Raw genomic sequence first — 109601 nt, 5'->3', positions numbered from 1 at the left:
CGACAGATCCCCCTGGTCGCAAAGTCGGGCATGAAACCAATAGGCGAGTCGACGAACGATCTGTCCACATAGTTATCCACAGGTGTGGACAGGACAGTCGGCTCGCCTGGCAGCATATCGGCGCGGGGTCGCGGGTCGGCAGGTAATCCCCGCATTGAGGTGTCGTGTGGACTATCGCCGACCAGTGCCCCCGCTTGGTGATTGCATGCCGCTTCGGTCTGAAACGGCTTTGGCAGAAGCTAACAGTTTTCGGGGCGAGTGCCAACCGTTCTGCAACATTGCGATCACGAAGGTATAACGGCGCGCGGAGTGTCGGTGACGGCTGTGACGCGAGTGCCCAGGTCGTCCGGAACCCGGTGGGACCGGGGCCGTGATCGACGGCACGACAAGGCGGTTTGACCAGGGGAAGTGAGGTCAGTACCCTCGAACAGTCGCCCATACGTCGGCGATACGGCTGCGACCGGAGTTTTCGGGACAGCGCCGGTTACGAGCGAGACCAGAGCTTACCAACGGCAGTCGCGTTCGTCCGGGTACACACCCAAGCGTGTACACCGGACAGCGACCGCCAAACGACGAGGAGATATAGCCGTGGCCAAGGGCAAGCGGACCTTCCAGCCGAACAACCGGCGCCGGGCGCGGGTTCATGGCTTCCGTCTGCGCATGCGTACGCGCGCCGGGCGCGCCATCGTGTCAGGCCGGCGCCGCAAGGGTCGTCGTTCACTGACTGCCTGATCCACGGGATCACGCGGCGTGCTCCCGGCTCAGTTCCGGATGACACGGTCTGCGGAGTTCGGCGCCACCATCAAGCACGGGGTGCGAGCGGCGCAGCCAGATCTCGTTGTGCACGCACGACGCACCGCCGATGGCGGCGACGGACCGCGGATCGGACTGGTCGTCGCCAAGTCGGTCGGCAATGCCGTTCAACGACACCAGGTTTCCCGCCGACTGCGCCATGTGGCGCGATCGGTTCTGGCTGACCTCACCGCCGATGAGCGCATCGTGATTCGGGCGCTGCCGAGCAGCCGTCACGCGATTTCCGCCCGCCTCGAACAGCAGCTCAAAACCGGCGTACGGCGGACCCACTCTCTGATGGAGAAGGCGCGGTGAGCCACCTTCCGGCTCGCGTGGTGATCTTCCTCGTCGAGTTGTATCGACACACCATCTCGCCGCTGCGACTGCCGACATGCCGGTTCACCCCGACGTGTAGCCAGTACGCCGTGGATGCACTGACCGAGTACGGATTGATCCGCGGTAGTTGGCTGACCGTGATCCGGCTGGGGAAGTGTGGTCCGTGGCATCGGGGAGGATGGGATCCAATACCCGAGCGGCGCCCGCAGGCGCCCGGGGCCGGTCTCGAAGAAGAGCGCAGGAGCACGCATGTTTAATTGGTTCAGCCTGGACGTCATCTATTACCCGGTGTCGGGCATCATGTGGCTCTGGTACAAGTTGTTCGCCGCGATCCTGGGCCCCACCAACTTCTTCGCGTGGGGACTGTCGGTCATGTTCCTGGTCTTCAGCCTGCGCGCGCTGCTCTACAAACCGTTCGTCCGCCAGATCCGCACCACCCGGCAGATGCAGGAGTTGCAGCCGCAGATCAAGGCGCTGCAAAAGAAGTACGGCAAGGACCGCCAGCGCATGGCGCTGGAGATGCAGAAGCTGCAGCGCGAACACGGCTTCAACCCGATCCTCGGATGCCTGCCGATGCTGGCGCAGATCCCGGTGTTCCTCGGGCTTTATCACGTGCTGCGGTCGTTCAACCGGACCACCGGCGGCTGGGGTCAGCCGCACCTGACGGTCGCCGAGAACCGGGCGACCGGCAACTACGTTTTCAGTCCCGACGACGTCGCTCACTTCTTGGACGCCAACCTGTTCGGTGCGCCCATCGGTGCGTTCATGACCCAGCACACCGGTTTGGACGCCTTCACCGAATTCAGCCGGGCGGCCGTGATCGGCGTGGGTATTCCGCTGATGCTGCTGGCCGGTATCGCGACCTACTTCAACAGCCGGGCATCGGTGGCGCGGCAGAGCCCGGAGGCGGCCGCCAACCCGCAGACCGCGATGATGAACAAGCTCGCGCTGTACGTCTTCCCGCTCGGTGTGGTGGTCGGCGGTCCGTTCCTGCCGATTGCGATCATCATCTACTGGGTGTCCAACAACATCTGGACCTTCGGTCAGCAGCACTATGTGTTCGGCAAGATCGAGAAGGAAGAAGAAGCCAAGAAGGAAGAGGCGCTGGCTCGCCGAGCCGCGAATGCTCCGGCGCCGGGCGTGAAGCCGACCAAGCCGAAGAAGAGCGCGGCCGCCGCGACCAATGGCGCCGCGGCGGAGATCACCGAATCGGCTGCCGTCGATGAGGGATCCGAAAGCGAGTCCGGATCGGCGAAGCCGTCCGAGGGCGGGACAACGGCCCGCACACCGCGTCCGGGGGCGCGGCCCAAGAAACGTAAGCGTTGACCGGAGATCGCTCCGGTGAGAAGAGGGAGAGACACATGGCGGATGCCGATACCACTGAAGTGACCGAGTCCGACGCCGCGATCGACAGCGACTTGGACCAGGACTCGGACAAGACCGAAGCCAAGGGCGAGGACCTCGAGGAGCGTCTGGTCGCCGAGGGTGAGATCGCCGGGGATTACTTGGAAGAGTTGCTCGACCTGTTGGACTTCGACGGCGATATCGATCTCGACGTCGAGGGCAACCGCGCGATCGTCAGCATCGACGGCGGCGACGACCTGTCGAAGCTCGTTGGCCGCAAGGGCGAGATCCTGGACGCGTTGCAGGAACTGACCCGGCTGGCCGTCCACCAGAAGACGGGGGAGCGCAGCCGGCTGATGCTCGACATCGCCAACTGGCGCCGCCGCCGCCGCGAAGAGCTCAGTGCGCTGGGTGACAAGGTGGCCCGCCGGGTGCTCGAGTCCGGCGACCGCGAGGAGCTGGCCCCGATGACGCCGTTCGAACGCAAGATCGTCCACGACGCCGTTGCCGCCGTGGGCGGTGTGCACAGCGAGAGCGAAGGCGTCGAGCCGTCGCGTCGCGTCGTCGTACTGAAGGGCTGAAGTTACACCGGTGTAGTTCGTGACCCGGACGTCACCATGACCGGAGGATGTTTCACGTGAAACATGGCACCGCGCCCACGCCTCCGACGGCTGCCTCGGTCGTCTTCGGCGACCGGGTGCAGCTGGCTCAGCGGTACGCAGATCTGCTCGCCGGTCCCGGTGTCGAGCGGGGACTGATCGGGCCGAGAGAAGTCGACCGACTATGGGAGCGGCACATCCTCAACAGTGCCGCGGTGGCCGAGTTGATCGAGCCCGAAGCCCGGGTCCTCGACATCGGTAGTGGCGGCGGATTGCCCGGCGTACCGATTGCAATTGCCCGGCCCGACGTCCGTGTGACGCTCATCGAGCCAATGCTGCGCCGCACCGAGTTCCTTGCGGAATCGGTCGCGGCACTCGGCCTGCCCATCGAGATCATCCGCGGCCGCGCGGAAGAGCCGGGCGTCCGGGATCGCGCCGGCGGCGCAGACGTCGTCGTCTCGAGGGCGGTGGCGTCGCTCGACAAACTCACCCGCTGGAGCCTCCCGTTGTTGCGGCCCGGCGGTCGCATGATCGCGATGAAGGGCGAGCGGGCCGAGGAAGAAGTCATCGAGGGGCGACGCGGGATGGCGTCGTTAGGCGCAACCGACGTGAGGGTGATGAGATGTGGCGAGAGCTATTCGGATCCTCCCGCGACCGTGGTGATCGCGGTGCGGGGGGAGCGGGTGCCCGGCGGGAAGAAGTCCACTCGAACCTCGGAGAGAAGGGGATCATGACCGTCCCACCCAACCCCGATCCCACGGGGGCAGCGACCGATGTTTCACGTGAAACATGGAGTCCGCCCGACGACTTCGAAACCCCGATCGGCGCCGCCGCGGAGCGCGCCATGCAGGTTCTCCACACCGTGGCCGGACAGCTCCCGCGTCCGGGTCGGCGTCGCATCTTCACCGTCGCCAACCAGAAGGGCGGCGTCGGGAAGACGACGACGGCGGTGAATCTGGCGGCGGCCCTCGCTGTCCAGGGATTGAAGACATTGGTGGTCGATCTCGATCCGCAGGGCAATGCCAGCACAGCGCTCGGCATCGCCGAGCGGCAGTCCGGCACTCCGTCGTCATATGAAGTCCTGCTGGGGGAGATCCCGCTGCAGGCCGCGATCCGGCAGAGCCCACACAGTCCCCGCCTGTTCTGTGTGCCGGCGACGATCGACCTCGCCGGCGCGGAGATCGAACTCGTCAGCATGGTTGCCCGCGAGAACCGACTGCGCAACGCGCTCGCCGCGCTCGACAATTCGGACTTCGATTACGTCTTCATCGACTGCCCGCCATCGCTCGGTCTGCTCACGATCAACGCGCTCGTGGCGGCGCCCGAAGTGTTGATTCCGATCCAGTGCGAGTACTACGCACTGGAAGGCGTCTCGCAGCTGATGAAGAACATCGAGATGGTGCGAGCCCACCTCAACCCACAGCTGACCGTGTCGACGGTTGTCCTCACGATGTACGACGGGCGCACCAAGCTGGCCGACCAGGTTGCGAGCGAGGTGCGCCGGTACTTCGGCGACAAGGTGCTCGGGACCGTGATTCCGCGCAGTGTGAAGGTCTCCGAGGCGCCGGGCTACAGCATGACGATCATCGATTACGATCCCGGTTCACGGGGTGCGATGAGCTATCTGGACGCCAGTAAAGAACTCGCGCAACGGTCGAACCCGGCATAAGTGGAGGCACACATGTCATCGAAGAGCAAGGGCGGCCTCGGTCGGGGCTTGGCATCGTTGATCCCCACCGGGCCGGCCGACGGCGGTCCGCGATTGGGTGCGGCTGCTGCCGACGTGGTGATCGGGGGAGCGCCGCTCAACATCGACAGCGTCGGAGCGGTGTATCGCGAGATTGACCCCTCCGCCATCGAGCCGAACCCGCGACAGCCCCGCCAGGTCTTCGACGAGGAGGCCCTCGCCGAGTTGGTGCACTCCATTCGCGAGTTCGGTCTGATGCAGCCGATCGTGGTGCGCGCCGTCCCGGACACCGCGCCGGGTGCGCCGGTCCGCTACCAACTGGTGATGGGGGAGCGGCGCTGGCGCGCGGCGCAAGAGGCCGGGCTGGCGACCATTCCGGCGATCGTTCGTGAAACCGCTGAAGACAATCTGCTTCGCGATGCCCTGCTGGAAAACATCCACCGGGTTCAGCTCAATCCGTTGGAAGAGGCGGCGGCCTACCAACAGCTGCTCGAGGAATTCGAAGTCACCCACGACGAACTCGCCGTCCGCATCGGACGGTCGCGGCCGGTGATCACCAACATGATCCGGCTGCTGCGACTGCCGATCGCCGTGCAGCGACGCGTCGCCGCCGGCGTGCTCTCGGCCGGGCACGCGCGCGCGCTCCTGGCTCTCGAGGCCGGGCCGGAAGCTCAAGAGGAGTTGGCCGCGCGGATCATCGCCGAGGGATTGTCGGTGCGGGCCACCGAGGAGGCGGTCACCCTCGCCAATCGGTCGGACACCAAGACCCCGCCGGCACCGCGACGCAAGCCGATTCAGATGCCTGGGCTCCAAGATGTGGCCGAGCGGCTGTCGAGCACGTTCGACACCCGGGTGACGGTGAGCCTCGGCAAGCGCAAGGGCAAGATCGTCGTGGAGTTCGGCTCGGTGGACGATTTGCAACGGATTGTGGACATGATGAACCGGTCAGCCGGCTGAAAATCCAGGTACCACGACATCAGCCAATTCCGTCACAGTGACGCCAGCCCTCGGCCACGTTCGCTGCCCAGTCGCTCGAATGAGGAATGACGCAGTGCGCCAACCTATTTCGGTCCGAACGAGCACCCAATTCGGTAGCTCCGCCACTACTGGCACGTTCCCGGTCGCCTCTCCTATCCTGAAGGGGCGCATTCGCACATTTGTGCCGCATGAAAGCCGGGGAGGGTAGTGTCCGTCCGCATCACGCCGCTTCGGCTCGAGGCGTTCGAGCAACTGCCCAAGCACGCGCGCCGATGTGTGTTCTGGGAAGTCGACCCCGCGACGCTACGCGGCGGTGACTACCTTCCCGACCCGGAGTTCGAAAAGGAAGCATGGCTGTCAATGGTCATGCTCGAGTGGGGATCCTGTGGCCAAGTCGCCACCACTGCGCCCGCCGAGGGATCGGAGCCCGACGACGAGCAGCCGTGCCTCGGCTATGTGCTGTACGCCCCGCCCCGCGCGGTGCCGCGGGCGCAACTCTTCCCGACCGGACCGGTCAGCGCCGACGCGGTTCTGCTCACATCGATGGCGATCGAACCGGGGCAGGCCGACAGCCTGCCGCATGCATTGATCAGCCAGGTGGTCAACGAGCTCGTTCGACGTGGTGTGCGCGCGCTCGAGGCATTCGGCCGCACCTCGGATGCCGCGGAACTCCTCGACCCGGCCGCCGTCGATCCGGAGTTGCGATCCGCCGTCGAGGTGCTGGGGGACTGCTCCTTCGACCAGTGCATGCTCGGCGCCGACTTCCTGCTCGACGCGGGCTTCACCGTTGTCGCCCCGCATCGGTATTTCCCGCGGCTGCGCCTGGAGCTCGACAAGGGGCTCGGCTGGAAAGCGGAAGTCGAGGCCGCATTGGAGCGACTGCTGCAGAGCGCACAGCTGGAGGTGCCGGTCGGTGCCGGCGCAGAGATTCGCGGCTAGTTAGTAGGCGGGCCGGGCCTGTTCAACCGACAGCTCGTGGGCGAGCAGCTCGGCGAACGTGAAAGTGCCTGTGGGACGGTCGTTCTTGCCCAACAGGTAGAGCCGCTTGACCGCGGCGAGAATGCCTTCGGCGATCGCATCGCGGGAATGGCTGGTAACCAGCATCGAGCGGTCCCGCGGGTTGGTGATGTAGCCGACGTCGACCTGAACGGTGGGCATCCGGGTCAGACGTAGCAGATCCCAGGTGCGGCCGTGGGTGCGGCAGTCGCGTAACCCGGTGCGCGCCACGACTTCTCGCTGGATGAAGTCGGCCAGGTTGCGGCCGATCGTCGACACCGAACCGTGCGAGCTGCCGAAGTAGAACGAGGCCACGCCGTTGGCCGACGGGCTGGGCTGGGTTTCACAGCGGAGGCTGATCATCAGATCGGCGCCGACGGTGTTGGCGGTGGCGGCCCGTTCGGCGTCGGTCGGACTGTGGTTCGCCGGCCGCGACAGGAAAGTCTCCATGCCGATCGCGGTCATCCGGCCTTCGAGCCGACTTGCCAAGTCCCACAGGATGTCTGCTTCGCTGATCGGGCCCTCGGGCCCCTGGGTGATCAGGCCGTGGTCGGAACCCCCGCGGCCCGGATCGATGATGATGCGCTTGCCGGAGAGCCGAGGTCCCGAACGCCGGACCTGTTCCTCCTCGCGGATGGCATGCAGCGAGCCACCGGTGACGCGTGAACCCAGAAAGTCCAAGGAGCGCAACGTTTCCGGGCCGCAGATGCCATCGGCGGACAGCCCGTACTCGCGCTGGTAGGACATCAGGCCGTTGTGGGTCTGCAGGCCGAAGTACCCGTCGACCAGCGCGGTGTAGAAACCGAGCTCCTGCAGTTTGGACTGCAGGGTCGCGACGTCGTCGCCGTACATCGGGGCGCCGAACTGGTGCATCAACGTGCGCGCCCCAAGCCGATACGAGGCTTCCTTCAGCGCGCGGTAGGTGGCCTCGCCGACGATCCCGTCGACCAGGAGTCCGCGGCGCTGCTGAAACGCCCGCACCGCGTGGTCGAGATCGTCGTCGAACACGTCGACCGCCACCCGCTTACCGGTGGTGAGATTCGCGTCGGGACTGTCGACCAGGCCCAGTGCCGACAGCGCCTCGCGGATCTCGACGACGGCGTTGCTGCGGTCACCGCGGCGCAACACATCATCCCGACCGCTCCGGTGCCAGGAGGCATCGCCCCCGGCACCGTGGCGAAGACTCGACATGCAGGGCCCTTCGGTCACTGTTGTCAGCGGACAATCTGCGCGCTGACGATTGCTCACAGGCTAGGGAGCATTGTCTCAGAAGCGCGCCGCATTCCGGAAAACGGCAGGCGACGCCGCTGGTAACGGAATCGTCTCGGCCTTGGGGGAGCTAGACGACGTCGGCGATCTCTCGCAGCAACGCCGCCTTACCCTTGGCGCCCACGATCCGCTTCACCGGCTGACCGTCCTTGAACAGGATCAGGGTCGGGATCGAGACCACCTGGAAGTCGCGCGCGGTCGCCGGGTTGGCGTCGACGTCGAGCTTGGCCACCGTCAGCGCGCCGGCCTTCTCGGTGGCGATCTCCTCGAGGACCGGGGCGACCATCCGGCACGGACCGCACCAGGTGGCCCAAAAGTCAACCAGCACAGGGGTATTGCTGGACAAGACATCCTGGGAGAAGGAGTCGTCGGAGACCGTAACGGTCGCGCCGCCTTCGCTCATTGGTGTGCTCCAATCATCTCGGTGGTTGCAGTGTCGTCGGCATCGGCCAGCCAGCGCTCGGCGTCGATCGCGGCCGAACAGCCCATCCCCGCAGCCGTGATGGCCTGCCGGTAGGTGTGGTCGACCAAATCGCCGGCGGCAAACACGCCGTCGATCGAGGTGGCGGTGGTGCGACCGCGCACCAGCACGTAGCCCTCGGGGTCGAGGTCGACGGCTCCCCGCACCAGCTCAGAGCGCGGATCGTGGCCGATCGCGACGAACACACCCGTCACCGGCAGGGTGGACTCCTCGCCGGTGATCACGTTGTGGACGCGCAAGCCGGTGACCGTGGTGTCACCTTCGACCGCGTCGACCGCGGTATTGGTCAAGAAGGTGATCTTCTCGTTCTCGCGAGCGCGCTCGAGCATGATCTTGGACGCCCGGAACTCGTCGCGCCGGTGCACCAGGGTGACGCTGCGCGCGAAGCGGGTCAGGAACGTCGCCTCCTCCATGGCGGAGTCGCCACCGCCGATGACGGCGATGTCCTGCTCCTTGAAGAAGAAGCCGTCACAGGTGGCGCAGGCGCTGACGCCGCGGCCGAGCAGCTCTTGTTCACCGGGGACGCCGAGGTAGCGGGCCGCCGCACCCATCGCCAGGATGACCGAACGCGCGAGGTGGGTCTCGCCGTCGCCGGTCACCACCTTCTTGACTGGGCCTTCCAGGTCGACGGACTCGACGTCTTCCATCCGCAGGTCGGCGCCGAAGCGCAGGGCCTGCTCACGCATCTCGTCCATCAATTCCGGACCGGTAATGCCCGCGCGGAAGCCGGGGAAGTTCTCCACCTCGGTGGTGGTCATCAAGGCGCCGCCGAAGGAGGTTCCTTCGAAGACCAGGGGCTGCAGCTGCGCGCGGGCGGTGTAGATGGCCGCGGTGTAGCCGGCAGGGCCTGATCCGATGACGATGACGTCATGTACTGGGTTGGCGCTCATACCAGCCTTTCTGCTCCGGACCCGGGCTGCAGGCGAAGGGCCTGCACGTCGGGTGCCTCTTGGGGCACCTGGTCAAACAACAGGGTAGGCCGCGCTGTTCCCTGCCGTGCACTATGGGCGGCGCACGGTCGTGTCGGCGATCAACCCGGTGTCCACCGAGCTGCAGGATGCGGCGACGGCGACACCCACGATCACGTCGGGCTGGTCGCCGGGCAGCACCAGAACGACGGCGGGCTTGCCGTCGACCTGCACCTGCTCCGCGCCCAGGACCTGCAGCGATCCGGGATACCCCAGGGCGCTGAGGCAGGCGGCCCGGCGCTTCGGGTCGGCCAGCGGGCCGAAGTCGGGACCGCGGGCGATCAATGAGTTCAGCTCACGGCTGCTGATCGGCATCTTCGGGGTGACGGTGATCATGCTGGCACTGGTCAGGGTGCTGGCGGCAGGGCCGCCGGATTTCAGTAGCGCCGCAATGCCCACGCCGGTCGCGGCAAGAGCGGCCAGCGCGCCGACGCCGGCGGCTATCAGCCGTCCGGTGCGTGCGGCGGGACGCCGGGCGTGCGCTGCGGGGCCGTCCGGCGCCGGGGTGACCGTGTGGGTGGGCTCCACCCGACCAGTGTGCAGCCTCAGCCGCTCAGTAGACCTGTGAGTCGGGCGCGTCCTCGCGCGCAGCGGCTCTTGACCGTTCCCTCGGCGATACCCAGCAGCGCGGCGGCGTCGGCCACCGAGTAGCCGTGCATGTCGACCGTCAGCACCGCCGCGCGCTGCTCGGTGGGCAGCCGCATCAGCGCGCGCCGCACCACCAGCGCGGTGTCCACCTCGGCGGTGCGGTCGCCGACGGCATGTTCGTCTTCCAAGGGCGCCGTGGGCAGCGCGCGGCGCAGCCGGTCCACGCAGGTGTTGAGCACGATGCGGTGCAGCCAGCTTCCGACGGCCGCATCGTGGCGAAATGACGGCGCGCCGCGGTGTGCGGCCAACATCGCATCCTGCATGACGTCGGCGGCGTCCTCGGCGCTGAGGGTTCGCCGACGGGCCAGCCGGTACAGCCGGCGGTGGTGGCGGTGGAACAGCTCTTCGAACGCGTAGCGATCGCCGGCGACGTGGGCCGCCAGCAGGTCGGCATCGCTGCGGACGAGGGCCGGTCCGGGGAAGCTGAGCATGGCCGGACAGTAGGTTTTCCACTGCGCGCGGGCACTTCACCCGAGCCCGAGGCTGTTAGGAAATCAGGACGCGGCCTTGACGGTCAGCCCGGAGATCTCGGTCTTGTTCTTGCCGTCGGTGGTGCCCATCGTGGTGATCCACACCAGCAGATAGGTCGTCGGCGACTTGGCGTTGACCTGAATTGTGTTGGCGCCCGGCTGTAATGCGGTCGGCTGGGTCAGCACGGTGGTGTCGTCGAGGCTGCCCGGATTGGCCGAGGACGCCGCGCGGATCTGCACCTGGGTACCGGTGCTGGGCACCGTCAGCGACACACTGCCGACGGTGGTCGGCTGCGGCAGTTGCAGCAGCAGGCCGACGCCGCTCTTGAAATTGGGGAACGGATTCGGGTCGGTGTAGGTGTCGGTGGTCCAGCCGGTGCCGGGGCCACCGGTCAGGGCCAGGTCGGCCTTGTCCGGGTTGTCGGCACCGCCACCGGGTGAAAAGACGGTCGCCTTAACGGGTTTGACGGTGCTGCCGCTGGCCGCATTGCTATCGGCGCTTTGCGAGGTCGACGGGTTCAGGCCGAGTTGGTCACCCTTGAGCCCGCCGCCGACGTCGCCGAAGATGCTGCTGAGTACCGAGGCCAGGATGATCAACGCGATCACCAGGATGCCTGCGCCCACGCCGACGCCGATCAGCAGATTGCGTCGGCGGCGGGATTGGGCTTCGGGATCCGTCGCCGTGGCAGGCGCAGGTACGGCCGGACCGCCGACCGGTTCGACCGGCTCGATCAGATCGGTGCGATCGGCCACCGCGGTGGCCTGCTGCAACAAATTCAAAAGCGTTGGCGCCGAACGAATTCCACCACCGGCCTGCACAGAGCGTGCTGCGGCGGCGGAAATCTGGAACGGGATGGCACCGTCGACCGCACGCGGTTCGAGCGGCTCACCGGCCGGATCAGTCTCGGCGGGTTGCAGCCCGCTGGGCACGCCCTTCTCGGGCAGCGGCCAGCGGTCGACCAGTAGGGCGTACAGCGCGGCACCGATACCGCGGATGTCGTCCTCGGGTGTGGCGCCGGGCATCGTCGCCGGAAACGCCAGCGCGACATCGCCTTCGATGCTGACCCGCACCCGGCTGGGGTGGTCGATGGACAGCGCGACCCCGCTGCCATGTGCGGCGTCTGCCGCCGCGGCCAGCGACTGGACGGCGCGCGCGCCGCCGATCGGGGAGGGGGAGGTGTCGGCCACTTCTTTCAGCGAGCCGCCGCGAATCCACTCCGACACCACCAGGCCGCCGGCGCCGGTGTTGGCGACGTCGAGAACCCGGGCGATACCGGGCCGCTCGATCTGGCTGAGTTTGAGTGTGCGGGAAAGGATTTCCTGCACCTGATCATCGGACATCGTCCGGTCGGGGTCGACGAAGGTGAGCGCGACCTGCCGGTCCAGGGCGGTGTCCAGGGCCTGCCAGAACTGCAACCCGGGCGGCCCGCCGTGCGAGACCAGCAGGCGATAACGGCCGCCGGCGATGCTGGCCCCCGGAATCAGGTGGGTGTCCTCGTCGGGGCTGGACTCCATCGCCGGTTCCCGCGGCGATTCGAAACCGAGCGGCTCGCGGGTGGGATCGCCGGCGAAGTCGGCGTTGGGCTGCTTGGGCGGGACGATGAACTCTCCCCGGGTCGCTTCGCTCCGGCCCTCCGAAGCCGCGACGGTGCCGACATGAACCTCAGGCGCCACGTCCGGCTGGAAGTCGTCGGCGGCCTGGCGCGGAATCTTCGTGGTGGCGTCGCCGGTGGGCTCGGCGGGAGGACTGCCCGAGGGTTGGTCGTTCACCTCCGGTCCTTTCCCCGTCGAGCCGGCGGCTCCATACGAATTGTTGTGCTCAGGGTACGGGAAGTGCCTCGGGACCTGCGGCCGGTCGAGCGCAGCAACTGCTGTGACGGTCTGCGGCGGGGTGCGGGTGATGCGGCGTTTGACCGCGCCCCAGGCGGCAACCGCGTCGGGGACCCGCGCGGCGAGCATCACCGCGGCCAGGATCGGCAGCATGATCACGGCGAGCACGAGCAGGCGCAACAGCGATCCGACTCCGCCGCCGTGCTCGGTGAGCACCTTGAGCCCGAGCAGCCGGTCGACGACGTAGGCGATCAGCCCGGCCGCCAGCGACCCGGCCGTGGTGACCAGGATCGTGCGGATGACGGCCAGGTCGAGCAGCGTGCCGCGCGGCGGCTTCAATGCGCGCTGCAACAGCAGGTATCCCAGCACGGCGCCGGCGAGGAAGCCGAGTCCGTTCGCCAGGCCCAAGTAGCCGGCGACGAGTTCCTTGTCGCTGGTCACGTGGGGAGCCACCAACGAGGCCGCGATCTTCACGACCGTGATCGCGATGATGATCAGGATCGGCGTCCACGGTTGTTCGCGGGCGTAGAACACCCGCAGCTGCAACAGCACCAGCGCGTACGGGATGAGGGTGAACGCCGAGAGGCTGATCGCGACGCCGAGGTAGTTCGCGTCGACCTCGCCGAACTTTCCGTAGGCGAACAGGGCGCTGCCCATCGCCGGGCCGCCGACGGTCATGAACGCCACGATCGGGATCAGCGTCACCATCGTCAGCCGGGTGGCCAGCGACAGGTCGGCCAGCACGGCGGGCGTGTTGTCGGCGGCGGCGTTGCGGCTCAGCCGTGGCATCACCACCGTCAGCACCGTCACGCCGATGATGCCGAACGGCAGCATCAGCACCAGCCAGGTGTAGTTGTAGATCGCCGGACCCGAGGCGGCCGCGGTACTGGCGATCTGGTTGACGACCACCAGACCGACCTGACTGATCAGGACGTAGAGCAGCATCGCACCGGCCATGGCGCCGAACCGCTTGAGTCGGTCGTCGATGCCCCACAGCGGCCGCAGGCTGATCCGCTCGGCGCGGATCGCGACCAGCAGCACCACGGTCTGGGCCACCACGCCCAGCGTCGTCCCGATGCCGAGCACCAGCAGCTTGGCGTTGCCCATCTGCACCGGATCGACCGAGAGCTGGCCCGGCACAATCAGATACAGCCCCAGCGTCGCGATCGCGACCACGTTGTTGACCACCGGTGCCCACGCCGGCGGCCCGAACACATTGCGGTTGTTCAGGATCGCCATGAACACCGAGGACAGCCCGTAGAAGATCACCTGCGGCAGAAGCAGGTACGCGAACGCGGTTGTCAGCGGCTGGTTGACCTGTGGGTCGTGGCCGAGCATGAGCCGCACCAGCAGTGGCGCCGCTGCGACCGACAGCAGGGTGGCGACCAGCAGCAGCGTGGTGGCCAGAGTGACCAGCCGGCGGACGAACCGCTCGCCGCCGTCGGGGTCATCGCGCTCGGCGCGGGCCAGCACCGGGACGAAGATCGCGGTGAACGTGGCCTCCAGCACCAACGCCGCGATCAGGTTCGGCAACTGGTTGGCGACGGTGAACGCGCTCGACAGCGCCGCACCGAGGATCGCGGCCAGCAGCACGATCCGGATGAACCCGGTGATGCGGCTGACGAGGGTGGCCAACGCCATGCCCCAGGACCGCGACACCACCGCGGCGTCGGAGAGTTCGGCGCGCACCGCGCGGGTGCGGGGGCCGGGCCGGACATAGGCGACCGGCCTGCGGGGCGGCGGCTTCATTCGCGGCCCTCGGCGGCGGCCCGGCGGGGGCGGTCCAGGTCGGCGGGATCGGGCTGGCCGCGGAAGCGGTGGTAGAGCCGGCGCCCGACGAGCGCGGCCAGCACCGTGCCGCCGATCAGCGTGATCGCGAACAGCACCTTGCCGTAGGCGTTGGAGTGAACGGACAGACGCACCGGTTCACCGAGCTGCAGTCCGTCCGGGGTGCGCACGGTGACGTCGACGGCGACCCGTTGGGTGAAGTGCACCTCGATCGGGATCCGCAGCGGCAGATAGCCCGGCGGGATCTCCTGCTCGCCGAGGTCGGTGACCGTCATGCCGGGCGGGGCGTCGACCTGAATGCGGACCCGGATCGGCACGGCCAGGTCGTTGCGGACCGCCAGCGGCAGCGGGCTGTGCTCGGTGGCCAACGTGTACGAGCCGCCGGGGTTGACGATTGTCACCGCCCCGAACAGGTCGTTGATGGTGGTGCCGACCGCGCCGAGCCGATGCCGGGCCAGGTTGTTGCGGTCCTCGGGCGGTTCGGTCTGGCTCAGCGCGCGCAGCATGTCCTCACGCAGCGGCGCGGTGTACTGCGCACCGGTGAGCCCGGTGCGCGGATCGGTGGTCAGCGCCCTGGTCAGTCCCCACAGCCGGCCGACCTGCCCGGTGATCTCGGAGATCACGTCGTCGTCGAAACCGCCGCGGGCATCCCGCGGGAGATCGGCGCCGGGGCTCGCGCTCGCGGCCGCCGTCGACGATTGGGTGATCACCGCGTCGAGCGGCCGGGCGACAGCCAGCCCGGAGTGGATCGTGGTGGCCAGCGCGGTCAGCATCGACTGCGCGTCGCTGGGCTGCGGGCTCCACTTGAGCGGGGGGAGAAGGATCTGGTCGCGCGGCTCGGCCCCCGGCTGCAAGGCCCGCCACAACATCGACGCGATGGCGTCCTGGCGCCGGGCGACCACAGAGTCGTGGTCGAGCGGAACGGTCAGCGACGAGTCCAGATAGGTGGGCAGGTCGGGGTCGGTCCCGACACCGGCCAGGGCGGCGCCGACGGCCGGATCGAACGGCGCCATCACCACCTGCGGTGACAACCGGCGCGGGGCCACGTCGGCGATCATCGGTTCACCGGTTGAGGAGTCCTGCGCCGAACAGTTCGCGGCCGCGATCGCGACGGTCGAGCCCTGGGTGCCCAGCAGGTCGACCGCGCCCGGTGTCAGCGGCCCGTCGCCCAGGATCGTCGCACCGCGCAGCGACGTAATGCCGAGGATCTGATCGATGATGTCGCCGGCGCTGACGGTCGCCGCGGAGTCGAGCCCGGCGTCACCGACCCGGTGCAGCGCGCCGAGGTCGGCCTGGGCGTACGGCGTCGGTGCGACGCACATCCGTTTGGCCAGGGCGCGCAGCTTGTCCAACCAGGCGACCGCGGCGGCCTGGCCCGTGCCGGGGTGGGATGCGGCACCGAGCCCGTCGGGGGAGTCGGAGACGACGTAGCCGGCGGTCATCGCGTTGACGGTGACCAACAGATCGGGGTCGATCGCCAGGCACAGCGCGCGGGCGGTGTCACCGACGGGATCCACCGGGGGGCTGGTGGCGAAGTCGACGGCCGACAGCAGTGTGTCGAGGCGGCCGCCCGGGGCCAGCGACACCGCGAGGTCGTCGTTCATCAGCCGCACAGGTGTGCTGCCGCCCGGCACACCCGGCGCCAGCCGGGGCTTGTCGGCCAGCGGCCAAAGCATGGTCACCGCAACGGGTTTGGTGGTGTCCGGTGGCACGACATCGGTGAGGGTGTCGGTCGAGGTGGTGGCCGGGTCGGCGGGCACACCGAGCACCGGCAGCAGGAAGCGGGCGTCGTCGAGCCGGGCGGCGTCGCCGTAATCGGGGGTGCCGTTGATGTTGACCAGCAGCGGGTACACGCCGGGCCGCTCGATGCCCAATGACGGCGCGGTGCGTGACCGCAGCGGATAACTGAAGGTGAAGCCGACCGCTTGGCCGCGCTGCATCTCGGGGGCGACGGTGGTGAACTCACCGACGGGCTGGAACTGGTCGTTGGCACCGTCGAGGTTGGTGCGCAGGCCTGCCGAGGACGTCACCGCGCCGGCATGTTCGAGGCGGGCGACGACATCGCGCACCGGACGGTCACCGACGTTGGTGACGGTGCCGGTGACGGTGACTGTCGGTTCGCTGGTGGTGGTGATCAGATCGGGTGTGACGCTGTCGATCCGCACTTGCAGGAACGGCGCCGACCCGGGTTCACCGGCGGCGGCCGGCGCGGTCGTTGGCATCGCGAGCACGGCAAGGAAACCGAGGACCAGCACGATCCGGGGCAGCTTGCCGACCCACCTCGGCGTGGTCACGTTCCCGGTCCGCAGCCGTTCGTCCGCGGACCGGATTGACGCGGCCCTGAGTCATCGGAGCGACGGTTGCGGGTGTGTGAGTGCGTTTGAGGCCGCCGGCGCGGGGTGGTGCGCGGCAACGGTGGCAGCGCGCCGACGCCGTCGGACTGCAGCAGCTGGATCAGTTCACCGGCGACTTCGGCCAGGCGGCGTTCGTCGGCGTAGGCCAGCCGTTTCGGGAGCTCACCGACCGGAACCCACGCCACCTCGGTGACTTCGACGTCTTCGTCGGAGAGTTCACCGCCGGAGAACTGCAGAAGGTAGTGGTGCACCGTCTTGTGGACGCGACGGCCTTCGGTGACGAACCAGTAGTCGATGCTGCCGAGTGCGGCGAGCACCTGCCCGCGGATACCGGTCTCCTCGGCGACCTCGCGGATCGCGGTCTCCTCGGCGGTCTCACCCTGCTCGATGTGCCCCTTGGGAAGTGACCACAGCATCCGCCCACGCCGGTCGACCCGCCCGATCAGGGCAGCCACCTGCTCTTCGGGTGGCCCGTCGATACCGTCGATCACCAGGCCGCCCGCCGACGTCTCGTGGACGGTGCGCAGCCGGGCCGGTGCCCGGCGGGCGGAACGGGGACGGGCGGGTTTACCCGGGCGGGGCTGGCCGTTGTTGCCGTTGACGGCGGGGGATCCGGCGGCCACGTCCGAGGATTCGGCGGCGGCGGTGTCGGTTGGAGCGGGATTTGCCGGACCGGCAGCGCGACGGCCGCGGCGACGCCCTCGGCGCCGTCGCGGTTTGGCCTGCTCGCCGTCCGACACCCAAGCGATAGTAGCTGGCACGGGATGGCGTCCCGACCGCACTCGCCGGTAGTTACCGGCTTGAGTCCGACTACGCTCCTACCACGTGTCCGAAGCCACCCACGACGTCGAGCTGCTCGCCCGGGCCCTCGTCGAGCTCAACCGGCACGGCCCGGTACTGCGGGAAATCGGTGGCCTGTTCGCTGCGGCCGGGCACGAGCTCTACCTGGTCGGCGGCAGCGTGCGCGACGCCGTCCTGGGCCGGCTGACCACCGACCTCGACTTCACCACCGACGCCCGGCCCGAGGCCGTCCAGAAGATCGTGCGCCCGTGGGCGGACGCCCTGTGGGATACCGGCATCGAGTTCGGCACGGTCGGGGTGGGCAAGGGCCTGGGTACGGACATGGACCGGCTGGAGATCACCACCTTCCGCGCCGACAGCTACGACCAGGTGTCGCGCAATCCGCAGGTCCGCTACGGCGACCGGCTCGAGGACGACCTGCTGCGTCGTGATTTCACAGTCAACGCGATGGCGGTGCGCATCACCGCGGACGGTCCCGGCGACTTCATCGACCCGCTCGGCGGTCTGACCGCCCTGCGGCAACGGATCCTCGACACCCCGACGGCGCCGGAGGTGTCGTTCGGTGACGATCCGCTGCGCATGCTGCGGGCGGCACGCTTCGTCTCCCAGCTGCGGTTCGACGTCTCCGACCGGGTGCGCACCGCGATCGTGGAGATGGCGCCGCAGCTCGGCCGCATCACGGTCGAGCGGGTGGCCGTCGAACTCGACAAGATGCTGCTCGGCGCCGACCCCGTCGCGGGTATCGAGCTGATGGTCCAGACCGGTATGGGCGACGTGGTGCTGCCCGAGATCGGCGGCATGCAGATGGCCATCGACGAGCACCATCAGCACAAGGACGTCTACCAGCATTCGTTGACGGTGCTGCGTCAGGCGATGGAGCTGGAAGACGAAGGCGACCGCGATCTGGTCTTGCGGTGGGCGGCGCTGCTGCACGACATCGGCAAGCCGGCCACCCGCCGCCACGAGTCCGACGGCGGGGTGAGCTTCCACCACCACGAGGTGGTCGGCGCCAAGATGGTCCGCAAGCGGATGCGGGCGCTGAAGTACTCCAAGCAGATGATCGACGACGTGTCGCAGCTGGTGTATCTGCATCTGCGGTTCCACGGCTACGGCGACGGTAAGTGGACGGATTCGGCGGTGCGCCGCTACGTCGCCGACGCCGGTCCGCTGCTGCCGAGGCTGCACAAGCTGGTTCGCGCCGACTGCACCACCCGCAATAAGCGGCGCGCCGCCCGGCTGCAGGCCAACTACGACGAGCTCGAGACCCGGATCGCCGAGCTCGCCGCCAAGGAAGACCTGCAGCGGGTGCGCCCCGATCTGGACGGCAACGAGATCATGCGGTTGCTCGACATCCCGCCCGGCCCGCAGGTGGGGCAGGCGTGGAACTTCCTCAAGGAGCTGCGCCTGGACCGCGGGCCGCTGGATCACGACGAGGCCGTCGCTGAATTGCTGGCCTGGTGGAATACGCGGAACGGGACAGACCAGCCCAGCGTCTGAGTAGGTATGGACTACTGCCTGGGACACGGGGACGGAACGGCCGCGATGCTCAGCGGCCACCCCGATGTGGACATCGACGGCGACGGTGAGCTCGACGGGGTGCGCCTCGACCTCGACGGCGACGGTGTCTTCGACGATGCGCTGGCCGACTTCGACGGTGACGGGGTGGCCGACCACGCCTCCTTCGACCTCGACGACGGCACCGCGATCTTCACCGACGACGGATCGGGAACGTGGGCAATGACACCGGCCGGCCCGGGCGCCCCGCTGCGCTGGTTCGGTCTCGACGGTGTCGAGCACACGGCAAGTGGCGCAATCGATTTCGACGCCGACGGCAAACCCGACCGGTTACTGGACGTCGACCGCGACGGGCTGGCCGACCGGGCGCTGAGAAGCGGGCCCGACGGCGGCGTCGACACCGGCTATGTCGACACCGACGGGGACGGCCGGTGGGATCTCAAGTTCGTCGACGCCGACGGTGACGGCGCGTCCGACGACGCCAGCCCGGTGTAGCCGCCGTCGGCGGGTACCGCGCACACCCCGCCGGATTCGAGCGTTGCTCGCGCGGCATCCCACAGCACCGGCTGGTGGTAGAGGAAGCCCTGTCCCTTGTCGGCCCCGAGGTCCAGCAGGGTGTCCCGTTCGGCAAGCGTTTCGATGCCCTCGACGACCAGGTCGAGCGACAGTGCGCTGGCCAAGGCCACCACCGACTGCACCACCGCACGCTGCTTGGCGTCCCCCTGGTCGAGCGCCGCGGCGAAGGAGCGGTCGAGCTTGATCTGGTCCACCGGCAGCGTGCGCAGCTGGGTCAGCGACGAATAGCCGGTCCCGAAGTCGTCGAGGGAGACGCTGACGCCGGCTTCACGCAGCCGGGCCAGCGTCGGGTGGGCGACCCGCAGGTCGACGAGCGCATGTTCGGTGAGTTCGATGATCAGCGCCTCGGGCGGCAGCCCGGCCGCGTCGAGCAGATCCAGCACCTCGTCGGCGAAGCCGGCTTCGCGCACCTGGCGCGGAGACACGTTGACCGACATGGTCAGGTCAAGGGCCAGGCCGTCGGCCCGCCACCGCGCCAGGGTCTGAACGGTCTCGTACAACACCCAGCGGCCGATCTCGACGATCAGGCCGTTGTCCTCGGCCAGCGGGATGAACGAGCCGGGATAGAGCACGGGTTGCCCGGGCCGGTGCCACTGCAGCAGCATCTCGAAGCCGGTGATCACTCCGGTGTTGAGCATGACGATCGGCTGCGCGGAGACCCGCAACTCGTCGCGTTCCACAGCGTGCCGCAGGGCGGCGTCGAGATCGAGGCGCTGCGCGACCTCGGCTTCGAGCAGCGAATCGAAGACGTTGATGTGGTCACCGTCGGTGAGCTTGGCCCGGTACATCGCCACGTCGGCTTCGCGCATCAGCTCGTGGCCGGAGACGGTGGATTCGTCGGCGAAGGTGATTCCGATGCAGGCGTCGACGAATGCTTCCTTGCCGTCGATTGTGTACGGGGCGCTCAACGCGGCACGGATCCGTTCGGCCAGTGCAATGGCATGAGACCGGTCCGGCAATTCCGGGCACAGCACCACGAATTCGTCACCGCCCAGGCGGGCCACCGTGTCGCTTTCCCGCACTGTGCCCGACAGCCGCCGCGCCGCCTCGATCAGCAGCTGGTCCCCGCCGGCGTGCCCGATCGAATCGTTGACCATCTTGAAGCGGTCGAGGTCGCAGAACAGCAGCGCCAGCGGCGTGCCGCGGCGACGGGACAGCACAAGGCTTTTCGACAACCGGGTGAGCAGCAGGCTGCGGTTGGCCAGACCGGTGAGCGCGTCGTGGCTCGCCTGGTAGGACAGCCGCCGCGCCGACGCGTCGCGTTCGAGCGACAGGGTCACCAGATCGCGGCATCGCACCAGCGCGGTGACGGCGAGCTCGTCGAGGGATTCGGCGTCACCGGACACCGCGAGTGTGCCTGCACCGTCGGCGTTGTCGGTGACGACGCCGGTCCAGGCGGGTGTGCCCGACACGTCGGCCCCGGGCGGGTAGATGACCGTTCGCCTGCCGATGGACATCCGCACGGCGGGTGCCCCGGACACCTCGGCGGCCAGCTGCACGATCTGGCGCAGGACCGATGACACCGGGCCGGCGGTGGCGATCCGCTCCAAAATCTGTGCCTGACCGCGTTCGAGCGCCGAGATCCGGTCGAGACGAGACTCGGTCTGCCGCAACGCCTGTCGCTCCTCGTCGAACGCCCTGCGGGCGGTGCGATATTGGCGCACCACATTGGCCGCGACCCACCACAGCAGAATCCCGGCGAGTATCAGCGCTGAGATCAGCATGGCGAGTTGAACCACTCTGCCGCGCAGCAGGTTTCGCTCGGCGAGGCGATTCAACCGATGCTGTTCGGCTTGGTTGTCGGCGGCCAGTTCGTGCGCTCGCTCGGAGAGTGCCTCGGATCGGGGCAGGATCGCGTCGGCCCATCGGGTGCGCTGATTAGCGGGCAGCAGACCGGGCGGCGCCTGGGCGATCACCGCGTCCAGCGCGGTCAGTGCGGTGCGATAGTCCGGCCCGGTGCTGTCGGCGGCGGTCACACCGTTGGCCGCGATCACGCGCAGGCGTTGAGCCAGCATGGCCCGGGCGAGCTGGACGTCGCGGCGGGGGACTGCGCCGAGCAGGTATTGCTGCGCCCGGTCGATATAGGTGAGCGAGTCGCGCACGGTGAAAAACGTGTTGGTGCTGGCGGCTTCGCTGCGCGCGCTGTGCTGGCTGTAGGCGTTCTGATCCGCCGAGGACTGGAAGCCGATCGCGACCAGCGAGATGAGCAGCAGCACAAGCACGGCCGCCACGATCTGCTGGCCGCGGTTGAGGGTGAGCCGCGGTCCGGGCGGGGTGAGCCACCGGTCGGTGATCACTGCCCGGAGCCGCCGGGGTTCTTCACCGTGATCGAGTTCAGGCTCCAGTTCCAGGCGTCGAGCACCGAGGACAGCGGGGTGCCGTCCGGGAAGACGATCCGGATGGGGCCGCCTTGGTCGTAGGGGATGGGTGCTCCGTCACGGCGGGTGGCGATCAGCGCCTGGGAGTCGACCATCGGTTTGACGACGCTGACGTAGTGGTAGTGGTCGATCGCGTCGGTGTCGATGGTTGCGGTGTCGGGGATTCCGGCCTTGCCGAGCACGGTCGCCAACGGCACACCGCTATAGGTCTCGCGCCTGTTGACGAACGGCTCGTCGATCGAAATGGTGGCGCTGCCCATGGAGTCGAGCTCGTCGAGAGTGAGCGAGAGCGGGGTCGTCCCGCCGACCACGGTGAGGACCGAGGAGCCCGGCGCGGGCGGGTCGACGGTCCCCTGCGTGTAGGGGTTGAGCGGTTGCCCGGACTTCGAGGCCGCGACGGCGGACGAGGGATGGTCGGCACCGGGGTCGACCGCGCACCCACCGGCCGCAAGGCCGACCGCCCCCGCCGCGACGACGGCCAGGAGGCGGTTGCGCATGAAGGGCGATGATACTGCCCAAAGCAACGATCAGCCGGGACGTTACCGCCCTTCGCCGGGCGGCCCGGCGAAGGCTTGCGCGATGCCGAGCCACGTTGCGGCATCGGCTCCTTCGGCGACGACATCCAGTTCCGAGCGTGGCCGGCGCTGGGTGACCAGGTAGCAGAAGTCGACGGCCGAACCGGTCACGCGCTGACCGGCGTCCTCGGGTCCCCACGTCCAGCGGCTGCCGTCGGGAGCGGCGAGTTCGACGCGAAACGGCTCCGCCGGCGGCGTCAGCCCGTGCACCGCGAACGCGAAGTCCCGAGTGCGGACGCCCAGGTGGGCGATCGACTTCAACCGTGCCGTCGGGGTGGCCTCGACACCGAGGGCGTCGGCCACGTCCAGGCCGTGCGCCCAGGTCTCCATCAGCCGCGCCGTGGCCATCGACGGTGCACTCATCGGCGGACCGAACCAGACGAGCTTGCGGCCCTCGGCCACCCCGCGCAGCGCGGCGTGCAGCCGGCTGCGGGTGTCACGCCACTGCGCCAGCAGCTGTTCGGGCGGGGTGAGCGCCAACTCCTCGGCCGCCTTGTCGACGAAGCCCAGCGGATCGTTCTGCGCGGCGGCGACCAGTTCACCGAACGCGGCTTCGTCGGTGATCGACATCAGCGACGCTCGGTCGGTCCACAGCAGGTGGGCGATCTGGTGGGCGATGGTCCAGCCGGGTGCGGGCGTCGGTTGCGCCCAGCCGGCCGGATCAAGGGGTGCGACAAGCGCGTCGAGCGCGTCGCTTTCGTCACGCAGGTCGTCGACGATGGTGTCCGCGGCTGCCATGAGTTGAACCTAGCGCTGCCGGCCCACCGCAGCGTGCGCCGCCAGGCCGAGCAGATAGATCGCCGACCCCGCCAAGGCCAGCGCGGTGGACCGACCGTCGGCCGGAATCACCGCCGCCGCCAGCATCGTGGCCGCGATGAACGACACCCAGAACAGCGAATCCTGTACGGCGAAAACGTGTCCGCGCAACGCGTCGTCGACGTCGATCTGCATCGCCGTGTCAGCGCACAGCTTGACGACCTGCCCGACCAGTCCGAGCAGGAACCCGCACACGATCATCACCACCAATTGCAGGGTGGCACCGGCCAACTGGATAACCGCGGCACACACCAGCGCCCCGTTCGCGGTCGTGTAACGCCCCCATCTCTTGATCGACATCGGGGTGAGCACGTTGGCCAAGAACGAGCCGCTGCCCGTGGCGGCGAGAAAGATGACGGCGGTACCCAGGCCCGCGACGGCTTGAGTGTCGCTGTGGCGCACGATGACCAGAATCAACAGCGTATTGATGCCGAACACCATGCGCTGACTGGCGAGTCCGGACAGCGTCGCCGCGACCGTGGGTGTCGTGAGTACGGTCCGGGCGCCATAGATCCAGCCGGTGGTGACGGCGTAGAACACCGAGCCGTGCACGGCGCGCGCGGTGTCGTCGGGTCCGAGCACGTGGTGCGGAAACCGCAGCGACAGCACGAATGCGACCGCGATCGGAACCGCGACCAGCAGCATGATCGTGGCAGCGCCGGTATCACCCGAGCCGAACAGCCACCGCGGCAGCAGCATGAAGTTCGCGCCCAGGAAGGTGGCGGTCGCTCCGGTGGCGGTGGCGACCGAATTCATCACCACAACCTTCTCGCGAGGCACGACGTGCGGCAGCGCCGCGGACAGGCCGGAGGTGACGAACCGGCTGAACCCGTTGACGATCAGCGCGCCGCAGAGCACGGTCAGGTCGCTGGCACCCACGGCCAGCAGCACTGCGACACCGACGACCAGAATCAGCCTGGCGAAGTTCGCGACGACCAGCACCGCCCGGCGATCCCACCGGTCCAGTAGCGCCCCGGCGAACGGGCCGACGATCGAATACGGCAGGAACAACACAGCGAACGCACCTGCGACCGCCCAGGGATCGGCGGCACGCTCCGGATTGAACAGCAGCCCGCCGGCGAGCCCGGCCTGAAACAGCCCGTCACCGAACTGGCTGGCGGTGCGGAGCTCCAGCAGCCGCCAGAACTCGGGCAGGCTGCGCACCGATCGCCAGAGCGAACCGGGTGCGCGCGCGTCGACCATCGGACCAACAGTACAAATATCCACACGCGCCCGTTACCACAGCAACACCTACCTGATGCCATGATGGTGGGGTGGCACAGTCTGAGGACCCCGAAGACTTCATCGCGCCCGCGGCCAACCGGGTGCGGCCGGGAACGCTGCTGCTGGCCAACACCGATCTCTTGGAGCCGACGTTTCGGCGCAGCGTGATCTACGTCGTCGAGCACAACGACGGCGGCACGTTGGGTGTGGTGCTCAACCGTCCGAGCGAGACGGCCGTCTACAACGTGTTGCCGCAGTGGGCGAAACTGACCGCCAAGCCCAAAACCATGTTCATCGGCGGCCCGGTCAAACGTGACGCCGCATTGTGCCTGGGCACCTTGCGGGTCGGCACCGATCCACAGGGCATGCCCGGGTTGCGTCATGTCGCCGGCCGGATGGTGATGGTCGACCTGGACGCCGACCCGGATCTGATCGCTCCCGCGGTCGAAGGGGTGCGGATCTTCGCCGGCTACTCCGGTTGGACCATCGGCCAGCTCGAGGGCGAGATCGAACGCGACGACTGGATTGTGTTGTCCGCGTTGCCGTCCGATGTGCTGGTCGAGCCGCGGGTGGATCTGTGGTCACGGGTGTTGCGCCGTCAGCCGCTGCCGCTGTCGCTGCTGGCGACCCATCCGATCGACGTCAGCCGGAACTGACCGGCTGCGCGCTTTGGCCCAGCCGGTTGGCGATCACGGCGCAGACGAACAGCTGGATCTGGTGAAACAGCATCAGCGGCAACATGATCAGGCCAACGCTCGCGGCCGGGAACAGCACCAGCGCCATCGGTAGCCCGGAGGCCAGGCTCTTCTTGGACCCGCAGAACAACAGCACGATCGCATCCCCGCGGTCCAGCCACGCCAGCCTGCCCGTGCACCACGTGACGGCCAGCACCACCGCCAGCAACAGGGTGCTGACCGCGGCGACGGCCACCACCCGCCACGGCTGCACGCTGCTCCAGATGTGTTCGGTCATCCCGACCGAGAACGCGGCGTACACGATCAGCAGGATCGAGCCGCGGTCGACGGCTTTGGTCAGGACCGCGTGCCGCGTCACCACGGGCGCCAGCCAGCGGCGCAGCAGCTGACCGACGGCGAACGGCGCCAGCAGTTGCAGCACGATGTCACCGACCGCCGACCCGTCCACCCGCGGCGCCCCGCCGAGCGGCATCAGCAGCAGCACGAGCAGTGGGGTCAACAGCACTCCGACAATGTTCGACAGGGATGCGCTGACGATCGCGGCCGACACGTGCCCGCGCGCGATCGAGGTGAACGCGATCGAGGACTGCACGGTCGAGGGCACCAGGCACAGGAACAGCAGACCGGTGTAGAGGTCATCGGTCAGCACCGAGGGAACCAGCACTCGCGCCGCGAGGCCGAGTAGCGGGAACACGACGAACGTGGTGGCCAGCACCAGCAGGTGCAGCTTCCATTGCCGAACCCCGTGCCAGGCCTGCTGCGGTGACAGCCGCGCACCGTAGAGCAGGAACAGCAGGGCAATGACGACCTTGGTGGCCCACGACAGGACGTCGGCGGAGGCCCCGTGCGCGGGCAGCAGCGTGGCCAGTACGACGACGGCGATCAGCAGCAGCAGGAAGGTGTCGACGGGGAGCCGCGACAGCGCCGCCCTCATCTCCCGGCCGCGGGGCTCACTTGCAGGACAGCGAGCAGCTCGCACAGCTGCCTGCGCAGCCACCGGCCTGGGCTTCCCGGCTGACGGCGTAGCGGGCGCCCTGCCATGAGCCGGCGGCGATGGTGCCGACGGCGCCGACGACGCAGACGATCAGCACCAGGAGTCCGGTGCGCGCCGGTGCGGCCAGGGCCGCTGCCCCGCCCGCGCCCAGCATCACGGCGGCAGCGAGCTGGGTCGGTGCGACCGCACGCATCACCTGCGCCGTGACGTCAGCACTGGGCGGCCGGGTCAACGTCCACGCGCCCGAGCCGCCGACCAGGACGGCCATGAACAGGCACACCACGCCGACGATCAACATGGGGCCACAATACGAGCCCGGCTTCAGCGCGGCAGCGCGGGCACCGCGGGAAGGACGGCCGGGGCCGGGACGGCGGCGGATGCCGACGCATCGGCCAGCGGTGCGGCAGCCGGCGCGGGTGCGGGGGCCGGCGCGGCCGTCGGCGACGAGACCCGGAAGCCGTTGACGATGGCGTCGGTCGCATCCGCGGTGGCGACCACCTGGTTGGCCGCCGTCGTCACGTACAGCGAGACCAGGTAGCGGTCCGGCCCGGACTGGGCGATGACGTGACGGCGCGAGGTGTTCAGCGTCATGTCGTTCTCGCGGTAGGTGCCCTCGATGAGCGACGACGGGAAGCCGCCGAAGTCAGCCAGCGAGGCGTCGGTGCCCTGCCAGTTGAACAGCTGCTGGCTGTCCACGTAGCCGTGGGTGATGGCTTCCTTGGGATCGAAGTCGCCGACCAACTTGAAGACCTTCAGCTGCGCGTTCGAGGTGTACAGCCCGTCACCGCCGAGGCGGTCGGCCAGCACGGTGAACGCGTCGGGGACGTTCGGATCCGGCACGACGGTCCAGCCGCGCGGCATCGGCAGCACCAGGTTCAGCGCGGTGAATCCGGTCGCCTTCTGCGGCTCCATCTTCACGCCCTTGTCCTTGAAGAAGTCGGCGAGCGTGCCGGACGTGGCCGGGACCAAGGTTTCCGGTGCGGCGACGGCCGGTGCGATCGCCGGGGTGGCGACCTGAGGGACGACGGCTTGCGGAACGGCAGCCACCTGCCCGGCCGCCGGTGCTGCGGCGGGCACGGCCGCCGGGACCGCGTTCGCGTTGGCGACCTCGGGGGCGACGGTGACGGTTTGAGTGACGGTCACCGGAGCGGGCTGAACGGGAGCGACCGGCTCGGCTGACGCGTTGGCGCCGGTGAACCCCAGGACGGCAGCCGTACCGGCGGCCATCCCACCTACTACCACCCGCCAGTTACGGGCATTCGTGATCATCGCAGCTGTCCTTCTCGGCACGGTCGGGCCAGGTAAGACCCCTTGTCAGGAGGCCGACTGTATCGGCCCGCCGAAGCCCTCGGATAGGGCTGGAACAGAGCTGGAATCAACCGTCGACCGCACTGCAATGCATCCGAGACCGGGCCGTTGCACGGGGTGCGACCGGGGTCACACCGCGCTATCGCGCCGGGGGCCGCGCGAGCGGCCCTTATACCCTGTTTGACGTGACCGATACCCCGACCGCATCGCACGGCAGCGCGGAGACCGACACTCCGCGGTACCGCTACACCGCCGAGCTGGCCGGGCAGATCGAGCGGACCTGGCAGGAGAACTGGCAGTCGTGGGGCACCTTCAACGTGCCGAACCCGGTCGGGTCGCTGGCACCCGCAGACGGTGCAGCCGTCCCCGACGACAAGATGTTCGTCCAGGACATGTTCCCCTATCCCTCCGGGGAGGGTCTGCACGTCGGGCACCCGCTTGGCTACATCGCCACCGATGTCTATGCACGCTATTTCCGGATGACCGGACGCAATGTGCTGCACGCGTTGGGCTTCGACGCCTTCGGCCTGCCCGCCGAGCAGTACGCGATCCAGACCGGTACCCACCCGCGGATCCGCACCGAGGCCAATATCGTCAACTTCCGCCGTCAGCTGGGTCGGCTGGGCCTCGGGCACGACCAGCGACGCAGCTTCTCGACCACCGACGTCGACTTCTACAAATGGACGCAGTGGATCTTCCTTCAGATCTACAACGCCTGGTTCGACACCGACCAGAACAAGGCCCGGCCGATCGCGGATCTGGTGGCCGAGTTCGATTCCGGTGCAAGGACTCTCGACGATGGCAGGCAGTGGTCCGCGTTGTCGTCGGCGGAGCGGGCCGACGTCATCGACGGCTACCGCCTGGTCTACCTTGCCGACTCGTTGGTGAACTGGTGCCCGGGCCTGGGTACCGTGCTGGCCAATGAGGAGGTCACGTCCGAGGGCCGCAGCGAGCGCGGCAACTTCCCGGTGTTCCGGAAGCGCTTGCGGCAGTGGATGATGCGGATCACCGCCTACTCCGACCGACTGCTCGACGATCTCGACGTGCTGGACTGGCCCGAGAAGGTCAAGACCATGCAGCGCAACTGGATCGGTCGCTCCACTGGCGCGTCGGTGTTGTTCGACGCCGACGGCTCCGATATCGAGGTCTTCACCACCCGGCCCGACACCCTGTTCGGCGCGACCTATCTGGTGCTCGCCCCCGAGCACGAGTTGGTCGATCGACTGGCCGCGGCGCAATGGCCCGCGGGTGTGGACCCACTGTGGACCTCCGGCGCGGCCACCCCGGCCGAGGCGATCGCCGCCTACCGGAAGTCGATCGCGGCGAAATCCGATCTGGAGCGCCAGGAGAACAAGACCAAGACCGGTGTCTTCCTCGGCACGTATGCGACCAATCCCGCTGATGGACAACAGGTCCCGATCTTCATCGCCGACTACGTGCTGGCCGGCTACGGCACTGGCGCGATCATGGCGGTCCCGGGGCACGACCAGCGGGACTGGGAGTTCGCCAGCGAGTTCGGCCTGCCGATCAAGGAAGTCATCTCGGGCGGAGACATCGCCGAGGCGGCGTATTCCGGCGACGGTGCACTGGTGAACTCGCGGTACCTGGACGGGCTGACCGTCGAAGACGCCAAAAAGGCGATCACCGAGCGTCTCGAGGCCGACGGCCGGGGTAGTGCCCGGGTCGAATACAAGCTGCGTGACTGGCTTTTCGCGCGCCAGCGGTACTGGGGCGAGCCGTTCCCGATCGTGTACGACGCCGACGGCCGGGCTCACCCCCTGCCCGAATCGGCGCTGCCGGTGGAGCTGCCTGACATCGCCGACTACTCGCCGGTGATGTTCGACCCGGAGGACGCCGACAGTGAGCCGTCCCCGCCGCTGAACAAGGCCACCGACTGGGTAACGGTGGAACTGGACCTCGGCGACGGCCCACAGACCTATACCCGCGACACCAACGTGATGCCGCAGTGGGCGGGCAGCTCCTGGTACGAGCTGCGTTACGCCGACCCGCACAATCCAAACGAGTTCTGCGCCAAGGAGAACGAGCAGTACTGGATGGGTCCGCGGCCGGCCGAGCACGGCCCGGACGACCCCGGGGGAGTGGACGTCTACGTCGGCGGCGTCGAGCACGCGGTGCTGCATCTGCTGTACTGCCGGTTCTGGCACAAGGTGTTGCACGACCTCGGGCACGTCTCGTCGCGCGAGCCGTACCGCCGCCTGGTGAACCAGGGCTACATCCAAGCCTTCGCCTACACCGATTCCCGTGGCGCCTATGTGCCCGCCGCGGATGTGGTCGAGCGCGACGGCAAGTTCTTCCTGCCGGGCGACGACGGTGAAATCGAGGTTTTCCAAGAGTTCGGCAAGATCGGTAAGAGCCTCAAGAACTCGATCTCTCCGGACGAAATTTGCGACGGCTACGGCGCGGACACCCTGCGCGTCTACGAGATGTCGATGGGTCCGCTGGAGGCGTCACGGCCGTGGGCGACCAAGGACGTCGTCGGCGCCTATCGGTTCCTGCAGCGGGTGTGGCGGCTCGTCGTCGACGAAACGACCGGCGAGACAAGGGCCTCCGAGCATGAAGCGCTCGACGAGGACACCCTGCGGCTGCTGCACCGCACGATCGCGAGCGTGGCCGACGATTACGCCGGCCTGCGAAACAACACCGCCGCGGCCAAGCTGATCGAGTACACCAACCACCTCACCAAGGAGGGCGTCACCGCTCGCGCGGCGCTCGAGCCGCTGGTGCTGATGGTCGCGCCGCTCTCGCCGCACCTGGCGGAGGAGCTGTGGCAGCGACTGGGCCACTCGAAGTCGTTGGCGCACGGGCCTTTCCCGGTGGCCGATCCGCAGTACCTGGTGGACGACACCGTCGAGTACCCGGTGCAGGTCAACGGCAAGGTCCGCGGGCGCATCACCGTCGCCGCGGACGCCGACAAAGCCAGCCTCGAGGCGGCCGCGCTTGCCGATGAGAAGGTCCAGGCCTTCCTCGCCGGAGCGACCCCGAAGAAGGTCATCGTGGTTCCCGGCCGCCTGGTCAACCTCGTCGTCTAGGGAGCCCGCCCCCCTTTCGCCCAAACCGACAAACCGCAGGGAAAGTGCGAGTGGAACGCCGCACAACGTCGATCTCGGCGCGAGGCTAACGCGGCCGGACGACCACCTGGTGGGTGTGGGCGTCGGGAGGGGTGGCGATCACGTCGGCGACGATCCGCGCGACAGTCTCGGGCTTGAGGAATTTCGCCGGGTCATACTCGCCGCCCTCGTAGGCGACGAGATCCTCCTGCATCTCGGTGGCGACCCGGCCGGGGTGAATGCTGGTGACGCGCAGCTCCGGTACGTCCGCGCGAAGCGAGTCGGCGAACGCGCGCTGAGCGAACTTGCTCGCTGAGTACGCGGCCAGCCCGGGCGACGCGTTCAGCCCCGCGCCGGAGTTGATGAACACCACGTGCCCGCGCGCCGCCCGCAGCGCCGGAAGCAGCGCCTGGGTGAGGGCGACCGCGCCAGTCACGTTGACCTCGAAACAGGCCCGCCACTGTTCGGGCGTCGAGTCGTCGAACCGCCCCGGATACGCGACGCCTGCGTTGTGGACCAGCACGTCGAGCTCGGCGAGCGGCTCGGCGGCGGCCTCGATTCCGTCGGGATCGGTGAGGTCCAGCGGCCAGGTCGTCGCACCGAGGCGGGTGGCGACGGCGTCGAGTCGGTCGGATGGCCGACCTGCCAGGAGCAGCGTGTGGGTGGGGGCCAGGGCGTCGGCGATCGCGGATCCGATCCCGCCGCCGGCACCGGTGATGAGGGCTGTCGGCACAATTCCAACCCTACCGACCTGCGTTTCGCAGTCCCGCGCCGCAGAATGAACGCGTGGCATACGACCCGAGCTTCGGCCCGACGCAGTTGGCGGCCCGCGCCGCCTACCTTCTGCGCGGTAACGACCTGGGCGTGATGACCTCCGCGGCGCCGCTGCTCTACCCGCACATGTGGAGTTGGGACGCCGCGTTCGTCGCCGTCGGACTGGCACCGCTGAGCGTCGAGCGCGCCGTCGTCGAACTCGACACGCTGCTGTCGGCGCAATGGACCAACGGGATGATCCCGCACATCGTGTTCGCCAACGGGGTCGACGGATACTTCCCTGGCCCGGCCCGCTGGGCCACCTCCGCGCTGGCCGCCAACGCCCCGCGCACCCGGCACACGTCGGGGATCACCCAGCCGCCGGTGCATGCCATTGCGGTGCAACGCATTTTGGACCGCGCCCGTACCAGGGGGCGCTCGACCCGGGCCGTCGCCGAAGCGTTCCTCGACCGGCGCTGGCCGGATCTAGTGCGCTGGCATCGTTGGCTGGCCGAGGCCCGCGATCAGAACGAGCGCGGCCGCGTCACCCTGTATCACGGCTGGGAGTCCGGTATGGACAACTCACCGCGCTGGGATTCCGCCTACGCCAACGTCATTCCGGGCAATCTTCCGGAGTACCAGCGCGAGGACAACCACATCGTCACCGACGCCAGCCAGCGGCCGTCCGACACCGAGTACGACCGCTATCTGTGGCTACTCGAGGAGATGAAATCGGTTCGCTACGACGACGATCTGTTGCCGAAGGTGATGAGCTTCGCCGTCGAGGACGTCTTCGTCTCGGCCATCTTCGCGGTGGCCTGCGATGTGCTGGCCAACATCGGCGAGGACTACAAGCGGCCCAACGCCGACGTCCGCGACCTGTACTCCTGGGCTGAGCGGTTCCGGACGGGTGTCGTCGAGACGACCGATGAAAGAACGGGCGCAGCAAAGGATTTCGATGTGCGGGCGGACAAGTGGATCGCCACCGAAACCGCTGCGCAGTTCGCGCCGTTACTCTGCGGCGGCCTGCCGCACGACCGCGAACGCGCGCTGCTGCGGATCCTGGAAGGCCCGCGGTTCTGCGGCCACCCGGACCTGAGGTACGCGGTGATCCCGTCGACGTCACCGGTTTCCAAGGATTTCCGGCCGCGCGAATATTGGCGCGGCCCGGTGTGGCCGGTGTTGACGTGGCTGTTCTCCTGGGCGTTCGCCCGCCGGGGTTGGTCGGAGCGCTCGCTGTTGCTGCGCCAGGAAGGCCTTCGGCAGGCCAGCGACGGCACGTTCGCCGAGTACTACGAACCGTTTACCGGCGAGCCGCTGGGCAGCATGCAACAGTCGTGGACCGCGGCCGCGGTCCTTGACTGGCTCGGTTGAGAAATAGCTAGTTCTCGGCCTGCTCGGCCAACCGCTCCAGCGGACGCAGCGCCGTCGCGAGCGTGTCCCGCTCTTCCTCGGTCAGCTTCGACAGCAGGGCGGCCAGGTTCGCCCGCCGGACGGCCAGCGCCTCGCGATGCTGTACCAGCCCCTGCGGGGTGACCTCGACCAGAACGGCTCGCAGATCCGACGGGTCACGCGACCTCTTCACCAGGCCGAGTTTCTCCAGTCGGCGGATCGCCACCGTGGTGGTCGGGGTGCGCACCCGTTCGCGCGCGGCCAGCTCGGTCATCCGGATCGGACCCTGATCCAGCAGGGTCAGCAGGATGGACAGCTGGGCGAGGGTGAGGTCGGCTCCGGCGTTATTGGACTTGGTGTCGGCGCGGCGCAAGACCGAAAAGAGCTTCGACAAGACCCGTTGCAGGTCTCCGGACAGGTCAGTGACCTGCGGCTCGGCCTCAATCATAGTTCGCTAGTCTAACCTGTCGGCGGTTGTCAACCGCATTAACCGCGGTTTTCGGCGCCCGAGTCAAAGAACTTGCGACAGGAAGCGCTGCAGGCGCTCGGTCTCGGCGGCGCTGAAGATCTGGTCCGGCGGCCCGCTCTCGATCACCTGGCCGTAATCCATGAACACCACCGAATCCGCGGTCGACTGGGCGAATCCCATCTCGTGGGTGACCACCACCATCGTCATCCCGTCCGAACCGAGCTCGGCGATCAGCGCCAGGATTCCCTTGACCAACTCCGGGTCGAGTGCGGAGGTGGCCTCGTCGAAGAACATCACCTGCGGGGCCATCGCCAGCGCCCGCGCGATCGCGACCCGCTGCTGCTGACCGCCGGACAGGGTGGCTGGTCGCACCTCGGCTTTGTGCTTGAGACCGACCCGGTCCAATTGGGCGAGCGCCAGTTCGCGCGATTCGTCGGCCGACAACCTCTTGAGCTTGCGCGGCGCCAGCGCGACATTGTCGACCACGCTGCGATGCGGGAACAGGTTGAACTGTTGGAACACCATGCCGATCCGTTGGCGCAGGGTGTCGGGATCGTCGCGGAGCACCGACTTGCCGTCGAGCAGAATGTCCCCGCGGTCGGGCTCGTACAGCCTGTTGAGGGTGCGCAGCAGCGTCGACTTACCCGATCCCGACGGCCCGATCACGGCCGTCGTGGTGCCGGCGGGCACGTCAAGGTCCACCCCGCGCAGCACTTTGTTGGTGCCGAAGGCCAGGTGAATGTCCTTGGAGCTCAACGAAACCGGTTCGGGAAGCGACGCCATCACACCATCTCCTGGGTCGTGGTGGGCGGCGCCAGCGGGTCGTCGTCGGCCTCGGTTCGGCCCCGGCGGAGCCGCGCGTCGATGTAGTTCACCAGGTGCGTCAGCGGGATCGTCAGCAACAGGTAGAACAGCCCCGCCGCCACCAACGGTGACAGGTTGCCGGTCTGGGCGTTGAGGTCGCGGCCCACCTGGAACAGCTCACGCTGGCTGGCCACGAGGCCGAGGAAGTACACCAGAGAAGAGGCTTTCAGCAGCGAGATGAACTGATTCACCAAGGCGGGCAACACCCGTCGTACACCTTGCGGAACAACGACCAGTCGCATCGAGGAGGTGTAACTGAACCCGAGTGCGCGGGAAGCTTCCAGCTGCCCGGCGTCCACACTCTGAATACCGGAGCGGAAAATCTCGCCGACATAGGCCGCGGCCATCAACCCGAGTGCCGCGATGCCGAGCGGGTAGGGGTTGTTTCCGGTCAGGCTGCCGACGACCGGCCCGATGCCCAGGCCGATCAGCAGGATGATCACGACCTCCGGCAACCCGCGGAAGATGTCGGTGTAGACCCGCGCCGGCCAGCGCAGCCAGCGTGAGCGGGAGATCCCGGCGACGGCCAGCACCATGCCGAGCAGCAGTCCGATCACGCTGGCGCAGATCGTCAGGATCAACGTGTTCGGAAGCCCGGTGGTCAGCAGGTCGGGGATGGCCTTCTTGTAGAGGTTCCAGTCCAGGAACGACTCCCGCAGCTGCGTCAGCACCGATTTCGGTGCCGCCCCGACGGCGGCGGGCTTCTCGTGGGCGGCGGCGATCGCGGCGAAGTCCGGGAGTTGCGGTACCGGTGCGGCTTTCGAACCGGGCTTCCACCCCGGCGGCAAGGCCCGCGGCACCCAGTCGGAGTACAACCGCGACCAGGTGCCGTCGGCTATGACGGCATCGAGCCCGGAGTTCAACGCGTCGATCAGCGGCTTGTTCTCGCCGGCGACCGCGTAGGCGACGAAATTGTCCAAGCTGAAGGTGTTTTCGACGATCTGCGCCGGGTCGCCCGGCTTGACGGTGCCGACCGCCTGCTGCGACGGCGCCACCCATGCGTCGATCTGCCGGGTCTTCAGGCTGGCGTACACGGTGTTGTAGTCCGGGAATTTCACCGGCTGCAGGTGCAGCGTGTCGATGAGGTAGGCCTCCTGCACGGTGCCCTGCACCACGCCGATGCGCTGACCGGGCGCGAGTTTGTCGAAGCTCGTGATCGGCGAGCCCGACGGCACCACCAAGGAGAAGTAACCGAAGTCGTAGCCGTTGGTGAAGCCGACGGTGCGGCGGCGGGCATCGGTGGTGGTGATCGATGACGACCCGACGTCGAAGCGGCGGGCGGCGACTTGGGCGAGCAAGCCGGAGAACTCGGTGCCGACGAACGAGATCTTCAGACCAAGCTTGTCTGCGATCGCGCGCAGGAGTTCGTTGTCGAAGCCGGTGAACTGGCCCTTGGAGTCGATGCAGATGCTCGGCGGCGCATCCGACAGGGTTCCCACGGTCAGCGTGCCCGGAGTGATCAGGCCGAGCGCGTCACGGTTCACCGACGTCAGCGGCTCCACCGTCGCGGTGGTGTACTTGTCGGCTTCGGGCCCTTTCGCGGCGGCGGCCAGGTTGGTGGGCAGCGCACTGGCCGACTCCTTGCCGGGCGGCGCGCACTGGTCCGCGCCCGCGGGCGCGGCAGCCACCAGACCGGCGACCATCAGCAGGGCCGACAGCATCGCCGCCAGACGTATGTGAAAAGCCATCACTAGCAAGGTACTGCCCAGGGCAATCCCGGCACGCCTTGCGCTCAGGCGGAGTCCAAATCGGTGAGCACTCCGGCTCGTTGAAGTTCCGCGATGAGTACGTCGGCCATCAGGTCGGTGCGGTCCAGGCAGGCTTGCCGCGCGGCCGACGGACTGCGGTGATGGATTGCGGTGTGTTCGGCTTCGGCGAGCGGCAGGAGCTGGTTCACCGTGTGTGGGTAGTTGGCCCAGAATTCCTGGCGCATGAACCCGCGCGAGGCCCGAATGCCGGCAGTCAGTCGTGGGCCCGCATATTCGCCGAGGACGATATCCCGGAAGAGGTTGGCCGCGTTGAGGAAGACGCGCGAGTCGGATGAGGCGCGCATGACGGCCATTGGCTCGGCGAGTCGGTCGAGGACCTCTGGGCGGGGATCGGCGGCAGCCCGCGCAGCGGCCGCACCAGTCAGCAGGCCGTGCACTTCGTAGTGCTCGCGCAGGACGTCGGCGTCGAAGCGATGGATGAACGCTCCACGGTGATAGCGCGATTCCACAATGCCGTCGTGTTCGAGTTGGTTGAGGGCTTCCTGGACCGGCACGCGGCTCAGTCCGAGGGCAGTGGTGAGCTCGTTGCGGTCCACACGATCTCCCGACCGCAGCTGCCCTGTGAGCAGCATGTCGAGGACGTGCGCAACGACAAGGTCCTTCTCTTTGACCCCATAGCGTTTGGGCATTTCCCTCTCCGCCGCATCCAGGAGGCGTGTTCTCGGCGCAATCATCCCGGTTACTTTCGGGTATCTCGCCGAATCCAGGGTAACGAGACTGTGAGTCTCGTTACGCTCCGACCATGACGACGATCGGTCTGCCGGACAGTTACTACGCCGAAACCCCGGTGCCGGCAGGGCGCGCCGCGGCGGTCGACCATTTGCTCAAGCCGGGCCCGGTGTACCAGGTCGGCTCAATGTGGCTGATCACCAGTTACGAGGGCGTCCGATTCGCCCAGAAGCACCCCGAGTTGTTCTCCTCGGCCAGGGCTTTCGATGGCGTCGCCAATGCCATCCAGATGATTCCGATCGCGATCGATCCACCCAAGCATGCGGACTACCGGCGGGTGCTCGACCCGATGTTCGGGCCCAAACGCATGGAAGCGATGGATGGCGAACTGCGCGCGCAGTTGCGCGGACACATCGACAAGTTCGCCCCGCTCGGCCGGTGCGACGTTGTCGCCGACCTGTCCTACAAGTTCCCCACGCAGGCGATCCTGACGTTGTTCGGCCTGCCACTGGAACACCTGCCCAAGTTCCTGGGCTGGGTGACCGGGATCATCAAGGGCGCCGACATCGCATCGCTCGGTAGCGAGCAGTCACAGTCGGTAATCGATTGCAGCATTGCGCTTTTCGGGTTCCTCGCCGAGCAGATCGAGGTCAAGCGCAGTCACCCCGGCGACGACATGCTGAGCAACATTCTGGCGCTTGACGGTGACGCGGCCTGGACCGACGCCGAGATTCTCGGCCTGTGCTTCCTGATCATCCTGGCCGGGTTGGACACCGTCACCGGCGCTATCGGGTTCGCGCTGCTCAACCTGGCCAATGACCCGGTGTTGCGACGCCGGTTGATCGACGACCCGTCGTTGATCCCGCCGTTCATCGAAGAAGTGCTGCGTCTCGACGGCCCGGTGCCCGGGGTTCCGCGAGTGACCACCGCGGACGTCGAGGTCGAAGGTGTGACGATCCCGGCGAATTCTCACGTGATGCTGATGCTGTTCACCGCGAATCGCGATGGTATGGGCGCGCACGACATGGATTTGACCGCGAAGCCGACACACCTGGCATTCGGCGGCGGCATCCACCGGTGCCTCGGTTCGCACCTGGCGCGCCGCGAATTGCGGCTCACCATCGAGGAATTCCACGCGCGCATCCCGGATTACCGGTTGGCCGGCGAGGCCACCACGCTGTGGCCCGCCGGCACTTTCGGCCTGGAGTCGCTGCCGCTGGAGTTCGAGCCCTGCTAACGGGCGTCGCGCCAGCGCACCAACGCCTCGGCCGGCCCCAGGTCGTAATCCGGCCCGTCGCAGCCGACGGTCAGCAGGCTCACGCCCAGCCCGGCCAGCGCCTCGGCGTTGGCGATGATGGTGTCGCGGTCGCGGCCCTCCACGCCCGAGGACCGTTCGATCGCACCTGGATCGCGGCCCACGTCTGAGCAGTGGCGGTCCAGGACGTCGGCCTTGCCGGGGTAGGTCTCGGCGTTGGTGAATCCGTGCCAGATGTCGCCGTGCTCGGCGACCAGGCGCAGCGTCTTCTTCTCGCCCTGGCCACCGATCAGGATCGGGATGTCCCGGGTCGGTGCCGGATTGAGCTTGGCCAGCCGCGACTTGATGCGCGGCAGCGCACCGGCGAGGTCGTCGAGGCGGCTGCCGACGGTGCCGAAGTCGTAGCCGTACTCGTCGTAGTCCTTCTGCTTCCAGCCCGAGCCGATGCCGAGGATCAGTCGGCCGCCTGAGATGTGATCGACGGTACGGGCCATGTCGGCCAGCAGCTCCGGGTTGCGGTAGGAGTTGCAGGAGACCAGGGCGCCGATCTCGACGCGGGAGGTCTGCTCGGCCCAGGCGCCCAGCATGGTCCAGCACTCGAAGTGCGCACCCTCGGGGTCGCCGTAGAGCGGGAAGAAGTGGTCCCAGTTGAAGACCACGTCGACGCCGATGTCTTCACAGCGGCGGACGGCATCGCGGATCTGGTCGTAATCGGTGGAATGCTGCGGCTGCAATTGCACGCCGATGCGAATGGGATAGGTCACACCCCAACCGTACGTTTCGTCAGACGCCGATATTCCCGCCCGTCTTCCAGACCGCCACGATCGACGGGCGGGCGGTGCCGTTGCCACCCTCCGGCCAGTGGGACAGTGGGTCGTCGATGCTGTTGTCGTCGTGCTCGCCCGGGTGTTGCACCGAAACGGTGACGAGGTCGTCGAGCACGACCGGCCCGCAGGTTTCCGCCCCGATCGGGACCGTCAGGAACTGGCGTGTGTCACCACGATTGGGCCCCTCGAGCGCGACCGCGAACAGACCGTCGTTTGAGGACAGGGCATTGCCGTCGGTGGCGATCCACAGGTTGCCGTGCTTGTCGAAGGCGAGGTTGTCGGGGCAGGAGATCGGGCTGACCTTCGACTTGTCGAAGCCGCCGAAGTAGGTGTTCGCGGCGGCGGGGTCGCCGCAGACCAGCAGTAGATCCCAGGTGAACGAGGTGCCGGCGTGGTCGTCGGTGATCTCGAGGATCTGACCGTTCTTGTTGTCGTTGCGCGGATTGGCTGCGTCGGCGGCCGGCTTGTTTTTGGCGCCGCGTTCGTTGTTGTTGGTCAGCGCGACGTAGAGTTTGCCGGTGCGGGGGTTGGCCTCGAAGTCTTCGGGCCGGTCCATCTTGGTGGCGCCTGCCTTGTCGGCGGCGAACCGGGTGAACACCGCGACCTCGTGCGCGGTCATGCCGGGGACCATCGATTCCCCGGCGCCGTCGGGCCCCGAGCGCAGCAACGGGATCCACGTTCCCGATCCACGGAACGCGCCGGAGGCCGGCAGCGTGCCCGAGCCGTCGATCTGGTCGGCCGGGATGTCGGTGGACAGCTTGGCGACGTACAACGTGCCCTCGTCGAGGATCGTCATGTTGCTGGCCATTGCGGCCGCGTCGCGGCCGGGCTGAATCTTCTTGGCGGAGACGAACTTGTACATGTAGTCGAAGCGTTCGTCGTCGCCGCTGTAGGCGACCACGGTGCCGTCCGGGGTGACGTAGATGTTGGCCGCCTCGTGCTTGAAGCGGCCCATCGCGGTGTGCTTGACCGGAGTCGAGCGCGGATCCCACGGGTTCACCTCGACGACGTAGCCGAAGCGGTTGACCTCGTTGGGCGCCTTGGTCGGGTCGAACCGCGGATCGAAGGTTTCCCAAAGCCGTTCGCTGGGTTTGGGTTTGATGCCGTAGCGCTTCCAGCGGTCCGCGTCGATCGGAGTCGGCGCTTGCGCGCCGTCGGCCGCGCCGAAATAGGCGTTGAAGTTCTCTTCACCGGACAGCACGGTGCCCCACGGCGTGATGCCGCCCGAGCAGTTGTTGATCGTGCCGCTGACGGTCCGCCCGGTCGGGTCGGCGGCCGTCTTGACGAACTCGCTCTCCGCCGCAGGCCCGGTGAGGGTGAACGGGGTGTCGGCGGTGATCCGGCGGTTGTAGGGACCCAGTACCGGCTTGAGCCCGGTCGGGGTGCGCTCGACTTCGACGACGGTCAGGCCGTGCGCGGCCAGTGCGGTCTCGAATTGTTCACGGGTCGGCCGCTTTTCGTCGTAGCCGGGGAACATGAACCGTTCGGTGGTGTACTCGTGGTTCACGACGAGTAGGTAGTGGTTCGGGGCGCCGTCGATCGGCAGGAGTCCGGCGAAGTCGTTGTTGAAACCGAACTGCTGGCGCTGCGCGGCGGCGGTCTGCTTGGTCACGTCGAAAGCGGGGGCGCCGGGCAGTACCGGGTCACCCCAGCTGATCACCACCGCCTGCTGGTAACCCGGGGGGATGACGACGGCGTCCTCGGTGTTGGGCGCCACCGCAGTGAAGTTCATGCCGGGATTCGGCGCCGACGGCGGCGGCGTGGGCTGTCCGGTCGGTTTGGCGTCCTGCGAGCAGGCCGCCAGTGCGGAGCCGGCGCCGACAGCGAGCACGGCGACGCCTGCGGCTTTCAGCGCCGAACGCCGCGAGACCGTTTCGCGCACAAGGTCACCAAAGTAGGGGTTGTCGCTGGTGTTGGGCGCCGGGTGCGCGCAGGCGTCGCCGCAGCGATAACGACAGGTGATCCGCTGGCGAGCCGAGCGTCCGTTGTGATCGATCAGCAGGTTCAGCGGGACCAGGGCCATGGGCCCGAAACTAGGACACGGCTGTGAATCAGCTGGGAATCAGGCGATGAACAACAGGCAAACTCAGCCGGCGAGCACGTCGCGCAGAATGTCCACCAGTGCGCGGGGTTGGTCGCCCTGGACTGAGTGACCGGAGTCGGGGACCTTGATGACCCGCTGGAAACCCGGTGCGGTGCGGGCGAATTCGTCGGCGTCATCGTCATTGACGAAGAACGAGTTGGCCCCGCGCACCAGTGTGGTGGGCATGGTGATCGACGGGACGTCATCCCAGAGGCCGGCGAACGACTCCGGTAATCCCTCACCGGAGTCCGCTCTCTTGCGGAACGAGTCGTAGCGCCACGTCCAGGTTCCGTCGTCGAGTTGTTTGGAGTTGTGAAAGACGCCGCGGCGCAGCGACTCTCGGCTCCGGGTCGGTGACGCCGCGACCGTGACGTCCAGCATGGCGGCGAAGCTTTCGAAGGTGCGCTCACCCTGTACCAGTGCGACCGCGCCCAGCTGAGCCTGGCTCATCTGCTCGTGACGTTCGGGCGCGGACGGGGTGACGTCGACGAGTACGAGTTCGGGAACCAGCGACGGCTCGACGGTCGCGATGCGCAGCGCGGTCAGCCCGCCCAGCGACATTCCGACCACCAGCCGCGGGGTGGGCGCCCATTCGCGTAACACGGGCAGCAGGGTTTCGGCATTGAGCCGCGGGCCGTAGTCACCGTCCTCCCGCCACGCGGAGCGGCCATGGCCGGGCAGGTCGATCGCGAGTGCGGGCACACCCAGCCCGAGGATGACGGTGTCCCAGGTGTGGGCGTTCTGCCCGCCGCCGTGCAGGAAGACGACCTGCGGCGGTTCGGCGCCCCACTTCAGCGCGCTGATCGGACCGGATTCGATCCTGGTGACCGGTGGCAGCGCAGTGCTCACCCCGGCCTGTTCGGCGTTCTCGGGCAGTAGCGCGAATTCGTCGTCGAGGCGGATCAGCTCGTCATCGGAGATCACACAGTCATCTAACGCGAAAGTGCGGCCAGATCGCGATGGGGCGTCCCATCCGGATCTGACCGCACTCTCGGTGCGAGTTACTCGCCTTCGATGAACTTCTCGAGTTCGGCGCGCGCGATGTCGTCGGCCAGCTGCTTCGGCGGGCTCTTCATCAGGTACGCCGATGCGGGGATGATCGGGCCGCCGATGCCGCGGTCCTTGGCGATCTTCGCGGCGCGCACGGCGTCGATGATGATGCCTGCCGAGTTCGGCGAGTCCCACACCTCGAGCTTGTACTCCAGGTTCAGCGGCACGTCACCGAAGGCGCGGCCCTCGAGGCGCACGTAGGCCCACTTGCGGTCGTCGAGCCACGCGACGTGGTCGGACGGGCCGATGTGCACGTTCTTGTCCTCGACCTTGCCGGCCAGCGAGCCGGTGAGGTTGGACGTCACGGCCTGGGTCTTGGACACCTTCTTGGACTCCAAGCGCTCGCGCTCGAGCATGTTCTTGAAGTCCATGTTGCCGCCGACGTTCAGCTGGTACGTGCGGTCCAGGGTGACGCCGCGGTCCTCGAACAACTTGGCCATCACGCGGTGGGTGATGGTCGCGCCGACCTGGCTCTTGATGTCGTCACCGACGATCGGCACACCGGCGTCTTCGAACTTCTTGGCCCACTCGGGATCCGAGGCGATGAACACCGGCAGTGCGTTGACGAACGCGACCTTGGCGTCGATGGCGCACTGGGCGTAGAACTTGTCGGCCTCGTCCGAGCCCACCGGCAGGTAGGACACCAGCACGTCGACCTTGTTGTCCTTGAGGATCTTGACGACGTCAACGGGCTGCTCGTCGGAGAGCTCGATGGTGTCGGCGTAGTACTTGCCGATGCCGTCCAGCGTCGGGCCGCGCTGCACGACGACGTCGGTCGGCGGCACGTCGGCGATCTTGATGGTGTTGTTCTCCGAGGCGAAGATGGCCTCGGACAGGTCGAAGCCGACCTTTTTGGCGTCCACATCGAACGCGGCGACGAACTTCACGTCGCGGACGTGGTACGGACCGAGCTTCACGTGCATCAGGCCGGGAACGCTGGCGTTGGCGTCGGCGTCCTTGTAGTACTGCACGCCCTGGACCAATGAGGACGCGCAGTTGCCGACGCCGACGATGGCGACGCGCACATCTGTCGACGCTCCGTTGTGCTCAGTCATGGGACGTTCTCCTAACTCGTACTTCTGCTGGCTGCTGTTCAGGTATTTCGGTGGCCGCGTCAGGCCTGGTCTGGGTGGCTTTGGGCCACCCGCTCAGCGGCGATCAGTTCGTTGAGCCACTTCACTTCCCGCTCGCTGGACTCCAGGCCCAGCTGATGCAGTTGTTTCGTGTAGCGGTCGAACGAGTTGCTCGCTCGCGCGATGGCCTCCCGCAGACCTTCGCGACGTTCTTCCACCTGGCGCCGGCGGCCTTCCAGGATTCGCATCCGCGCCTCGGCCGGTGTGCGGTTGAAGAACGCCAGGTGCACACCGAAGCCGTCGTCGGTGTAGTTCTGCGGACCGGTGTCGGCCACCAGTTCGGCGAACCGTTGACGACCGGCATCGGTCAGCGCATATACCCGCCGGGCGCGGCGCAACACCGTGGTTCCCGCAGGTGCGGTGTCCTCGGCGATCAGCCCGTCGGCCTGCATCCGGCGCAGAGCCGGATACAGCGAGCCATAAGAGAACGCCCGGAAGGCGCCCAACAAGCCCGTCAGTCTCTTGCGCAGTTCGTAGCCGTGCATGGGGGACTCCAGGAGAAGACCCAAGATGGCAAGCTCCAGCATCGGGTCACCTCCTTTGCTCGGCCGTTACGGCGCTTCGACACCTCCGGCGATAATATCGGAGCGATATATTTAACGCCACTTGAACGTCGCCGGACCAGACGGATGCCGTCGAGTGTCACGCCAGGGTCGCGCTCGGCGCCGAACGTGACATCCGAGTCACGCTCGCGCGGAGACCGGCCCCGATTACGGGTAGCTGATCCGCTTTTCCGAGCCGTCGGGATTCAGCACGATGTCGCCGCTGCCGAAATCACTGGAGACGTAGATCGAGATCGACAGCGTCCCCGGGACGGTCTGGTCGCGGCTCGGCTCGATGATCAGATAGGTGCTCTTGGCGTCGCCGGGCTTCATGTTCAATGTCTCCGGCGCGCCGCGCAGCACGCCGATGACGGCCTTGGTGTCGAACTTGCTCAGGTCCACGACCTGGGCATCGCTGCTGGCCGCCGAGGTGCTCGGATCGTCCCAGCCGCCGCGGTAGGTGTAGTTGAGCTCGCGGCGGTCGTCGTTGGGATCCGGCCGGGTCAGCGACGCGTAGTCGGGGTAGATCACCAGCCGGTTGCCGTTCGTGTCGCCGAACTTCTTCTTCATCTGCTCGAACAACCCGGTGAGCCCGCCGAGTGAGTGCAGCTGACGCGGCGGGGTCAGCACGACCGGAGCCACCCCGTCGGACTTGGCGCCCGGGTCTGAGGTGAAGTTCAGCGGCGAGGGGGTGTTGCCGTACAGGCCCCAGCCGATGCCGATGCCGAGCACCACCAGCACGCCCATGATCGCCAGGCGAATGCCCCAGCTGCCGCCGGCGCCGTCGGTCGACAGCCGCGGCTTCTTCAGAGCGGGCAGCTGCACCGGGGCGTTGGCGGTCTGCAGATCGGACACCAGCGCCCGCAAGTCGCCCAGCGTCGTCGCATTGGTCGCCGCCTTGACGCGCTGTTGGTGCTCGGTCATGGACAGCTGTCCCTCGGACAGCGCGGTGTCCAAAATCTGGCACGTGTCGTTGCGGTCGGTGTCCTTCGCGCGCGTGCTGGCAGTCTGCGATGTCGCCACGGCGATGATCGTAAGAGTTCGGCCACCAACAGTGCAGACCAGGCACATATTCTGCGGTGCCACGAGTCGGTTGCGTGTCGTTGCCCAGATCGCCGACGTACTCTGGTCATCGTGCGATTGCAGCGACAGGTGGTGGACTACGCCCTTCGGCGACGCTCCCTGCTGGCCGAGGTGTACTCCGGTCGAACCGGGGTCTCCGAGGTCTGTGACGCCAATCCCTATCTGTTGCGCGCCGCCAAGTTTCACGGCAAGCCCAGTTCGGTGATGTGTCCGATCTGTCGCAAAGAGCCGCTGACATTGGTGTCCTGGGTGTTCGGTGATCACCTGGGTGCGGTTTCGGGATCCGCGCGCACCGCCGAGGAGCTGGTGTTGCTGGCGACTCGATTCGACGAATTCTCGGTACACGTGGTGGAGGTATGCCGGACCTGCGAATGGAATCACTTGGTCAAGTCCTATGTGCTCGGAGCGCCGCGTCCCACCAACGGGACGCGCGGACGCCGGGGCACCCAGACGGCGCGCTCCGGCGCGCGTACGGCCAGTGAATAGCGAAGGGCGTCCCGACCGGTCTGCCGCTGACATCCGTAAGGGATCAGGGGTCGACGATGTGTCCGGTCGCCCGGAGCCGCCGACGACGAGGATCCCCGTGGCCGGCGACGGTTCCGGTCCGTCCCGCTCCGCTCCCCGCAGGCAGGTGCCGCCCGACGACCGGTTGACGTCGATCATCGAGCCGATCCGCGACGACACCGCGCCGCTGCTGCGCGACCCGGTCGACGTCGTCAAGGCCGCCTTGGACGGCACTCCGCCGCCGAAGCTGCCGCCGCCGCCACCCCGCACGGGTGGCCCGGGCGGACCCGGTGGCCGGCCGCCGTTCAAGCCGCCGACGTTCTCCCAGCAGATCAACTGGAAGTGGGTGCGCCGGTCGCTGTACCTGGCCGCCGTGGTGTTGATCGTGCTGCCGCTGATCACCTTCGGCATGGCCTACATGATCGTCAAGGTGCCCCAGCCGGGTGACCTGCGCACCAATCAGGTGTCGACGATCCTGGCCAGCGACGGCTCAGAGCTGGCGAAAATCGTTCCCCCGGAAGGCAATCGAGTCGACGTCAACATCGACCAGGTTCCGGTCCAGGTACGCAACGCGGTGATGGCCGCCGAGGACCGCGATTTCTACAGCAATCCGGGCTTCTCGTTCTCGGGCTTCGCACGCGCGCTCAAGAACAACCTCTTCGGCGGTGACCTGCAGGGCGGGTCGACGATCACCCAGCAATACGTCAAGAATGCGCTCGTCGGTGATGCTCGATCCGGTGTCGGCGGCGTCGTGCGTAAGGCCAAGGAGCTCGTGATCTCGACGAAGATGTCGAGCGAGTGGTCCAAAGACGAAGTGCTGCAGGCATACCTGAACATCATCTATTTCGGTCGCGGCGCCTACGGCATCTCGGCGGCCGCGAAGGCATACTTCGACAAGCCGGTCGAGCAGTTGACGGTCGCGGAGGGCGCCCTGCTGGCGGCGTTGATCCAGCGGCCGTCGACCCTGGACCCCGCGATCGATCCCGACGGTGCGGCCAAGCGCTGGAACTGGGTGCTCGACGGCATGGTGTCGATGGGCGCGCTGTCGAAAGACGAACGCTCCCAACAGCAGTTCCCGCAGACGGTGTCACCCGAGCAGGCCCGCTCCAACAACGTCACAACCGGGCCGAACGGGCTGATCGAACGCCAGGTCACCAAGGAATTGCTCGACCTGTTCAACATCGACGAGCAGACACTGAACACCCAAGGCCTGCAGATCACCACGACGATCGACCCGAAGGCGCAGAAGGCCGCCGAGGATGCGGTGGCGAAAAACCTCGAGGGTGAGATGCCGGACATGCGTTCGGCGGTGGTGTCCATCGACCCCAAAACCGGTGGGGTGAAAGCTTATTACGGCGGGTCGGATGCGCAGGGCTTCGACTTCGCGCAGGCGGGTCTACCGACGGGTTCGTCGTTCAAGGTGTTCGCGTTGGTGGCCGCCCTCGAGCAGGGCATGGGCCTGGGCTATCAGATCGACAGCTCGCCGGTGACCGTCAACGGCATCAAGATCACCAACGTTGAAGGCGAGGGCTGCGGCGTCTGCAACATCGCCGAGGCGCTGAAGCGGTCGCTGAACACCTCCTACTACCGCCTGATGCTCAAGCTGAAGAACGGGCCGAGTGACGTCGCCGACGCCGCGCACAAAGCCGGTATCGCGGAAAGCTTCCCGGGCGTGGAGCACACCCTGTCCGAGGACGGCAAGGGTGGGCCGCCGAACAACGGCGTCGTCCTGGGGCAGTACCAGTCCCGGGTGCTCGACATGGCGTCGGCGTATGCGACATTGGCCGACTCCGGGGTCTATCACAAGCCGCACTTCGTGGAGAAGGTCGTCAACTCGCGGGGCGAGGTGCTCTTCGACGCGAGCACCACCGACAACGCCGGAGAGCAGCGCATCCCGAAGGCAGTTGCTGACAACGTGACCGCGGCGATGCAACCGATCGCCGGATATTCCAGGGGACACAACCTGGCCGGCGGCCGGCCGTCGGCGGCCAAGACCGGAACCAACCAGCTCGGTGACACCGACGCCAACCGTGACGCGTGGATGGTCGGCTACACCCCGTCGTTGTCGACGGCGGTGTGGGTCGGTACCACCGACGGCACCCAGCCACTGGTCACGGCCTCGGGTGGGCAGGTGTACGGCTCGGGTATCCCGTCGGACATCTGGAAAGCGACGATGGATGGGGCGCTGAAGGGCACCGACAACGAGTCGTTCCCCAAGCCGACCGAGATCGGCGGTTTTGCCGGTGTGCCTGCACCGCCGCCTCCGCCGCCCGCGCCGCCGTCGGAGACGGTCATTCAGCCGAGTATCGAAGTGGCGCCGGGCATTACGATCCCGCTCGGACCCCCGACGACCATCACGGTTCCGCCGGGCGGCGGCCCGCCGCCGGTCCCGGGCGGCCCGCAACCGCCGCCGGGCGGCGGTGACCCGAACGCACCTTTGCCGCCTCCGCCGCCGTGATCGACGGCCGCGCCACCGTCTCACCCCAACCGCTGGCCGAGGATCGGCGCAGCGCGGATGACCGTGACATGCCAAGCCGCACAGACTCTTTGGGTGCGGCACTGTCGGAGGTGGTCGGCGGCCCGGTGGGTCGCCACGCACTGATCGGCCGGACGCGGATCTTCACCCCGTTGCGGGTCATGTTCTTGATGGCGCTGGTGGTCCTGGCGCTGGGCTGGTCGACGAAGGCGCCGTGCCTGCAGACCACCGGGACCGGCACCCCGGATCAGCGGGTGGCGAACTGGCAGAATCAGCGCGCCTACTTCGAGCTGTGCTACTCCGACACTGTCCCGCTGTACGGGGCGGAGTTGTTGAGCCAGGGCCGATTCCCGTACAAGTCGAGCTGGATCGAGACCGACTCGAGCGGGCGGCCGCAGATTCGGTATGACGGCAAGCCCGCGGTCCGCTACATGGAGTATCCGGTGCTGACCGGGGTGTACCAGTACGTGTCGATGGCATTGGCCAAGACCTACACGGCGGTGGCGAAGATGGTGTCGCTGCCGGTCGTCGCCGAAGTGGTGATGTTCTTCAACTTCGCGGCGATCGGGCTCGCGCTCGCCTGGCTGACGACGGTATGGGCGACATCGTGGTTGGCGGGCCGGCGCGTGTGGGACGCCGCGCTGGTGGCCGCATCGCCGGTGCTGATCTTCCAGATCTTCACCAATTTCGACGCGCTGGCAACGGCTTTGGCGGTGGGCGGCCTGTTGGCATGGGCGCGGAAGAAGCCGGTGCTGGCCGGCATCCTGATCGGGCTCGGCGTGGCTGCCAAGTTGTATCCGGCGCTGCTGCTGTTGCCGTTGGTCGTGCTGGCGATCCGCACCGACCGGATGCCGGAGGCCGCTAAGACTGTGGTGGCGGCGGTCGGTGCCTGGTTTGTGGTCAATCTTCCCGTGATGGCGCTGTTTCCGCGGGGCTGGTCGGAGTTCTTCCGGCTCAACTCCCGCCGCGGTGACGACATGGATTCGCTGTACAACGTGGTGAAGTCGTTCACCGGCTGGAACGGTTTCGACGCGAAGCTGGGGTTTTGGGAGCCGCCGGTAATTCTCAACACATTCGTCGCCGTGGTGTTCGTGTTGTGCTGTGCGGCAATCGCTTACATCGCGCTGACCGCGCCACAGCGGCCTCGGGTGGCACAGCTGGCGTTCCTGACGGTGGCGGCGTTCCTGTTGGTGAACAAGGTGTGGAGCCCGCAGTTCTCGCTGTGGTTGGTGCCGCTGGCGGTGCTCGCCCTGCCGCAGCGTCGAATTCTGTTGGCGTGGATGACCATCGACATGCTGGTCTGGGTACCGCGGATGTACTACCTGTACGGCGAGGCCAACAAGGGTCTGCCCGAGCAGTGGTTCACCGCCACGGTGCTGTTGCGGGATATCGCGGTCGCGGTCCTCATGGTGTTGGTGGTCCGCCAGATCTACCGGCCCGAACTGGACCTGGTGCGCTGGAATGGCCGCGTGGACGATCCGGCCGGGGGAGTGTTCGACGGCGCCGAAGACGCGCTGCCGAAGTGGTTTCCGCGGTGGCTGCGTCCGCGCGAAGCGGCTGCCGAGGCGCCGGAGGAACAAGAGGCACCGGATGCAAATCGCGATAGCACTGTTCCCGCGTAACACCGCACTGGATGCGATCGGGCCGTACGAGGTGCTGCAGCGGATCCCGTCGATCGACGTCGTCTTCGTCGGGCATCGGCGCGGTGAGGTTCGCAGCGACAACGGCATGCTGGGGCTGACCGTCGACGCCACCTTCGACGAAGTCACCGCACCGGATGTATTGGTATTTCCCGGCGGGATCGGCACCCGGACCCTCGTCAACGACACCGAGGTGCTCCACTGGGTGCGCGAGGTGCACAACCACACCACCTTCACCACGTCGGTGTGCACCGGCAGCCTGGTGTTGGCCGCGGCGGGACTGTTGACCGGGCTGACCGCAGGCACGCATTGGCGGGCCACCGAGTTGTTGGAGTCCTTCGGCGCGATCTACACCCCGCAGCGGGTCGTCGAGCATCTGCCCGAGCGCATCATCACCGCGGCCGGGGTGTCCAGCGGCATCGATATGGCGTTGCGGCTGGTCGAGCTGCTGATCGGGCGCCGGGCCGCGGAGGCCAGCCAGCTGATGATCGAGTACGACCCGCAGCCCCCGTTCCACGCCGGCGCGGTGGATCAGGTCTCGGATGCCACCTTGCAGCTGGCGGTGGAGTACTACGGTCGGCGGAACTGATTTCGCTGATCAGCCTGCTCTCCGGTAGCCTGTGCAGGTTGCCGACGCAGGCGACCCTTCTGCCACGGATACACCGTGGCCGCTACGACCATAGGAGGTGATGAGGTTCCCATGCGTCCATACGAAATCATGGTCATCCTTGACCCCACTCTCGACGAGCGCACCGTAGCCCCGTCGCTGGAGACGTTCCTGAACGTCATCCGGAGTGACGGCGGTTCGGTCGACAAGGTCGACATCTGGGGCCGGCGCCGTCTGGCCTACGAAATCGCCAAGCATGCCGAGGGCATCTACGCCGTCGTCGATGTGAAGGCCGAACCGGCCACCGTGTCCGAGCTCGATCGTCAGCTGAACCTGAATGAGTCCGTGCTGCGGACCAAGGTGATGCGGACCGACAAGCACTGAGTCCGCAGCGACTCAATCCGCTCCAGTGGATAACCTCGCCGCGCGTCGGAGCTCTTACGTAGGCTTCGCGGTGAATCCATCCGCCTATGCCAGGAGGACCTTGTGGCCGGTGACACGACCATCACCGTCGTCGGAAACCTGACCGCCGACCCCGAACTTCGGTTCACCCCGTCCGGTGCCGCCGTCGCCAACTTCACGGTGGCGTCGACCCCGCGCATGTTCGACCGTCAGACCAACGAGTGGAAAGACGGCGAGGCGCTGTTCCTGCGCTGCAACATCTGGCGTGAGGCGGCCGAGAACGTGGCCGAGAGCCTCACCCGCGGCTCGCGGGTGATCGTCCAGGGCCGGCTGAAGCAGCGGTCCTTCGAAACCCGCGAGGGTGAGAAGCGCACCGTCGTGGAGCTCGAGGTCGACGAGATCGGCCCGTCGCTGCGGTATGCCACCGCCAAGGTCAACAAGGCCTCGCGCAGTGGTGGTGGGGGCGGCGGCTTCGGCGGAGGCGGCGGTGGCGGAGGCTCCCGTCCGCAGGCGGCCAGTGAGCCCACCAACGACGATCCCTGGGGCAGCGCCCCGGCGTCGGGCTCGTTCGCCGGCGGCGACGACGAACCGCCCTTCTAATACCCAACGAAAACCTTTGTGCGCCAAGGGCGCGCCAGTGTGAAGAACGAGAGAGATTGACCCATGGCCAAGACCAACAAGCGGCGTCCCGCACCGGAAAAGCCGGTCAAGACCCGCAAGTGCGTGTTCTGCTCCAAGAAGGGGCAGGACATCGACTACAAGGACACGCAGCTGCTGCGCACCTACATCAGCGAGCGGGGCAAGATCCGCGCTCGCCGGGTGACCGGTAACTGCGTGCAGCACCAGCGCGACATCGCGATCGCCGTCAAGAACGCGCGCGAGGTTGCCTTGCTGCCGTTCACCTCGGCGGCACGGTAGAGAACGGACGTATCGACATGAAGCTCATCCTGACTGCCGAGGTCGACCACCTCGGCGTGGCCGGTGACACCGTCGAGGTGAAAGACGGCTACGGACGCAACTACTTGCTGCCGCGCGGCCTGGCCATCGTGGCCTCGCGCGGAGCCCAGAAGCAGGCCGACGAGATCCGTCGCGCCCGCGAGACCAAGACCGTGCGCGACCGTGAGCACGCCGACGAGATCAAGGCCGCCATCACCGCGCTGGGTTCGATCCAGCTGCCGGTGAAGTCCGCCGCGGACTCGGGCAAGCTGTTCGGTTCGGTGACCGCCAACGACATCGTCGGGGCGATCAAGAAGGCCGGCGGACCCAGCCTGGACAAGCGCACCGTGCAGCTGCCCAAGGCACACATCAAGGCGACTGGCGCCCACACCGTCGGTGTGCATTTGCACCCCGAGGTGAACGTCGACATCACCGTCGACGTCGTGCCCCAGAGTTAGCCGTCTGCGTCAATTCCCCGGGTGGTGGCCGTTCGCGGCCGCACCCGGGGAATTGCTGTATTTCTGGCGAACACATTCCGGCGGGGTCGCCACAGCTAATCTAACCGGCCGTTAACCTGGCGCATAACCTCCGGCAACACAACACGCCCGAGATCGCAACCGGACCCGACACGCCGGTGAACTTGCCATCCACAACGCACAACCGGCGCTACCCTGCGTTTAGCTGGGCAGATAACCCAAAAATGGCCGATGATCCACAGGTTCTCCCCAACGACTCAACACCCCTTTCCCCAGCTATCCACAAACCACTAACAGGTTGATGAACAGCCCCGGTTTCCGACGGCCCCAGCAACGTCTAGCGTGAGCCGTCGGCGGTGCCGATCATCATCGCGACGCCAAGTACTTGTCGGGGGCGTGGGGTACACCTCTGATAGTGCATCGAACATGAGTTCGACGGATAAAGAGGAGGTGGGGGCAGCCCAATGGCGGTCGTCGACGATCTCGGTCAGCCCGGGATGGATAGCCCTCCTCCCTCTGAGGACTTTGGCCGCCAGCCACCCCAGGACCTCGCCGCCGAACAATCGGTGTTGGGCGGCATGCTGCTGTCCAAGGACGCCATCGCCGACGTGTTGGAGCGGCTGCGCCCGGGTGACTTCTACCGCCCGGCCCACCAGAACGTCTACGACGCGATCCTCGACCTGTACGGGCGCGGTGAGCCGGCAGACGCCGTTACCGTCGCCGCGGAGCTGGACCGTCGCGGGCTGCTGCGCCGCATCGGCGGGGCGCCGTATCTGCACACCCTGATCTCGACCGTGCCGACCGCTGCCAACGCCGGGTACTACGCGGGCATCGTGGCGGAGAAGGCGTTGTTGCGCCGCCTCGTGGAGGCCGGCACGCGGGTGGTGCAGTACGGCTATGCCGGCGCCGAGGGCGCCGATGTCAACGAGATTGTGGACCGCGCGCAAGCCGAGATCTATGACGTGACGGAGCGCCGGACCACTGAGGACTTTCTTCCGCTGGAAGACCTTCTGCAGCCGACGATGGACGAGATCGATGCCATCGCCTCGCAGGGCGGTGTCTCGCGCGGTGTGCCGACGGGCTTCACCGAACTCGACGAGCTCACCAACGGATTGCATCCGGGTCAGATGATCGTGGTGGCGGCCAGGCCCGGTATGGGCAAGGCGTTGGGCCTCGATACGCCCCTGCCGACTCCGACGGGCTGGACCACGATGGGCGAGGTCAAGGTCGGGGACTACCTGATCGACGCAAACGGCCGCCCCACGCGCGTCGTCGCTGCAACTGACGTCATGGTGGGCCGGCCGTGCTATGAGGTCGAGTTCTCCGATGGCACAGTGCTTATCGCGGATGCTGAACATCAATGGCTGACGGAGACGCGGGCATCGATGCAAGTGTGTGCTGCGGTTCGGACGACGCGGGAGATCGCCGCGACTCTTCGTTGCCCGACCCAAGACCACCGGCTGAACCACTCGGTGACAAATGCCAAGCCATTGCAGGCTGCCGACTCCGACTTGCCGGTCCCGCCGTACACTTTGGGCGCATGGCTCGGTCGCGGGATCCTCGACGGTGATCCGGAAGTGGTCATGCGGGTCGAAGCCGAGGGTGCTGATGTCGATGCGCTTGACGCCAAGCACATCGCGGTCGAGTACTTGCGGGCCTCTGAGAGTCAGCGGCGTGCTCTCCTGGCCGGCTTGTTGGATGCTGCCGGAACCGTGAAGGCCGGTGGGGCCGTCCAACTAGGGTTCACCGACCGGCAACTGGCGGATGACGCGTTCGAGCTGATCGTCAGCCTTGGTTACCGCTGCCACCGCGCAGAAGGCCCGACTGGCTGCATTCTGAACTTTTCGACCGATGACTCTGTTTTTCAGATCCCTCGAAAAGCGCTGGCCCACAAGGAACAATGGGCCGGCCGTCCGGTACGGGTTTCGTCGCGATTCATCACAGATGTCCGGCCGATTGCGAGCGTTCCGGTGCGGTGCGTCGAGGTGGACAACGACGCGCACCTGTATTTGGCTGGGCGAGCGATGATCCCGACTCACAACTCGACGCTGGGCCTCGACTTCATGCGGTCATGCTCCATCAAGAACCGGCTGCCAAGCATCGTGTTCTCACTGGAAATGAGCAAGTCCGAGATCGTCATGCGCCTTCTCTCGGCCGAGGCCAAGATCAAGCTGGCCGACATGCGGTCCGGCCGGATGACCGACGACGACTGGACCCGCCTAGCCCGCCGCATGAGCGAAATCAGCGAAGCGCCTTTGTATATCGATGATTCGCCGAACCTGACGATGATGGAGATTCGCGCGAAAGCGCGCCGGCTGCACCAGAAGGCTGGACTGCGGCTGATCGTTCTCGACTACCTGCAGCTGATGACATCGGGCAAGAAGGTTGAGTCTCGGCAGCAGGAAGTCTCTGAATTCTCAAGGCAGATCAAGCTTTTGGCGAAGGAGCTGGAGGTCCCGGTAGTCGCGATGAGCCAGCTGAACCGCGGTCCCGAGCAGCGCACGGACAAGAAGCCAATGTTAGCTGATCTAAGGGAAAGCGGATCGATCGAGCAAGATGCGGACATGGTGATTTTGCTGCACCGCCCCGACGCGTTCGAGACTGACGACCCACGTGGCGGTGAAGCCGACCTGATCGTCGCCAAACACCGTGCAGGACCGACTCGTACAGTCACCGTCGCACATCAGCTACACTTGTCCCGCTTCACGAACATGGCGCGCTAGGCCCTGATGGCACTGGCGGCATCCGCGCGGATCCTCCGGGCCGACAACGGCTCTGAGATGACGATCGGTGAGCTAGCACTGAGTGGCGAGTGTCCGGTTGTTTGGTCGATGGGCCACCGCAAGCGAATGGTGGCGAGGGACGTCGCTGGCGTGGCTGCCAGCCGCCATGCCGAGGTATTCCGTCTACGATTGGCCTCTGGCCGTGAGGTAGACGCTACTGGCGATCAATTATTGATGACCCTCGATGGTCCAATCACGTTGATAGGCGCTTCGATTGGGGACCGTATCGCGGTGGCGCGCCGCGTTCCGGATCCGCTCCATCCACAACGGATGGTCGACGCTGAAGTTATCCTCTTGGCCCACATGATCGGAGATGGTTCATGCGTCAAGCGCCAGCCGATACGCTACGCGAGCATTGATGAGGAGAGTCTCGCGGCCGTCAGCATCGCCGCGCGGCACTTCGGCGTTACGGCGATTCGGGACGACTATCCCGCTGCTCGGGTGACTACGCTCCGCTTGCCAGCGCCCTATCACCTGACTCATGGCAAGCGCAATCCCATTGCGGCGTGGCTTGACGGGCTTGGCCTGTTCGGCTTACGAAGCTACGAAAAGTTCGTTCCCGCAGGAATCTTCGCGCTCTCTGAAGTCAAGGTCGGCTTGTTCTTGAGGCATCTCTGGGCGACGGACGGGCATGTGAGTTGGGATTCACGTGCTGGCGGCGGCAAATTGTATTACGCCTCGACCAGCCGACGGCTTATCGACGATGTCGCGCAACTGCTGCTGCGCTTCGAAGTCTTTTCGCGGATCAAACGGGTACGAAAGGCCGGATACCGGGACGGTTGGCACCTCTGTATCTATGGCGCCGAGAACCAATTGCGGTTCTTGCGGCACATCGGAGTTCATGGCGCGAAGGACGCCGCAGCCGAGGCGCTGATCACCAAACTAGAAGTCGTGCAACGTAACACGAACCTAGACACAATCCCCGCGGCCGTATGGACCAGCGTTCGCTCAGTGATGGCTGAGAACGCCATCACGCAGCGGCAATTCGCGGCTGCGATGAATTCCCGCTTCTGCGGATCCGCTATGTGGAAGCGCTCACCGAGCCGCGGCCGGCTACACAACGTCGCCATAGTCCTCGAAGATCGCCACCTTCACGACCTGGCCACCAGCGACGTGTTCTGGGACGAGATCGTGGAGATCACCAGCCTCGGTGAGCAAGACGTCTACGACATATCCGTCGATGGCGCGGACAACGTGATAGCTCAGGCAATCGTCGCGCACACGGGGTAGCCGCGAATCAGGCTCGCCCGCGCGCGATTTCGGCCGCACCATTGCCGGTGATCAGCCACAGCGTGGCGAGTTGTGCGATGAGCTCGTCCAGCGTGACGTCAATGGCGCCGTTCACCCAGGCCAGGATCGCATCGGCGGAGCCGCCCACGATGAACGCCGGCGCGACCTTCGCCAGCGGATCACGTTCCAGCGCAACGTCGTGCACTCTGCGCCCATGTTCGATCAACACTCCGGTGAGATCATGCATCACCGCAACGCGATGATCGAGAAACGCTGACGACGCGGCGACCCCGCCCAGCAACACCCGCGCTCGCCGCGGGTCTTCGACGAGAGTGCGGACCGCAGCACTGACCCCGACAAACGCTTGGTATTCCAGCGGTTGACCCTCGGTTCCCGCCACGGCGGCCAGCGTCGCCTCCCGCACGTCGTCGGCGATCGCATCGACGACCGCGGCGGCCAGCGCATCGAGATCGGTGAAGCTCTCGTAGAAGTACCGCTTGTTCAGGCCGGCGGCGGCGCACACCTTGTCGACGGTGGCCGTCCGCCACTCATTCGCCGCCATGATGTCGAGCGCTGTCTCACGCAAGCTCGCCTGACGAGCCGTTCGGCGCGCGTCGGCCGTCCGACCGCCATACGAGCGCTGCGCAGCGGGCATCGGTAGATCGTCGCACTCGACGGGCGGCGATCCATCCGGGGCCGTTGACATCACCCCCACATTCTGGCACGGTTTCGAACCAGATGATTTAGGCACGATTTCGTGCCAAAAGAGGAGATGCAATGACCGCCGCTGCCACCTACATCGAGGACACACCACCAGCGACGACCTCAGTGCTGAACGATCTGAGGCAACTGGCGCTGACGTCGCCCACCCTCGCGCGTCGACAGGGCTGGGACTACCTCCGCGAACTCGGAGACGCGGGCCGGCGCGACCAGCTGCAAGCCTTATTCGGCCGCGGCCGCTCCCCCGATGGACCCCAGGGCGCCCTCGAAGGGCTGATCGTCGGGAACCTCTTCGGAATCCCCGAAGCGCACCTGGCGAATCCGCTGATGAAGATCGATCCGATCTGGCGCGGCAAGACGTTCGACGCCACCACCGGATTCAACAGACTCTCCCCGCTGTCCCGACTCGCGATGCCGGTCATCGCGCCCCTCTACCGCGGACTGCGGCGTGCCGGAAACGAGATGATGGGCTTCCACTTCAACCACCGCATCGAGACTGCAGCCATCGCACCGTACGTCGAAGTCCGCGCACTCGACTACGGCCCAAGCGGCTACCGCAACCCCAGCGTCCGAACCTTCCCCATCAAGCGCACCCGCGACGAGATCGTGGAACTGCTGCCCGGCCTGTACCTGGGACGCGCACTCTTGACGATGCGCAGCGGTGAAATTCGCTTGATCGCCTACTTCGCGCTGCGCGACTTCGCCGACGAGGTCGAGCCGTCATGATCGATCTCGACGGTGCTGTCGTCTGTGTGATACCGGAGGAGCTCGGGGCATCGGGCGGGCGACGGCCGCTGCCCTCGCCGCCCGCGGAGCACACGTATGGATCGGAGACCTCGACCTTGAGGAGGCCGAACGGGCGGCGGCCGACATCGGCGCACGAGCCGCGCACCTTGACGTCACCGACGAGAAGAGCGTCGCCGGTTTCCATAGCGCTGCAAGCGAATCAGGCCCGATCGACATGCTGGTCAACAACGCGGGCATCCAGTACATGGGCCACTTCGTCGACCAGAAGCTCGCCGCCTATCACCGCGACGTCGCCGTCAACCTCATCGGCGTCATCAACGGACTGCACGTCTTCCTGCCCGGCATGGTGAACCGCGATCGGGGACACATCGTCAACGTCGCGTCCATGGCGGCCAAGGTGACGACGCCCGGAATCTCGGTGTATTGCGCCACCAAGTATGCGGTCGCGGCGTTATCCCGGTCGCTGCGTGCCGAACTCGCCGACACGGCGGTCACACTCACCACAGTGTTGCCGACCGCGGTACACACCGAGCTGACCGCAGGCGTCACGCTCGACCTGTTACCTACTCGCCAGCCCGAGCAGATCGCCGCGGTGATCGCAGACAGCGCGGTCAAACCACGCGACGAGATCACTGTCCCTCGCTGGCTGGCACCGATCGGCGCCATCGAAGAGATGACGCCGGAACCCTTGCTGCGCTGGCTCAAACAGGTCGCCACCCGATACGAGCCGCCCGGCCACTACGACGAGGAACGGCGCCGCGCTTATCTGGAGCGGATCGACCGATGACGACGTTGAACCGAGCGGAAGCGAAACACCTCCTTCAATCGGCGGCCGCGTCGCTGACGTCTCGGTTCCCGAGTCCTGCCCGCCCACTTGCGGATCCACCAGTTGGCTCAGGCCTCAAACCCGTGATGGGCAACTACGGAGCTCCGGTGTTGGGCCACGTCTTGAGCTCGATGACACAGCCGCTCGACTTCGCGCGAAGCCGATACGACAAGTACGGGCCCGTCTCGTGGGCGGGCGGGGTGGGATTCAAGGTCGTCACCTTGCTAGGTCCCGATGCGCTGGAACGCGTGTGGATCAACCGGGACAAAGCCTTCTCCAGCGAACGCGGGTGGGCTCCCGTCATCGGGCCGTTCTTCCACCGCGGGATCATGCTTCTCGACTTCGCCGAGCATCGGGACCACCGGCGCATCATGCAACAAGCCTTCACCCGCTCGGCTCTCGATGGATACCTCGAGCTGATGCGGCCGGGTATCGCGCGCGACGTGGACACATGGCCTGCCGCACAGAGCTTTCCGTGCTATCCCATGGTCAAGCGCCTCTTGCTCAGGCAAGCCGCCGAAGTGTTCGTGGGCACCTCACTCGGCGCGGAAACCGACCGCCTACTGAGCGACTTCCACGACACCGTGTGTGGCGGCCAAGCCGTCATCCGTGCGGACGTGCCCGGCGGCGCCTGGGCGCGCGGCATGCGCGCCCGCGAGCGCTTGCAGCGCTACTTCTACGAACAGCTTCCGGCACGCAAGCAGGGCGACGGCACGGACCTGTTCTCCATGCTGTGTCGCAGCGAATCCGACGACGGCGCTCGATTCAGCGACGCCGACATCGTCAACCACATGATCTTTCTCCTGATGGCGGCCCACGACACCACAGCGATCGCATTATCGATGCTGATCTTCGAATTGGGCCGAAACCGACTGTGGCAGGACCTATTACGTGACGAAGCGATCGCCAAGCCCAACCCAGCGCTCACGATCGCCGACTTGGACGGCTATCCGGCACTCGACGCCGCCTTCAACGAGGTCCTGCGCATGTACGCCCCCGCCGGGACGCTGTTTCGTCAGACGATGCGCGACACCGAGATCCTGGGCCATTTCGTTCCCCGCAAGACGCAGGTCGCCGTCAACGTGTACGCCTCGATGCGGCTGGCCGACTGGTTTCCCAATCCGGACACATTCGACCCCGGACGCTTCACCGCGGGCGCTGACCCGGGGCTTGTTCACCGCTACGCGTTCGCGCCGTTCGGGGGCGGAGCCCACAAGTGCATCGGCCAGCAGTTCGCGGACATGTCGGTGAAAGTGACCATGCATCATCTGCTCCGCAACTTCCGCTGGTCGGTGCCGCGCGGATACCAACCGACGATGACGTGGGGGACCGGGCCGACACCGGCCGACGGCCTCCCAATAGATCTCACCCATACTCTCGGCTCAGTGTCAAGGTGAAGTCGCCGCTGTTGCGGTGGTTGGATCCTGATCACCTGGTGTCTGGCTCGTAGTCTCGGTGCCGCCTTCGGGTTGGCGTGCATGCGTTTTGTCGGCATCAGGTGTGAAGGACCGGCCGGCGTGACTTGATAGGAGCGTGGCATCGCCCCCACTGAGATGTGTCCGCCGACCGGCCCAACCGTCACCTCACAGTGAATGGAGGCAACCACCATGGTTGTTGTTGGAGCCGATGTACACAAGCGCACGCACACCTTCGTCGCCGTCGACGAGGTGGGCCGCAAGCTCGGGGAGAAGGTGGTCAAGGCCACCACTGACGGGCACCGTCAGGCGGTGCAGTGGGTCCGATCCCAGTTCGGCGTCGAGGTGGTGTGGGCGATCGAAGATTGCCGGCACCTGTCAGCGCGGCTGGAGCGAGATCTGCTGACCGCTGATCAGAAGGTGGTCCGGGTACCGCCGAAGTTGATGGCCTATGCCAGAGCCTCGGCGCGCACCCGGGGTAAGTCTGACCCGATCGATGCGCTGGCCGTGGCGCGGGCCTACTTACGGGAGCCCGATCTGCCGATCGCCTCCCATGATGAGGTGTCGCGGGAGTTGAAGTTGTTAGTAGATCGACGCGAAGACCTTGTCGGGCAACGCACATCGACGATCAATCGATTGTTGTGGCGGGTTCATGAGTTGGATCCCAGTCGGACTCCCAAGCCGGGTTCGTTGGATCTCGCCAAGCATCGCACGCTGTTGGGCGACTGGCTGGCGACGGTGCCCGGTCTGGTCGCCGAGCTCGCCCGCGACGAGCTGGCCGACATCACCCGGCTGACCGAACAGATCGATGCGCTAGCCAAGCGGATCGGTGAACGCGTGCGGGTCATCGCCCCGGTGCTGCTGGCGATGCCGGGGTGCGGGGAACTGACCACGGGCAAGATCATCGGTGAAACCGCCGGGGTGACCCGCTTCAAAAGCGAGGCGGCTTTCGCCCGTCACAGCGGTGTGGCGCCGATTCCTGTGTGGTCGGGCAATACCGCCGGACGGGTCCGCATGACCCGCACGGGCAACCGCCAACTCAACGCCGCCCTGCACCGCATCGCCGTCACCCAGATCCGCCTTCCCGGCCTCGGACAGACCTACTACCGACACCGACTCGCACAAGGCGATTCCAGCACCGAGGCCCTGCGCTGCCTCAAACGCCGACTGGCCCGCGTCGTCTACAGCCATCTCCACACCGATCACAGAAATCGAACTCAGCCTTGCCAAACAGCAGCGGCTTGACATAGGAGAAACTCATGACCACCGCTGCCCTAGAACAGCCCATCGTCGTCGGTATCGACGGATCGGACGCCTCCCTCGGCGCTGCCCGCTGGGCCGCTCAGTTGGCCACCGCAGAGTCCCTGCCGCTGACGTTGCTGCACGCGGTCCCGCGACACGACTGGCATTTCACCGTTGCCGAAGCACCCACCTAACCCGATGACAACCGTGATGAGGTGCTCGCGAGGGCGGAAGCGGACGTTCGGGCGGCGCATCCCGATCTCACGGTCAGCACGTCGACGGTCAAGGCAGCAGTTGCGACTGCCCTGGCTGATCCTTCGCAAGAAGCGCGACTGCTCGTGGTGGGCACCGGTGCGGCGGACCATCGAGCGCTGGGCGGCCATGCCGTGCGAACCGTCCATCAGGCCCAGTGTCCGGTCGTCGTCTGGCGAGCCCCCGTCGCCAAGCGGACCGGCAAGCCGTTGCCGGTCGTGGTCGGAGTCGACGACTCCGAGGCGTCCGGCCGCGCGCTCGCGGAAGCGTTCGACATCGCCCGCGCGCTGCGTGCGCAGCTGACGGTCGCGCACATGTGGGAGATCGACGCCGCGGTCGGGATGGGCGATCTCGGTGGCGAAGGGAACATGGACTGGCAGCTGCTGGATGTTTTGGAGACCCGACAGCGCCGACGGATGGACGAGTTGGTGCAACCGCTGGCGCGGAAATATCCGAACGCCCACGTCGTCAAGGTCTTTCAGGACATCAGTCCCGCGAAAGGGCTCACCGATCTGTCGCGGGAGGCTCAACTGGTGGTCGTCGGCAGTCACGGCCGGGGGAGGCTGGCGGGGTCGGTCCTCGGCTCGGTCGCCCAGAACCTCATTCATCACGCCGAATGCTCGGTGCTCGTGGTCCGGTAGTTCGGCACGGTTGGACAACCTCCGCACCGTTTCGTAACCTTTCCGAGACCTTAGGCATACGGGTCGGCAGTCCGACGAAGATGACGTCGGCGGCAGTCAAAGGATGCGCAGTCGTGAAGTTCCACCGGCCTTTCGCGCCGAAATCGGGCCCGAGCAGGGCAGCGGGAGCGATCATGATCGTCACCGCCCTCGGCCTATCGTCGGTCGGCTCGGCGTTGGCCGAGCCGGAAGTGGACGACCTGGCCAAGCTCAACGAGTTGACCAAGCAGGCGCAGCAGCTCATCGAAACCGCCCAGTCCGTCCAGCTGGACCTCGAGAAGAAGGTGCAGCTGCAGGCCGACGCGGAGCGCAAGCACGCTGACGATGTGGCGGTGCTCGAATCCACCCAGGCGCAGCTGGCCGACTACCAGGGGACCGTCGACAAAGCCGCGGCGGCCTTCTACGCCGGCGGGCGCACCGATAGCGTGAGCGCATTCTTCACGGCCGCGTCGCCACAGCGCCTCATCGACGAGCTGGCCTTCCAGCGAGCAATTACCGACCAGATGTCAGGCCAGCTCAAGACCTTCCGCAACGCCAAGCAGCGGGCAGAGGTCGCCGCGGCGGCTTCTGCCGAATCGGCGGCCACGGCCAAAGAGGCCGCCGATGCTGCGGCGGCCGTGCGCGCTGATCTGGAGAAAAAGCAGTCGGAGGTCGAGGGCCAGGTCAGGCTGGTCCGGGCGACCTATTACGCGCTGCCGGCCGCCCAGCAGGCTCTCTTGGGCCCGGGCGGTGCGATCCCCACCGTCGGGATGAGCGGTCTGGTCCCCAACGCCCGCACCCTCGCCGCGTACATCATCGCGACCTTCCCCAGTGTGCAGTCCATCGGTGGCGTGCGCGCAGACGCCCTTCCCGATCACCCGAGCGGCCACGCCATCGACATCATGATCGGTTCCGATATGGCACTGGGCGATGCGATCAACGCCGACGTCCAAAGTCAGGCCGAACGCTTCGGGGTGTCGTACACGATGTGGCGGGTGGCCAACCACTTCAACCACGTCCACGTCACGGTTTCCTGAATCCTGCCGCGAACCCTCCCAACCTCACTATAGGGCCGGGAGGGGGCCTTGCGGCAAGACCCCTGACCTGCTGCACAATCGTCCGGCGGCGCATCGAATCGCTCACATCTTTCGGTGCGAAAGCCGTTCTTGCCGAGGGTAAATCGCGGATATCAGGGGGCGAACATGAGTGAAGTGCTTGACGAGGGCCCGTTCTTTCATGGCACGAAGGCGCAGCTGCAGCCGGGAGATCTCCTGCGGGCCGGGTTCAACTCGAACTACCGGCCGGAGGTCGTCATGAATCACATCTACTTCACCGCCCTGCGCGACGGGGCTGGACTGGCGGCAGAGCTGGCCACGCTGGACGGGTCGACGCCTCATGTCTACGAAGTCGAGCCCACCGGACCCTTCGAGAATGACCCCAACGTCACGGACAAGAAGTTTCCGGGTAACCCCACGCGGTCGTTCCGGAGCCGAGAACCGCTTCGGGTGGTGCGTGAAGTCGTCGACTGGACGCGGTTGACTCCGGAGGCGTTACAGACGTGGAAAGACCGGCTTGCCGAGCTCCGCGCCGATGAACGAGGCGAGATCATCAACTGACCGATCAGCTGGTGCGGACCAGGGCTGAACAACGACGGGTCTTGGGCGGGCGTGACAGGATGCTTCAGCGTGACACGCCCCAACTTTCTGGTCATCGTGGCCGACGACCTCGGGTTCTCTGACATCGGCTCCTTCGGCGGTGAAATCAACACACCCAATCTGGACCGACTGGCCCACGCGGGCATCAGGCTCACCGATTTCCATTCCGCTCCGGCCTGTTCGCCGACGAGGGCGATGCTGCTGACCGGAACCGATCACCACGTCGCCGGAATCGGCACCATGCTCGAGATGGCCGCCCCTGAGTTCCGCGGGGCCCCCGGCTACGAGGGATATCTGAACGACCGGGTCGTGGCGCTGCCCGAACTTCTGCGCGACGCCGGTTACCTGACGCTGATGTCGGGCAAGTGGCATCTGGGCGACACGATCGAGAGGTCGCCGTGGGCACGGGGATTCGACCGCTCCTTCGCCCTGCTGCCGGCCGGCGCCAGCCACTACGGCACCCGCGGGGGTGGCGGGCTCTCTCCGGTCCCGACGATGTTCACCGAAGACGATCAGTTCGTCACCGTAGGCGAGGACTTCTACTCGTCCGATGCGTACGCCGACACGCTGCTGCGGTACCTCCGCGAACGTCCTCAAGACGGTGAAGACCGGCCCTTCTTCGCCTACCTGCCCTTCCAGGCGCCGCACTGGCCGCTGCACGCACCACGGGAAACGGTCGCGGCGTATAACGGCCGCTACGACGCCGGACCGGACGCATTGCGCGAAGAGCGGCTGGCAGCGCTTGTCCGGTTGGGTCTGTGTCCATCCGACGTCGAGCCGCACCCGGTGGTCGCCGACGGCGCCCCCGAATGGGCGGACATGACCGATGAGGAGCGTGCCATTTCCGCCCGCAACATGGAGGTCTACGCCGCCATGGTGGACAGGATGGACTGGAACATCGGCCGGGTGATCGACTACCTCGAGGGCACCGACGAGCTCGACAACACGGTCATCATCTTTCTGTCGGACAACGGCGCGGAGGGAACGATCGTCGAGGCCATGCCGCTGCGCGGTCCCGAAATCGAAGCGTTCGTTGCCAAGCACTGTGACAACAGTTTGGACAACCTCGGCGCTCCCACCTCCTGGGCCTGGTACGGCCCGCGCTGGGCGCAGGCCGCCACCGCGCCGTCGCGGCTGCACAAGGCCTTCACCACCGAGGGCGGAATCCGAGTGGTCGGCTTTGTCACCTGGCCGGGCTTCGCCCGGCAGGGGGAGATCGGCACGGCGTTCACCACCGTCATGGACATCGCTCCGACCCTGCTCGAACTGGCCGGTGCCGCGCATCCCGGCACCGAGTACCAGGGCCGGGAGGTCGAGCCGATGCGCGGCCGATCGATGGTGCCCTACCTGTCCGGACAGGAGGACGCGGTGCATGACGCCGATACCGGCACCGGCTGGGAGTTGTTCGGCCGCCGCGCAATTCGCCAGGGCGATTGGAAGGCGCTTCATCTGCCCACGCCCTACGGTTCCGGCACCTGGCAGCTTTACGACCTCTCACGCGATCCCGGCGAAATCGACGACCTGGCCGCCGCCCGGCCCGACAAACTGGCCGAGTTGCTCGCGCTGTGGGACCGCTACGTCGAAGAGAACGGCGTGATCCTCGGGCCGGTGTCGCTCTTCGATATCGACCTTGAGGCGTACTGACCGAGCAGGCGCAAATCGGCATGGCCCCCAGGAGAGCGCGGCTCCGGCCGAGGGAACGTGATCTGGAAGCTGTTGAGAGCCAACGCTATTCGAGGTAGCCGGACCTCATCCGAGCATCGGCCGGTAATCAGCCGCTTCGGCCTCGGCGGCAAGCAATGCACCCAGCTCACCCTCCTGCTGGGCGACAAATACACCGATCACTTGCCGGCATACCTCCGGCACGCTCACCCCACGCACATCCGCAATACGTTTCAGTCCCATCAGCATTGACGTCGACACGTGAAACTGCACAGCGAACTGACCGCACGAACCATCCTCAGGCGGCAAACCCGGACCCACCACCACGGGTTCATCCGTCCCGTACTCGCCCACCTCGGCACCCCGAGCTCGCTCAACAGCGCCACCACCAGCGCCGCCATCCACGCCGTCGGCTGGGTCCCGGAACTCCTCGTGGCTGAACAAGCTCATTCTGCCCACGCTAGACCTCGACGATCGTGTACGGCCACGACCTCGAGTTCTGGGAAACCATCCCGAACGCGCCCGCGCGCGTGGGCATGGCGACCCACGCCTGGGTTATCGGTTCGAATTTCGTAATCCTGGTTGCGTTCTCCTACGCCGCTCACTTCCCTACTTTGGGGGGATGGGGTCTTACCAACGTCGTTGGCGGGCGCGGACAACTCTGGCGATCACCTGCTTGGCGGCACTGATCCTGTCGTACGGAAACGCCCGCGGGGTCGCTCGGGCAGACGACGCAGTCCTCGCCGACCTCAGCGATCCTGCCGCGGTAGCCGCCTGGACAACGGTCAACGATCCAGTCATGGGCGGCCGGTCCACCTCGTCGGTGACCTTCGGCAACGGGGGACTGGTCTTCTCGGGCAACATCTCGCTGGAGAACAACGGCGGATTCGCCTCGGCCCGCGCTCCGGTCGACTCCGCGATCGGTACCAGGGCCAGCGGTGCGACGTCACTGAGTGTGCGAGCACTGGGGGATGGCAAGACCTATGTCCTGAAAGTGGAGACAGGGCAGCCATGGTCCTACATCCAGCGCTTCACCACCGATGCCGGCGTCCGGCGGGCCTACGACCTGCCCGTCGGCAACTTCGAATCGGTGGGCATGTTCCTCAACCCCGTACCGGCACCGCCGCTGGACCCGTCGACGATCAACCGGGTTGGCATCTACATCCTCGACAAACAGGAAGGCCCATTCCGGCTCGTCGTTACTGCCATCGACAGTTCACGCTGAGAGGCCGAGGAGTGCTTAACTCTGCCCATGCCAAGAAAACTCAGTGCCGAAGAAGTCGCGGCGTATCTCGATAGCCGTCCGGGCTGGGCGGTACTGAGCACCATCGACTCGGATGGTTTTCCGCACTCCGTACCCCTTGGGTACTTCCGCCTCGACCGAGACGTCATCCTCGGTGTGCGAGATGGAACCCGCAAAGTGGCCAATATCGAAAGCAACCCGAACGTGAGCGTCATGGTCGAAGACGGCTCCACGATGGCCGATATCCGTGGGGTGATGATCCAAGGTCGCGCCCGCATCGTCCGCGAGTCTGGTGAAGCACTCGAGCTCGCCAGGGCAGGTGCTCGGGCGCGGGGCGTGCCAGAGTCCGAATGGCCCACCGCACCCAGACCGGGCGCCGCCTACATCCGCGTGACCCCGGTCCGAACGTTGTCGTGGGATTACGGCACCCCGACGTCAGACCGGGGTTAGCGGCCGTCCAGCGCAGCGGCACGTCCGTCCGGAACACACCGATCGTCGATCATTTCGGCGATGACGGCTGAGCTCCCGGCCAAAACTGACAACGGACGTTGCCAGAAAGTCGCGTCCGCGATAACGTCGCTTCATGACGGTGACTGGTGAGCGTCCCGACATCCTCCTCGAGGACGTCGACTTCAATCGGCGTGATCATCCCGACCGGCCGTTGCGGCCGATCCCGCCTGGTCGTGACCACTTCGCCGACCAGTGGCGCTACATGCGCGAGTTCATCTTCGGCGAGTGGATCGACATCGAGAAAGAGCTCGAACCCAGCGACCTCACCCGCCTGCGTGACGATTACTTCTGGCAGCGCGACGAACTCATGACCGGCGTGGTCGAGGCGTTCGAGCGGCTTGGCCACGAGCAGGGTCGGGCACTGTTCGAGCAGGCGTTGACCCAGGGCATCGACACACTCGACGATCCGCCGCAGGAGTTGGTCGACCTCTTCGAGCACCTCGATAACCTGCCCGCCCAGTTCGATCTGGAATCCGCCGAACGAGGCCGGATGCTGGCGATGTCGAGCACGTTCGCCGCCACCACGATCATCCGCGGGTGGGCGTTCTACGAGACCGCGATGACCGGTGACATCTCCGCCGCCACCGGCGCCACCGGCCGATTCGCCGACGACGGTCCACGCCGGTTCATCGAAACCGCCCGCGTATTCGCCGAATTCACATTGCCCGACATCTTCGACCGCAACTCGGACGCCTTCCAGGACGTGGTCCGGGTGAGGTTAATGCACGCACTGGCGAGTAAGGGGTTGCGCCGCAAGTGGGGCGACGATGTCTACCTCAAGTTCGGCGAACCCATCCCGGTGACGTCATTGCTCGGGTTCGGCAGCGGCATGCTGCTCGGACGTCTCGTGGACCACGCCTTCGGGCGCAAGCTGACCTCGCAACAGCTCGAGGATCTCGCCGAGTACTCGTCCTTCTCCGGCCGGCTGTGGGGAGCCCCCGAGGCACTCCACTCGCCCAACGGCCTGGAACTGATCAAATCACTGAATTATGTTCTGGCCCGGGGCGGTAACCCATCCCCGTGGCGCGCTCAACTCGTCGACGCCATCGCCGGGCCGGTCCACTTGACGACGCTGACCGAGGCACTCCCCGCCCCGATCAAGAAGATCGTCGCCCGGCACGTCAACACGATCACGGCCAGCGTCGCCCTGGCTCCCGCAGGAGTCGTGTTCGGATACAAGCAGATCGAGGCCATGGTGGCCGGCACGCTGTTCGAGCCCCTCGGCTACAACTTCGAACGCCGGGTGCAGATCTTCACCAACCTCACCAAGCTCAACGTCGCTATCGCGATCGTGACCGACAAACTGCCCTGGTCCAACCCGATACGCGAGCGCAGGAAGAAGAGCGGAGCCGCCGCACGCGAGCGCATCGCCATGCTCACCAAGATCGCCCGCGGTCGCGAGATTCCGCTGACCTTCACCCACCATGACCGCTCGACGGCGGGTGAGGGGTTCACCGGCTAGCCCGCCAGTCCCACAGGATCGGCCGGGGCGGGCCCGTACTACGATCGAAATTCATGACGGAAGGAGCGCCACAGCCGGCGTCGACACCGGGGGAGGGCATCGAGGTCCCCCCGCTGGACGTCGTGGGCTCCGGCATTCTTCCCCCGATCGAGGACTCGGTACGCCGACGGTTTTGGTGGCTCGAACGGTTGGCGCCCTGGGTCGGATCACGGTGGGCGGTCGAGTTATGGTGCACCCCACCGGTTCTCGAGTCGAGTCTGCGCTTGCCACCCGGTGTGTCTCCAGGCCGGCCGATCGAAGCGTTCTGGGATGGGCATCGGGTCGTCGGTGAGGAATGGGGCGAGGGACCGCCGGTATATCTGGTGCACGGTTGGGGCGGGCAGCGCCCGCATCTGGCCATGTTCGTCAAACCGCTGGTCGAGGCCGGGTATCGGGTGGTCGCGTTCGACCTGCCGAGCCACAACGAATCCGATCCGGGTGAGCTCGCTCCCGGACGCACCACAGCCACCGAGTGTGCCGATGCGATCGCGGCCGTAATCGAGACCCATGGGCCCGCTCACGCGGTGGTCGCTCACTCGCTGGGCGCGAACGCGACGGCATTGGCGGCGGCGCAGGGCGCGCCGGTAGGACGCCTGGTCTTCTTCGCGCCGATGGGCGATTTTCCGCTGTACCTCGACCTGTTCGCCGCACGCCATGGCTTCGGCCGCCGGATCCGCGCGGGCCTACACCGTCGTCTGGAAAAGCGAATCGCCATGCCGCTGCATGAGACCAACATGACCCGCCTCGCTCGACGGGCCGACTACCCTCCGTTGCTTCTCATCCACGACCCCGACGATCCGGACAGCCCGTATGCCGCCAGTCAGCGTCTGGCCGCGGCGTGGCGAGGCGCACGGCTCCTGACCACAAAAGGGCTCGGCCGACTGGCCCACTATCGGGTGTTGCGCCACCGCCCCGCGATCACCGCCGGGGTCGAGTTCATCGGCGAGCGGGCGGACGGTTAGCCCGCGGGTATCACCGCCACATTGGTGCTCGCCAGCCCCGATCCCGAGAATGGTCAGCTGTTCAGCGACCACACCGAGTAGTTCAGGACCGTCGCGAAGAGGCTCCACGCGAAGTATGGGATGAGCAGCGCGGCAGCCGTGCGGTTGGCCTTCCAGAACAGCGCAATGGTGGCGGCCAGGACTACGTCGAGCAGCAGGATGTCCGCGAGTGCTACACCACGCCAGCCGAGGCCGAAGAACAACGGTGACCAGACCAGGTTCAGGATCAGTTGTGCGGCGTACAGGATGATCGCCGGGTTGCCGAATCGGGAGTCCGCCCGCCACACGAGCCAGGCGGCGATCGCCATCAGCGCGTACAAGACGGTCCACACCGGTCCGAAAACGTTGGGCGGTGGTGCCCAATCGGGTTGTGTGAGCCGTCCGTACTCGCTCGCGGCACCAGCAGAGGCGAGCCCGCCCAGCGCGGCTACCACGGCGACAGCGATGAGCGATACGACAAGCGCGAGAATGTGCCGAGAGCGCGTCGTTGCCGGGATCTGCGAAGTCATCTGCCGCCCTTTCTGTCGGAACCGAGGCCGATCACACCGGTTGGTCCGCCGGAGTCACATCCGTCCCGGACCCCTTGATCGAGGCCTTCGCGCGATTCTCGGCGCGCACGGACCGCTTGCCGCGCACGTAACCGGTCGCGGATATCGACGCCGACAGCAGGGCATCCTCGCCCTTCACGAACGGATGGAATCCGACGCCTGCGCCGCCACGGCCTTTGACCGGAATGTCAGCGACTTCGGTTACCTTCCAACTCTTTTCGGCCACCGACAGGATCGCCTCGCCGTTGCCGCACGACACCGGCAGTGCGGCGATCACCTCGTCACCGTCACCGCCCAGCTTTATCCCGGCCACGCCGTTACCCGCAGCGCCCTGCGGGTTCACCGCAGCAGGGTCGATACGCAATATCTTGCCCCGCCGCGTCACCAGCGCCAGGTGGTAGCCGAGCGGGAGCACCCCCGAACTCAACAGCCCGGTGATGTCCGGCGCCACCGGAATGTCGCGAATCTTGTAGGGCAGACCGTTTCCGGTGGTGAACTTCACCCGCCCGTCGGTCCACACCGCCCATCCGAGTCCTGAGGTGAGCAGCTCGCCGTGACTGTCGGAGAACACCCCGCGATCGTCGAGGCGCCAGGCGGCGTTCACCTTTCGTTCGCGAGGGCCGTCCTCGTCGGCGTTCGACGTCACCGGAGTGGCCTCGGCATCCAGCACGGTCCGCCGGTCGAACTCCGGTCCCTTGAACAGTTTGGCGGTTTCGACGAGCTCCTCGTCGATCACCTTTCGGCGTGCGTCGGGGTTGGACACCAGCTCGGTCAGTTCGGCGAACTCGGCGTCAAGCTTCTCCGCTTCGGCCCGCAGTTCGATGACATCGAGCTTCGTGAGCCGTCGAAGTTGCAGTGCCAGAACATAATCGGCCTGCACAGCGTCGATCGCGAACCGCTCCTGCAATCCCTGGCGCGCCTCGTCAACGGTGTCCGAGCCGCGAATCACGGCAACGGCGGCGTCGATGTCGAGGTGGATCGTCATCAGACCGGCGACCAAATGCCGACGGGCGGTGACCTTCTCCAGCCGATACTCGCTACGGTGCAGCACCACCGAGTCCCGCAGATGCAGGAACGCGGAGATCAGTTCGCGCACCGACCACCAGCGCGGCACCCGATTCTCGTCGAGGGCGACCAGACTGGCGGCGAAGGTCGACTCCAGCGGGGTCAACGCCAGCAGTTGCTCACGGATGTCCTCGGCGCTGTGTCCGCGCTTGGCGGTGACCACGATCCGCAGCCCGTTGCGGCGATCGGTGAGGTCCGACATGTCGGCCACACCCGACATCTCGCCGGACTCGACCAACGCCCGAATCCGTTCCTGCACAGTGTTACTCGCGACACCTGGCGGCAGTTCGGTGATGATGCAGTTCTTGCCGTCGACACTCACCGTGCCGCGTACGGTGAACGCGCCCCGGCCGGTGGTGATGTACTCCCGCAGTCCGGCCGTGCCGACCACGGTCGCCCCACAGCCCCAGTCGGGGCCGGGAATGAGTTTCACCAGTCTGTCGTCGGTCATGTTCGGCGTTTTGAGCAGCGCACGGCAGGCGGCCATGACCTCGCGGGGGTTGTGCGCGGGGACCTTGGTGGCCCAGCCCTCGGCGATGCCGACGGCGCCGTTGCACAGCAGCACCGGCCACTGGGCCGGCAGCATCGTCGGTTCTGTCCACTCGCCGTCGAACGTCGCGACCATCGGGACCGCGTGGTCGTCGAGTTCAGCGGTCAGCGCCGCGCCGGGTGCGGACAACCGCATCTCGGTGTAGCGGTCGGCGGCGGGGATGTCGCCTTGGATGCGCGGGAAAGCGCCTTGGCCGTCAATGACTTTCACGCGCTGGAACTCGGCGGCCATCAACGCGGCCGCCCCGTACATCGATGCGCCGCCGTGGGGGTGCAGGTTGCCGGTGACCGCCGAACAGACCTTGGAGGACTTCTGCGGCTTGTTGCCTGGCAGCAGCCTCGAGTCGTGCATCTGATAGAGCAGACGCCGCTGGCCCGGCTTGAGGCCGTCGAATGCAGACGGGATGGCGCGGTCGCTGACGCTGTAGAGCGCGAACGTCAGTTGGTAGTGGTTCCAATAGTCGTCGGCACTCTGCTCGAGCACCAGGTCGGCATTCTGCTCGGGAATGTCCAGGGTCGCGGTCACGTGATACTCCTAGTCGAGGTCCAGCGCAGAGGTGTCGACACGGGAGGCCACATCAGCCATCCACGTGCGCCGGCCCTCGGGCGGTCCGCCGAACAACGTGTGGTGCAGGTTCTTTTCGCCGTCATCGGGATGCACCCGAATCACGGTGCGCCGCTGCGGATCCAGCACCGTGTTCCAGAAGTCGTCGGCGTCCATCTCACCGAGACCCTTGTTGCGCTGCACCTCCACCCGCTTCTTGGAGGTCGCCTTCAACTGGGCGACGGCGGCGTCTCGCTCGGACTCGTCCTGGCAGTAGATCCGTTCGTCGCCGTTCTTCACCACGAACAACGGCGGCAGGGTCACGTAGACCATCCCGGCCTCGACCAGCGGGCGGTAGAAGTCCAAGAACATCGAGATCAGGCTGGAGTTGATGTTGCCGCCGTCGGGGTCGGCGTCGGAGGCGAACAAAATCCGGTCGTAGCGGCACTGCTCGGGGTCGCAGTTGTCCCGAACCCCGCAGCCCAGGATGCGCTCGATCGAATCGAACTCGTCCTTGGCCCGCGCCTTGCTCAAAGCGAAGCCATAGACGTTGGGCGGCTTGCCTTTCAGCGGAAAAGCGGCCTGGAAGGTCGCGTCGCGCGCCGCCTTGATCGTGCCGAGTGCCGAATCACCCTCGCAGAGGAACAGTTCCGCTCCGGAGCCGCGTCCGGTTTCCCTGCTGGGCAACAGCTTCGGGGGTAGGGACAGATTCGTGCCGAGCCCTTTGGCTTTCGAGGCCGCCCGTGACCGCGCCTTGGCGCCTTCGGCGCTGCGCCGCGCCCGGGCGTACTCGAGCGCCAGCTTCGTCCACAGCGACACGGCGTCGCCGTTGGCGGGGTTGGCCGCCCAGATCGTGACGCTTCGCGCGACGTCCGGTGCCATCGCCACGTTCAGCGACCGTGACGACACCGCCGTCTTGGCCTGGGAGTCCCACGACACATCCGGGGCGCGGGTGTCGACCGCCAGCGCGGTGACCGCTGCGAAATCCTGTGGCTCCGGGCCTTCTTCGCCCTTCGCCAGGCCGAGGTCGCGGATGCGGGACGCCCGATCGGCCAACGCCTCGGACAATCCCTTCACCGCCGCGGTCAAATGAGATCCGCCGCCGGGGGTGCGCACGGTGTTGCAGAACGCCGCCACCGTCGCCGGCTCGGCCGGCCCGGCAGTCAGCGACCACCGGAACGGTGTCGGGCCCCGGCCGGTGGTGTATTCGCCGCGTCCCTCCACGACAGCCCGTACGACGGGTGCCGGGGTATCGGCCGCGGTGCACATCAAGTCCAGCAGTGTGTCGGTACCCCAGGGGCCGTCGAACGGAGCGAGCAGCGCGGGCGGAATCTCGTCGCCGGGCCAGCCTTCGTCGACGACCGCCAGGTGTACGCCGGGGGACATCCGTGCTGCTGCATGTGCGCGGAGCAGCACCTCACCGATGTCGATGCTGGAATCCGGGACGACGGCCGAGTCGAACAGAATGCGCACCTCGGTGCCCTGTGCGTTGGGCTTTCGGTTGTTGGTGCCGCGCAGTTTCTGGGTGTCGGAACGGGTGAACGGTGCGTTCGGGTCGAAGTCCTTGCCCTCGAAGACGCCGGGATAGCCACCGCCGAAGCTCTGCAGGTACGTCTTTCCGGCCCGGTGCACCGTGACGTCGGTACGTGCGGAGATGAAGACGGCCGCGGCGGCGCCGATTCCGTTCAGCCCGGCGCCGGTGCTGGACGCGTCGGTGTGCGCGGAGAACTTCCCGCCGGCGCGCGCCGTGCCCAGCGTCTTGACGATGCCGTTCTTCCCCGTCGCGGCGTCGGTGTCGACGGGCAATCCGCGCCCGTCGTCGGCCACGCTGACCGAACCGTCGGCGTGCAGCGTGATCGTGACTGAGGATCCGCCGTGGCTGGGATCGGCAACTTCTTCCACCGCATTGTCGATCAGCTCGCGCAATGCGGTGTTCAGGATGTCCAGACCAAGGTTGACCGCCGGCCGCAAGCGCGTGTGCTGCACATCGTCGAGCTCGGTGATGTCAGCGGCGGTGTAACTCACGTCTTCGTCTTTCCATCGGGGGTGGTTCGTCGATGGAATCGTAAGCGCCGGGTCCGACTTCTTCGTGTATCCGCAAGGGTGGCCGTGCTTACAGCAAGCGCGCCTACCCGAGCACCGCTGGCCGCACGAGAAGTAGCTACGACCGCGGCCAACCGCCGGATGAGCAGCTGCGCCTGATGTTTTCGGGTTTGCGGCCCGGCGTGCGACGACGCAGACGTCAGCAATCGGTAATCAGTCTCGACGTGCTCCCTACGGCGCCGCTGTGATTCGCTCGAATGAGCGCCGCGATGCGTACCCGACACATTCCCGGGTACCCATCGGCACGAATCGAGGGAGGTCACGGGGTGGACACGCGGGCGCAGGTGTCGCAGCTGAGTCGCGAGCGTCGAGAAGCCCTCGCCGAACGCATTCGGTCTCGCATGTCGCGCCCCGACGGGCCGCCTGCCGACCACGACGTCACCATCGTCGGCGGCGGGGCAGCGGCCCTGACGTTGGCGCTGGAGCTGCGCCGGGAGCGGCCCGCCACCCGGATACAGGTCATTGAGCCGAACGTCCATCCGGTGCCCGAGGTCACCCACACAGTCGGCGAGTCGACCGTCGAGGTGTCGGCCCACTACCTCCGTGACCGTCTGGGTTTGGGTGATCACCTGAGCACCGCGCAGATCCGCAAGATGGGCTTGCGGATGTTCTTCTCCGTCGGCAGCAACACCGACATCGCGCAGCGCATGGAGCTCGGCAGCTCATCATTCGTCCCCCAGGTGACGTATCAGATCGACCGCGGGAGGTTGGAGAACGAGCTCAGCCGCCGCTGCGTGGCCGAGGGCGTCGAGATCACCCGCGGCCGGGTGCGCTCGGTCCAGCTGAGCAACGGCAGCAGTCCGCACACGCTGTCAATTCAAGACGGCGAAGCGACCACCGAGACCACGGCACGGTGGGTGATCGACGCTTCGGGCCGAAACCGGTTGCTGCCCAGGCACTTAGGTATCCGACAGGCCAACGAACATCATTGCAATGCCGTCTGGTTCCGGGTCGCCGCGGAAATCGACGTCGGACGCTGGAGCGACGACCCGGACTGGCGGGGTCGGCTCGTCGAGGGTGATCGCGCGCTGTCCACCAATCACCTGATGGGCGAGGGCTACTGGGTCTGGCTGATTCGGCTGGCGTCCGGGGCGACCAGCGTCGGTATCGTCGCCGACCCGGCCTACCACTCGTTCGACACGTTCAACACGCTGGCCAAGGCCATGGCATGGATCCGGGATCACGAGCCGCAGTGCGCCGCGGTCCTGGCCGAACACGCCGAGGAGATCCAGGATTTCCGCGTCATGAAGAAGTACAGCCACGGCGCGGCGAAAGTCTATGACGGCAGCGCCCGCTGGGCTCTGACCGGTGACGCGGGAATCTTCCTCGATCCGCTGTACTCCTCGGGCCTGGATCTCGTCGCCATCGGCAACGGTCTGATCACCGACATGATCACCCGTGAACTCGACGGCGAGGACGTCGTCGCGCGAGCACAGATCAGCGACACGCTCTTTCGCTCACTTACCGAGATGTGGCTCGCGGTCTATCAGGACCAGTACTCGTTGATGGGCGTGCCGAACGTGATGTCGGCCAAGATCATCTGGGACGTCGCGTTCTATTGGGGCTTCATCGGCTTCCTGTACATGAATGGCCGGTTCGTGGGCCTGGCCGACGATCCCGGCTTCGTCCCGCATCTCGACGGTCTCATCGCGCTGAGTAACCGGGTCCAGAGGTTCTTCCGGGAGTGGGCTGCGACCGAAAGCAGCTCGCCCACAGTGCCGTTCGTCGATCTCTACGCCCCCCTGAACTTCATGGTGACCCTGCACACCGCGATGATGCATCCGAGCGACACCTTCACCGAGCAGTTCGACAGCAATGCCAACCTGTTGCGCCGATTGGCCGGTCAGCTGGTCGACACGGTGCTCGCCGAGAAATCAGTGACCTTCGGCGACGACGCCGTCATGCGGCAGGTGCAGGAATGGCAGCGCGATCCGCTGCTGCACGAGCTGCGATCGGCCTGCCGCCGCGAGCAGGGAAGTGACCCGATCAGCAGCGACTGGATCGTCACGGCATCACCGGCTCTGCAGTCGAGCTGACCGGTGAAGATGCATACCGACACCGGCGCCCGCCCGCCGCTGGCCATCGTCGGCATTGGCTGCCGGCTTCCCGGGGAGGCTGATTCGGCCGCCGGCCTGTGGGACCTGCTCTGCAGCGAGACCGACGCTACCCGCGTGGTTCCCGAATCACGATGGAACGCCGATCGGTATCACGATCCCAATCCCGCCAAGGTAGGCAAGATCGTCACCCGCCGCGGCGGATTCCTCAGCAGCATCGACCAATTCGACCCGCAGTTCTTCGGGATGTCACCGCGGGAGGCGCACTCGCTCGATCCGCAGCAGCGGCTCCTGCTCCACGTCGCATGGGAGGCGCTGGAGGACGGGGGGCTGCCCGCCGACCGCCTGGCGGGCGCCGACGTGGGCGTGTTCATCGGGGGTTTCACGCTCGACTATCAGCTGCTGCAGAACCAGGGCCGCACCAGTCGCTACCGGTTCAAGTCGCATTCGGCCACCGGCATGATGATGACGATGCTGGCCAACCGTATCTCACACGCTTTCGACTTCCGCGGGCCCAGCGTGACCGTCGACACCGCGTGCTCCGGATCGCTGGTCGCCGTACACCTTGCCGCGCAAAGCATTTGGAATGGTGAGTGCGATCTTGCGCTCGCCGGTGGCGTGAACATCATGATCGGTCCCAACACGGCCATCGCCGAGTCCAAGAGCGGTTTTCTCAGCCCCCAGGGCCGGTCCAAGGCGTTCAGCGACTCCGCGGACGGGTATGCCCGCGGCGAAGGCGGCGCCATCGTCATCATCAAACCCCTTCAGCAGGCACTCGACGACGGCGACGACATCTACGCCCAGATCCTCGGAACGGCGGTCTCACAGGACGGCCACACCGACGGCATCACGGTGCCGCGCCAGGAAGCCCAGGAAGCCGCCATCAGGACCGCGCTACAGCGAGCGGGCTTGCAGGCAGGCGACATTGGCTATGTCGAAGCGCACGGCACCGGTACCCCCGTCGGTGACCCCATCGAGATGCGCGCCCTGGCCGGCGCCCTGACCGCCGACCGGCCGGCCACCGAGCCACTCGTCATCGGGTCGATCAAGACCAACATCGGCCACCTCGAAGCCGGCGCCGGAGTGGCTGGTCTGATCAAGGCGGCGTTGGTGGCCAAGCATGGCTACATTCCGGCCAATCTGCATCTGGGAGAGCCGACCCGGCACGTCTCCCTGGAGGAGCTCAAGCTTGACGTCCCCGCCACCGGGCGGCCATTTCCCGCCGCCGAGCGACGTGTGGTCGGCGTGAACTCGTTCGGCTTCGGTGGCACCAACGCGCATGCGGTGCTTGCCGAACCGCCCGTCACGGCCGGCGCCGAGGTCGAGGTGCCGAAGTTACCTGCTGTACTGCCGATCTCGGCACGCAGTGAAGAGGCTTTGGTCGCGACGGCCGGCCGGATCGCCGAGCATCTCGACGCTCATCCGAACCTGACGTTGGTGAATCTGCAGTACACGCTGGCCCGGCGCCGATCGCATCTCAATCACCGCAGCATCGTCATCGCCGAGAGCATCGACGATGCGCGACAGCAACTACGAGCCCTAGCCGACGGCGGCCCGCTGGCGGGCGGACGTATTGCCGGGTCGGCACCCCAGACCGCGTTCGTCTGCACCGGGATGGGCCCTCAGTGGTGGAAGATGTGCCGAGGACTTCTCGACGTCCTTCCCTCGTTCACGGACAGCATCCTGCGCACCGACCGCGAACTGTCCCAGTACACGGGGTGGTCCCTCGTCGACGAGCTACGGCGGGACGAAACCAGCACACGCATGGGGGAGACCGAGGTCGCGCAGCCGGCGAACTTCGCCGTCCAGATCGCGCTGGCCGAACAACTGGCCGCGTACGGGGTCCATCCGGACGCGGTAATCGGCCACAGCGCAGGCGAAATCGCGGCCCATCACATCGCCGGCCTGCTCACCTTCGAGCAGGCGGTGGAGGTCGTCTACCACCGAAGCCGACTGCAGCAGCGCACCACCGGGCAGGGGCGGATGCTCGCCGTGGGCGTGGACGCCGATTCGCTGATGCAAGCCCTCGACCCCGAGGTACGGACAGAATTCGGCACGCGGCTCTCCATCGCCGCCATCAACAGCCCGTCAGCGGTCACCGTCGCCGGCGATGCCGAAGTCCTCGCCGACGTGGCCCGGCAGTTGGACGAGCGCAGCATCTTCAATCGGTACCTCAACGGAAAGGTGCCGTACCACACGCATTTCATGGATGCGATCAAGGCCGACCTGCTCGGATCGCTCGACGGACTGTCGTCCAAAGACGCCACGATCCCGCTGTACTCGACGGTCACCGGTGAGCGGCTCGACGGGTACCAGGCCGGGGCCGCCTACTGGTGGCAGAACACCCGTGCCACCGTGCTGTTCGAACCGGCGATCCGACGGATGCTGGAGGACGGCTACACGCACTTCGTCGAACTCGGCCCGCACCCGGCGCTGGCGTCCTCGATCCTCGAAACGGCGGCCCAGCAGAAGATATCGGTGTCGGCCGTCCAACGACGCGACTCCGACGACGTCCGAACCCTGCTCAATTGTGTTGGGACGCTGCACTGCAACGGCCATGATGTCGCGTGGGACGCACTCGGATGCGCGGACGGGGGCCGAGTCGTAAAGCTGCCGTCGTATCCGTGGCAGACGAAGCGATTCTGGAATGAGACGCGCGAGGCCACCGAGGCCCTGTTCTACCACCCGGTGCATCCCCTGCTCGGTCAACCCGTCAGCGGACTTCATCCCACCTGGGAGGCCGAACTGAGCACCGTCTTCAACCCGTTCCTCGCCGACCACCGCGTGCAGGGAAGTGTGGTGCTGCCCGGGGCGGTGTACCTGGAGATGGGCATGGCAGCCGCCAACGCCGTCTACGGAGCGGATTTCAGCGTGGACGATGTGGTGCTGCACCGCGCCGTCATCCTCGACCAAACCTGCGACCCCATACTGCGAACCACCCTGAACGAAGCGGACGGCACACTGGAATTCTCCGCGTTCACGGCGACGGCCGACGGAGAATCCAAGTGGGCCATCACCGCGACGGCGGAACTCAACGTCTTGCCACCCGCGCCCCAGCCGCAGGCCGCCGCGGACAGTTCCGAGCCGGTCGTGTCGATCAGCGGCGAGGAGTTCTACCTCCGTACCGAGTCCATCGGGTTCGACTATGGCGACGCGTTCCGAACCGTACGTGGCGTGACGGCTGGCGAGGACTGGGCCACCGCCGATATCACGGTTCCCAACTCCATCGCCGATGAGCTTTCGCGGTTCCGGTTCCATCCCGCCCTCATCGACGGCGCATTCCAGGCGCTGTTCGGCGCGCCGTTCCTCGGCCAGGAGGAAAACGAGGACCCGTTCCTGCCCACCCGGATTCGGCGCTGCGCGGTCCACGGTGCACCCGAGCCGGCCATGACCGTCCACGTGCACGTCGTGTCGGTGACCAGGGAGCAGGTCGACTGCAACCTCACGATCACCGGGTCGGCCGGCAAACCGCTCGCCGTCATCGAGGGCTTCGCGGTCCAATCGCTGAGCGCGTCGGCGCGAATGTCGCCCGATCGAATCGACAAGGGGCTCAGCCACATTGAATGGCGTCCCATCGGCGACGATGTGCGTAGTGGGGACACCGCAGCGGGTGAACCCCAGTCGTGGCTGATCCTCATCGACGACACCGGTGTCGGCGCATCGCTCGCCGACGGGTTGCGCAGCCGCGGCCACCGGGTAGTCACGGTCCGCCACGACGCCAACGACACCGACTTCACCACGCTGCTCGCCCATGACGACGGCGTCGACGGGATCGTGGACTGCTGGCCGTTGGACATCACCGAGACAATGGCCGTCCACGACCAGCATCGGCTCGGCGTCCTCGCCACGCTACGACTGGTCAAAGCCGTTGCCGCGCAGGACACCACCAGGAAGCCGCGGTTCTATCTGGTCACCGGAAATGCGCAACCCGCACCAGGAACCGAGCTGCGCGGGGTCGAGCAGGCGGCGCTGTGGGGTCTCGGTCGCGTGCTCGGTCACCAAGAGATGCCCGAGCACTGGGGCGGACTGATCGACATCGACACCGCTGACGATCACGCCCACACCGCCGCGCGCATCTGTGAACACCTCCTCGACGGAGCGACCGAAGACCAGATCGCCATCCGCGGCCGGGCGACGTTCGTCCCTCGTCTGCGACCGTGCGACCAGTTGACGCGGCCGTTCCCCACCAAGCTCACCCGGGATGCCACGTACGTGGTCACCGGTGGGTCCGGAGCCCTCGGGCGTGTGGTCGCCACCTACCTCGCTGAGCGCGGAGCCCGGCACATCACCTTGTTGAGCCGCGGGGCCGTCCCCTCGGAGACGATCGACGAGATCGAACGGCTGGGCGTCCAGATCACCACTGCCAGTGTCGATGTCGCCGACCGAGACCAGGTGGCCGCATGGTTGCGGGACCACACCCGCAGTGGCGGCAGGCCCGTGCGAGGAATCGTGCACGCCGCCGGATCGGTCAATGACCAACTGCTGGTCAACACCAGCGAAGCCGACTTCGCAGCGGTGATGGCGCCCAAGGTCACCGGGACCCGCGTGCTGCACGACGCGTTCAAAGACCACGACCTGGAATTCTTCGTGATGTTCGGCTCCGCCGGATCGACGATCGCCTCACCAGGACAGGGCAACTACGCGGCGGCCAACGCCTTTCTCGACGCGTTCGCCCACTATCGTCGGGCGCAGGGCCTGCCCGCACTCACCATCGGCTGGGGTCCCTGGTCGGTCGGCATGGTGGAAGAGCTCAACCTCGAAAAGCTCTATGCCAAGCGCGGAATCGAGCTGATTACGCCCGCGGTGGGTGCACTGATCCTCGACCGGCTCATCAACCAACAGCTGCCGAATATCGTCGCCATCAGCGCCGACTGGAGCCGGGCGCGTCAGGCCGGTCTGGGTGGCCGCCTGCCGATGATGTTCGCCGAACTCGGCACGTCCGAGACGGCTACTGCAGACGGTGACGCCGACGGCTCGGTACTGATGTTGCTCGCGGCAACCCCCGAGGCCGACCGGCGCGCCGTGATCGCGGATCATCTGCGTCAGATCGTTGCAGCGGTGTTCGACTGCGCTATCGATGATTTCGAGCCGGACGACCAACTCGACGACATCGGCCTGGACTCCATGATGGCGATGGAATTCCGGGTGCGGATCAACATGACCTTCTCGATCGACCTGCCCGTCCTCGAGATACTCCGCGGCGTCAGCGTGAACTCGCTGGCCGATCGGGTGCTCACCGAGCTGCACTTCATTCACGGTGAGGCGGCCCCGGCGCCGCCGGAAGGAGCACCGGTCGCCGAACCCGCAGACGCCGACGACGAGCTGGACCGACTTATGGCCGAACTTTCGGATGCCGAATTGCAGGAACTGCTGGCGCAATTGGAAGAACAGACGCAACCGGATGCGGGCGAGGCTCTACCGTGACCGCATCACCCTCCGCAACCGCGCCCGCCGTCCACGTACGCGGCTTGTCGAAGACCTACGGACGGGTGCAGGCCGTCCGCGACCTCGATCTCGACGTCGCGCGCGGTGAGATCTTCGCAATACTCGGGCCCAACGGAGCAGGCAAGTCGACCACCATTGAAATCCTCGAAGGCCATCGGAAACGCGACTCCGGACGGGTCAGCGTTCTGGGTGAAGATCCCGCGGATGCCGGCCGCAGCTGGCGCGCCAGGATCGGGATCGTGCTGCAGGAGACCAGCGACTTCGGCGTCCTCACAGTGTCGGAGACCGTGGGCATGTTCGCGAAGTGCTACGGCGAGCAGCGGTCTCGGGTACCCGATGAGCTCCTCGAGCTCGTCGGGCTGGCGTCGAGTTCGGGGACGCGGGTCAGGAACCTGTCCGGCGGGCAACGACGCAGGCTCGACGTTGCGCTGGGCATCATCGCCCAGCCGGAACTTCTCTTCCTCGACGAACCGACCACAGGATTCGACCCCGAAGCTCGGCGCCAGTTCTGGGATCTCATCAGGCTCCTGGCCAGTGACGGCACCACCATCCTGCTGACGACCCACTACCTGGAGGAGGCCGCAGCGCTGGCGGACCGGGTCGCGGTCGTGGCCGCCGGCCGCGTCGCGGCGGTGGATTCACCGGCACAGCTGACCGCACACGTCAACACAGCAGCGACCGTGCGGTGGCTGGAGGATGGCCGGTGGCGAGTGGAGCACACCGACCACCCCACCGAGTTCATCCGGCAGCGTTCCGCTGACGGCACCGAATTGGCGCAGCTGACCGTCACCAGACCGACGCTCGAGGACGCGTACCTGCAATTGATCGGCGTGGCCTGATGGCGATCGAGTCGACCGCCCACAACACTGCCCGGCCGGCACGCCGCGCCGGACGCAGACAGGACGAACTTCCGTCCGCCGTGCGCATCGGTCTGTCGCGAGTCGTTCCCGAACTGAAGATGTTCTACCGGCGGCCCGAGCAGGTCGTGCTCACCTTCTCGATGCCGGCGATCATCTGTCTGCTGCTGGGGTCGATCTTCTCCGCGAAACTGCCTGGCACGCAGACCAGTACGGGCGCGGTGATCGCGGCCAGCATGCTGGCCTACGGCATCCTGTCCACGTCCTTCATCAACCTCGGTATCGGTATCGCAGCCGACCGGGAAACCGGTGCCCTGCGGCGACTGCGCGGTACCCCGGCAACCGCATCGTCGTACTTCATCGGCAAGATCATGTTGGTCGCCATCGCCAGCGTCGCCGAGGCGGTCGTGCTCTTGGTGTTGGGGGTGTTGGCCTTTCAGCTTCAGCTGCCAACTGATGCGTACGCCTGGTTCACCCTGGGTTGGGTGTTTATCCTGGGCATCGTCAGCTGTTCGCTGCTGGGTATCTTCGTGAGCAACTTCGCCAGCAATGCCGTCTCCGCCGCGGTCATGACCAATGGCCCGGCCGTCGGACTGCAGTTCGTGTCGGGCACGTACGTGCCGCTCATGGCGCTTCCGACGTGGATGTTGATCGTCGGGTCGATCTTCCCGGTCAAGTGGATGGCGCAGGGGTTTCGCTCGGTGCTGTTGCCCGCGCAGATGGTGGTCTTCGAACCGGCAGGCAGCTGGGAGCACGGGCGCATCTTCCTGGTGCTGGCCGCCTGGAGCATCGGCGGTCTGATGGCTTGCCTGTACGTGTTCCGCTGGTCGGACAGGGGCTGACGCCGTGCCGTCGCTGTTGTCGATCGCGTATCACTTCTTCCTGCAGATCGCGGTCATCCTGTTGACGTATCGCCTGCTGTGGCCGTTATTCCGCAGGCTCGCCCAGGTACAGGTTGTCGCAATCATGGTGGCTGGGTTTCTGCTCGGCCCTTCGGTTTTGGGCTGGATCTGGCCGGCCGCGCAGCAATGGCTCTTCCCCGCCAAGCTGGCCATCGGTACGACGACGATCGTGCACCCCAACCTCACGGTCATCTATGTCGTCGGCCAACTCGGTCTAGTGCTCTACATGTTCTTGGTGGGGTCGTCCTTCCAAGTGAACATCTTGGGCGCCCACCTCCGGCAAGCTGGCGCGACCGCGGCTACCGGCATCGGTGTACCGCTGGCCCTCGGCGGTGTTCTCGGCTGGTCGATGGTGAGCCTCGGTGGCTACTTCACCGACAAGGTTGTGCATTGGCAGGGCGGCCTCTTCGTGGCGGCCGCGGTGGCGATCACCGCCTTTCCGATGCTGGCGTGGATTGTGTACGACTCGGGACTGCTCGAAACCCGCCTGGGCACAATGGCTCTATCCTGCGCCGCCATTGACGACGCGTGCTCGTGGATACTTCTGGCGACGGTGGTGGCGACGGCCAAAGGGCAGGTGTCCGGGGCGGTTCTGGCTATCGGCGGAGGCGTGGCCTACCTGGTGTTCATGATCTATGTCGGCCGGCCACTGCTGCGCCGCTTGGAGACGTGGACCCCAGCGCGCGCAGACACCGAGCGGACCGGCGGCCTACCCATTGCCCACACGAGCATCGTCCTGCTCGTCATCCTCACGGCGAGCTGGTTCACCGATCTGGTCGGAATCTATTCCGTCTTTGGCGCATTCGTCGCCGGTGCGGTCATGCCCCGCGGTGCATTACTCGACGCGATTCGCGAGCGGTTCGAACCGCTGGTGGCCTACCTGCTGCTACCGGCGTTCTTCATCTACTCCGGCCTCAACACCCAGCTGACGTTGATCTTCGATCGGTCGACTCTGCTCATGGCCGGAATCGTTCTCGTCGTCTCGTTCGCCGCGAAGTTCACTGCGGTCGGATTGGCCGCGCGGTGGCAGGGCATGAGCTGGTACGAGGCAGGCTCGATGGGGGCACTCGCCAATGCCCGCGGCCTGATGGAACTCATCCTGCTGAACATCGGCTTGGAAGCGGGGCTCATCTCCGGCGAGCTCTACACCATTCTGGCGGTGATGACGATCATCACCACGTTCGTCGCCACACCGATGCAGCGAGCGTTCGAACGCCGATTGGCAAGGACGGGATCGAAATTCGGGCCAACGGGGGAGGAACCCTACGGCGAGGCGCCCGCGGCCGCCTGAGGTTGACCGTCGGAAGCGAGCAGATCCGCCAGCTTGTCGTTGGCCGCTCGCAGTTGACCGGCGATCGCATCGAAGACACGCTGCCGAACGCGCGGGCGTTCCATCACCGGCGCCATCATGGCGCGGATAGCGTTGAGCCGGGAGGTGTGCAGCCACTCCATGAGGTCCGGGTCGGCGAACCAGGTGATCTGGTTGCGGTACTCGATCACGCTCATGGTCAGCCAATCGATCGGCGTGCCGGGCAGGTGGATCGGTTCACACAGTGCGTTCTTCGTGGCGTCATCGTCGTAGCTGAGCTCCACATGCGCGATGAAGGCGGCGCTGAAGACCTGCTGGCAGGCCCGCACGCACTGCGGAGTCAAGGTCGATCCGGAGAAGATCGTGCGAGTCGGTCCAAGCCCCAAACCTTCGGCGGCGCAGTCGATCCAGAGCGTGGACGGCTCAGCGGTGAGCTCACCATGAGTCAGGGATGCACCCGAGGCGCTGATCTCGCGCACGTGGCCCATCCGCACGACATCGGTGATGCGGCGAAGCGCGGCGGCCTCCGCCTGCGTGACGGTCGCACACCGGTACATCGTCGGCTCGACATCGGGATGCAGCCGCAACAGCGACCCGGCATCTTCGAGGCGTGCGAACAAATCACCGATCGAATCGGCCGCGGCGATGGCATCCAGGCGGGCACCGAAGGCCACCTTGACCCGGTCGGCGAATTCCGGCCCCGGCTGGACATCCGCGCGATCGAGCAACCAGGATTCGCGGGGAACGATCCAGGAGATCCGCTCGGGACCAATCCCGTTGCGCAGCAGCCACAGACAGCTGTCCATCCCGGTCTTGCCGCCGCCGATCACCACGAAACGGTCATGGCCGGGAGCGCTCTGCGGCAGCGCATTCGGCGGTACGCAGTCCACTCCCGGCTCGATGACGAAGTTCGGAGGCCGCATGGATGGCACGATGACGTTGGAATGGGTGGTGTCCACGACACGACGGCCGACGTCGACGGTGATGCATTCGCCGGCCGCGGTGGTGAATGTTCGGTCACCGTGGTACTCGCTCGACGGGAAGTGCCGAACTCGCTGGCTGGCCGTCAGGTCCAGCATCACAGTGTTGTAGTACGAACGGATTTCGTCGAGGCTCGCGAGCTCGTACAGCCCGGCGTTGTCGCCACTGTCCTCGATGACGCCCTTGCCGAGACCGCGCGAATTCACCCCGTAGTAGGCGGCCGGTTGATGCAACCGCACGAAGGGGTAGGCCGTTGTCCAGTGCCCGCCAGGGGCTTCGGCGCGGTCGACGATGACGACGGTGGCGTCGCTCTCGGTGGCGATCGTGTCGGCGAAGGCCAGCCCGACTGCGCCGGCACCCACGACGAGGTAGTCCGCGTGCACTGTCCGCTCAGCGCTCAAGTCGGGTCACCAATCCCGCCGCATGTACCTCGTCACCCACACAGAACCAACACCGGACGAGGTCGCCGTCGGCCCGGTGACGGATCGTGACCTCGTCGCGCAGTGCAATAGGACGCCGATACTCCACCACCGCCCGGTACGGTGCGGAGGCGACGTGTGGGTGGCGCGCGGTGACCTCGTGGATGCCGTGCCAATACGCCGTGTTGGTCACATGGTCGAAGATGTCAATATCGGTGTCGCGCAAGGCGAAAGGCAGCGCCTCGGCATCCGGCGGAACCGGGCCGGGTAACCAGGCGCGCCACTTGAGGCGATGCTCGTCGGTGGTGGTGGCGAGCTTGTTGAAGAATCCCTCCTCCATCAACGACGGGGTCAGAGTTTCCTTGTTCATGTTGATCCAGAAGCCCTCCGTCTCGATGCGGCCACCGTCCGGGCTGTCCAAGCGGACGCGCATCGTGCACCAGCGCAGTGAGATCGCCGAACACCATCGTCGAAAGGTGATCGCAGAAGGCCATGTCATCGGCGTCAGGACGTCGATGACGGTGCGCTGCACAATCCAGTGCGGATGCACGTGTTCGAATCCGGCATCGATCAACTGCTCGGCGCCGACCTCCTGGATGTAGCGCGCGACCGCGTCCAGCCGCAACTGTTGCTGACGGTCGATGTCGCTCGTCAGCATCTTCCACGCCGTGGAGTAGACGTACCCGTCCTCGGGGAGTTCGCGAAGTGGTGCCGTCACGTCCACGGAAGCGGTGGACTTCATACGTGTCTCCGTCCTAACCTCCCCAACACACTGAGAAACGTACGCCGCTCGTCGGCACTGAGTTCACCCAGCCAGCGCTCCTCGCCGCGCTGGATCTCCGCTTGGACGGCGTTCTTCAGCGCCCGGCCGGCGTCGGTGATCGCAAGCAGTCGCACCCGGCGGTCGTCGGGATCCGGGGTGCGCTCGATCAGCCCCCGTTGCTGCAGTTGGTCGAGATCGCGGATGATGCGCGTCTTGTCGGCGCCGATCGCCGCGGCCAGCGCCGCCTGGGTGCGGACCGAGGAACCGTCGAGTGCGACGAGCACCGCATATCCCCACATGGACAGGTTGTGCGCGGCGAGAACAGGCTCCTCGGCCGCGATCAACTCGCGAAGCAACGGAGCCAGCATCGCCGCGAGGTCGGGGCGCCGAGGTCTGTCCGCCACCGCGCCATCATAGGCATTGCATTATCGTATGCGGACACATATCGTAGGCGGATGCTTACTAATGAACATCGCGTCGCTGTACTCCAGTCGATCGACGTTGTGACCACCGTCCGACCCACCGACCTCCGTCGTCCCACCCCCTGCGCCGGATGGGACCTCGCCGATCTGCTGGCGCATATGACCGTCCAGCACCGCGGGTTCGCCGCGGCCGCGCGCGGCCACGGTGCCGACCGGGACACCTGGCGGGCCGAATCGGTCATCGACGACGTCCGGCGGGACCCCGGGCGCACGTATGCCGACGCCGCCCACGACGTCCTCGACGCGTTCTCGGCGGAGGGGATCGACGATGCTCCGTTCACCCTGCCCGAATTCGGCGAGAACGCGGTGTTTCCGGGCGCCATCGCCATGGGCTTTCACTTCGTGGACTACGTCGTCCACGGCTGGGACGTCGCTGCATCACTTGACGCCGACTACGAGTTGTCCACCGACGTCCTCAGTGCGGCAATGCCATTGGTGCTGGCGATCCCCGACGGCGACGTTCGTCTGCTTGACTCCGTGCCGTTCGCTTCTGCGATCGAGCCAGTCGACGGCGCAGGTGAGCTGGATCGGATCCTCCGACACCTGGGCCGCAGCCCGGACTTCACATCCCGCGAAGCTTCTTCAGCCACGTACCGAGGACCGAGTGCCGCAGCGGCCAGGTGACCACCGACTCGAGGAGCTGGAGTGTGCTCTCCGGGATCGATTGCGGCACATGGTCAGGATCCATGAGGTCGTTCTCCGCAAGGGGGCTCGCATCCGCGGCCACCATCGTGTCGGTCAGCGCACGCAGCGACCGCCCGGTGCTGCGCAGCACTTCGACTGTGGCCAAGAATGATCCGGTGCGGCGCATCTCGTCGCGGAACATACTCACGGTGACGCCGAGGTGTTCAGCCACGAGAGTGTCTCGCAGACACAGGATTTGATCCCGCACCACAGAGCAGTCCGGCCGGGTAGACAGGGCTTCGATCGCAATATCGCATTCGCTGTCGAAGCCCAGGGACCTGTTGTTGAAGTTCGACGAGCCGATCCGAAGCAGCCGGCCGTCGATCGCCAGGATCTTCGAGTGCACGTAGACCGACACTCCGCGACCCGCCACCGGCCAGTAGACGCCCAGCCGGCCATGGGTGTCCGCCTCTTTCAGCATTCGGACCAACAGTTCGCGGGCGCTGTCCATCGATTGCTGTTCCAACCGGCTTTCGGAACTCCGCGGAAGAATCATCACGACCTCGGGGCCGTCCGGCTCGCTCAGCCGCGCGGCGATCGCTTCGGCAATGCCGCGCGCTGCGAAGTACTGATTCTCGAGATAGATGACATCGTGCGCGGCGGCAATCGCGGCAAGGTCAAGCGCCTCCACTTCACGGACTTCGCTGCGGTCCAACAGAGTGGGAAGGGTGCGCGCGACCGCGACGTCGACGTTGCGCAGACCGGGGGTGAGGCCGTCGGGCCACGCCGGTGGCGACGGACGCAGCGGTGGCAACGCCTGCCCGGTCGCCGCCTCCCATCGGTCGCGCGCTTGCTCGCCGAGCACCGCCGCTGCGGCACCGTCCACCGCGGCGACAACCTCGTGGCGGGGCCCATAAGCGCCGCCCAGTCCGGTCCGGCGGCGGTCGGCGGGAAGATGCTCGGAGGTATCCCACCGTCCGAGTGTCAGATCCATACCCCCGCAGAAAGCCACGACGTCATCGATGACCACAATTTTCTGGTGGTGCACCGCACCGGTGGGATGTGCACCGTCGACAGCGAAATGCAAACGTGCCGAGGTGAATTGGTTGAGCACGCTCACCGGCGTAACGCCAAACCAGAATCCGTCGAATGCCGGCAGTAGGCGAAGATTGGACTTCAACAGATACACCCGCAGCGTGCGCTGCCGGTGCAGCAGCCAGTGCAGGAACGGGCCAAGGTGGTTGGGGCCCTCCAGTGTCTTCTCGCCGCGCTCGAAGGCCGTTCGGTAATCCAAGTCCCATCCGATGATGACGATTCGATGACGTGCGCTCAACAGGGCAGCTTTGAGGTGCCGAAGGTAGTCGGCGCCATCGATGATCGCGGCGAAGCGATCGGCCTGAGCCGATCGCCAGCACGTGTCTCCCGGCACCAGCAGCGAGCGCTCACCTGCTGATTCGGTGCTCACGGCCGTTCTCCTGTCCTGGGATGCGCCAGACGGGCTCAGGCGCTGTCGCCTGCGCATATTCAATCCTGCCCCACCAGAGCCAGGGCGCCCACTTGTCGGTCATACAGAATGGAGAAGGTGGACGGCAGTAGGGAAACAGCGACACCGCAATCTGACCCCTACATCCGCGTCTATGCCTCCCGGGTCCACAACCTGAAGACTGTGGACGTCGCAATGCCGCGCGATCAGTTTGTGGTGTTTACCGGCGTCTCCGGATCCGGAAAGTCGTCGCTGGCGTTCGGCACCATCTATGCCGAGGCCCAGCGACGGTACTTCGAGTCGGTGGCGCCCTATGCTCGGCGGTTGCTGCTGCCGCAGGATGCGCCAAAGGTCGATGACATCACGGGGCTGCCTCCGGCGGTGGCGCTGCAGCAGCGCCGCGGCACCGCCACTTCTCGGTCGACGGTCGGGACCGTCACCACGTTGTCAAATCTGCTGCGCATGTTGCTTTCCCGCGCGGGAACCTACCCGCCCGGCGCTACGGAGCGTCTCGACTCGGATGCGTTCTCGCCGAACACCACGATCGGTGCCTGCCCGCAGTGTCATGGTCTCGGCCGCATCCACGAGGTCACCGAGCAGACGCTGGTGCCCGACCCGTCGCTGAGCATCCGTGAGGGTGCGGTTGCGGCGTGGCCGGGCGCCTGGCAGGGACAGAATTTGCGTGACATCCTCATCACGCTGGGCTATGACATTGATAAGCCTTGGCGCAAATTATCCAAGCGGCAACGCGATTGGATCCTATTCACTGACGATCAACCCACCGTGGAGATTGACCCGAGCCAACACCCGGTGACCGCCGACTACTACTACAACGGGACGTTCTCCAGCGCCGAGCGTCACGTTCGCCATACGCTGGCCAACTCGCAGAGCCCGTCGATGCGACGCCGGGTGTTGCAGTACGTGCGCAGTGTCGACTGCCCCGTCTGCGGTGGTTCGGGGCTGCGGCCGGAAGCACTCGGGGTGACGTTCGCGGGCCGCAACATTGCCGAATTGGCGTCGCTGCCGTTGACTGCACTTGCTGACGTCCTCTCGCCGGCGGCAGTCAGGACGGAGTTCGCAGCGGCCTACGAATCCACTGAATCGGGTGAATTCACCGAGGTGGCAACCATGATCGCTAGCGATCTGGTGGCACGCATCGCCGTGCTGGTCGGTCTGGGTCTGGGGTATCTGAGCCTGAACCGCCGCACGCCAACGGTGTCGCCCGGGGAACTGCAGCGTCTGCGGTTGGCGACCCAGCTGCGGGCCGGCCTGTTCGGTGTTCTCTATGTGCTGGACGAGCCGTCGGCCGGTCTGCATCCGGCCGACGCCAAACCGCTGCTCGAAGTCCTGGATCGACTTCGGCGTGAGGGGAATTCATTGTTCGTCGTCGAGCACGACATGGACGTGGTGCGCCGCGCAGACTGGATCGTCGACGTCGGGCCCGGCGCCGGCGAACTGGGCGGAGATGTGCTTTACAGCGGACCGGTGGCTGGCCTCGCCGACGTCGAGCCGTCGATCACCCGGCGATATCTCTTTGACGACGGACCGCGTGCTCAGCGCGACTTGCGCGCACCTGTGAGCGTTATGCATCTGCGCAACATCACTTTTCACAACTTGCACCACGTCGACGTCGACATCCCGCTGGGCACGTTCGTGGCTGTCACCGGGGTGTCAGGCTCGGGCAAATCGACGCTGGTCTGCAAGGTGCTCGGTGATGTGATGGCCAGGCAGCTGGGAACACTGGTCGAACCTGCCGACGACGAAACCGACGATGATGTTGCACTTCTGGACATCGAGCGCGATTCGAGTGTGGGCGTGATGGTGGATGGCGCCGAAGCGATCGATCGCCTCGTCGCCGTGGACCAGCGACCGATCGGACGTACGCCCCGGTCGAACCTAGCCACTTATACCGGGCTGTTCGATGCCGTTCGCAAGGCGTTCGCCGACACAGCAGAAGCACGCCGGCGTGGCTGGGGCGCCGGCCGCTTCTCGTTCAACGTCGCCGAGGGCCGTTGTGCCACCTGCCAGGGTGAGGGCTTTGTTGCAGTCGAGTTGCTTTTCCTGCCCGGCACTTATGCGACCTGTCCGGCATGCGGTGGGTCCCGCTACTCCGAGGAGACACTCGAAATCACCTACCGGGGCCGCACCATCGCCGACGTACTGGCCCAGACCGTCGACGAGGCGGCCGAATTCCTGAGCGACCTACGCAGTGCAGCAAGAAGTTTGGCGACTCTGCGTGATGTCGGGCTGGGGTATCTGCGGTTGGGTCAACCGGCAACCGAACTCTCCGGCGGCGAGGCCCAACGCATCAAGCTGGCCTCGGAGCTGCAGCGCGTCAAGCGCGGGCACACTCTCTACGTGCTGGATGAGCCCACCACTGGGCTTCACCCCGCCGACGTCGAGCTGCTCGAGCGACAGCTGCATCGCCTCGTTGACGCCGGCAACACGGTAGTGGTGGCCGAACACGATATGTCGGTCGTTGCGGGTGCGGACTACGTCATCGACCTCGGACCGGGCGGAGGTGCCGACGGCGGTGCGGTAGTGGTGGCCGGGTCGCCCGCTGTCGTTGCCACCGAAACGGTAAGCCGGACGGCCCCGTACCTGGCCGCTCAACTCGCTCCTTCATCACCGACGGCCGCTCCACGCACCTGACCCTGCGCAGGTAGTCGGCTAAACTGGCTGCTGCGACCCCGATTTCGGGTGTTGGCGGACGAGGGAGCAGTACCCGCCAGGACAAGACTGACTCGTAGAGGAGTCGGGTCATGGCGTGGGTTCTTCTGGTGCTCTCCGGAATTCTCGAAGCTGTGTGGGCGGTGGCCCTGGGGGAGTCGTGCGGTCTGCGTCGCCGGCGACCGACCGCTGTCTTCGTCATTGCGCTCATTGCGAGTCTGGTGGGTTTGGCACTGGCCATGGGCGACTTGCCGACCGGCACGGCGTATGCGGTGTGGGTCGGCATCGGTGCTTCGCTCACCGTGCTGTGGGCGATCATCCGCCGCAGGGAGACCGCGACCGCCGGGCGTCTGCTGGTGTTGGCCCTGCTCGTCGGCTCGGTGATCGGACTCAAGGTGGTGAGCTAGCCATGCCCTGGGTCGTCCTGATGATCAGTGCCGTGCTCGAAGCGGTATGGGCCTCCGCACTCGGCAAGACGGAGCAGTTCACCAACCTCCCGGCCACCGCGCTGTTCGTGGGCGCGCTGGTCCTCAGCATGCTCGGGCTGTCACGAGCGGCGAAGTCGATTGCGATCGGTACGGCGTACGCCGTCTGGACCGGCGCGGGAGCGGCGCTGACGGTCGGCTACGCGATCGTCACCGGCGAAGAGTCGGTGTCGGTAGCCAAGGTGGTGTGCCTGGCGGGGATCATCGTCGCGGTGATCGGACTCAAGCTCCTGCCAGCCATGGCCTCCAGCGATCGCACAGTTCCGATCGCGTGTGACGGCCCCCACAGTCGGGGTACCCGGCCGACATGACCAACGCCGATCCACGCCCCGCCGCAGTTCGTCAGCAAGCACAGCGACACGCTGACCAAGCCCGCCGCAAGATGGCGCAGCGGCGGGCCGACAGCTCCGATGACGGTGTCAGCGGTTGGCTCAACCAGCGCGCCGGGCAATGGGACCTCGGCGGGCAAGACGAAGCGACGATGCAACGCCAAAAGTACCTGTGGAACTTCCTGGTCGATCACTGGTTCCGCATGGAGTTCGACGGTTGGGAGAACCTGCCTGATCCACCGGTACTGCTCGTCGGAATTCATTCGGGCGCGCCGTTCGTGTGGGATGCGTGGACGGTCGGCGTGCAGTGGTGGCGCCGGTTCGGTCAGGAGCGCACACTGCACGGCACCGCCCACGATGCGCTGATGGCGATGCCGGTGATCGGCCGGTACTTCCGGGCGATGGGGGTACTGCCTGCCGCGCCCGACTCGATGGCCACCGCGCTGGCAGAAGGCCACGATGTCGCGGTCTGGCCCGGCGGCGAGGTGGACTCGCTGCGGCCCTGGAGTGAGCGCGATGTCGCCAACCTGGCGGGCCGCACCGGATTCGTGCGGATGGCGATCAAGGCCGGAGTGCCGATCGTCCCGATCGCGACGGTCGGCGGAGCAGATGCCATGCCGGTGCTCATCCGAGGTGATCAGTTGTCCCGCACGCTGCGGCTGGATAAGTTGTTGCGGCTCAAGGTTTTCCCACTCGCGGTCTCCTTGCCGTGGGGTATCGCGCCGGCGGCGCTGCCCCAGCTGCCGCTGCCTGCGAAGATCCGGACCCGGTTGATGCCTGCCGTGGAGCTCGACCACGACCCGTCCCGCGCCGAGGACGACGACTACGTCGAGCAGAAGTACCGTGAGGTTCAGGACAGCATCCAGGCCGGCATGGACGCACTGGCCCGCAAACGGGCGCTGCCGCTGTTCGGCTGATACCTAGTGGAGGGTGATGGCGGCGATGCGTTCGGCGATCACGCCGACAACCGCCTGGGTCGCCGGGTCGTCGGCAGCGTCGTAGCGATCGAGATCGGGGTCGTAGCGTGCGCCGGCTATCGAGCCGTGATCGGCGTCGAGTTCGACAACCTCCACCGGCCAGTCGATCCCGCGTAGTGATGCCGCGAACCCGGTGGACACCGAGGTCGGGACAACATCGTCAGCGTTGCCGGAGAACAGCGTGAACGGCGCCCGCGCCGCGTCGTCGGTGACGCATTCCAGGACGGGACCGCCGGAGATCGGGTCGTCCACCATGAATGCGCCGCCGAGACAGATAGCTTGTGCGACTGGCACATTGAACTCGTTCGCGCGAAAAGTCAGACCCGCTGCGGCTACTCCACCCAACGACCATCCGATCACGACGAGGCCGCCTCCACCGCCATGGGAGTACGCAAACTCCGCGGACCTCAGCAGGTCCGCGCGCCCACGATCGGCGGCGTGTGAATCCCAGTCCGGCGCGACCACGCAGATTCCGTGGCCGGCGATCGTTTCGGCCAAACCCCGCACCGCCGTGCGGGAATCGGTCTGCGTGCCATGCCAGAGCAGGGCGGTCGAAGCCGGCGCTTCACCGAACACATCGGCCCGACGCCCGGGCGCGTACTCGACCGTGTTCACCGCGGCGGCGAATGCGGAGTCGGACTCTGCGACGACTCCCACTTCGATTCCAGCGACCGCTTGACCGCTGTGCCGGCGGCTAACTCCAGATCGAATGTCTCGCCGTCGTCGGCCTCGACGGTGATCAGGAAGCCCGACTCGGTGGCGTCGGTGTGGACCACTTTGTACGCCTGTTCACCCGAGCCGCGGTCGAGGGCGATGACGTCGCCAGATGCGACCTCGTCGATGCGTGCGGTGGTATCGGTCATGAGTGCTTCTCGATGTATTCGTCGGCGTCCTTGTCCCGCGCGTCGACGCCCTCGATCGACTCCCGCTCGGCGTAGAACTGCAACCACTTCATGCCCAGCTCATGGCGCAGCTCCAAGGTCGCGCTCTTGATGAAGTCCGGCATCGCCTCGCGCTCCTCCTCGTCGAGGTGCTCACCGTTTTCCTGACGCGCCTTGAACACCGCGTCGAACCACACCTTGGTGCCCGGCCGGTGCTTGCGGGACTCGCGCACCGCGTCGCGGATCGCGTTGTGGTCGGTGATGGCGTCCTCGGTCTCGTCCTGCGGGTCGCCCTCGGGATTGCCCGGATCGTCGTCGCCGCCGTGCTTCAGCAGCGCGGGGTAGAAGACGCTCTCCTCGGCGTCGGCATGCGCGTCCAGCCGGTCACTGAGCGACTTCCAGATCGCCGCCAGCTCGTCGTCGGATTTGGCGTCGTCGAGGCGGAAGAACTGCCGCCTGAGCCAGTCGTGATCGGCATAGACGAGATCGATGATGTCGGCCATGGGGCATAAATTGCCCCGCCAGTCAGTGATCGAAACGTCCGCGAACGGGAACGCTGCCCCGATGGCCGCGCACTTACCGGGAGTCCTCCAGTCGCTAGCTCCGATCCTCGACCACTACGGCTACATCGCTGTGCTCGGTCTGGTGGGGGTCGAGGGATTCGGTATCCCCGCCCCGGGCCAGACGATCCTGATCGTCGCCGGTGTGTACGCGGCGTCGGGACAGTTGAGCCTCGCCGCGGTCATCGCGTGCGGCATCCTGGCTGCCGTCGTCGGTGACAACATCGGCTACGCGATCGGACACTTCGGCGGCAGGCCGCTGGTGCTGCGGTACGGGCGCTATGTGTTCCTCACCGAGCCGAGGCTGCAGCACGTGGAATCCTTCTTCGGCAGACGCGGCAGTATCGTCGTTCCGATCGCCCGGTTCATCGACGGACTGCGTCAGTTCAACGGTGTCGTGGCCGCCCTTGCGCAGATGCGGTGGTGGCGGTTCTGCGGTTACAACGTCATCGGGGCCGTGCTGTGGGTAACGCTGTGGGTGCTCCTCGGGGACTTCGCAGGTAACCGAATCTCAGCTGTGTACCAGGTCGTCGACCGCTACCAGAAGTACCTACTGATCGGCCTGGCGGTCGCCCTCGCGGTATGGCTGGGCTGGTGGCTGGCGCGCAGACGTCAGCAACCGGAACCCGAAACGGCCACCGTACGGGTCAAGGAATCGATCTGAATGTGGATGGCGTACAGCACCATTGCGGGCATCACGATGAAGGGGATGTTCTCGCCGATGAACTTGAACCACAGACCGAACGCGCCCTGCCCGATATCGTTGAACCCCGCTCCCACCTCCGAGATGAAGTAGACGGCGGTGCTGCTCATCAATATCGCGATACAGGCGAAGGCCACCCACAGCGACCGGATCCGCTTCTCGATCGGAAGTGATTGCCGGACAAGGCGAGTCCACATGATGATCACGACGATACCGGTGCTCACCCCCACCACCTCGAGCGCGAAGGTCCACGGGTTGCCGCTGGCGTAGCGGGTGTCGGCGAGCCCGTACTGCCACCACAGCCACTTCACGCCCGGGTCGGTGGTGGGGGTCCACCACCCCAGCGGATGGCCGATGAGAAAGACCAGTTCGTAGCAGATCTGGCTGAATGCGGTGTACGGCAAGTAGAACAGCGTGAGTTCGGCCGCCTTCTCCTCCCGCATCCGGTGCTCGCCGGGCGCATCCCACAGCAGCACCAGCGGGATCAGGATCGCCGGAATGCCGAACAGCAGGTTGGCGATGACATCCGAGGTGAATGTCGGCTCGATCAGACCGACGCCGACCCCGACGGTCATCCCGACGAACACCAGCCCGGTGAACAGCGCCGCGCCCAGGTACATCCGCACCCGGTGCGGTGCCCACGGGTTCACGAGGTTCGGTTCGCGGGCAACAACATTGGTCATGTCGACACCTTCCTTAAGGGTGCAGCTCAGCGCGCAGGTAATTCCAATACCCGTTGCGCGATGATGTTGCGCTGAATCTCCGACGTTCCACCGGCAATCGTGCCCGCGTAGGTGGTGATGTAGCGGGCGAACCAGCTCGCGCCGAAAAGCTCTGGGGCGTAGGCGTTGTAGGGCGCCGTCATCGCCGGATCGACCAGCCCGGCCGCACCCGCCGCCTCCAACGCGTATCGGGCCGCGTTCTGTTCAGCCTCCGACCCCAACACCTTGAGCACCGACACGGCAGGAACATCGCGCTCGCCCCGGGCGGCCTGGCTGACCGCCACCGAGCCGAGCAGTCGCAGCGCGTGGTAGTCCATCACGATCCCTGCATACCGATCGCGATTCAGCTCCCCGACCGGTTCGAAATCCTCGAGGACCTGCTCCAACCGATTGGCGAACGCCATCCACATCATCGTGCGCTCGTGACCCAGCGAGCCGTTCGCGACCTTCCAGCCGCGATGCAGCGGCCCGAGCAGATTCTCCGCGGGCACCTTCACATCGGTGAAGAACACCTCGTTGAAATCCAGCACCGTGCGGTCGTGCACCGACGGGAACGGCCGACATACGACGCCCGGAGTGTCGGTGGGGATCACCAGCGCACTGATTCCCTTGTGCCGCGGTGCATCCGCGTCTGTGCGCACGAACGTCAGGATCACGTCGGCGTCGTGGGCGCCAGAGGTCCACACCTTCTGGCCGTTGACCGTGAAGTGGTCACCGTCCAACACCGCGCGGGTTTTCAGCCCCGCCAGATCCGACCCGGCGCCGGGCTCACTCATCCCCAGCGAGGCCGTCATCTCCGCCCGCAGGATCGGCACCGCCCAGCGCTGCTTCTGCTCATCGGTGCCGAACGACAGCAGCGACGCGGCGATGATGCCGACGCCCTGCGGGTTGAACACGTGATAGATCCGCCGTCGCGCCAACTCCTCGCGGTGCACGAACTGCTGCAGCACGGTGGCATTGCGCCCGCCGAATTCTGGGGGATTGCCGGGCAGCAGCCAGCCGTGGTCGAACTGCAGTTGCTGCCAGCGCCGCGCCCATTTCGGCACGTGTGATGTCGAGCGGGATCGCTCGGCGGCCTCGACTTCCGACGGCAGATGCCGGTCGAGGAACGCGATGAATTCCGCGCGGAACGCCTCGACATCGGCGTCGAAGGTCAGCTGCACCGACCCAACATATCAAGTACTTAACATTCTCGGCGCGGTGCGCTAAGACTAAGGGGATGCTCGACGCGGAGAAAGTCCTCATCACCGGCGCCACCGGCAAGATCGCGTTCCCGATCGCCCGTGCGCTGGCCCAGCGCAACGAGGTGTGGGGTGCAGCCCGCCTGCGCAACGCGGAGGACCGGGAGCGGCTGGCCGGCGCCGGCATCAGGCCGGTCGCACTGGATATCAGCAGCGGCGACTTCTCCTCCCTGCCCGACGATTTCACCTACGTCTTCCACGCGGCCGTCGACCCCGGCGCCGACGACTGGATCCGGCGCGTCGACACCAACGCCCAGAAATCGGGCGACCTGCTCTACCACAGTCGCGCCGCGAAAGGGTTCGTGTTCTGCTCGACCGGCTCCATCTACGCCTACCAAGGCCGACGTCCACTGCGTGAAGATGACCCGCCCGGCGTACCGCTACGGGCGAACTACAGCTTCTCGAAGATCGCCGCCGAGCAGACGTGCACCTGGATCGCCAATCAATTCGGTATCCCGCTGACGATCATCCGGATCTGCTCCACCTATGGCCCGGAAGGCGGGGCGCCCGCCGACCGGCTGCAGATGATGCTGGCGAACAAGCCAATTCGGCTGCACCCCGACGCACCCAACAACTACAACCCCATCTACGAGGACGACTATGTCGACCTCGGGATTCGTGCGATGGAAGTCGCCGACACCCCGCCGGTCGTCGTCAACTGGGCCGGCAGCGAGACCGTCAGCGTCGAGGACTACTGCGCCTACATGGGTGAGCTGGTCGGCGTCGACCCCGTCTTCGACTACAGCACCGACGCGCACACCCCGCTATGGCCGGACGTCACCTATATGCACGAAGTCCTCGGTAGGACGAAAGTGCCGTGGCGCGAAGGGTTCCGGCGCATGATCGAAGCCCGAAATCCCGACCTGCTGACCGCAGCGAAGTCGTGAGGACGCGAATGTCATTGCCCGGTACCCCGTCCGACCGCGTGGACGGAATCCTCGCCAACGGCGACGGAGACATCACCACACTGTTCGTGTCGATGGCTCGTCGCCACCCCGACGGCACCGACGCCGAGTACCTGCGTTGGCACACCCTCGACCACCGTCCTGAGCAGCATCGGCTGGCGGCGGTGCGCGCCTCGCTGCGGTTGGTGTCCACCCCGGCCTGCCGCGCGGCCCGCGCCGCGAGCGTGGAACCTTACGACGAGATCGACCATGTGATGACGTACTTCTTCAGCGCGCCAAGCGGAATGGAGGGATTCCTGGGCCTCTCGCGTGCACTGGGCGACGCAGGCCGCAAGCTGCCCCTGCTGCCGCCGGTCGAGCGCGGTGTCTATGGCGTCCAAAGCCGAAGGGCCGCAGACCGAGTCAAGGTCGGGGCCCACGTCCTGCCGTGGTGGCCGGCCACCGGCGTGTACGTCTTACTCGAGCGCGGTGCCGAGCCCACCGACCACCTTCTCGGCGTCGACGGTGTCGCCGGTGCCTGGACCGCGCAGACGCTCGACGTCGACGCCCGGCTGGCCAACGCGCCGACCGGTCAGTCCCTGACCTACTTCTTCCTCGACGACGACCCCGTCGCCGTGGCGGACCGACTGCAACCGATGCTCACCCAACGCACCACCGAAATCCGGCTGGCCGCACCGTTTCACACGATCGTTCCGCACGAGTGGGACCGCTATGTGCCGTGAGCGGAGCGCGTGATGCGCATCGGGTTGATGGTGGGCTCCGACAAAGAACGCCCCCGCAGCGACCGGCTCACCGGTCTTCTCGACGACGGGAGAGCCGCCGAGGCACAGGGATTCGCGTCATTCTGGATTCCGCAGGTGCCCGGATACCTCGACGCGCTGACCGCGGCGGCGCTACTGGGACAGGTGACGGAGCGGATCGAGATCGGCACCGCTGTGGTGCCGATCCAGACCCGGCATCCGCTGATCATGGCGCAGCAGGCGCTCACGACCCAGGTCGCCTGCGGCGGTCGATTGGCGCTCGGTCTAGGCCCGTCCCATCACTGGATCATCACCGACCAACTCGGGCTGGAGTACGAGCGCCCCGCAAACCTGGTGCGCGACTACCTCGACGTCCTGCGCGCGGCATTCCAGGGTCCGGGCACCGTCGACGTCGACAACGGCACCTTCACCGTGCACAGCCCCATCGACGTCGCCGATGAACAGGTGCCGGTCCTGCTCGCCGCGCTGGGCCCGGCGATGCTCAAGATCGCCGGTGAGCGTGCCGGCGGCACGATCCTGTGGATGGCCGACGAACGCGCGATCGGTGACTACGTGGTGCCCACTCTCACCGAGGCTGCCGGGAACTCCGCGAGCCGCGTCGTCGCCGGTGTTCCGGTCGCGCTCTGCACAGACATCGAAATCGACAACGCGCGGGCGTATGCCAGCGACGTGCTCGGGCACGCCGACTTCTCGCCCAATTACGTACGGCTGCTCGAACACGGTGATGCCGAGGACGTCGGCGACACGATGGCGGCCGGCGACGAGGCGACAGTGGTGTCCCGGCTGCGGCGCTACCGCGACGCCGGGGTCACCGACCTCGCCGCGCGCGTCGTGCCGCTGGGCCGCGACGCCGATGAACGCCGAGCCTCGCGAGAACGCACACAGGCATTCGTCGCCTCCCTGGTCGACGAGTTCGCCTAGGCAGTCCCCGCCGACTGTGTGGGTCATGCATGCCAGAACGCGACTTCGCGTGCATGAGGCCCACACTCGAGCGCTGGGCGTCCGGTCTGACGTTTGGCCGCCCTGACCGTGGCAATGTGAGCGCTATGGAATTCGGCATCTCGACCTTCGTCAATAACGACACCATCGACACGATCTCCCTCGCCCGCGCGATCGAGGAGCGGGGCTTCCACGCGCTGGCCGTCGCCGAGCACACCCACATCCCGGCCAGCCGGGAATCCCCGTACCCGCAGGGCGGCGACCTGCCGTCGGTCTACTACCGGACCCTCGACCCGTTCGTCACGCTCGCTGCGGCCGCGGCGGTCACCTCCAGCATCGAGCTGATCACCGGGATCGCCCTGCTCATCCAGCGCGACCCGATCACCACCGCCAAGGAGGCGGCCAGCATCGACCTGATCTCCGGCGGCCGGTTCGTGTTCGGAGTCGGCGCGGGCTGGAACCTCGAGGAGATGCGGGATCACGGCACCGACCCGAAGACTCGCGGCACCCTGTTGGACGAACGCATCGAAGCGATCAAGGCGCTGTGGACCGATGAGCCCGCGGAGTATCACGGGAAGTTCGTCGACTTCGAGCCCTCGTACGCGCGCCCCAAGCCGGTGCAGAAACCGCACCCGCCGATCGTGATCGGCGGCGACTCGGATGCGACCGTCAAGCGGATCATCCGCCACCGGGCCGGCTGGATCTCCAACCCGCTGCCGGTCGAGAGGCTCGGCAAGCGAATCGAACAGATTCGCTCGGGTGCCGACCACGACGTACTGCTGACGACGTTCGGGACGCCGATCAACCTCGACTACTGGCAGGCGCTCGACGGGCTCGGATACCGCCAGGTGAATCTGCTGCTGCCGACGAAATCCCGAGACGACTCGCTTCGGTTGCTTGACGACTTCGCACAGAAAGTTGCCCAGTACCGCGGCTAGCCCACACGGGATCCGCGGTTGTGGAGTCCGGTCCGGTACCGTACGGTCAATCTAGTTGATAAGCAGTCCCTCGGGAACGTCGTACCGTCCGCGCCTGTCGCCGCTCACGAAAGGGTCACGGATGCAGCGGGTTTCGATCGGCCGGCGGCTCAGCCAACGCTGGATGCTGCTGGTGGCGGTTGTGGTTGTCGTCGTGGCCGGGTTTGCTGTGTATCGGCTGCACGGCATCTTCGCGTCCCATGACGTCACCTCCACACCCAGCGGAGCGGGCAACGACATCGTCCCGTTCAACCCCAAGCACGTCGTCCTGGAGGTCTTCGGGCCGCCGGGCACCGTCGCGACCATCACCTACCTGGACGTGAACGCGCAGCCGCAGCGCGCCGACGCCGTCACGCTGCCGTGGGCCTACGACACGACCACCACTCAGCCGGCGGTCTTCGTCAACGTCTCCGCCCAGGCCGACAGTGACTCGATCGGCTGTCGCATCAAGATCGACGACGTCGTCAAAGACGAGCGAACTGTGAACACCCTGAACGCCTTCACCTACTGCCTGGACAAGTCGGGATGACCCACCGGATTCCCGATTTCATCCGGCGGTACTCGGTTCTCATTGCAGTCTTCTGGCTCGGCCTCGCGGTGGTCACCAACGTCTTCGTCCCGCAGCTGGAGACCGTCGCCGAATCGCACAACGTCTCGCTGAGCCCGCAGGATTCGCCGTCGCTGCTGGCCGCCAAACGCATCGGCAAGGTGTTCGGCGAATTCGACTCCGACAGTTCGGCGATGATCGTCCTGGAAGGTGACCAGCCCCTCGGCGCCGAGGCGCACCACTACTACGACGGCTTGATCAAAAAGCTCCAGTCTGACACCAAGCACGTCCAGCACATCCAGGACTTCTGGGGTGATCCGCTGACGGCGGCCGGCTCGCAGAGCTCCGACGGCAAGGCTGCTCTGGTCCAGCTCTACTTGGCCGGCAACCAGGGTGAGTCGCTGGCCAACGAATCAGTCGACTCGGTGCGCAACATCGTCAACAACACCCCGCCGCCACCGGGCCTGAAGGTCTACGTGACCGGCGCGGCGCCACTGGTCACCGATCAGTTCGAAGTGGGCCGCCACGGCACGCTCAAGACCACCCTGATCACCATCGGCGTGATCGCCGTGATGCTGTTCTTCCTCTACCGCCGGCTCACCACCGTGTTCTTCGTGATCTTCACCGTGATGATCGAGCTGACCGCGTCCCGTGGCTCGGTGGCCGTGCTCGCCAACGCCGGCATCATCGAACTCTCGACGTACTCGACAAACCTGTTGACACTGTTGGTGATTGCCGCCGGCACGGACTATGCGATCTTCCTCCTCGGCCGCTTCCACGAAGCGCGTTACGCCGGCGAGGACCGGGTCTCGGCGTACAACTCGATGTACCACGGGACCGCGCACATCATCCTGGGATCGGGTCTGACCATCGCGGGCGCGGTGCTGTGCCTGACGTTCACCCGACTGCCGTACTTCAACAGCTTGGGGGTGCCCGCCGGCATCGGCGTGCTCGTCGCTGTGGTCGCGGCGCTCACGCTGGCGCCGGCCCTGTTGATCATCGGCCGCCACTTCGGTCTGTTCGAGCCCGCTCGCCCGATGCGCACCCAGGGGTGGCGCCGCATCGGCACCGCGATCGTGCGCTGGCCCGGTCCGGTCCTGGTGGTGACGGTCGCGATCGCGCTGATCGGTCTGATCGCGTTGCCCGCGTACAAGACCAGCTACGACGCCCGCGGCTACATGCCGGCCAGCGCGCCGGCCAACGTTGGATACACCGCGGCCGAACGGCACTTCACCCAGGCCCGGCTCAATCCCGAGCTGCTGATGATCGAAACCGACCACGATCTGCGCAACTCCACCGACATGATTTTGTTGGAACGGGTCGCCAAGGCGGTGTTCCACAGCGACGGCATCGCCCAGGTGCAGTCGATCACCCGACCGCTGGGAACGCCCCTGGCCCACACGTCGATCCCGTTCCAGATCAGCGCCGGAAGTGCCTCGCAGATCAACAATCTGCCGTTCCAGCAGGCTCGCGGTGAAGATCTGCTCAAGCAGGTCGACGTGATCAACAACTCGATCGACATCCTGCGCCAGCAGTATGCGCTGCAGCAGCAGTCGAGCGCGGTCACCGATGAGCAGACCAAGGCCTTCGCCGACACCGTCGCCACCGCGCAGGACCTGCGCAACAAGATCGCCAACTTCGACGACTTCTTCCGGCCGCTGCGCAACTACTTCTATTGGGAGCCGCACTGTTACGACATTCCGGTCTGTGCCGCGCTGCGATCGCTGTTCGACGCGCTCGACGGCATCGACGCGCTGACCGACCAGCTGGGTAATGTCGCCGGCAGTATCGCCAAACTCGATGCGCTGCAACCGAAGCTGCTCGCGCTGATCCCCCCGCAGATCGAGAGTCAACAGACCAACCGCGATCTGACGCTGACCAATTACGCCACCACGTCGGGAATCAACGACCAAGCTCAAGCGGCGCTGCAGAATTCGACCGCGCTGGGGCAGGCCTACGACGCCTCCAAGACCGACGACTCGTTCTATCTGCCGCCGGAGGCGTTCACGAACCCCGAATTCGAGCGCGGGATGAAGCTGTTCCTGTCGCCCGACGGCAAGGCCGCCCGGATGATCATCACCCATGACGGGGATCCCGCCACGCCAGAGGGTATTTCGCACATCGACTCGATCCGGCACGCCGCGCAGGAAGCCGTCAAAGGGACGCCGCTGGCGGGTTCGAAAATCTACCTCGCCGGTACTGCGGCCACCTACAAGGACATTCAGGACGGGGCCACCTACGACCTCATGATCGCCGGGATCGCTGCGCTCAGCCTCATCCTGCTCGTGATGATGTTCATCACCCGCAGCATCGTCGCCGCGTTCGTGATCGTGGGCACCGTGGCGTTGTCGTTGGGCGCCTCCTTCGGGCTGTCAGTGTTGATCTGGCAGGACATCTTCGGGATCCATCTGTTCTGGATCGTGCTGGCGCTGGCCATCATTCTTCTTCTGGCGGTGGGATCTGACTACAACCTGCTGTTGATATCCCGGTTCAAGGAGGAGATCCACGCCGGCCTCAACACGGGCATCATCCGGGCGATGGCCGGGTCCGGTGCGGTGGTGACGGCAGCCGGTCTGGTGTTCGCCGCCACGATGGCGTCGTTCATCTTCGCCGACTTGCGGATCCTCGGACAGATCGGCACGACGATCGCCCTCGGCCTGCTGTTCGACACGCTGATCGTCCGGTCGTTCATGACGCCGGCAGTCGCGGCACTACTCGGCCGATGGTTCTGGTGGCCACTGAAGGTGCGTCCCCGCCCAGCCAGCCGGATGTTGCAGCCGTACGGAACTCGGCAGTCGGTGCGTCAGCTGCTGCTGTGGGAGGACGGCGACGGGATAGCCAAAGCGCCGAGGTGACGAAAGTCAGGCGCTACCAACGGAAGTGAGCTGATCGGTGTCCTCGTTGTCGACCAACGGGATGTCGCGCAGCTTGCTCTTCATGCCCGCGACCCTGCGCAACTGAGCAGCCATGTTCATCGACGTCAGCATCGGGATGCCGCCGATGAACGTCCGGAACGAGGGGTTACCGCCGTCGAGGTGCAGCATGAACAGGCAGCCGACGACGTAGAAGAAGCCCATCGTGAACAGCGCCGCGGGAATCGCGTACGCCAGCGGCGAGCGAGCGTCGGCAACCAGTTCGGACGCGTAGTCGAATTCGTCCCGCGTCAACGGCTCACGCTTGCGAACCTTGGCCAGCACCGCCTTGTGGGCGCCCACCTGCTCGCCCATCGGATGCGACACTCGTCGCTCCAGGCGGCCGATGTAGACGAATACGCAAGTGGCGAAGACGATCTCGAGCACGGCAGCAAGTATGGTGAGATCACCCCAGGGGCCGAGATTCATGTCATCGCTCCTGTTCTGCGTGCGCGGATACCACAGAAACGTTACCGGAACTAACTAAGGCTGTCGCGGGTGGTCAGACCGTCCACCCGGTGCGTTGCGGCCATCTCTCGACATCGCCGCCACCGCACCGCAGTGTGACGTACGCATGGCCGCGTTCGGCCGCCTCGGCGACGCTGTCGGCGTACACCCGCCGTGCCTCTTCTTCGGATCCGCGCAGGATGAGTTGCTCCTCCGCACCATTGCCAGGATCGCCGGGGTCATACGAATCCCCGGCGACGACCTCCCAGATCTTGTCCACCAGAACCTCCTTGCCGTGCAAGGTGTACCCAGCTGAGCGCGTCTAACTACCCGCAGCCCGTCGGCTTCGTCGGCGTCGCTTGTTGTACATAGCCTGGTCGGCGTGCTCGAGGACGGCGTCGATCGACCGTCCGTCACCGGTGCGGTGCGCCGCGAATCCGATGGTCATCCTGGCCGCGACCTGCTTGCCTTCCCCGAGCGCGACCGGTGCCCGGTCCAGTTCGTCAGTGATCCGGTCGGCCAGGCGGGCGAGTTCCCAGTCGTTGACCGAATCGGTGATCACCAGAAACTCATCACCGCCCCATCGCGCGACGACGTCGTCCTCTCCGACCGCCGCCTGCAGGCGCTCGGCCACGTCGACCAACAGCTGGTCACCGGCCCGATGACCGTGCTGGTCATTGACGGCTTTGAAGCGTTCGATATCGCAGAACAAGATTCCGTAGCCCCGTCCGCTGACGTCGAGCTGTTCGAGGCGGCTCCAGCCGGCGGACCGGTTCGCCACCCCGGTCAGCGGGTCGGTGGCCGCCTGCCGCGCCAGATCGGCCTCGCGGATCCGGTCGGCGGTCACATCCACGATCTGCGAGACGAAGTAGCGCGGCTGATCCCGCGGGGCGTGGACGACGACGACGGTCAGTGCGCCCCACACGATCCGTCCGTCGGCGGCGATGTAGCGCTTGTCGATGCGGTAGGAACGCCGCCGCCCTTCCAGGCATTCGGTGAGCAGCGCGATGTCGGCGTCGAGATCGTCGGGATGGGTGATCTCTTGAAACGTGAGCTCGGCCAGCTCCCGCTTGGTGTAGCCGAGCATGCTGCGCAGGGCGCGGTTGGTGCGCAGGAACGTCCCGTCCAAGCCCACCACGGCCATGCCGATGGGCGAATGGGCAAGGGCCAGTTCGAACCGGCGCTCTCCCAACAGATCCACCGCGGTGGGAAGTAGATCGGTCGACGCTGCCGCGGCGGCATCGGGGAACCCGTGCACCAGAGGACGTGGACGGCTGAGGTAGTACCCCTGCGCCGCGCTGATGCCCACCGCGTTGATGGCATCCAGCTCGCCTTGTGTTTCAACACCTTCGGCGATCACCGTCGCGCCCATCTGTCCGGCGAGTTCGGCAATGGCATGCGCAAGACGCCGGCGAGCGTCGTCGACATCGATGTGGCGGGTGATCGACTGGTCGATCTTGACGAATTCCGGGCTCAGCTCGAGCACATGGGAGAAGGACGAGAAGCCGGCGCCGACGTCGTCGACCGCCACCCGGACACCTCGTGTGCGGCAGGGCTCCAACGCATCGTCGAGCGCACCGTAGTCCAGGACAGCGTCATGTTCGGTAAGCTCCAACACAATTCGCGAGGGATCGACGTCCGCCAGCATCTGCTCCCACGGAGCGACCAGCGCGGCGGTCGGGGAGATGTTCACCGCGACGAAAATGTCCTCGGGCAGCTGGGGCACCATCGAGATGACGCGAGCCACGATCGCTGTCTCCAACTCGATCCCCAAGCCCAGCAGTGCCGCCTGCGCAAGGAATCCGTCCGGGCGGAACGGTTCACGGGGAAACCGAGCCAGCGCCTCGACACCCACCACCTTGCCGGTCGGCACGTCGTGCACCGACTGGAACACCACTTCGAAATCGCGCTGATACACCACCCGGCGGATGGCGGCGCGCTGCGCGGCGGTGGTGTCCCGGCCGTTCTCGGGAGAATCGATCAGCGTGCCGATGAGTTCGGCGACCTGTTTGACGATGCGCATATCGAAATCGGCGAGGTAGGGCTTGGCCTCGCGGCTGACCGCGCACACCATGCCGACGGTTCCGCCGTTGCGGTTCAGCACCGGCACACCGACGTAGGCGCCCAGCCCGAATTCGCGGGTCACGGGCAGCGCGTCGGTGGTCTGGTTGGCGCTGGTGTCGGGGACGATCCCGGGCAGTCGGCCGTCGATGACTCGCACACAATACGAATCGAACAGTGAGGCGCGGTCGCCCGACGACAGCCCTATCGCGTCGGTGTCACCGTCGAGGACCTCGAAGGTTTGCATGCCGTCCCGAAAGGATGACAGCCACGCGGTTTCCAGCCCGAGTCGGCTACGCAACAGGCTCAGCAGGCTGCGGACGAGTTCAACGGGAATCTCCACCCCGTCGTCACCGATTGGCTCGTCGACCCCCATGGCGACAAGTAGACCGCACGACCAGCGAATATGCACTGGAATGCGACGGCCGGTAAGACTGTTTGCCGAACAGTCATATCCGCGGACGCGGAGGCAGCGTCGATGGAGCTGTCTAGACTTTCCGACACTCGCAGCGACCATGTCACGGTTGAACCACAAAATTTGCTGAATTTCGCGATTGGCGTGTTGTTGCAAGCGGCGCAGCGGCACAATTGTGGAACGAATTATTGTTCACGAAAAGAGTCGGGGGAGTGAAAGTTCGTGTGCTTGTGCCATACCTCGCGCGGGAGGGAACATTAAGCCTGTGCTGATGGATGGCGTGGTCGGGGAGCCCACGACAACCGAGAGCAAACAGACGGTCTTGGTTGTCGACGATGACGCTCGGCTGCGGGACCTGCTGTGCACCGTGCTGACACCCCTGGACTGCGAACTTGTCCAGGCGGGATCGGGAGAAGAGGCGCTCACCGCCCTCTTGCAGCGCAAGGTGGCGGTGATTGTGCTCGACATCAACATGCCGGGCATGGGCGGATTCGAGACGGCGCAACTCATCCGGGAAGCCGACGAGTTGGCCTCGACACCGATCATCTTCCTCACCGGCCAGGCCGACGATGGCGATCTGGATCGCGGATACGACCTCGGAGCGGTCGACTTTCTCCTCAAGCCGGTTTCCGCGGCGGTGCTCTTTGCCAAGGTGAAAGCTTTGCTGGAGCTGGATCGATCGTTTGCCAAACTCCGCATGGAGGCCGCTCGCCTGCATGAACAGCAATTGCAAATCGCGCGTGCGGCCGAGAGTCGACAGCGCGAAGAGTTGGCGTTCACCCGGCGACGGGCTCGGTTGGCCAACATCTTCGCCGCCGACAGCATCGACCTGCCCACGTTGGAGAAGACCATCGTCGCCGAGATGAGCCAGTTGTTCGACGCGGCATGTCTGCTTCGGCTACCGGCGCCGGGCAGTGAATGGCACGACTCGTTCTCCCACACCGAGGGCGGTCGACGTTCGGAGTTGCTGCAGCAGTGGCTCGTTGAGCAGGCATCCGGCGGGGTGCGCGCACCGATGCCCGGCGGGGCCGTCATGATCCAGGAGCTGTCGGCCCGAGGGCAGCCGGTCGGCATTCTCTGTGTGGGCCGAACCGATGGTCCACCCTTCTCCGAGGTCGAGACCGCGCTGTTCCGCGGCACCTCGGTGGCCGCCGCGCTCGCGATATCCAACGCCACGCTCTACCGGGTCCAGACCGAGTACGCCGCCGTCATGCAGGCCACCGCTGACGCGATTCTCGCGGTGGATGCCTCCGGGGTGATCCGCAGCTGCAACAAGGCTGCCACCGCCTTGTTCAGTGGGCATGACGACAGCCTGATCGGCCGGTCCATCGTGGACCTTGCCGTCGACGCCCACCGAGACCGGTTGCGTGAGCAGTTGGACAGCACCCTGGCGACGCACCAGGAAGTGTCGATGGAGATGACGTTCGCTTCCGGGCTGCGTCGTCCGGTCGACGTGCTGATCACCCTGTCGCCGATCGGTGACTCGATCGATCTGCACGTCGCGGTCGTGGTGCATGACCTGACCGAGATCAAACAAGCCCAAATGGTGATCAGCCACCTCGCGAGCCACGACCCGCTCACCGATCTGGCCAATCGACGAGAACTCAATGAGCGGCTCGCGGAGCTGTCCCGCCGGCAGAGCGACGGAAAACTGGCTGCGCTGTTGTACATGGATGTCAACAGGTTCAAGTCGGTGAACGACACCTACGGACATGACACCGGCGACGAGTTGCTCGTCGAAGTGGCGGCACGCCTTCGGTCGGCCGCCGGTGACGACGCTCTGGTCTGTCGCATCGGTGGGGACGAGTTCATCGTCGTCTTCGAAGATGTGCCGTCGATCGAGGATGCTGTCGCAGCAGGCAACCGAATCCTGCAGCAGGTCCAGGGCGAGCCGATTCGCTGTAAGAACGTCACGCTGTATCCGTCCTTGAGCATGGGCATCTCATGTCTCGGCGCAAGCGCGCGCTCGCCGGAGGACCTTCTGAACCAGGCCGACATCGCCATGTTCGAGTCGAAAAAGAACCGGCTCGACGAATGTGTCCTCTACACCGAAGGCATCGGCTCGCGGCACAAGG

Annotated in this window: 99 protein-coding genes (1 of these 99 only partly in view); 56 read left to right on the top strand and 43 right to left on the bottom strand. The window is 66.4% G+C overall.

The window, feature by feature from the left end; genetic code table 11:
• The first annotated feature begins 588 nt into the window (after positions 1–588).
• From rpmH to K0O64_RS29430, 9 genes are all read left to right on the top strand, one after another.
• Positions 589–732, top strand: a complete 144-nt coding sequence (rpmH, locus tag K0O64_RS29470; protein WP_019735309.1) for a 50S ribosomal protein L34 — start codon at positions 589–591, stop codon at positions 730–732.
• Positions 733–750: 18 nt separating this feature from the next.
• Positions 751–1107, top strand: a complete 357-nt coding sequence (gene rnpA, locus K0O64_RS29465; protein ID WP_071948338.1) for a ribonuclease P protein component — start codon at positions 751–753, stop codon at positions 1105–1107.
• A complete protein-coding gene (gene yidD / locus K0O64_RS29460) occupies positions 1104–1385 on the top strand; it encodes a membrane protein insertion efficiency factor YidD (protein WP_071948339.1) in 282 nt (93 codons plus the stop codon). Before rnpA ends, yidD begins: the two co-directional genes overlap by 4 nt.
• Positions 1378–2454, top strand: a complete 1077-nt coding sequence (gene yidC / locus K0O64_RS29455; protein ID WP_071948340.1) for a membrane protein insertase YidC — start codon at positions 1378–1380, stop codon at positions 2452–2454. The genes yidD and yidC overlap by 8 nt, the downstream gene beginning before the upstream one ends.
• Before the next feature lie 35 nt (positions 2455–2489).
• Positions 2490–3053 carry a Jag family protein gene (locus K0O64_RS29450; RefSeq protein ID WP_071948341.1) on the top strand — a complete coding sequence of 188 codons (564 nt, stop codon included), beginning with the start codon at positions 2490–2492 and terminating at the stop codon, positions 3051–3053.
• Positions 3054–3100: 47 nt separating this feature from the next.
• Positions 3101–3805: a 16S rRNA (guanine(527)-N(7))-methyltransferase RsmG gene (gene rsmG / locus K0O64_RS29445; protein WP_071948342.1), complete on the top strand. Its 705-nt coding sequence runs from the start codon at positions 3101–3103 to the stop codon at positions 3803–3805.
• Positions 3802–4740: a ParA family protein gene (locus K0O64_RS29440; RefSeq protein ID WP_096312619.1), complete on the top strand. Its 939-nt coding sequence runs from the start codon at positions 3802–3804 to the stop codon at positions 4738–4740. Before rsmG ends, K0O64_RS29440 begins: the two co-directional genes overlap by 4 nt.
• A gap of 12 nt (positions 4741–4752) precedes the next feature.
• Entirely contained in the window at positions 4753–5715 is a 963-nt protein-coding gene (locus K0O64_RS29435; RefSeq protein WP_071950193.1) for a ParB/RepB/Spo0J family partition protein, read from the top strand.
• 228 nt (positions 5716–5943) lie between these two features.
• Positions 5944–6675 carry an acetyltransferase gene (locus K0O64_RS29430; RefSeq protein WP_071948344.1) on the top strand — a complete coding sequence of 244 codons (732 nt, stop codon included), beginning with the start codon at positions 5944–5946 and terminating at the stop codon, positions 6673–6675.
• Here K0O64_RS29430 and K0O64_RS29425 read toward each other — a convergent pair whose 3' ends face one another.
• The 8 genes from K0O64_RS29425 to K0O64_RS29390 form a co-directional block, all read right to left on the bottom strand.
• Entirely contained in the window at positions 6676–7923 is a 1248-nt protein-coding gene (locus K0O64_RS29425) for an N-acetylmuramoyl-L-alanine amidase (RefSeq protein ID WP_164520165.1), read from the bottom strand.
• Between the two features lie 148 nt (positions 7924–8071).
• Positions 8072–8404, bottom strand: a complete 333-nt coding sequence (gene trxA, locus K0O64_RS29420) for a thioredoxin (RefSeq protein WP_036342267.1) — start codon at positions 8402–8404, stop codon at positions 8072–8074.
• Positions 8401–9372, bottom strand: a complete 972-nt coding sequence (trxB, locus tag K0O64_RS29415) for a thioredoxin-disulfide reductase (protein ID WP_096312618.1) — start codon at positions 9370–9372, stop codon at positions 8401–8403. The genes trxA and trxB overlap by 4 nt, the downstream gene beginning before the upstream one ends.
• A gap of 111 nt (positions 9373–9483) precedes the next feature.
• Positions 9484–9978, bottom strand: a complete 495-nt coding sequence (locus K0O64_RS29410) for an RsmA family anti-sigma factor (RefSeq protein ID WP_071948346.1) — start codon at positions 9976–9978, stop codon at positions 9484–9486.
• Positions 9979–9995: 17 nt separating this feature from the next.
• A complete protein-coding gene (sigM, locus tag K0O64_RS29405) occupies positions 9996–10529 on the bottom strand; it encodes an RNA polymerase sigma factor SigM (RefSeq protein WP_071948347.1) in 534 nt (177 codons plus the stop codon).
• Positions 10530–10592: 63 nt separating this feature from the next.
• A complete protein-coding gene (gene murJ / locus K0O64_RS29400; RefSeq protein ID WP_220045904.1) occupies positions 10593–14147 on the bottom strand; it encodes a murein biosynthesis integral membrane protein MurJ in 3555 nt (1184 codons plus the stop codon).
• Positions 14144–16480, bottom strand: coding sequence for a DUF6049 family protein (locus tag K0O64_RS29395; RefSeq protein WP_220045903.1), 2337 nt, complete (start codon positions 16478–16480; stop codon positions 14144–14146). The genes murJ and K0O64_RS29395 overlap by 4 nt, the downstream gene beginning before the upstream one ends.
• Positions 16477–17280 (bottom strand): NUDIX hydrolase, encoded by an 804-nt coding sequence (locus tag K0O64_RS29390; protein ID WP_220045902.1) that lies wholly within the window; start codon positions 17278–17280, stop codon positions 16477–16479. Before K0O64_RS29390 ends, K0O64_RS29395 begins: the two co-directional genes overlap by 4 nt.
• An 85-nt stretch (positions 17281–17365) precedes the next feature.
• Between K0O64_RS29390 and K0O64_RS29385 the strand changes: the two genes are divergently transcribed.
• Together K0O64_RS29385 and K0O64_RS29380 are read left to right on the top strand one after the other, a co-directional pair.
• Positions 17366–18838 (top strand): CCA tRNA nucleotidyltransferase, encoded by a 1473-nt coding sequence (locus K0O64_RS29385; RefSeq protein ID WP_071948350.1) that lies wholly within the window; start codon positions 17366–17368, stop codon positions 18836–18838.
• 6 nt (positions 18839–18844) lie between these two features.
• Positions 18845–19351, top strand: coding sequence for a pullulanase (locus K0O64_RS29380; RefSeq protein WP_071948351.1), 507 nt, complete (start codon positions 18845–18847; stop codon positions 19349–19351).
• Here the strand turns inward: K0O64_RS29380 and K0O64_RS29375 are convergent.
• From K0O64_RS29375 to K0O64_RS29360, 4 genes are read right to left on the bottom strand one after another with little or no spacing between them, the layout of a single operon-like run.
• Positions 19261–21729 (bottom strand): putative bifunctional diguanylate cyclase/phosphodiesterase, encoded by a 2469-nt coding sequence (locus tag K0O64_RS29375; RefSeq protein ID WP_071948352.1) that lies wholly within the window; start codon positions 21727–21729, stop codon positions 19261–19263. The genes K0O64_RS29380 and K0O64_RS29375 overlap by 91 nt on opposite strands.
• Entirely contained in the window at positions 21726–22307 is a 582-nt protein-coding gene (locus tag K0O64_RS29370) for a molybdopterin-dependent oxidoreductase (RefSeq protein WP_071948353.1), read from the bottom strand. The genes K0O64_RS29375 and K0O64_RS29370 overlap by 4 nt, the downstream gene beginning before the upstream one ends.
• Positions 22308–22349: 42 nt before the next feature.
• The gene (locus tag K0O64_RS29365; RefSeq protein WP_071948354.1) at positions 22350–23123 is read right to left on the bottom strand and encodes a TIGR03084 family metal-binding protein; all 774 of its coding nucleotides are present in this window, start codon (positions 23121–23123) and stop codon (positions 22350–22352) included.
• A gap of 9 nt (positions 23124–23132) precedes the next feature.
• Complete coding sequence (locus K0O64_RS29360) at positions 23133–24404, bottom strand: MFS transporter (protein WP_071948355.1); 1272 nt, start codon at positions 24402–24404, stop codon at positions 23133–23135.
• Between the two features lie 71 nt (positions 24405–24475).
• On the opposite strand from K0O64_RS29360, the gene K0O64_RS29355 reads away from it, so the two are divergent.
• Complete coding sequence (locus K0O64_RS29355; RefSeq protein ID WP_071948356.1) at positions 24476–25081, top strand: YqgE/AlgH family protein; 606 nt, start codon at positions 24476–24478, stop codon at positions 25079–25081.
• Here the strand turns inward: K0O64_RS29355 and K0O64_RS29350 are convergent.
• From K0O64_RS29350 to K0O64_RS29340, 3 genes are read right to left on the bottom strand one after another with little or no spacing between them, the layout of a single operon-like run.
• Complete coding sequence (locus K0O64_RS29350; RefSeq protein WP_071948357.1) at positions 25068–26054, bottom strand: bile acid:sodium symporter family protein; 987 nt, start codon at positions 26052–26054, stop codon at positions 25068–25070. The genes K0O64_RS29355 and K0O64_RS29350 overlap by 14 nt on opposite strands.
• A 16-nt stretch (positions 26055–26070) precedes the next feature.
• The gene (locus K0O64_RS29345; protein WP_220045901.1) at positions 26071–26412 is read right to left on the bottom strand and encodes a hypothetical protein; all 342 of its coding nucleotides are present in this window, start codon (positions 26410–26412) and stop codon (positions 26071–26073) included.
• A 23-nt stretch (positions 26413–26435) separates the two neighbouring features.
• Positions 26436–27383, bottom strand: coding sequence for an LpqN/LpqT family lipoprotein (locus K0O64_RS29340; RefSeq protein ID WP_220045900.1), 948 nt, complete (start codon positions 27381–27383; stop codon positions 26436–26438).
• Between the two features lie 224 nt (positions 27384–27607).
• Here K0O64_RS29340 and leuS point away from each other — a divergent pair, with 224 nt between their 5' ends.
• Positions 27608–30472 (top strand): leucine--tRNA ligase, encoded by a 2865-nt coding sequence (leuS, locus tag K0O64_RS29335; protein ID WP_220045899.1) that lies wholly within the window; start codon positions 27608–27610, stop codon positions 30470–30472.
• An 85-nt stretch (positions 30473–30557) separates the two neighbouring features.
• Here the strand turns inward: leuS and K0O64_RS29330 are convergent, their stop codons facing one another.
• Positions 30558–31223: an SDR family oxidoreductase gene (locus K0O64_RS29330; RefSeq protein ID WP_220045898.1), complete on the bottom strand. Its 666-nt coding sequence runs from the start codon at positions 31221–31223 to the stop codon at positions 30558–30560.
• A 53-nt stretch (positions 31224–31276) separates the two neighbouring features.
• Here K0O64_RS29330 and ggh point away from each other — a divergent pair, with 53 nt between their 5' ends.
• The gene (ggh, locus tag K0O64_RS29325) at positions 31277–32617 is read left to right on the top strand and encodes a glucosylglycerate hydrolase (protein WP_220045897.1); all 1341 of its coding nucleotides are present in this window, start codon (positions 31277–31279) and stop codon (positions 32615–32617) included.
• 7 nt (positions 32618–32624) lie between these two features.
• Here the strand turns inward: ggh and K0O64_RS29320 are convergent, their stop codons facing one another.
• The 4 genes from K0O64_RS29320 to K0O64_RS29305 form a co-directional block, all read right to left on the bottom strand.
• The gene (locus tag K0O64_RS29320; protein ID WP_220045896.1) at positions 32625–33083 is read right to left on the bottom strand and encodes a MarR family winged helix-turn-helix transcriptional regulator; all 459 of its coding nucleotides are present in this window, start codon (positions 33081–33083) and stop codon (positions 32625–32627) included.
• A 63-nt stretch (positions 33084–33146) separates the two neighbouring features.
• Complete coding sequence (locus tag K0O64_RS29315; RefSeq protein ID WP_220045895.1) at positions 33147–33887, bottom strand: amino acid ABC transporter ATP-binding protein; 741 nt, start codon at positions 33885–33887, stop codon at positions 33147–33149.
• Entirely contained in the window at positions 33887–35629 is a 1743-nt protein-coding gene (locus K0O64_RS29310) for an ABC transporter substrate-binding protein/permease (RefSeq protein ID WP_425574820.1), read from the bottom strand. The genes K0O64_RS29315 and K0O64_RS29310 overlap by 1 nt, the downstream gene beginning before the upstream one ends.
• Positions 35630–35700: 71 nt before the next feature.
• On the bottom strand, positions 35701–36366 hold the full coding sequence (locus tag K0O64_RS29305; RefSeq protein ID WP_220045893.1) for a GntR family transcriptional regulator: 666 nt from the start codon (positions 36364–36366) through the stop codon (positions 35701–35703).
• A gap of 113 nt (positions 36367–36479) precedes the next feature.
• On the opposite strand from K0O64_RS29305, the gene K0O64_RS29300 reads away from it, so the two are divergent.
• A complete protein-coding gene (locus tag K0O64_RS29300) occupies positions 36480–37643 on the top strand; it encodes a cytochrome P450 (RefSeq protein ID WP_220045892.1) in 1164 nt (387 codons plus the stop codon).
• Here K0O64_RS29300 and K0O64_RS29295 read toward each other — a convergent pair.
• From K0O64_RS29295 to K0O64_RS29270, 6 genes are all read right to left on the bottom strand, one after another.
• Entirely contained in the window at positions 37640–38425 is a 786-nt protein-coding gene (locus tag K0O64_RS29295) for an LLM class F420-dependent oxidoreductase (protein ID WP_096312607.1), read from the bottom strand. The genes K0O64_RS29300 and K0O64_RS29295 overlap by 4 nt on opposite strands.
• Positions 38426–38444: 19 nt before the next feature.
• Positions 38445–40511, bottom strand: coding sequence for a PhoX family protein (locus tag K0O64_RS29290; protein WP_096312606.1), 2067 nt, complete (start codon positions 40509–40511; stop codon positions 38445–38447).
• A 63-nt stretch (positions 40512–40574) separates the two neighbouring features.
• A complete protein-coding gene (locus K0O64_RS29285) occupies positions 40575–41495 on the bottom strand; it encodes an Rv0045c family esterase (protein WP_096312605.1) in 921 nt (306 codons plus the stop codon).
• A gap of 77 nt (positions 41496–41572) precedes the next feature.
• Positions 41573–42676: an inositol-3-phosphate synthase gene (locus tag K0O64_RS29280; protein WP_071948370.1), complete on the bottom strand. Its 1104-nt coding sequence runs from the start codon at positions 42674–42676 to the stop codon at positions 41573–41575.
• A 59-nt stretch (positions 42677–42735) separates the two neighbouring features.
• Positions 42736–43281, bottom strand: a complete 546-nt coding sequence (locus tag K0O64_RS29275; RefSeq protein ID WP_047332873.1) for a PadR family transcriptional regulator — start codon at positions 43279–43281, stop codon at positions 42736–42738.
• A gap of 183 nt (positions 43282–43464) precedes the next feature.
• Positions 43465–44319, bottom strand: a complete 855-nt coding sequence (locus tag K0O64_RS29270) for a DUF1707 SHOCT-like domain-containing protein (protein ID WP_096312604.1) — start codon at positions 44317–44319, stop codon at positions 43465–43467.
• 111 nt (positions 44320–44430) lie between these two features.
• Between K0O64_RS29270 and K0O64_RS29265 the strand changes: the two genes are divergently transcribed.
• From K0O64_RS29265 to K0O64_RS30230, 10 genes are all read left to right on the top strand, one after another.
• On the top strand, positions 44431–44865 hold the full coding sequence (locus tag K0O64_RS29265; RefSeq protein ID WP_047333912.1) for a DUF5318 family protein: 435 nt from the start codon (positions 44431–44433) through the stop codon (positions 44863–44865).
• Positions 44858–47341, top strand: coding sequence for a transglycosylase domain-containing protein (locus K0O64_RS29260; RefSeq protein WP_425574819.1), 2484 nt, complete (start codon positions 44858–44860; stop codon positions 47339–47341). The genes K0O64_RS29265 and K0O64_RS29260 overlap by 8 nt, the downstream gene beginning before the upstream one ends.
• A gap of 68 nt (positions 47342–47409) precedes the next feature.
• Positions 47410–48981 carry a glycosyltransferase family 87 protein gene (locus K0O64_RS29255; RefSeq protein ID WP_225933799.1) on the top strand — a complete coding sequence of 524 codons (1572 nt, stop codon included), beginning with the start codon at positions 47410–47412 and terminating at the stop codon, positions 48979–48981.
• Positions 48950–49588: a DJ-1/PfpI family protein gene (locus K0O64_RS29250; protein WP_096312601.1), complete on the top strand. Its 639-nt coding sequence runs from the start codon at positions 48950–48952 to the stop codon at positions 49586–49588. The genes K0O64_RS29255 and K0O64_RS29250 overlap by 32 nt, the downstream gene beginning before the upstream one ends.
• A 111-nt stretch (positions 49589–49699) precedes the next feature.
• Complete coding sequence (rpsF, locus tag K0O64_RS29245; RefSeq protein ID WP_036342207.1) at positions 49700–49990, top strand: 30S ribosomal protein S6; 291 nt, start codon at positions 49700–49702, stop codon at positions 49988–49990.
• A gap of 102 nt (positions 49991–50092) precedes the next feature.
• Entirely contained in the window at positions 50093–50608 is a 516-nt protein-coding gene (locus tag K0O64_RS29240; RefSeq protein ID WP_071948374.1) for a single-stranded DNA-binding protein, read from the top strand.
• Between the two features lie 63 nt (positions 50609–50671).
• Positions 50672–50926, top strand: a complete 255-nt coding sequence (gene rpsR / locus K0O64_RS29235) for a 30S ribosomal protein S18 (RefSeq protein WP_005142196.1) — start codon at positions 50672–50674, stop codon at positions 50924–50926.
• Between the two features lie 17 nt (positions 50927–50943).
• Complete coding sequence (gene rplI, locus K0O64_RS29230) at positions 50944–51402, top strand: 50S ribosomal protein L9 (RefSeq protein WP_071948375.1); 459 nt, start codon at positions 50944–50946, stop codon at positions 51400–51402.
• Positions 51403–51884: 482 nt separating this feature from the next.
• A complete protein-coding gene (dnaB, locus tag K0O64_RS30235) occupies positions 51885–54143 on the top strand; it encodes a replicative DNA helicase (RefSeq protein ID WP_096312600.1) in 2259 nt (752 codons plus the stop codon).
• A gap of 6 nt (positions 54144–54149) precedes the next feature.
• Positions 54150–55433 (top strand): LAGLIDADG family homing endonuclease, encoded by a 1284-nt coding sequence (locus K0O64_RS30230; protein WP_096312599.1) that lies wholly within the window; start codon positions 54150–54152, stop codon positions 55431–55433.
• A gap of 7 nt (positions 55434–55440) precedes the next feature.
• On the opposite strand, the gene K0O64_RS29215 is transcribed toward K0O64_RS30230, so the two are convergent.
• Complete coding sequence (locus K0O64_RS29215; protein WP_096313064.1) at positions 55441–56088, bottom strand: transcriptional regulator; 648 nt, start codon at positions 56086–56088, stop codon at positions 55441–55443.
• A 122-nt stretch (positions 56089–56210) separates the two neighbouring features.
• On the opposite strand from K0O64_RS29215, the gene K0O64_RS29210 reads away from it, so the two are divergent.
• The 9 genes from K0O64_RS29210 (at position 56211) to K0O64_RS29175 (ending at position 64593) form a co-directional block, all read left to right on the top strand.
• A complete protein-coding gene (locus K0O64_RS29210) occupies positions 56211–56879 on the top strand; it encodes a hypothetical protein (protein WP_096312598.1) in 669 nt (222 codons plus the stop codon).
• 22 nt (positions 56880–56901) lie between these two features.
• Positions 56902–57687 carry an SDR family NAD(P)-dependent oxidoreductase gene (locus K0O64_RS29205; protein WP_099973843.1) on the top strand — a complete coding sequence of 262 codons (786 nt, stop codon included), beginning with the start codon at positions 56902–56904 and terminating at the stop codon, positions 57685–57687.
• The gene (locus K0O64_RS29200; protein WP_096312597.1) at positions 57684–59123 is read left to right on the top strand and encodes a cytochrome P450; all 1440 of its coding nucleotides are present in this window, start codon (positions 57684–57686) and stop codon (positions 59121–59123) included. The genes K0O64_RS29205 and K0O64_RS29200 overlap by 4 nt, the downstream gene beginning before the upstream one ends.
• A gap of 195 nt (positions 59124–59318) precedes the next feature.
• The gene (locus tag K0O64_RS29195) at positions 59319–60386 is read left to right on the top strand and encodes an IS110 family RNA-guided transposase (RefSeq protein WP_425574818.1); all 1068 of its coding nucleotides are present in this window, start codon (positions 59319–59321) and stop codon (positions 60384–60386) included.
• A 14-nt stretch (positions 60387–60400) separates the two neighbouring features.
• Positions 60401–60577 (top strand): universal stress protein, encoded by a 177-nt coding sequence (locus tag K0O64_RS30015; RefSeq protein WP_225933580.1) that lies wholly within the window; start codon positions 60401–60403, stop codon positions 60575–60577.
• Between the two features lie 21 nt (positions 60578–60598).
• Positions 60599–61276, top strand: coding sequence for a universal stress protein (locus K0O64_RS29190; protein WP_225933579.1), 678 nt, complete (start codon positions 60599–60601; stop codon positions 61274–61276).
• A 173-nt stretch (positions 61277–61449) separates the two neighbouring features.
• Positions 61450–62331: a coiled-coil domain-containing protein gene (locus tag K0O64_RS29185; protein WP_071948417.1), complete on the top strand. Its 882-nt coding sequence runs from the start codon at positions 61450–61452 to the stop codon at positions 62329–62331.
• A gap of 165 nt (positions 62332–62496) precedes the next feature.
• A complete protein-coding gene (gene arr, locus K0O64_RS29180) occupies positions 62497–62910 on the top strand; it encodes an NAD(+)--rifampin ADP-ribosyltransferase (RefSeq protein ID WP_071948418.1) in 414 nt (137 codons plus the stop codon).
• Between the two features lie 69 nt (positions 62911–62979).
• Entirely contained in the window at positions 62980–64593 is a 1614-nt protein-coding gene (locus K0O64_RS29175) for an arylsulfatase (protein WP_096312596.1), read from the top strand.
• Between the two features lie 105 nt (positions 64594–64698).
• Here K0O64_RS29175 and K0O64_RS29170 read toward each other — a convergent pair whose 3' ends face one another.
• On the bottom strand, positions 64699–65061 hold the full coding sequence (locus K0O64_RS29170; RefSeq protein WP_071948420.1) for a hypothetical protein: 363 nt from the start codon (positions 65059–65061) through the stop codon (positions 64699–64701).
• A gap of 172 nt (positions 65062–65233) precedes the next feature.
• On the opposite strand from K0O64_RS29170, the gene K0O64_RS29165 reads away from it, so the two are divergent.
• From K0O64_RS29165 to K0O64_RS29150, 4 genes are all read left to right on the top strand, one after another.
• Positions 65234–65836 carry a CIA30 family protein gene (locus tag K0O64_RS29165; RefSeq protein ID WP_071948421.1) on the top strand — a complete coding sequence of 201 codons (603 nt, stop codon included), beginning with the start codon at positions 65234–65236 and terminating at the stop codon, positions 65834–65836.
• Between the two features lie 27 nt (positions 65837–65863).
• A complete protein-coding gene (locus tag K0O64_RS29160) occupies positions 65864–66304 on the top strand; it encodes a pyridoxamine 5'-phosphate oxidase family protein (protein WP_071948422.1) in 441 nt (146 codons plus the stop codon).
• Between the two features lie 133 nt (positions 66305–66437).
• Entirely contained in the window at positions 66438–67826 is a 1389-nt protein-coding gene (locus K0O64_RS29155) for an oxygenase MpaB family protein (RefSeq protein ID WP_096312595.1), read from the top strand.
• Positions 67827–67879: 53 nt separating this feature from the next.
• On the top strand, positions 67880–68827 hold the full coding sequence (locus K0O64_RS29150) for an alpha/beta fold hydrolase (protein ID WP_096312594.1): 948 nt from the start codon (positions 67880–67882) through the stop codon (positions 68825–68827).
• A gap of 53 nt (positions 68828–68880) precedes the next feature.
• On the opposite strand, the gene K0O64_RS29145 is transcribed toward K0O64_RS29150, so the two are convergent.
• From K0O64_RS29145 to K0O64_RS29135, 3 genes are read right to left on the bottom strand one after another with little or no spacing between them, the layout of a single operon-like run.
• The gene (locus K0O64_RS29145) at positions 68881–69375 is read right to left on the bottom strand and encodes a TspO/MBR family protein (RefSeq protein ID WP_096312593.1); all 495 of its coding nucleotides are present in this window, start codon (positions 69373–69375) and stop codon (positions 68881–68883) included.
• A 31-nt stretch (positions 69376–69406) separates the two neighbouring features.
• Positions 69407–71554: a DNA gyrase subunit A gene (locus tag K0O64_RS29140; protein ID WP_096312592.1), complete on the bottom strand. Its 2148-nt coding sequence runs from the start codon at positions 71552–71554 to the stop codon at positions 69407–69409.
• Positions 71555–71563: 9 nt separating this feature from the next.
• Positions 71564–73597, bottom strand: coding sequence for a toprim domain-containing protein (locus tag K0O64_RS29135; RefSeq protein ID WP_096312591.1), 2034 nt, complete (start codon positions 73595–73597; stop codon positions 71564–71566).
• Between the two features lie 344 nt (positions 73598–73941).
• Between K0O64_RS29135 and K0O64_RS29130 the strand changes: the two genes are divergently transcribed.
• Genes K0O64_RS29130 through K0O64_RS29110 form a run of 5 tightly spaced genes read left to right on the top strand, consistent with a single transcriptional unit; the run spans position 73942 to position 84224 of the window.
• The gene (locus K0O64_RS29130; protein WP_225933578.1) at positions 73942–75711 is read left to right on the top strand and encodes an NAD(P)/FAD-dependent oxidoreductase; all 1770 of its coding nucleotides are present in this window, start codon (positions 73942–73944) and stop codon (positions 75709–75711) included.
• A 9-nt stretch (positions 75712–75720) separates the two neighbouring features.
• Positions 75721–81153 (top strand): type I polyketide synthase, encoded by a 5433-nt coding sequence (locus K0O64_RS29125; protein WP_096313062.1) that lies wholly within the window; start codon positions 75721–75723, stop codon positions 81151–81153.
• Positions 81150–82013: an ABC transporter ATP-binding protein gene (locus K0O64_RS29120; RefSeq protein WP_071948429.1), complete on the top strand. Its 864-nt coding sequence runs from the start codon at positions 81150–81152 to the stop codon at positions 82011–82013. Before K0O64_RS29125 ends, K0O64_RS29120 begins: the two co-directional genes overlap by 4 nt.
• Complete coding sequence (locus K0O64_RS29115) at positions 82013–82873, top strand: ABC transporter permease (RefSeq protein ID WP_071948430.1); 861 nt, start codon at positions 82013–82015, stop codon at positions 82871–82873. The genes K0O64_RS29120 and K0O64_RS29115 overlap by 1 nt, the downstream gene beginning before the upstream one ends.
• A gap of 4 nt (positions 82874–82877) precedes the next feature.
• Positions 82878–84224 (top strand): cation:proton antiporter, encoded by a 1347-nt coding sequence (locus K0O64_RS29110; RefSeq protein WP_096312590.1) that lies wholly within the window; start codon positions 82878–82880, stop codon positions 84222–84224.
• On the opposite strand, the gene K0O64_RS29105 is transcribed toward K0O64_RS29110, so the two are convergent.
• From K0O64_RS29105 to K0O64_RS29095, 3 genes are read right to left on the bottom strand one after another with little or no spacing between them, the layout of a single operon-like run.
• Positions 84197–85624, bottom strand: coding sequence for an NAD(P)-binding protein (locus tag K0O64_RS29105; protein WP_071948432.1), 1428 nt, complete (start codon positions 85622–85624; stop codon positions 84197–84199). The genes K0O64_RS29110 and K0O64_RS29105 overlap by 28 nt on opposite strands.
• Positions 85614–86384: an acyl-[acyl-carrier-protein] thioesterase gene (locus K0O64_RS29100; RefSeq protein ID WP_071948433.1), complete on the bottom strand. Its 771-nt coding sequence runs from the start codon at positions 86382–86384 to the stop codon at positions 85614–85616. The genes K0O64_RS29105 and K0O64_RS29100 overlap by 11 nt, the downstream gene beginning before the upstream one ends.
• On the bottom strand, positions 86381–86773 hold the full coding sequence (locus tag K0O64_RS29095) for a MarR family winged helix-turn-helix transcriptional regulator (protein WP_071948434.1): 393 nt from the start codon (positions 86771–86773) through the stop codon (positions 86381–86383). The genes K0O64_RS29100 and K0O64_RS29095 overlap by 4 nt, the downstream gene beginning before the upstream one ends.
• Before the next feature lie 87 nt (positions 86774–86860).
• On the opposite strand from K0O64_RS29095, the gene K0O64_RS29090 reads away from it, so the two are divergent.
• Positions 86861–87511 (top strand): TIGR03086 family metal-binding protein, encoded by a 651-nt coding sequence (locus K0O64_RS29090; RefSeq protein ID WP_096312588.1) that lies wholly within the window; start codon positions 86861–86863, stop codon positions 87509–87511.
• Here the strand turns inward: K0O64_RS29090 and K0O64_RS29085 are convergent.
• Positions 87450–89033, bottom strand: a complete 1584-nt coding sequence (locus tag K0O64_RS29085) for a phospholipase D-like domain-containing protein (RefSeq protein WP_096312587.1) — start codon at positions 89031–89033, stop codon at positions 87450–87452. The two genes, K0O64_RS29090 and K0O64_RS29085, sit on opposite strands and share 62 nt — an antisense overlap.
• Positions 89034–89084: 51 nt before the next feature.
• On the opposite strand from K0O64_RS29085, the gene K0O64_RS29080 reads away from it, so the two are divergent.
• The 4 genes from K0O64_RS29080 (at position 89085) to K0O64_RS29065 (ending at position 93395) form a co-directional block, all read left to right on the top strand.
• A complete protein-coding gene (locus K0O64_RS29080; RefSeq protein WP_096312586.1) occupies positions 89085–91646 on the top strand; it encodes an excinuclease ABC subunit UvrA in 2562 nt (853 codons plus the stop codon).
• A gap of 110 nt (positions 91647–91756) precedes the next feature.
• Positions 91757–92071: a DMT family transporter gene (locus K0O64_RS29075; protein ID WP_071948437.1), complete on the top strand. Its 315-nt coding sequence runs from the start codon at positions 91757–91759 to the stop codon at positions 92069–92071.
• A 2-nt stretch (positions 92072–92073) separates the two neighbouring features.
• Positions 92074–92460 (top strand): DMT family transporter, encoded by a 387-nt coding sequence (locus K0O64_RS29070; protein ID WP_071948438.1) that lies wholly within the window; start codon positions 92074–92076, stop codon positions 92458–92460.
• Positions 92457–93395: a lysophospholipid acyltransferase family protein gene (locus K0O64_RS29065; RefSeq protein ID WP_071948439.1), complete on the top strand. Its 939-nt coding sequence runs from the start codon at positions 92457–92459 to the stop codon at positions 93393–93395. Before K0O64_RS29070 ends, K0O64_RS29065 begins: the two co-directional genes overlap by 4 nt.
• 3 nt (positions 93396–93398) lie before the next feature.
• On the opposite strand, the gene K0O64_RS29060 is transcribed toward K0O64_RS29065, so the two are convergent.
• Genes K0O64_RS29060 through K0O64_RS29050 form a run of 3 tightly spaced genes read right to left on the bottom strand, consistent with a single transcriptional unit; the run spans position 93399 to position 94839 of the window.
• Positions 93399–94112: an alpha/beta hydrolase gene (locus K0O64_RS29060; RefSeq protein WP_225933576.1), complete on the bottom strand. Its 714-nt coding sequence runs from the start codon at positions 94110–94112 to the stop codon at positions 93399–93401.
• Positions 94067–94318: a hypothetical protein gene (locus K0O64_RS29055; RefSeq protein ID WP_071948440.1), complete on the bottom strand. Its 252-nt coding sequence runs from the start codon at positions 94316–94318 to the stop codon at positions 94067–94069. Before K0O64_RS29055 ends, K0O64_RS29060 begins: the two co-directional genes overlap by 46 nt.
• Entirely contained in the window at positions 94315–94839 is a 525-nt protein-coding gene (locus K0O64_RS29050) for a hemerythrin domain-containing protein (protein WP_071948441.1), read from the bottom strand. The genes K0O64_RS29055 and K0O64_RS29050 overlap by 4 nt, the downstream gene beginning before the upstream one ends.
• Positions 94840–94900: 61 nt before the next feature.
• On the opposite strand from K0O64_RS29050, the gene K0O64_RS29045 reads away from it, so the two are divergent.
• The gene (locus tag K0O64_RS29045; protein ID WP_071948442.1) at positions 94901–95560 is read left to right on the top strand and encodes a DedA family protein; all 660 of its coding nucleotides are present in this window, start codon (positions 94901–94903) and stop codon (positions 95558–95560) included.
• Here K0O64_RS29045 and K0O64_RS29040 read toward each other — a convergent pair.
• Both K0O64_RS29040 and K0O64_RS29035 read right to left on the bottom strand, forming a co-directional pair.
• Entirely contained in the window at positions 95509–96282 is a 774-nt protein-coding gene (locus K0O64_RS29040) for an emopamil-binding protein (protein ID WP_071948443.1), read from the bottom strand. The two genes, K0O64_RS29045 and K0O64_RS29040, sit on opposite strands and share 52 nt — an antisense overlap.
• 26 nt (positions 96283–96308) lie before the next feature.
• Positions 96309–97484 carry an acyl-CoA dehydrogenase family protein gene (locus K0O64_RS29035; RefSeq protein ID WP_096312585.1) on the bottom strand — a complete coding sequence of 392 codons (1176 nt, stop codon included), beginning with the start codon at positions 97482–97484 and terminating at the stop codon, positions 96309–96311.
• A 56-nt stretch (positions 97485–97540) separates the two neighbouring features.
• Between K0O64_RS29035 and K0O64_RS29030 the strand changes: the two genes are divergently transcribed.
• From K0O64_RS29030 to K0O64_RS29005, 6 genes are all read left to right on the top strand, one after another.
• Positions 97541–98449: an NAD-dependent epimerase/dehydratase family protein gene (locus K0O64_RS29030; protein WP_071948445.1), complete on the top strand. Its 909-nt coding sequence runs from the start codon at positions 97541–97543 to the stop codon at positions 98447–98449.
• Positions 98450–98457: 8 nt separating this feature from the next.
• On the top strand, positions 98458–99189 hold the full coding sequence (locus tag K0O64_RS29025) for a hypothetical protein (protein WP_071948446.1): 732 nt from the start codon (positions 98458–98460) through the stop codon (positions 99187–99189).
• 12 nt (positions 99190–99201) lie between these two features.
• Positions 99202–100149, top strand: a complete 948-nt coding sequence (locus K0O64_RS29020; protein ID WP_071948447.1) for a TIGR03564 family F420-dependent LLM class oxidoreductase — start codon at positions 99202–99204, stop codon at positions 100147–100149.
• 125 nt (positions 100150–100274) lie between these two features.
• Positions 100275–101105 carry an LLM class F420-dependent oxidoreductase gene (locus K0O64_RS29015; RefSeq protein WP_071948448.1) on the top strand — a complete coding sequence of 277 codons (831 nt, stop codon included), beginning with the start codon at positions 100275–100277 and terminating at the stop codon, positions 101103–101105.
• A 121-nt stretch (positions 101106–101226) separates the two neighbouring features.
• On the top strand, positions 101227–101673 hold the full coding sequence (locus K0O64_RS29010; RefSeq protein ID WP_096312584.1) for an MmpS family transport accessory protein: 447 nt from the start codon (positions 101227–101229) through the stop codon (positions 101671–101673).
• Positions 101670–104546 carry an MMPL/RND family transporter gene (locus K0O64_RS29005; RefSeq protein WP_096312583.1) on the top strand — a complete coding sequence of 959 codons (2877 nt, stop codon included), beginning with the start codon at positions 101670–101672 and terminating at the stop codon, positions 104544–104546. The genes K0O64_RS29010 and K0O64_RS29005 overlap by 4 nt, the downstream gene beginning before the upstream one ends.
• 6 nt (positions 104547–104552) lie before the next feature.
• On the opposite strand, the gene K0O64_RS29000 is transcribed toward K0O64_RS29005, so the two are convergent.
• The 3 genes from K0O64_RS29000 to K0O64_RS28990 all read right to left on the bottom strand — a co-directional run bounded on the left by K0O64_RS29000 (position 104553) and on the right by K0O64_RS28990 (position 107487).
• Complete coding sequence (locus K0O64_RS29000) at positions 104553–105032, bottom strand: hypothetical protein (RefSeq protein ID WP_071948450.1); 480 nt, start codon at positions 105030–105032, stop codon at positions 104553–104555.
• Positions 105033–105105: 73 nt separating this feature from the next.
• On the bottom strand, positions 105106–105330 hold the full coding sequence (locus K0O64_RS28995) for a hypothetical protein (protein WP_071950210.1): 225 nt from the start codon (positions 105328–105330) through the stop codon (positions 105106–105108).
• A gap of 42 nt (positions 105331–105372) precedes the next feature.
• On the bottom strand, positions 105373–107487 hold the full coding sequence (locus K0O64_RS28990) for an EAL domain-containing protein (RefSeq protein WP_071948451.1): 2115 nt from the start codon (positions 107485–107487) through the stop codon (positions 105373–105375).
• A 310-nt stretch (positions 107488–107797) separates the two neighbouring features.
• Here K0O64_RS28990 and K0O64_RS28985 point away from each other — a divergent pair, with 310 nt between their 5' ends.
• Positions 107798–109601, top strand: the 5' portion of a protein-coding gene (locus K0O64_RS28985; protein ID WP_225933575.1) for a two-component system response regulator. Its footprint extends 791 nt past the window's final position; the window shows 1804 of its 2595 coding nt (coding positions 1–1804); its start codon is at positions 107798–107800; the stop codon falls past the right edge of the window.

Origin of the sequence: Mycolicibacterium pallens (assembly GCF_019456675.1) — a bacterium.
Lineage (GTDB): Bacteria > Actinomycetota > Actinomycetes > Mycobacteriales > Mycobacteriaceae > Mycobacterium > Mycobacterium crocinum.
The sequence above is the reverse complement of the archived record's forward strand: the minus strand, read 5'-3'. Positions and strand labels throughout refer to the sequence as shown.

Bases quoted from the DNA above. Each gene is read 5' to 3' on its own strand.
- K0O64_RS29055 (WP_071948440.1), bottom strand. From the start codon at position 94,318: ATGACCGATACCACCGCACGCATCGACGAGGTCGCATCTGGCGACGTC.
- K0O64_RS29290 (WP_096312606.1), bottom strand. From the start codon at position 40,511: ATGGCCCTGGTCCCGCTGAACCTGCTGATCGATCACAACGGACGCTCG.
- K0O64_RS29350 (WP_071948357.1), bottom strand. From the start codon at position 26,054: ATGAGGGCGGCGCTGTCGCGGCTCCCCGTCGACACCTTCCTGCTGCTG.
- K0O64_RS29010 (WP_096312584.1), top strand. From the start codon at position 101,227: ATGCAGCGGGTTTCGATCGGCCGGCGGCTCAGCCAACGCTGGATGCTG.
- K0O64_RS29075 (WP_071948437.1), top strand. From the start codon at position 91,757: ATGGCGTGGGTTCTTCTGGTGCTCTCCGGAATTCTCGAAGCTGTGTGG.
- K0O64_RS29015 (WP_071948448.1), top strand. From the start codon at position 100,275: ATGGAATTCGGCATCTCGACCTTCGTCAATAACGACACCATCGACACG.
- K0O64_RS29080 (WP_096312586.1), top strand. From the start codon at position 89,085: ATGGAGAAGGTGGACGGCAGTAGGGAAACAGCGACACCGCAATCTGAC.
- rsmG (WP_071948342.1), top strand. From the start codon at position 3,101: ATGTTTCACGTGAAACATGGCACCGCGCCCACGCCTCCGACGGCTGCC.
- K0O64_RS29095 (WP_071948434.1), bottom strand. From the start codon at position 86,773: ATGCTGGCTCCGTTGCTTCGCGAGTTGATCGCGGCCGAGGAGCCTGTT.
- K0O64_RS30230 (WP_096312599.1), top strand. From the start codon at position 54,150: ATGGCACTGGCGGCATCCGCGCGGATCCTCCGGGCCGACAACGGCTCT.
- K0O64_RS29365 (WP_071948354.1), bottom strand. From the start codon at position 23,123: ATGGCAGCCGCGGACACCATCGTCGACGACCTGCGTGACGAAAGCGAC.
- K0O64_RS29200 (WP_096312597.1), top strand. From the start codon at position 57,684: ATGACGACGTTGAACCGAGCGGAAGCGAAACACCTCCTTCAATCGGCG.
- K0O64_RS29045 (WP_071948442.1), top strand. From the start codon at position 94,901: ATGGCCGCGCACTTACCGGGAGTCCTCCAGTCGCTAGCTCCGATCCTC.
- K0O64_RS29360 (WP_071948355.1), bottom strand. From the start codon at position 24,404: ATGGTCGACGCGCGCGCACCCGGTTCGCTCTGGCGATCGGTGCGCAGC.
- K0O64_RS29450 (WP_071948341.1), top strand. From the start codon at position 2,490: ATGGCGGATGCCGATACCACTGAAGTGACCGAGTCCGACGCCGCGATC.
- K0O64_RS29380 (WP_071948351.1), top strand. From the start codon at position 18,845: ATGGACTACTGCCTGGGACACGGGGACGGAACGGCCGCGATGCTCAGC.
- K0O64_RS29090 (WP_096312588.1), top strand. From the start codon at position 86,861: ATGCTTACTAATGAACATCGCGTCGCTGTACTCCAGTCGATCGACGTT.
- K0O64_RS30015 (WP_225933580.1), top strand. From the start codon at position 60,401: ATGACCACCGCTGCCCTAGAACAGCCCATCGTCGTCGGTATCGACGGA.
- K0O64_RS29070 (WP_071948438.1), top strand. From the start codon at position 92,074: ATGCCCTGGGTCGTCCTGATGATCAGTGCCGTGCTCGAAGCGGTATGG.
- K0O64_RS29195 (WP_425574818.1), top strand. From the start codon at position 59,319: ATGGAGGCAACCACCATGGTTGTTGTTGGAGCCGATGTACACAAGCGC.
- K0O64_RS29440 (WP_096312619.1), top strand. From the start codon at position 3,802: ATGACCGTCCCACCCAACCCCGATCCCACGGGGGCAGCGACCGATGTT.
- K0O64_RS29280 (WP_071948370.1), bottom strand. From the start codon at position 42,676: ATGACTGAGCACAACGGAGCGTCGACAGATGTGCGCGTCGCCATCGTC.
- arr (WP_071948418.1), top strand. From the start codon at position 62,497: ATGAGTGAAGTGCTTGACGAGGGCCCGTTCTTTCATGGCACGAAGGCG.
- K0O64_RS29305 (WP_220045893.1), bottom strand. From the start codon at position 36,366: ATGCCCAAACGCTATGGGGTCAAAGAGAAGGACCTTGTCGTTGCGCAC.
- K0O64_RS29165 (WP_071948421.1), top strand. From the start codon at position 65,234: ATGGGGTCTTACCAACGTCGTTGGCGGGCGCGGACAACTCTGGCGATC.
- K0O64_RS29115 (WP_071948430.1), top strand. From the start codon at position 82,013: ATGGCGATCGAGTCGACCGCCCACAACACTGCCCGGCCGGCACGCCGC.
- K0O64_RS29160 (WP_071948422.1), top strand. From the start codon at position 65,864: ATGCCAAGAAAACTCAGTGCCGAAGAAGTCGCGGCGTATCTCGATAGC.
- rplI (WP_071948375.1), top strand. From the start codon at position 50,944: ATGAAGCTCATCCTGACTGCCGAGGTCGACCACCTCGGCGTGGCCGGT.
- murJ (WP_220045904.1), bottom strand. From the start codon at position 14,147: ATGAAGCCGCCGCCCCGCAGGCCGGTCGCCTATGTCCGGCCCGGCCCC.
- K0O64_RS29275 (WP_047332873.1), bottom strand. From the start codon at position 43,281: ATGCTGGAGCTTGCCATCTTGGGTCTTCTCCTGGAGTCCCCCATGCAC.
- K0O64_RS29310 (WP_425574820.1), bottom strand. From the start codon at position 35,629: ATGCTGTCGGCCCTGCTGATGGTCGCCGGTCTGGTGGCTGCCGCGCCC.
- K0O64_RS29040 (WP_071948443.1), bottom strand. From the start codon at position 96,282: ATGACCAATGTTGTTGCCCGCGAACCGAACCTCGTGAACCCGTGGGCA.
- K0O64_RS28990 (WP_071948451.1), bottom strand. From the start codon at position 107,487: ATGGGGGTCGACGAGCCAATCGGTGACGACGGGGTGGAGATTCCCGTT.
- K0O64_RS29125 (WP_096313062.1), top strand. From the start codon at position 75,721: ATGCATACCGACACCGGCGCCCGCCCGCCGCTGGCCATCGTCGGCATT.
- K0O64_RS29155 (WP_096312595.1), top strand. From the start codon at position 66,438: ATGACGGTGACTGGTGAGCGTCCCGACATCCTCCTCGAGGACGTCGAC.
- K0O64_RS29145 (WP_096312593.1), bottom strand. From the start codon at position 69,375: ATGACTTCGCAGATCCCGGCAACGACGCGCTCTCGGCACATTCTCGCG.
- K0O64_RS29100 (WP_071948433.1), bottom strand. From the start codon at position 86,384: ATGAAGTCCACCGCTTCCGTGGACGTGACGGCACCACTTCGCGAACTC.
- K0O64_RS29085 (WP_096312587.1), bottom strand. From the start codon at position 89,033: ATGCGCAGGCGACAGCGCCTGAGCCCGTCTGGCGCATCCCAGGACAGG.
- yidC (WP_071948340.1), top strand. From the start codon at position 1,378: ATGTTTAATTGGTTCAGCCTGGACGTCATCTATTACCCGGTGTCGGGC.
- K0O64_RS29020 (WP_071948447.1), top strand. From the start codon at position 99,202: ATGCGCATCGGGTTGATGGTGGGCTCCGACAAAGAACGCCCCCGCAGC.
- K0O64_RS29320 (WP_220045896.1), bottom strand. From the start codon at position 33,083: ATGATTGAGGCCGAGCCGCAGGTCACTGACCTGTCCGGAGACCTGCAA.
- K0O64_RS29250 (WP_096312601.1), top strand. From the start codon at position 48,950: ATGCAAATCGCGATAGCACTGTTCCCGCGTAACACCGCACTGGATGCG.
- rpsF (WP_036342207.1), top strand. From the start codon at position 49,700: ATGCGTCCATACGAAATCATGGTCATCCTTGACCCCACTCTCGACGAG.
- K0O64_RS29345 (WP_220045901.1), bottom strand. From the start codon at position 26,412: ATGTTGATCGTCGGCGTGGTGTGCCTGTTCATGGCCGTCCTGGTCGGC.
- K0O64_RS29370 (WP_071948353.1), bottom strand. From the start codon at position 22,307: ATGCGCAACCGCCTCCTGGCCGTCGTCGCGGCGGGGGCGGTCGGCCTT.
- dnaB (WP_096312600.1), top strand. From the start codon at position 51,885: ATGGCGGTCGTCGACGATCTCGGTCAGCCCGGGATGGATAGCCCTCCT.
- trxB (WP_096312618.1), bottom strand. From the start codon at position 9,372: ATGAGCGCCAACCCAGTACATGACGTCATCGTCATCGGATCAGGCCCT.
- K0O64_RS29210 (WP_096312598.1), top strand. From the start codon at position 56,211: ATGACCGCCGCTGCCACCTACATCGAGGACACACCACCAGCGACGACC.
- sigM (WP_071948347.1), bottom strand. From the start codon at position 10,529: ATGCTCAGCTTCCCCGGACCGGCCCTCGTCCGCAGCGATGCCGACCTG.
- K0O64_RS29425 (WP_164520165.1), bottom strand. From the start codon at position 7,923: ATGTCGAGTCTTCGCCACGGTGCCGGGGGCGATGCCTCCTGGCACCGG.
- K0O64_RS29300 (WP_220045892.1), top strand. From the start codon at position 36,480: ATGACGACGATCGGTCTGCCGGACAGTTACTACGCCGAAACCCCGGTG.
- K0O64_RS29000 (WP_071948450.1), bottom strand. From the start codon at position 105,032: ATGAATCTCGGCCCCTGGGGTGATCTCACCATACTTGCTGCCGTGCTC.
- K0O64_RS29255 (WP_225933799.1), top strand. From the start codon at position 47,410: ATGCCAAGCCGCACAGACTCTTTGGGTGCGGCACTGTCGGAGGTGGTC.
- K0O64_RS29215 (WP_096313064.1), bottom strand. From the start codon at position 56,088: ATGCCCGCTGCGCAGCGCTCGTATGGCGGTCGGACGGCCGACGCGCGC.
- K0O64_RS29050 (WP_071948441.1), bottom strand. From the start codon at position 94,839: ATGGCCGACATCATCGATCTCGTCTATGCCGATCACGACTGGCTCAGG.
- K0O64_RS29025 (WP_071948446.1), top strand. From the start codon at position 98,458: ATGTCATTGCCCGGTACCCCGTCCGACCGCGTGGACGGAATCCTCGCC.
- K0O64_RS29065 (WP_071948439.1), top strand. From the start codon at position 92,457: ATGACCAACGCCGATCCACGCCCCGCCGCAGTTCGTCAGCAAGCACAG.
- K0O64_RS29005 (WP_096312583.1), top strand. From the start codon at position 101,670: ATGACCCACCGGATTCCCGATTTCATCCGGCGGTACTCGGTTCTCATT.
- K0O64_RS29435 (WP_071950193.1), top strand. From the start codon at position 4,753: ATGTCATCGAAGAGCAAGGGCGGCCTCGGTCGGGGCTTGGCATCGTTG.
- trxA (WP_036342267.1), bottom strand. From the start codon at position 8,404: ATGAGCGAAGGCGGCGCGACCGTTACGGTCTCCGACGACTCCTTCTCC.
- rpsR (WP_005142196.1), top strand. From the start codon at position 50,672: ATGGCCAAGACCAACAAGCGGCGTCCCGCACCGGAAAAGCCGGTCAAG.
- K0O64_RS29340 (WP_220045900.1), bottom strand. From the start codon at position 27,383: ATGATCACGAATGCCCGTAACTGGCGGGTGGTAGTAGGTGGGATGGCC.
- K0O64_RS29150 (WP_096312594.1), top strand. From the start codon at position 67,880: ATGACGGAAGGAGCGCCACAGCCGGCGTCGACACCGGGGGAGGGCATC.
- K0O64_RS29315 (WP_220045895.1), bottom strand. From the start codon at position 33,887: ATGGCGTCGCTTCCCGAACCGGTTTCGTTGAGCTCCAAGGACATTCAC.
- K0O64_RS29030 (WP_071948445.1), top strand. From the start codon at position 97,541: ATGCTCGACGCGGAGAAAGTCCTCATCACCGGCGCCACCGGCAAGATC.
- K0O64_RS29170 (WP_071948420.1), bottom strand. From the start codon at position 65,061: ATGAGCTTGTTCAGCCACGAGGAGTTCCGGGACCCAGCCGACGGCGTG.
- K0O64_RS29185 (WP_071948417.1), top strand. From the start codon at position 61,450: ATGATCGTCACCGCCCTCGGCCTATCGTCGGTCGGCTCGGCGTTGGCC.